This window comes from Agathobaculum faecis, assembly GCF_014287995.1.
GTDB lineage: Bacteria > Bacillota > Clostridia > Oscillospirales > Butyricicoccaceae > Agathobaculum > Agathobaculum ammoniilyticum.
On sequence record NZ_JACOPL010000007.1, the window covers coordinates 1 to 111,719 of the forward strand.

Here is a 111,719-nt window from a genome sequence, read left to right on the forward strand (position 1 = left end):
GCGGCGAAGCGGTTGTACGCGCTGGTGCTGGACATCGCGGGCGGCAGACCCTCCAAAACTGAGCTGCTGGGCTACCGTGAAATCGCCATCTTTAAAAACGGCGTTACGCTGTAAATAAACACAGACGACGCTTTTGCAGCCAGCCGGACTGTTGAAAGCGAATTGCAACGGGAGGAAGAAGGTGCTATACTGGTAAGCACCATGTAGGGAAACATGAGGAGAGGAAGCGGTGTTTATGCCACAAACCATCAAAATCCTGCATTTCAGCCCAACCGGAGGGGCGCGGCGCGTGGCGCTGCTGCTCGCAAAGGGGATGGCACCCAACGTGCGGGAGTATGACCTCTGCGATCCGCAGGCCGAGCCGACAGTGTTTCATCCGGACGACGTGGTGCTGGTTGCCGGCCCTGCTTACGGCGGGCGGTTGCCGGCCATGATGACCGGACGGCTGAAAAAATGGCAGGGCAACGGCGCGCGGGCGGTGGCGGCTGCGGTGTACGGCGGCAGGGCCTATGAGGACACGCTGATCGAGCTGAGCGACCTGCTGCGCGGGCAGGGATTCCGCGTCATGGCAGCGGCCGCGCTGCTGGCGGAGCATTCGATCGTACATATTGCCGCTGGACGTCCGGATGAACAGGACGCGCGGCAGCTCGGCGCGTTCGGCAGGCAGATCGCGGCGAAGCTGGACCACGGCTCGCAGGAGGAACCCGCCGTGCCAGGCAGCCACCCCTATAAGGAGTGGAGCGGCATGCCTGCCGTGCCGCAGGTATCGGAAGCCTGCACCGGCTGCGGCCTGTGCGCGGAAAAATGTCCCGCACGGGCGATCCCGACCGGACAGCCGGATACGACCGACCCGTCGCGCTGCATCCTGTGCATGCGCTGTGTCGCCATCTGTCCGCAGCAGGCCCGCGCCCTGCCTGCCCCGATGCTGGAAGCGCTGCGGGGAAAGTTGGCGCCGTTTGACGCAGAGCGGCGTGAGAACGAGCTTTTTTTGTAAAAAACACGGCTGACCGTTTGGGTCAGCCGTGTTTTTGGATTGGTTGGCATTATTCGCCGGCCGCAACCGCGTCAAAGGAGGGCGACAGCAGATTGGTCATGCTCCGCAGGCTGATGCCTAGGGTGGAAAGGTTGTGCAGCATGGCCGACGCGGCCGGCATGAGCGCGCCAGCCGCGCCCAGGACGATCAGCATGCCGTTGAAGCCGATCACGAACCGGTAATTGGAGTGGATGCGGAGCATCAGCCCCTGCGCGATCCGCCGCAGTGCGACCAGCTCGAATAGGTTGTCCGCCGCGATGGTGACATCCGCGATTTCACGCGCGATCGCCGCGCCATCGCTGATTGCAATGCCTACGCTGGCGGCGGACAGGGCGGGCGAATCGTTGATGCCGTCGCCCAGCATGATGACCGTGCGGCCGGCGGCGCGTTCGGCCTCTACAAAATGCGCCTTGTCCTCGGGCAGGACCTCTGCGCGGTAATCGTCCACCCCGACCTGCGCCGCAATCGCGGCCGCGGTGCGCTCGCTGTCACCGGTCAGCATGACGGTGCGCCGGATGCCGAGCGCGCGCAGCGCCTGTATCGCGGCCTTTGCCTCGCCGCGGAGCGGGTCCGCAATGCAGATAACCGCCGCCAGTTCGCCGCCGATGGCGAGATACAGGTGGGAGAATTCCGGGGGAAGCGCGTCAAACGCCGCCTGCTCTCCAGCGGGGATTACGGTTTTCTCATCCTCAAAGACAAAGTGCGCGCTGCCGATGATGACTTTTTCCCCGTCCACCGTGCTGGAGATACCGTGCGCGACCAGATATTCGACCTGGGAATGCATTTCCTCGTGGGCGAGCCGGCGCTCTCTGGCGGCGCGCACGACCGCGTTGGCCATGGAATGCGGGAAATGCTCCTCCAGGCAGGCGGCGACGCGCAACATTTCGGCCTCGCTGCGTCCGCCGAACGGAATGACTCGCGCGACGACCGGACAGGCGTGGGTCAGCGTGCCGGTTTTGTCAAACACAATCGTATCCGCGCCCGCGACCGCTTCCAGAAATTTGCCGCCTTTGACCGTGATATGGTAAGCGCTTGCCTCGCGCATGGCGGACAGCACCGCCAGCGGCATAGCAAGCTTGAGCGCGCAGGAGAAGTCCACCATCAGGACGGACAGCGCGCGCGTGACGCTGCGCGTCAGCAGGAAGCTGAGCGCGCTGCCGGCGAGCGTATAGGGGACCAGGCGGTCGGCCAGGCGGGAGGCTCTGCCTTCCGCCGCGGATTTGAGCCGTTCGGACTGCTCGATCATGGAGACGATCTTGTCATAACGGCTTTCGCCAGAATGCTGGGTGACGCGCAGCACGCATTCGCCCTCTTCGACGACCGTTCCGGCGTAAACGGCCGTACCCGGGCGCTTGGCGACCGGCATGGATTCGCCGGTCAGGGATGCCTGGTTAACCATGACCTCGCCCTCGGCGATCGTTCCGTCAATCGGGATCACGCCGCCCATGCGGACCGCGATGCAGTCGCCCGCGCCGATCTGGCCGAGTGGGACGAGGGTTTCGGTATCGCCGTCCTTGCGCCAAACGCGGTCCACGCCCAGCGCCATGCAGCGGGCCAGGTCGTCGACCGACTTTTTGTGCGTCCACTCCTCCAGCAGCTCGCCCAGCTCGAGCAGGAACATGACCGAGCCGGCCGTGCCGAAGTCGCGACGGGCGATCGAGATGCCGATGGAAAGCGCGTCGAGCAGCTCAACGTGCATGCGGCGGCGCAGCAGGCAGCGCAGGCCGCGCCGCAGGAAAGGAAAGGAAATCCAGCAGATCCGCGCAATTTGAAGCGGGGAGGGCAGGAATAGACTGCAGGCCGCTTTGACCAGCACCTTGCCGACCAGCTTTTCCTGATACTGCCGGTTGAGCATGCGGCTGCTGTGCAGGGGGGCGAGCGCCGCGACGCGCGGGTCCTGATAGGAGAAGCGGCCGATCGCCGCCAGTACGGCTGCTCGGCCGCCCTGATAGCGGATTACGGCGCAGCGGGTGCGCTCATGAACTGCGGCCTGCGCCACCCCTGTGCAGGACTGCAGATAAGCTTCCAGCAGGTCTGCCTGCTCCGGCGTCATCCGCTTTTGGGCAAGACGGACGCGCAGGCGTCCGTTGCTTTCGTGTAAAATGGTTGCTTTCATTGCTTGACCTCCAAAACGGGAAAAAGAGGGCCGCCTATGCGCCCCTCTTTGACAAACGGGTTGTAATCAGCCCTGGGTTTCTGCGGCGGTATCCTCAACGGCCTCTTCCTGCGCCGTGCGGGCCTGGTTGATATCCTGCGCGGAAGCCAGGATGTCGGCCGCGTTCTCCTGCACGGTGTTGACCGTGGTCATGACGGATTCCTTCACCCGCAGCGCGGCGGCGGTGGCATGGGTATAAACCTTTTTGGCGTCCTTGCTGGACAGCAGCTTAATGCCGGCCGAACCGAACAGCGCGCCGCCGACAAACAGGGCGATATCCTTGCAGTATTTCTTCATAAATGCTTCCTCCTTATCACTTGCGCCTGTAGCCCGTGATCATGACCATGACCATGCAGATCACAGCGCCCCAGGCCCAAAACCGATGTTGTTTCAAGGCGAACACCTCCTGGATGGGTCGTTTCCCGTTGGGGATAAGCATAGCATATCTGTTCGGCAAATTCCACCGGATTTGGACAGAGATAAACGGTTTTAGACATTTTTCTCGGCCGCAATGCGGCGGTAGCGGGAGGGGGGAAGATGGTACAGGCGGCGAAACGCCACGCCGAACTGGCTGACGCTGCCGTACCCCACAGCAACCGAAACCTGCATCACGGACAGGGGGGAGGAGGTCAAAAGTTCGGCCGCGCGCTGTAGCCGCTGCTGCTGGAGGTATTGGTGGAGCGGCTGGCCGTATAGCTGCCGGAAGCAGCTTTTGAGCGAGGTGGGGGAGATATGGAACTGCTGCGCAAGGCACCTGATCGTCAGATGCTCCGCGAGGTGCTCCAACATATAGGCATGGACCTGCTGCACGGCGTCCGTCAGGTATTGATCGTAGTAGCTCGCGGCTACCGGAGAGACCAGCGGGCTTTGGCGGCACAGAAGATACAATAGCTCCACCGCCTTGAGCGTGCAGTACTGCCCGCGATCGGAAGCGGGCAGGTCCCTGAGCGCGAAGAACACCGCGTTGCCCCAGGCGCTGCCGCGCACCGCCGCACAGCCGTGATGCGCTGCCATCAGCGCGCCTACCTGGCGGGTGTCCAGCGTCAGGCCGCCAAACAGGGCGCAAAGCCCTTGCAGGCTGTGCCGAGCCTCACAGCAGACGAACGAAATAAGGATGCCCGCGAAGCGACTGTCCGCAAATTGGACGGATCGAACCTGCGCGGGATCGGAAAGCAGCAGGATCTCCCGCGGCTTGAGCCTGACCTGCCGCCCGCCCGCCAAAGAAAGCAGCAGCCCGCCGCGGCAGCAGTACAGCGTTTCAAGGTGCGGATGTGTGGGGCGGGCGGGAAAGCGCTCCGGCGGCGCGCAGTCAAAATCGCAGACGCGCACGCCGGCCATGGGGGCGGTCCAGCGGATATGGCCGGACGAAAGCCCGGCATCCGATAATTGTTCCAATAGCGCTTCCAGCATGCCGATCCTCCATAGAAAAGTTTGCAATGACTAACTTGCAGTTAGCTAAAACTAACTCATAGCCAGAATTATACGCCAAAACAGCGGGGTTTGTCAAGGCTTGGATAATGCAAAAAAAGCGGACGCCCCGATCGGGACGTCCGCCTGGCCGTATGGCTATTTACAGGGTAAGGGAGGGAGCGGCGTAAACGCGTGCCTGCAGCTCGCTGTTGAGCATGTAGAGTGCTTTGGCGTCGCTGCCGAACAGCTCCATCTTGGTGATGAGGTCGGAGGAATTTTTTTCTTCCTCGCCCTGCTCCTTGACAAACCAGTCGAGGAACTGAACAGTGCGGAAATCATTTGCCGACTGGGCGGCCCCATAAATGGCGTTGATTAATGCGGTGACGTACTGTTCGTGCTCGTATGCGACCTGCAGCGGGTCCATCAGCGTGGAGAACGCCTTGTCCGGCTTGGCGATCGCTTCCAGCGTGACCTTCTGGTTATTGTTGTGCAGGTACTGATAGATCAGCATGGCATGGTCCTGCTCCTCCCTGGCCTGGATTTCGTACCAGTTTGCAAAACCGTCCAGCCCTTTGTCGGAGTAAAAGTTAGCGATGTCAAGATACAGATAGGCAGAATAAAATTCCTTGTTGATTTGGTCGTTGAGCAATTCGGAAACCTTGCGATCCATTTTAAGTAACCTCCTTAGAGCGGGGATGGGATAAACCACCTAAAATATTAATTGATATTATATATCAATTATAACACTTCCGCGTCCGCTGTCAAGAGAAAAAACGGAAATACTGGCGTGGGAAAGAGAAGTATGAATTTATTTTACGAAATAAGAAAAATGTGGTATACTAAAAAACAAGAAAAATGGAACGAGGGGAAATATGAAAGAAATACTCAAAAAATGGAATGACATCAGCCTGGTCAAACGGATTATCTGCGGCTTGGCGGTCGGCATCCTCCTCGGGGTGGCCGCGCCGCAGCTGACGGCGCTCTCCCTGCTGGGCGATCTGTTTGTCGGCGCGCTGAAGGCGGTCGCGCCGCTGCTGGTCTTGTTTTTGGTCATGGGCGCGCTGTCCAACCACAAAGAGGGTAAGCAGACCAACATGAAAAGCATCATCGGGTTGTATCTGTTGGGTACGTTCTTGGCGGGCTGCGTGGCGGTTGTGGCGAGCTTCCTGTTCCCGATCTCGCTTACGCTGGCGGAAAGCGCTTCCGATGTGGCGCCCCCGGGCGGTATCGGCGAGGTGCTGCACACTTTGATGATGAACCTGGTTTCCAACCCGATCAGCGCCCTGGCGAACGCCAACTATATCGGCATCCTGGCCTGGGCGGTGCTGCTCGGCATTGCGCTGCGCAAGGCCTCGGACGGCACCAAGCGTGCGATCGGCAATGTTGCGGACGCGATCTCGCAGATCGTCCGGTGGATTATCAACTGCGCGCCGTTCGGCGTAATGGGCCTGGTTTTCACCACGATCTCTGAGCAGGGAATCGATGCCCTGCTCAGCTACGGCAAGCTGATCCTGTTGCTGGTCGGCAGCATGGCGTTCGTGGCGTTTATCGTCAACCCGATCATCGCTTTTATCGGCATCCGCAAAAACCCCTATCCGCTGGTGCTGAAATGCCTGAAGGACAGCGGCATCACCGCTTTCTTTACGCGCAGCTCGGCCGCCAACATTCCGGTCAATATGAAGCTGTGCGAGGAGCTGGGGCTGGACCGCGATACCTATGCGGTATCCATCCCGCTGGGTTCTACGATCAACATGGGCGGCGCGGCGGTCACGATCTCCATACTCGCGCTTGCCGCGGCGCATACCATGGGCATAGAGGTGGATCTGGCGTCCGCGATCGTGTTGAGCGTGCTCTCCGCGGTCAGCGCGTGCGGCGCATCCGGCGTGGCGGGCGGCTCGCTGCTGTTGGTCCCGCTGGCCTGCAGCCTGTTCGGCATTCCAAACGATATCGCGATGCAGGTAGTGGGCGTCGGTTTTATCGTCGGCGTGATCCAGGATTCCTGTGAAACCGCGATCAATTCCTCGACCGATGTGCTGTATACCGCGGTGGCGGAGTATACCCAAAAGCGTAAGCTGCAGAAAAAATAAATACAAGCCGGAAAGGGCCTGCTTCGTACAAGCAGGCCCTTTTTTGGCGAAAGCGACAGGGGACGGAAGCGGATGCTTCCGTCCCCTGTCTGGAAGAGAGGAGGATGTGCGGCGGAGAAGGGAGGCGTCAGGCGCCCCCGGGCTCCAGCAGAAAGCTCTGCACCGCGGTCGCGGCGCCGCCGATGAATTCCTTGCGGGGGGCGAGGGAACTCTGCTCGAAAATGTCCGTGGACAAAAACGGGTTGATTTTAGATACCTGCTGGATGAACGTTTCCATCACAAAGGGGCATTCGAAAATCTCGCCGAACAAAATGACCTTATTGGGCGCGAAAACCGAGATGGCGTTGTTGATGCCGATGGAGAGGTCATAGATCAAGGTGGTCAGATAGCTGCGCAGCTCCAGACAGTCCAGCGCAAGGTATTTGCGGATGTTATGGATAGTCGGCTGGCCGTATTCGAGCAGGGCGCCGCGGATAACCGGAGAGCTTTCCTGCAGCGAGAGGATTTTTTCGGTGATCTGGTTTAAGTGGACACCGGTTTCCAGACAGCCGGTTTTGCCGCAGCGGCAAACTGTGGTCGAGCCGCGGTAAAAGTAGGTATGCCCGATCTCCGAGGACTGGTAATTAGCGCCCTTATACAGCGCGCCGTTGATCGACGCCGCCGAGCCGACGCCCGGCCCCCATTTCACGACCATGGTATTGGCGGTGTATTTTGCCGTGCCGTAAAGGTTTTCCGCGTTCAGGAACGAGCAGACGTTGCTTTCCACACAGACTGGAAACGGGAGCAGCTCCTCCAATATCTTCTGGATAGGCACCTCCTGTCCGTGGAAAACATGGAAAGGATGCAGGGCGATGCCTTCGTTGTGGTTGACAGGACCAAGGATGTCCACGCCGATGCCGAGGATATCCTTGTTTTTGAGCTTGGTTTTCCAAAGCAGCAGTACGATCCGGTTGGCAATATCCTGAAAGGCGCCCGGCACATCAAGCGCGGGGTCGATCGCAAAGTGCTCGAGCGCAAGCGGCTCCCCCATCAGGTTGGTGATGGCAATGGTGCTGCCCGTGTAGTGGATATTGACGGAAATAACGTATTTATAGGTCTGGTTGATGGACAACAGGCTTTTTTTGCGGCCTAGGCTAGAGGAGGCTTCTTTCCCCTCCTCGATGATGATGCCGCGGCTGATGAAGTCGCCGCAGATCGAGGTCAGCGTGGCGGTCGTGAGACGGAGCCGGCTGGCCAGGTCGGTCCTCGACATTGCGCCTTCCGTCAGCAAAAGCCACAAAACATGGGAACGATTGACCTGTTTTACATTACTCATGTTGATTCCAAGAGGGCGCATAAGCAAATCTCCTAAGCTATCGATAGAATTCCGACGCCGCGTATGCGGCAGGGCAGGGATTATACGCCGGCATAGGCGCTGAAGCCGCCGTCCACGGGCAGCACGACCCCATTCACATATCCCGCCGCCTGCGGGGAGAGCAGGAAGAGCAGCGCGCCCGTCAATTCAGAAATATCCCCGAACCGGCCCGCCGGTATGCCGGACAGGATCTTTTCCGCGCGCGGGGTAAGCGAGCCATCTGCGTGGAGCAGGTTGGGGCGGTTCTGGTTGGTGATAAAAAAACCGGGGGCGATCGCGTTGACCCGAATGCCCGCCCTGGAGAAGTAGACGGCCAGCCATTGCGTGAAGTTGGAAACGGCGGATTTGGCCGCGCTGTAGGCCGGCAGCTTGGTCAGCGGCCGGATGGCGTTCATGGAGGAGATGTTGACGATGCAGCTATCCTTGCGGCCGGTCATGTCGGCGGAAAAAATCTGGGTGGGAAGCACCGTGCCGATAAAGTTAAGGTCGAACACCCGGCGGAAGCCGTTCAGGTCAAGCTGAAAAAAGGTTTTGAGCGCCGGCTCCACCGCTTCGGGGCGAAAATATTCGTCCTCCGTATTTCCATCCGGATGGTTGCCGCCCGCGCCGTTAATCAGGATGCTGCAGGGGCCGTGCGCGGCCAGAATCTGCGCGTGTACGCTTTCGAGCTGCGCCTTGTCCAGCACGTCGGCCCGATAGGCATATGCACGATACCCCGCTGCGGTCAGCGCATCCGCCGCAGCCTGCGCCGCAGGCAGGTTGATATCCAACAAGCACACGGTCGCATGCGCCTGTGCGAGCGCGCCCGCGAAATGGCTGCACATGATGCCGCCGGCACCGGTGACAACAGCGGTGCGGCCGCCCAGGTCCAGGGGGAACGGGTTGGGCGTGAGCATGAAATTCAACTCCTTTTTTGTTCTAATTTTATTATATCAATATAATTAAAAAAATCAACATAGCAGCTAATCAGAAAATTAAATAGAAATATTGTGCGGTATATACAAAAAGATAAAAACAAATATATTGCTTTTGATAAATTGACACAAATGGAAAGAATCGCTATAATAGGAGCATACAAATTAGTTAATTCAATTAATTAATTTGAGACGAAATGTAGAGAAGGAAGAAGGAGGACACTATGAAAAGGTTAATCGCATTGGCATTATCACTCTCAATGGCAGTTTCTCTGACAGCCTGCGGTGGCGGAGACGACGCTGCGGGCGGCGATTCCGGAAGCCGTTCGCTGACGGTCAGCGGCCAGCCCTATTCGCACACACTCCCCGCTTACATCGGCCTGGAGGAAGGGCAGTTTGAAGACGTGGGGCTGGATGTGGAACTGATTATGTTCACGGGCGGCAATGTGCAGAACGAAGCGCTCGGCGCGGGCGAATGGGACGTTGGCTGCTACGGTTCGCCCCCGTCCATCACCGGCGGCATTGCCTACGGCGCCAAGGTGATCGGTTTCGGCTCGCCGGATACGGAAGCGGTCACGATCTGGGCGAGAAGCGACAGCGATATCGCGCAGATTCAGGGCCAGGTCGCGGGCTATGACGAGATCTACGGCAATGCGGATACCTGGCGCGGCAAGACCATCCTCTGCCCGCTCGGTACCTCGGCGCACTTCACTCTGGTCGCAACGCTGGAAAAGCTCGGTCTGACGACCGAGGACGTCAGCATCATCGATATGGGCGTTGCCCAAGCGTACACGGCGTTTAAGGCTGGCGAGGCTGACATTGTCTGCCTGTGGGACCCGCAGGGCTTCGACGCGGAGAACGAGGACTGGGTCTGCATTTCCTCCGGCAAGGCGACCGGCGAGGACCAGCCGACCGTTATCGTCGCCTCTGAGGAAGCGATCGAGACCAAGCATGACGAGATTCTGGACTTCCTGGACTGCTATTATCAGATCTGTGAGAAGTACGCGGACGATCTGGACGCATACGGACAGTACATGATGGATATCGGTCTGGACAACGGTGTGGAGCAGACCCTGGAGATCGCCACCCGCTGCGCAGAAAAGCGCCCGCTGTCCACGCTGGACGACGAGATCGAATGGTTCTCCGGCGAAAAGGGAACCCGCTATGTCGATACGACGATGGAAAACCTGATGGACTTCTTCGTGCAGACCGGCTCGATCGAAGAATCCGATAAGCAGTACCTGATCGAAAACAACTTTATCGACGACACCTTCATTCGAGAGCTTGCCGAGCGTCATGGCAAGACGATGAACTGACAACCCAAACACGTTTGTTGGCAAAGGAGGGGGGCTCTCCGCCCCTCTCCTTTTTGTAAATCATCAAGTGAGGCAGGCTGGTGGATTATGAAACAAAACAAAAAACTCAAGCTGGTGCTGTTGAGCATACTGGGCCTGGTCCTGTTTTTCGGCATATGGGAATGCAGCGTCCGGTTCGGCTTGGTATCCGAGCGCACGCTGTGCGCGCCCTCCACAGCACTGGAAACCCTGTTCACCAAAATGGTCGAAAAGAAGCCGGACGGCGCGACCATTCCGGTGCATTTCCTGGCAAGCATCAAGCTTTCTTTGAGCGGCTTCCTGCTGGCGATTGTCATCGGCATCCCGCTCGGCTTGTTCATGGGATACTATAAGGTGCTGGATTCGCTGTTCACCCCGCTGTTTGAGATCATTCGCCCGATCCCGCCGATCGCATGGATCCCGATCATTATCCTGACCATGGGCATCGGCTTTAACGCAAAGGTATTCATCATATTTGTATCAGCGTTTGTGCCATGCGTGGTTAACTCGTACCTGGGCATCAAGCTGACCAACCAGACGCTGATTAACGTGGCGAAAACGTTCGGCGCCTCGCGATGGCAGGTGTTCACAAAGGTATGCATCCCCTCGTCCATGAACATGGTGTTCACGGGCATACGCATATCGCTCGGAAACTCCTGGTCCACGCTGGTCGCGGCGGAAATGCTCGCCTCCACGCAGGGCCTCGGCTATATGATCCAGATCGGCCGCTCGCTTAGCCGGCCGGAGATCATCATTGTCGGCATGGCGGTCATCGGCGTCACCGGCGCCATCATGAGCGGGTTGCTCAGCCTCTGCGAGAAAAAGGTTGCGCCCTGGAGGTATAAGTGATGAAAAATATCAAATGGGTGAATATACTGCTGTCCGTCTGCTCGATCGGTATTTTCGTTGTCCTCTGGGTGGTCCTTTCCGGACAGGAGGGCTCGATGGTACCGACACCGGCGGCAACGCTGGAGAAATTCCTGCAGATCATGGCCGACCCGATCGCTAACGCAACGCTGCCGGCGCATATCTGGGCCAGCCTGCAGCGCGTTCTGATCGCATTCTTCTTCGCGGTTGTGCTGGGCGTTGCGCTCGGCATCGGCATCGGCTGGAGCAAGGGCTTTAACGCGCTTTTCGGGCCGCTTTTCGAAATGCTGCGCCCGATCCCGCCGATCGCATGGATCCCCGTGATCATCCTGTGGTTCGGCATCGGCGAGCTTTCCAAATGGGTGATCGTATTCATCGGCTCGTTCGTGCCGATCGTGCTGAACACCAGCGCGGGCATCCGTGCGATCGATCCGCTGATGATCAGCGCGGGCAAGGTTCTGGGCGCGAACCGTAAGCAGCTTTTGGTTGACGTGGCGTTTCCGGCCACCATCCCCGCTATCCTGGCCGGTATCCGCACCGCGCTGTCGAGCGGCTGGATGTGTGTGGTTGCGGCGGAAATGATCGTGGCGCGGCAGGGCGTCGGCTTCCTGATCGTCCGCGGGCAGGAGAGCGGCGACACGGCGTTGATCGTCGTCTGCATGCTGGCAATCGGCGTGGTAAGCTTCCTGCTGTCCACGATACTGCAGAAAATGGAAGGAGTGCTTTGCCCGTGGCAGTTCTCAGAGACAAAATTGTGATCAAAAACCTCTCCAAAACATTCGCTTCCAAAAAGAACTCGGTAGAGGTTTTGAAGGATATCAACCTGACGGTGAAGGAAAACGAATTCCTCGTGATTCTGGGGCCGGGGCAATGCGGCAAAACCGTTCTGCTGAACATCCTTGCCGAGTTGGACGAGCAGACCTCGGGTACGGTGGAATTTGCGGACGGGCGGCCCAAAATGGGCGACTTGGGTCTGGTGTTCCAGCGCTACGCGCTTTTCCCATGGAAATCGGTCATGGGCAACGTAGAGATGAACCAGAAGCTCAAGGGCGTGGATAAGGCCACCCGTCAGGCAAACGCGCAGAAATATATCGACCTGGTCGGGCTGCAGGGCTTTGAAAAGGCGCTGCCCAAGCAGCTCTCCGGCGGCATGAAGCAGCGCGTGGGCATCGCGCGCGCTTATGCCAGCGAGTCCGACATTATGCTGATGGACGAACCGTTCGGCGCGCTGGACGCGCAGACCCGTTATTCCATGGAGGACGAGATTCTCAAGATCTGGGAGAAGAACAAGCGCACGGTCATCTTCGTCACCAACAACGTGGAGGAGGCCATTTATCTGGGCGACCGGATCATCCTGCTCGGCGGCCATCCGACCAGCGTGAAGAAGGAATACATACCCGAAATGCCCAGACCAAGAAACTATACCGATCAGGCATTCCTGCGGCTTCGCAACGAAATCGTGGCGGATACCGATCTGAGCCTGTGACGCAGGGAGGTGTCCGTATGAGCGATCAAGTAAAGGTAAAGGTCAGGAACCTGACAAAATGTTTTGGCGACCTGAAAGTGCTGGACAATATCTCGTTCGATATCAATAAGGGCGACTTTGTCTGCATTGTCGGCCCGACGGGCTGCGGCAAGACGACGTTCCTCAACCTACTCGTCAAGCTGATCGAGCCGACCGAGGGGCAGATCCTGATCGACGGCGAACCGGCGGACCCGCAGAAGCACAACCTCTCGTTCGTGTTTCAGGAACCGTCCGCGTTCCCGTGGCTGACGGTTGAACAGAACATCCGCTTCGGGCTGGAAACCAAAAAGGTCGAGGAAAAGGTGATCAAGCAGCGCACGGATGAAATCCTGGAGATCCTCGGCCTGGAAAAGGCGCGCAACGCCTATCCGCATGAGCTGAGTACCTCGACCGAGCAGCGCATTGTCATCGGGCGCAGCTTCGCGCTGCACCCCGACCTGCTGCTGATGGATGAGCCGTACGGCCAGATGGATATTAAAATGCGGTACTATCTGGAGGACGAGGTCATCAAGCTGTGGCAGGCGACCGGAAGCACGGTCATTTTCATCACGCACAACGTGGAGGAGGCGGTCTACCTCTCCAACAAGTGCCTGATTTTGTCGCAGAAGCCGACAACGGTCAAGGAAGAGCTGAAGATCGAACTGCCCCGCCCGCGCGATATTGCGAGCGAGGAATTCATCCGCCTGCGCGAATATGTAACGAGCCAAATCAAATGGTGGTAAGGGGCGAGGCGACATGAAAGGAAGACCGGTCTTCCCCGTACTGCTTCTTGCCGTGATTTGGGGTACCTATTATGTGGCGAGCCAGCAGACGGTGGCGGGCATGTCCGTGTTTTCAATGGGCGTATACATCCGCCTAATCGTCATGGTGTTCCTGACCGTGCTGATGGCGCTGCGCGGGGAACTGAAGCTTCTGCTGCAGGTGCGCTTTGTCTGGCCTAAGCTGGTGACGATCGGCGTGCTGGGCTTCCTGCTGGATGCGACCGCGTTCGTGGGCCTGTCGCTCGGCAGCGCCAGCACGGGTACGGCGCTGCTCAAGTGCGATATCCTGATGGTGGCGGTGATCTCCGCCGTGATCTACAAGACGCGCCTGAGCTGGAAGCAGTGGTGCTGCATCGTGGTCATGCTGCTGGGCGTGTTCATCACGATGGGGCTGAACCCCGCCCATCTGGAGCTGTTCAACCTGGGCAACCTGTTCTATCTGCTTAGCGCGCTCTTTGTGTCGATCAACGCGTTTGTAATCAAAAGCGCGCAGCACGACAAGCGCAACCCCGTGTGCGACAACGTGGTGGCGTACTACAACAATTTCGTCTGTATGCTGTGCTTTATCGCGGCATCCGCGGCGGCGGGCAGCCTGGGCGAGATCATGAACTGTATCCGCACGCCCTATTATGGCTGGATGCTGCTGCTCGCCAGCGTGGGGCAGACGCTGGTCTACATTGTTTACTATTACGACCTGCGGCGGTTCCCCGTATGGTTTGTCAAGGTGTTTCTGCTGTTCATGCCGGTCGTGGCGTCGCTGATCTGCTTTTTCGCGTTCGGGGAAAAGCTGACCGTGGTGCAGCTTGGCGGCATGGCGGTCATCCTGATTGGCGCGCTCGGTATTCTGCTGGAGCAGCGCAAAAACGAGACGGGCAGCATGGAACCTGTTGAGGAAAGAGGGTAAATTTCAAAATGGAAAAAGCGTTTCATTATTACATGCCGGTCAAGATCCTGTTTGATTACGGGGTCTCGCAAAAGATGGCGTCTTACATCGCGGGCGAAAACGTGCTGATTATTTCCGACCCGTTCCTGTACCAGAACGGCGTGGCGCAGCGGATCGGCGAAAGCCTGATCGGCAAAACCGTCGGCTATTTCAGCGATATCGAGCCGAATCCGTCGTGCGAAAGCGTGGATGCCGCGGCCGCGGCCGCGCGCGCGCTGAAAGCGGACTGCGTGATCGGTCTGGGCGGCGGCAGCTCGATGGACGTTGCCAAGATCGTCGCCTGCCTGACGCGGGATGAGGGCAGCATCTACGACTATTACAGCGGCGGCACCAAGACCTTTTCCGAGCGCAAGACCATGCTGATCTGCGTACCCACGACCGCGGGTACGGGCAGCGAGGTCACGAATGTCGGCGTGTTCACGAATAAAAAGGCCGGCATCAAAATGCCGCTCGTTACCGACCGCTTCTGGGCGGATTATGCGGTGATCGATCCGGAACTGACCTATTCGCTGCCGCCCGCCGTGACTGCTTCGACCGGCATGGACGCGTTCTGCCACGCGATCGAGGCGTATTGGAACAAGGAGAGCCAGCCCATGTGCGATATGCTGGCGATGGGCGCGATGCAGCTCATCCTCCGCTTTATCAAGAGGGCGTATGACGACCCGAACGATCTCGAGGCGCGCGGCGCCATGATCAAGGCGAGCATGATCGCAGGCGTGGCATTCAGCCAGACGCGCACGACCGGCATCCACGCGCTCAGCTTTCCGCTGACCACCGAGTACCACGCCAGCCACGGCACCGCCTGCTCGATCACCCTGCCGGCGTTTATCCGCCTGTGCAGGGAAGGGGCGGCGGAAAAGCTGCAGGCGCTGTCCGCCTACCTGGGTTATGCGGATGCGGGCGCGCTCGCGGACGCGGTCGAGGCGCTGATGGAATCCATGGGCATGCCGACCCGCCTGGGGCAGCTTGGCGTGCGGGAGGAAAACCTGGAGCATATCACCAAGGTCGGCTTGGGCGCGGCGATCATCCAGCTCACGCCCGCAGTAATGAATGAACAAACCGTATATGCACTGCTGAAAGGCATCCTGTGATAAAGAAGGGGAGGATATCTATGAAAAAGATTGTGATTGGTTCGGATAAGTCGGGCTTCCCGCTCAAGGAGGCGGTTAAGGCGCACCTGGTTGAGCTTGGGTATGAGGTGGAGGACTGCGGCACGCAGGATATGGAGCACGGCCAGCCGTATTACATGGTGGCGCCCGTGGTCGCGGAAAAGATCTCCAGGAAGGAGTATGAAAAGGGCATCCTGATCTGCGGCACCGGTATGGGCATGGCGATCGTAGCGAACAAATATCCGGGCGTTTACGCGGCGGTCTGCGAGAATACCTATGCGGCGGAAAAGTGCCGCGCCATCAACGACGCAAACATCCTGACCATGGGCGGCTGGATCACCGCGGACTTTGCGGGCTGCGCCATTGTGGATAAATTCCTGAACACCGCGTTCACCGAGAACCTGGAGCCGTGGCGCCAGGAGTTCCTGACCAAGGCGCGCGAGGAAGTCAAGGGCATCGAAAAGGGCATCTACCACAACTGAGGAGGGGAAAATATGGATATGCAGGCCAAAAAAGACCTCCAGAAATTTGCCGTTTCCATCCGAAAGGAAACCATGCGCGCGATCGGCACGCTGGGCGTTGGGCATGTGGGCGGCGCGCTGTCCATCTGCGACGTGCTGGCCGTGCTGTACGGCGGGGAAATGAACATCGATCCAGCCGACCCGCACAAGGAGGATCGGGACTGGCTGGTTTGCTCCAAGGGGCATGCGGGGCCGGCGGTATACGCCACGCTGGCGCTGAAGGGTTTTTTCCCAAAAGAGGAGTTGCTCACGCTCAACAAGCCGGGTACCAACCTGCCCAGCCATTGCGACATGAACCGCACGCCCGGCATCGACATGACGACCGGCTCGCTGGGACAGGGGACCAGCTCGGCCGTGGGCATCGCCTGCGGCAACCGCAAAAAGGGGTTGGATAACTACACCTACCTGATCATCGGCGACGGCGAGAGCCAGGAGGGCCAGGTATGGGAGGCCGCGCTTTTCGCGGCGCAGCACAAGCTGTCCCACCTGATCGCGTTTACGGATTACAACAAGTGCCAGATCGACGGGACGATCAGCGAGGTCTGCGAGCTGGGCGATCTGGCGGGCAAATACGAGGCGTTCGGCTGGTACGCGCAGAGCGTGGACGGACACGACGTAGAGCAGATCAGCGAGGCCATCCATAAGGCCAAGCAGCAGGGCGAGCGGCCCTCCATGATCGTGCTGAACACGGTCAAGGGCAAGGGCGTTTCGCTGGCCGAGGGCAAGGTCGGCTCGCACAACATGCCGGTTACCAGGGAGCAGATGGATCAGGCCATGGCCGAGCTGGACAGCCAGCTCGCGGCGCTGTAAAGGAGGGGAGAGCCATGGGCGTAATAGTAGCTGATTTTCACAAGCACGGCGATACCGAGCTGCGTAAGGTGTACTGTAGCACTCTGATGGAGCTGGCGGCGGAGGACGAGCGCGTCTGCGTTCTGGATGCGGACCTGATGAACGCCTCCGCGACCAAGCCGTTTGCGGCCGCGTTTCCGGAAAATACGTTTGACTGCGGCGTACAGGAGGCCAACATGCTCGGCGTGGCGGCGGGCCTGTCCGCGACCGGACAGATCCCGTTTACCCATACGTTCGCGCCCTTTGCGGCGCGCCGCGCCTGCGACCAGATCTTTGTCTCCTGTGCCTATGCCAAGCAGAATGTCAAGATCGTCGGCTCCGACCCCGGCATCACGACCGCGCTCAACGGCGGCACCCACATGCCGTTTGAGGACATCGCGATCATGCGCAGCATTCCGGAGATCACGGTCGTGGAGCCTGCGGACGCGGTCGCGGTACGCGAGATCGTGCGCATGGCAAAGGAGGAGTACGGCGTCTGGTATATCCGCCTGCACCGCAAGACCGCGCCCGCGATTTACGAGGCGGGTACGACGTTCGAGGTTGGCAAAGCCAACCTGCTGCGCGATGGCAAGGACGTGACGATCATCGCCATGGGCTTCTGTGTGGCCGAGGCGCTCAAAGCGGCCGAGCTGCTGGAAAAAGAGGGGATACAGGCGCGCGTGCTGGATATGTTTTGCGTCAAGCCGCTGGACGAGACGGCAGTCATCCGTGCGGCGCAGGAGACCGGCGCGGTCGTGACTGCGGAAAACCACAACGTCATCAACGGCCTGGGGAGCGCGGTCGCGGATGTGCTTGCATCGGCCTGCTGGGCGCCGCTGGAAAAGGTCGGCGTGCAGGACGAGTTCGGCGAAGTCGGTCCGGTGGATTACCTACAGGAGCGTTTCGGCCTGACGGCGCAGGCGATCTGCGAAAAGGCGAAAAAGGCGATCGCGCGAAAGTGAGGGAACGGCATTGAAAAACAGAAAAGCGCATATGACCGCGGTGGGCCGCATTGAGCTGGCCGACTGCCCAATGCCGGCGGCGGGCGCGGACGAGGTAGTCGTCCGGATGGAGTACTGCGGCATCTGCGGTTCGGACGCGCATTTTTACAAGGAGGGCCGCATCGGGAAAAAGGTGGCGCCGCTGCCGTTTATCCTGGGGCATGAGGTGTCGGGATATGTGACCGAATGCGGCGCGGATGTGACTGCTCTGCAGCCCGGCGATCGTGTGGCGCTCGAGCCGGGCGTACCCTGTGGCAAGTGCGAGCTTTGCCTGACAGGAAAATACAACCTCTGTCCGGATGTGCATTTCCTCGCGGCGCCGCCGTATGACGGCGCGCTGCGTAAGTTCATGGCCTTTCCGGCCAAAATGTGCTTCAAGCTGCCGGACGATATGACCATGCAGGAGGGCGCCATGCTGGAGCCGCTCGCGGTCGGCATGCATGCGGCCAGGCGCGGCGGCGTTGGGCTGGGGAAGAGCGTCTGCATCCTGGGCTCGGGTACCATCGGCATTATGACGCTGCTGGCCTGCAAGGCCATGGGCGCGACCGAGATCATCGTGTCCGACTTGGTGGGGCACCGGCTGGAGAGCGCGAAGCGTCTGGGCGCGACGGTCACGGCCAACCCCAAAGAGGTGGATGTGACCGAGGCCGTATTGCAGGCGACGGGCGGCAAGGGCTGCGACGTGGTCTTTGAAACGGCGGGCTCGCCGGTGACAATGTCGCAGACCGGCCGGTATGTCAAAAGCGGCGGCGTGATCGTTGTGGTGGGCAACATTGCACAGGATGTCAGCTATAATTTTTTGGAGATATCCCGCAAGGAAGTGGAGATCCGCACGGTGTTCCGCTACCGTAATATTTATCCACTCGCAATCGAGGCGGTCGAAAAGGGCTATATCGACCTCAAGGCGATCGAGCCGAAGGAATTCCCGTTTGAGCAGGCGGACGAGGCTTTCCAGTATACGATCACCCATGCGCAGGAAGTCATCAAGACCCTGATTAAAGTCTCAGACTGACCCAATACGGCGGCACGCAGGCAGTCGGCCCTGCGTGTCGCTTTTTTGCGCGGAGGAACACGGTGCCGCAAAAAAATACAAAAACAGCGCCGCGCCGCCGTCAGGTGTGCTATAATAGCAGCAGTGTAGCCGCCGTGCGGCTGTGTTGGGAGGGGATAACTACGGAAAAGGTAAAGGCGTTTCTCAAACGCAAGGACATTGTAATCTCGGTTCGGCGGTACGGGATCGACGCGCTGGGGGCAATGGCGCAGGGGCTGTTCTGCTCGCTGCTGATTGGGACAATCATCGATACGGTAGGTGCACAGTTCGGCATCCCGTTTCTGACCATGCCGGTCGCGACGGTGAGCGACGTATCCTACACAGTGGGCGGCCTGGCCTCCGCGATGAGCGGGCCGGCGATGGCGGTGGCGATCGGCTATGCGCTGCGCTGCCCGCCGCTCGTGCTGTTTTCGCTGATTACGGTCGGCTTTGCGTCCAACGCGCTGGGCGGCGCGGGCGGGCCGCTCGCCGTGCTGTTTGTGGCGGTCATCGCCGCCGAGCTGGGCAAGGCGGTCGCGGGTGAGACCAAGGTGGACATCCTGGTCACCCCGCTGGTCACGATCGGCGCGGGCATTGCGCTGTCCGCCTGGTGGGCGCCCGCGCTGGGAGCGGCGGCGATGCAGGTCGGCAGCCTGATTATGTGGGCAACCAATCTGCAGCCGTTCCTGATGGGGATTGCGGTGTCCGTGCTGGTGGGCGTGGCGCTGACGCTGCCCATTTCCTCCGCCGCGATCTGCGCGGCGCTCGGTCTGACCGGTCTGGCGGGCGGCGCGGCGGTGGCGGGCTGCTGCGCGCAGATGGTCGGCTTTGCGGTCATGTCGTTCAAGGAGAACCGCTGGGGCGGGCTGGTGTCTCAGGGGATCGGCACCTCCATGCTTCAGATGGGCAACATTGTCAAGAACCCGCGCATCTGGATCGCGCCTATCCTGACCTCGGCCATCACCGGACCGATTGCGACCTGTGTATTTGGTTTGCAGATGAATGGTACGCCGGTTTCCTCGGGCATGGGGACGTGTGGATTGGTCGGCCAGATCGGGGTTTATACCGGCTGGATGAACGATATCGCGGCCGGAACCAAGGCCGCCGTTACGGCGCAGGACTGGGTTGGGCTGCTGCTGGTATCGTTCCTTCTGCCAGCGGTGCTGTGTCCGCTGATCAACCTGGCGGTACGCCGTCTCGGCTGGGTCAAGGATGGGGACATGAAGCTGTGAGCGCGCGGCGGCGCCAATGCCAACGCCTGTAGGAGCGGAGGGCGGATGCCTTTGCAATGATAGAGGACATTATAACCTTTGTGGAAGTACATGCAACATAATATTGGTATTGTGAACAAAACGACACGCTTCTGGTTGGACAAACTTACAGTTTTACCGGCTTTCCGAGCAAAGCTATTGACAAAAGCGCCGCAGTTATAGTATGCTTCCATCAGAAAATCATACAGGCTTGTGACTGGTATGGCAGGCAAGACCAAACAACCGAACGGGAAATATTATCCGTATTCGGGCGTTTGGTCTTTTTTGTTTTAACAGCACGGTTCAGATTCAGAAGATGAAGGGGAGTTGCACTATGAAAACATTTCAGTATGAGATCACCGATCCCATTGGTATCCACGCTCGTTCGGCAGGACAGCTGGTTAAGACCGCGAAGGCGTTCCAGAGCAAGGTCATGGTGGAGTATAACGGGAAGCAGACCGAGGCTACCCGCCTGATGAGCGTGATGGGAATGGGCATCCGGCATGGCAGCGTGGTCACCGTTACCGTGGAGGGACCGGACGAGGAGGCTGCGGCGCAGCAACTTCAGGCGTTCTTTCGGGAGACGCTATGACCTCGGCGGAGCTGGGCGGGCAGGAGGCCTACCGGATCAGCCGCGTCATTGGCAACAATTTTGTATGTATCATTGACCCTGATGGACGCGAGGTTATCCTGCGCGGCTTGGGGATCGGCTTCAAAAAGCAGTCGGGCGACCTTGTACCCGCGTGTAAGGTGGAGAAGATCTACGACCTGCGCGATCCGGAGAAATCCTCCCGCCTGATGGAGCTGCTCGGCGACGTGCCGGCGGAATTTCTGGATGTCAGCACGGAGATCATAGAGGAAGCGAAAAGGATGACTGGACGGCGGCTGAGCGAAAATATTTATATCACCCTGACCGATCACATCTGCTTTGCGGTGGAGCGCCTGCGCACCGGCACGGCGTATTCCAATCAACTGCTGTGGGAGATCACAAACTTCTACCCCACCGAGTTCGCCATGGGGATTCAAGCGCTCGATATCATCGAGCGGCGGCTCGGTTACCGCCTTTCCAAGGATGAGGCAGGATTCATCGCGCTTCATATCGTCAACGCGGAGATCGACGGGCGTATGGCCGACATGGTCCGCATCACCGAGCTCATCAGCCGCATTGTCGCAGAGGTGCAGGCGTATTATGGCGTTGCGCTGGACGACCAATCCCTGGATTACGGGCGGTTCATCACCCACCTCAAATTTCTGGGACAGCGCATTACACAGGGCCAGTATGCACAAGATAATGATTCCGAGTTCCAGTCCATGATCGTCCGGCGCTACCGGTATGACTACCAGTGCGCCGAGCGCATCCGAGATGATTTGGCGCAGGCGTTCTCCATCCGGCTGCCGCCGGAGGAGATGACCTTCCTGACCATCCATTTGCACCGCCTTGCCATGAATATGGGTATATCTGATAAAGAGGAGTAAGGTATATGAAAGATAAGATTTTTGGCGTGCTGCAGCGTGTCGGCCGTTCGTTCATGCTGCCGATCGCGATCCTGCCGGTAGCCGGCCTGTTCCTGGGCGTAGGCGGGTCGTTTACCAATGAAACCATGCTGGAAACCTATGGCCTGATGGGGCTGATGGGGCCTGGCACGTTCATCAACGCGATTTTGCAGGTACTCAACGCAGCCGGTTCGGTCGTGTTCGATAACCTGCCGTTGATCTTTGCCATTGGCGTCGCCATCGGCATGGCCAAGCAGGAGAAGGAGGTCTCCGCCCTGTCGGCGGTCATCGCGTTCTTCGTTATGCACGCGACCATCGGTGCGATGATTGGTGACTTCGGCGCGCCCGACCTGTCCGGCGCGACCGCGAGCGTGCTGGGCATCAATTCGCTGCAAATGGGTGTGTTCGGCGGTATTATCGTCGGCTTGGGTACGGCGGCGCTGCACAACCGCTTTTACAAGATTCAGCTTCCGCAGGTGCTCAGCTTTTTCAGCGGCACGCGCTTCGTGCCGATTATCTCAGCGGCGGTCTACCTGGTGGTGGGCATCGCAATGTATTATATCTGGCCGGTGATTCAGAGCGGCATCAACGCGCTCGGCGGCTTTGTCCTCGCGTCCGGCTATGGCGGCACCTGGCTGTACGGCTTTATTGAGCGCGCGCTCATCCCGTTCGGTCTGCACCATGTGTTCTATATTCCGTTCTGGCAGACCGCGCTCGGAGGCACGGCCATGGTGGGCGGCGCGCTGGTGGAGGGCGCGCAGAACATCTTCTTCGCCGAGCTGGCCACTCCGGACATCAAGCATTTCTCGGTCGAGGCGACCCGCTTTATGGCCGGTAAGTTCCCGCTGATGATCTTCGGCTTGCCGGGCGCGGCGCTCGCGCTGTATCGCTGCGCCAAGCCGGAAAACCGCAAGGCGGTCGGCGGCCTGCTGCTCTCCGCGGCGCTGACCTCCATGCTCACCGGTATCACCGAGCCGCTCGAGTTCACCTTCCTGTTCGTCGCGCCGGTGATGTATGTGGTACACTGTGTGTTTGCGGGCGCGTCTTATATGATTATGCACATCCTGAACGTCGGTGTAGGCCTGACTTTCTCGGGCGGACTGATCGACCTGACGCTGTTCGGCGTGATGCAGGGTAACGCCAAAACGAGCTGGCTGTGGATTCCAGTGGTGGGTGTTATCTACTTCATCGTCTACTACCTGGTGTTCTCGTTCATGATTAAGAAATTCGACTATAAGACCCCGGGCCGCGACGACAGCGAAATCAAGCTGTACACCCGCAAGGATGTCAACGCCCGCAAGGAGGGCGAGGCGGCTGCGCAAGGCGGCCGCGAGGATTCGCTCTCGCGCCAGATCATGGTGGGTCTGGGCGGCAAGGCTAACATTTCGGATGTGGACTGCTGTATCACCCGCCTGCGCTGCACGGTACACGATGCGTCCAAGGTCGACCAGCAGCTTCTGAAGGAAACCGGCGCTTCGGGCGTCATCTGCAAGGGCCAGGGCGTACAGGTGGTCTACGGCCCGCGCGTATCCAACATCAAGTCCGATCTGGAAGCCTTCCTGGCCTCTCCGGTGAGCGACCAGGCCGCGCCGGAGCCCGCAGCACCTTCAGCGGCTCCAGAAACGGCTTCTTCCGATCCTGCGGCCGGTCAACCCATCGTTATCGCGTCCCCGCTCGCGGGCAAGGTGATCCCGCTCGAGGACGTCGCGGACGGTGTGTTCTCCGAAAAGATGGTGGGCGACGGCTTCGCGGTCGAACCGTCGGGCAACCAGGTTTACGCGCCGGCCGACTGCGAGGTGGCGACCGTGTTCGGCACCAAGCACGCCATCGGTCTGGTGATGCCGGAGGGCTGCGAGCTGCTTATCCATCTGGGCATCGACACCGTGCAGCTGGGTGGCGCGCCCTTTACCATCCAAGTCAAGGAGGGCGACACGCTCAAGAAAGGCGACCTGATTGGCAGCTTCGACGAAAAGGCCATCCTGGACGCGGGCTATCGCACGGTAACGCCGGTAGTGGTCACGAATTCGGATCAATACTCGTCGTTTGAGCTGTGCAAAACCGGCGCGGTAAAGCCCGGGGAGAACGTGCTCACGGTGAAATAACAGCGGAAAAATAAGAGCAGAGGTGGCATGCCGGAACGGGCGCCGCCTCTGCTGTTTTTTCGTTACGATGGGGAAGGAGACAGCGCCGGTATCCTCCAGACAAAAAAGAAAGACCTGATTTCAAATGAAATCAGGTCTTTTATGGTTGCGGGGGCTGGACTTGAACCAACGACCTCCGGGTTATGAGCGATGAAGCAAAGGCGCAGAAAGAAGAAAAACACTATATATAGATTTCTGTAATGCAGAATAATCTATATAGTGTGTTTTCGAGCGGCAGCGATTTGTTCTTTTTTGAGGGGGAAGAACAAAAGAAGAACAGACATTTAAAACGGAACATCGCTATCGTCGAAGTTGCTGGGCAGTTCGAAAGCAGTATCTTCTATCGAAATAAAGGGGTGCTGATTATCTTTTTCATATTGTTGTATCGCGTTTTGTGAAATAAATTTGAGAGTGTCTTTAGAAGTGAACATGAAATCAAGATCAATAAACAGTTGCTTGCTACCCAAACAAAACATATTGCTGTTCTCAAGTGATTCCTCAAATCCAAAAACAAATTCTAATAAATCGAGCAGTTCATTTTTCGTTTTAAAGAATATTACGGAGTTGTTGTTGAATTGTGTGGGTTCACGATTAAGATTTAGTAAAATATTCGAGATGTGGATAAGTATTGGATTTACTGACAATCTTGTAGTTTCAATATTATAATAAAGTGAATTAGAGGTATTCAGAAGAGTGTCGGAACAGGAGTTGATCGTGCTAATGACTTCCCTTAATTCGTCTGTAAGGGATTTAATGGTCATTAGCCCCTCGCTTTGTCGTTGCTGCTCCTTATTGTAAAGAAATGTTTGGAATAATCCTGCCCATTGTATTCGCAAGCATTCTACTATGTTGGAAGCAGTTAAAAAATCATTGATAATTATATTTCGGCTGCTTTTAATTTGTTCGATGAATTCAAAAATACGAACATCATCAACAAATGCGGGGGAGAATCCGTCTAAATTTTTATTAGAGCAGTATGTGGCATACTCTGTATATACATTTCGCTCAATAAAAATATATATTTGCTTGTTTAAAGTTATAGCGTGTTTCATTTCGTTCATAGTGATTGAGTTACCACTTTGATCGGACGATTCAGCACCGTATCTACCACCGACTACACCAACAATGATTTCGCATTGGGATAGTTCATTATAGCAATCATTTTCTAAGGTGCTTGTGACATTATATGTGACACCGTGTCGTTCGCTTAAAATAGGCGTATAGCCGTATGATAAAATGAAGCTTTCTATATCTTGTCGGACTTGCTTGAGATCGTAGCATGTAGAGCTTACAAAAACCTTAGGTGCAGACATAGCGCTATCCCCTTTATTTATGTAAATAAATTCTATATTCTCAAATATAGTATAATAAATTGCGTGGAGCTTGTAAACGGCTTCTTTGGATGGGTCAATAGAGTATACCCTATTGATACACTTAAAAAGCCCTCAAAAGCGTCTCACACGGATTTTAAAATGATTTATGAAACGTATTAAAAATAATATATACCCTATTGACACAAAAGCATATATAGTGTATACTTAAAGCATGGAAAAGGCATATAGACAGCACACGTCAGAGAGAGGGCGCAGACCATGACTTTTGAATATACGCGCGTCAGCACAAATGACCAAAACCCCGAACGGCAACATATTGCAATCGCGGAATATGCTGCGGCAAACGGTATTGTAATAGATCGCGCCTATGAAGATAAGGCGAGCGGGCGGGACTTCCAGCGGCCACAATATCAGGCCATGAAAGCGACGCTTCGCGCTGGTGATGTTGTCATTATCAAAGAACTTGACCGCATGGGGCGCAACATGGAGCAAATCAAGCGGGAGTGGCAGGAATTGCAGCAGATCGGGGCAAGTATTATCGTAACCGATACCCCGCTGCTGAATACAGCCAATAAGACCGACCTTGAAAAGCAGCTTATTACCAATATCGTTTTTGAACTGCTGGCCTATATGGCCGAAAAGGAGCGGCAGAAGATACACGCGCGGCAGGCCGAGGGGATCGCCATTGCCAAGGAACAGGGCAAGTATAAAGGGCGCAAGCCGATTGTGCGGGCAGACTTCCCGAAAGTATATCAGGCATGGAAAGCAGGCGAAATAACGGCTGTGGCCGCTGTGGAGCAGTTACAGCTTAGCAAAGCCACCTTTTACCGAAAAGTGCGGGAATACGAAAGGAGCGCGGGCGTATGAGCGAAAAGGACTTTTTGACCGTAGCTGACGTTGCGCGGGAATTGGGATTGACCGCCCGAACCGTGCGGCGGCTGTTCAGCACTGGCAAGCTGCGAGGGAAGAAGATCGCGGGCAAGTATATTATCACGCGTGACGCTTTGAAGCGGTATATTGATGCGGCATAATACCAACAATCCCCCGCACGGCTGCGCATGCGAGGGATTGTTGACTTTCGCGCGTTTTTCTGCGAAAGTAATGGATGCATGGCCGCGTGTGCGAGGGATTGACAAACCCGCTTGCGGGCGGTATACTAAACATAGAAAAGGGTGCTGCCGGTAGACGGTTAGCCCCGAATATTGGGTTGGAAGTAACCGCAACATTGGGAGTGAGGCGGTTACTTCTGTTTATTGCTTAAAATACGCTCGATAAGTACAAGTATCACTACAAGCATTATGAGATATTCCATAGCAGCGCCCCCTTTCAGGGGCAAGACTTAACCGCCTACCGCTGGCGCGGCAGCACCGTACCCGTAGTATAGCAGAAAAACGTCGAAACTGCAAGCAAAGCCCCTGCACGTTGTGCGGGGGCTTTTGCTGTTCCCGCACGGCTGCGCGTGCGGGATTCCCTATATTCAAGCGGGTATGCAATGGAAAAGGCATACAGCCGCCATGAAAGGGCGTATCAGGAAACACCCGCTTGTGCGGATGCGGCGGCAAAGATGGTTTGCCCGTCGATATTGACGAGGATTTCCCGCTTGCAGCCGCGACACCACGCGGGAAAATCGCGGCATTGCGTGTGACGTATCACTTTGAATAGTTTTCTTCCGCAGATCGGGCAGTAAAACCATGTGCTGCCGTCCGCTGTGCTTTTGATTTTCATGGTTATGCCCCTTGTTCTCTGATGCTTACGCTTATATCGCCGTCATGCCCGCAGACAGGGCAGATAAAGCCGATGCGTTTACAAATGCTGTCTGCATATAGATAGAATAGCGTCACACCGCAGACAGGGCAAGGGATTGCTGCGCGTGTGGGTCGGTGTTTGGGTTTTATGATGCGTTTTCGTTTCATTGTAGCGTACTCCTTATGTGGGGCATTTCGGAAAAGCCGGAAATGCATTTCGGGAATTGGCATGAGTAATAGCACGCTTGCCCTATAGAAGAAAATTTCCATAGGTAGGCGCTTCACCGTCTGGTGAAATGGTGTCCCCCAAATGGGGACAGGGTGAAGCGGCAGGCGAGCGGGCGTGTATTCAAATGGAACACCGTGCGGCGGGCTTATCCGGCAGCACAAAGCGCGCGGGAAGATGTGTACATTTTTTTCGCCCGCTTGCCCTCGATGCCGTGCGCCTGCACTGTCATCAACTCCGCGATGTATTGCGCGCCTATATCGGCCAAGCGTTCAGCATGGGGATTGTCGCCGTGCAGCCAGAAGCAGGAAAATGCCACCTGCACTTCTTCGTCGGGTGCATCGGTGAGCAAATAGACCTTGGTCGCGTCCGGCGTGCGCATATCGAAAGCATAGATATAGCGCAGGGGTAAAGGCTGCGCGTGCATGGCGAGCTGCCCGCGCAGAGGGCGTATAAACGCCTGCTTCCAGTGCCAGTGCAGCAGATCGGCAGACAGGTTAAATCGGTGCAGGTCGAGCGGGAGGGTGTATAAACGGCTGTCAGGGGAAAAGCTGGCGGCGATTTTGGCCGCAAGATGCTTCCGCGACTGGTAGGTGTTCCAGCGGTGTTCGGTAGCTATGACGGCTGCGCTTTTGGTTTTCATGGTGTCACCTCGTAAATTTTCTTGGCATAGGGAAAAAATCTTGCGTGCATGGGGCTGTGCGGTCTTACACCCGATGCCCCGAAACTTTTTCAGGGCGGGGGGAGGAGCATAACGGGCGCAGGCATAGCGCACAGGCGGGCAGGCGGGCGCTTGCACCCAAGCGTTTGTTTTTTTGTCGCGGTTTCCAAGGGGAGAAAAGCGGCGTTTATAGCGGCTTTTGCAGGGTTTGCAGGGCGATATAAAGCGGCGGTCAGGGGAGCCGAACGGGCGGCGTAACGTGCGCTTGCATGAACCACACCCCGCTTGCGAAAGTGCCGCAGTAAAATTCCTGTCTGGGGTGCGGTCTTGGGGCAGGCGGACAGTTGCGGCGAATGGGGGGAGTGCTCTGCACACACTGCACGCGGTCGCGCGCGTTGGCTCTCCTGTTCTGTTTCCAGAATACCCGACCGCCCGGCAGATTACAAGGCGCGCGGGGTATTTTCTCTATGCGCCACTCTACAGTTATACATGGCTTCAAGCCTGAAAGGTTTTGCTATTGAGTTGTACAGGTTTCCGAGCGGGTGCGGCTTACCGCCGCACGTGCGGGCGCATAGGCGCGTCAATTTCGTACAGTGTCGGCGGTATGGGCAAGCTGGCCTTGGTGCGGCGCGGACGCGTCTGGCGCGGCTGTGGCCGCGCTATGCGGTATTTGATATAGGAGTACCCCGCAAACTCGTTTTGCCGTTCGTCCCGCTCGATTACATAGCAGCCAGCGGGCGCGGTCAAGGTTTCGTCGCCGTCCACCCAGCTTGTTTCAACCGTTGGCTTTTGCAGGCCGCGCGAGGGTGTCCAGCTTTGCGCGCCGTTGGGCTTGCCCTCGGCGGCTTCTTTGGTGAGATAGCGAGCCAGCCCGTAATAATCGCGGTCTGCAATGCGTTCCAAGTCTATCTGATCGCCCCACACCCAAAGGCTGCGTATCAGGTCATAGTCACCCGCTGTGGCGTTGATTACAAGGTGATGATGGAAACGCTTGTCACCGTGCAAGCCCTCTGTGGCGTACACATATTTCAGCGGTAGGCTGCGCGCCTTGCGGTAGGCGCGCAGCTGCGCAAGGAATTTGCGTAGACGCTTTAATGCTTCCTTGCGTGTAGCGGGCAGATCGTTGGGACGGTAGGTAAGTATCAGGTGAAAATCGCTTGGTGCAAAGCTGGCAGCAAGCAGCATTTCAAGGCGGCGGCAGGCGGCTTTCAGGTTAAGAGCCTTGCGCGCGGCGGTGGTTGCGCGGGATTTCGCGGCGCGGACGTGTTCGGGGTCGTTCGGCGCGGGCGGCGTGCAGATCGTCGCCCAAACAAGGTTGCCCGCTCGGACAACGCGTTTTCTTTTCTTCATTCGTTACACTCCATAAAAGATATATTTCGCTGTATCGCATTGCACACACGCTATGTGCAATGCCCCTTAAACGGCGATGTGCGGGGCAAACGCCCCGCACATCGTGCAGATATGTATTTGTTATGCCGCGCTGGTTGGTTCAGTGGCGCGCTTTGGGTCTATTGCATTTTGCGCTTCGCTCAAAGCGTTCAGTGCGTCGGCGGTCTTTTCTACTACAATGCCGCTGGCAACACCCATTTTTCTTATAAACTCATCGCCTTTGCGCGCGTCTAAATTGTCGCCATGCCACAAGGGCGTAAATTCATATAAGATTGTTTGCGCAACATACTTTGCTTCCAACAGGTAGCGCAGGCAATCGCCTAATGCGTTATCAGCGTCAAAGATCGTCTTATAATGCATATCATCACGGCGCGCTGCACCGTCCAGCAGCCCCATTTGATAGGCTTTCAGCACCTTATCGCGCAGGAGCTGCGCCAATTCTACGCAGGCCGCAGGCTCGGCGGCTTTCCATGCTGCGGGCATGGTTTCGGTGGAGAACCAAGCGCGGATTGTGGCTTCGTGTGTTTCGGTGTGCATTTGTTATCGTCCTTTCCGTTTGACAAGGGCGAGCGGGTGCGGTATACTATATATAAACAAGCCCGCTCGCGGGTGTATATGTTATCTGACCTTTTCAGTGCCGTCCAAAGCTGCTGAAAAGGTCTTTTTCATTCGTCAATGCGGCGCAGCTTGCCATATTCGGGCGCAGGCTGCGCCGCTTCGCCGTTCTGGTAAGAGTCGCTTGCCAAGTAGGCAATGAGCAAATCAAGGTTAATCAGGGTGTGCCGCCCTGCGTGTACACTGGGGATTGCGCCCGACTTCACAAGCACGCGAAGCTGATTTTGCGTCAGGGCGGTGTTAGGGTCTTCGGCCTTGATTTCCTCAATGGCCTTTGCAAGGGTGCGCATACGGGGCAGGGTTTGCTTGGTCTGCTGTTCGTTCATGGGGTTTCCTCCTTAATCGTCGTAGAAGATTTCCTGCACGGTCTTGCCAAAATAAGCGGCAATGCGCTTTTTTACGTTGTCGCGGGGCGTGCGCTCGCCGCGTTCGTACTTTCCCAATGAGGAACAACTTACATTAAGTTTTTTTGCCAATTCCTCTTGTGTCATTGAACCGCGCAATTCAGCTAATTTCATTGTATCACCTCTTTGTATCTAAAATGGACACTTGATGATAATACAATACAATATTTTGTGTGTGTCCACAATAGACACATCATACAAAATTCTTGTGTCTGTTTTATACACCTTTTGTGGCGTTGCTTGTTGACTTACACTCGAAGTGCAGATACAATTATAAAAAGGCGGTGGGATTATGAAATCATTTCATGAAAGATTACGCGCTGCGCGCATTGAGCAAGGTTTTACACAGGAGGAGCTTGCGAAAGCTATCGGGGTGACAAAAAGCACTATGGCGAAATATGATCGCGGAGACCTTGAGCCAAATATCAGTAATATTATGAAATTATCTCAGGTGTTGTGTGTATCAGTAGATTATTTACTGTTTGGAGAAGACCCGCTTGAAAACGAGTTGCGCGCATGCGTTGAAATGCTTGAATATAAGATGATAGGCAAAGTTGATAATGCAGTAGATCGCATTGAAATAAAAAGTAGTGCGCTTCAAAACTTTTTTGCTGAAATTTTTGATGCGTATGAAATATGGTCTTCTCGGGACGATCAATATACAGATGCAATTTTTGAGTATGATGCAAAAATAGACTCAATAATTGAGAAAACAGTCGATGATATTAAAAAAGAGCGCGTTATTAAGTCAAAAGTGACCGTGGAGAAGATGAGGGCTGAACTGGCTAATAGAGCTAAACTAATCAGCGAAAAAGAGAACGATTAACACTGTCAAAATTGACCGTGTTTATAATTCAAGCCTAACGGTATTCAATTTGAACACACACCCGCTCGAAAGGAGGTGCACCACATGGCAACCGTAACCCGACGCGGCAAGTCGTATTCTATCCGCGTTTCCTGCGGCTATGACATGACCGGCAGGCAGATTATTAGGAAGCCCCAGCCGGACATGACCGACGCACAGGCCGAAAAAGAAGCCCAGCGGCAGGCCGTGCTTTTCGAGGAAAAATGCCGCACGGGGCAAGTGCTGCAAGGCAATGTGCGCTTTGCGGATTTCGCGGAAATATGGCTGCGGGACTATGCCGCAAAGCAGGTGCGCCCCACTACGTTTGACCGCTATAAAGCCATGCTGCCGCGTATCAATGCAGCCATCGGGCATATTCGGCTTGACCGCTTGCAGCCGCACCACCTGATGCAGTTTTATTCCAATCTGGAAGAAGCGGGGATAAGGGAGGACGGAAAACAGCATTTCAAGGGCGATTTGTGGCAAATGCTGCGCGCCCGCTCGATCACGAAAACCGCATTTGCCGAGCAAACGGGTGTGTCGCTCGCGGTGCTTGCCAGCATCACGCAGGGCAAGAATGTATCAGCCGAAAGCGCGAGGCGCATTTCTGACGCGTTGGGCGAGCCTGTAAGCGCGCTGTTTGAGCCGGTGGGGAATGACAAGGGCTTGTCGGCAAAGACCATTCTGCATCATCACAGGCTTATTTCTGTTATCCTGCAAACGGCGGTCGAATGGCAAGTGCTGTTTTCCAATCCCTGCGACCGCGTCAAGCCGCCGCGCGTGGAGCATAAGGAAGCGCGGTATTTGGATGAGGAACAGGCAGCCCGCTTGATGGAAGCACTTGAAAGTGCAGATATACAGAACCGCACCATGATAAAGCTGCTGCTCTATACGGGTATGCGGCGCGGCGAGTTGTGCGGCCTGACATGGGAAGATATTGACTTTGAAAAGTTGGTTATCCATATTCGACGTTCGTCGCTGTATCTGGCTGATAAGGGCATCTTTGAGGACGAAACGAAAAACGCCACTTCGCGGCGCAGTATCAAAGTACCCGCCGACGCGATACAGGCTTTGCGCGGCTTCCGTGCATGGCAGCGGCAGCAGGCGTTGCAGCTTGGCGACCAGTGGCAGGCGAGCGGGCGCGTGTTCACCGCGTGGAATGGCGCGCTGATACACCCCGACACAATTTCGGGCTGGTTTGCGCGCTTCATCAGGGAAAATAACCTGCCTGATATTTCGCTGCACTCGCTGCGGCATACAAACGCTACTCTGCTGATCGCGGCAGGGACGAATTTGCAGACCGTTGCGGCGCGGCTCGGTCATGCCAGCGTGACAACGACGGGCAAAATTTACGCCCATGCGATACAGTCAGCCGATGCAGCGGCAGCGGAAACCCTGCAAGACCTGCTGCACCCGCTTGGCACAAAAGTAAAAAAATAAGGCCGATATACACCAATTACGGTTGTATATCGGCCTTTGGGTTTGCCTGCATAAAGAACAAACAAAGAACAGATACAGGGCGAGCGGGAGCAAAGAACAAGTGTAAACCTCGAAAAAGTAAAGAAAAAGCACTGATTCTTGTCGAATCAGTGCTTTTTAATGGTTGCGGGGGCTGGACTTGAACCAACGACCTCCGGGTTATGAGCCCGACGAGCTACCAACTGCTCTACCCCGCGATATAAGCCCCTTGCTTTAAGGAGCCTATTAACTATACCATGATTTGAAAGGGTTGTCAAGAGTGTGTAAAGAAAAAACGTCGACAATTTACGCGGGCGCATCCCGCTCCGGAAAATAGGGAAGCTCAAACCAGAAGGAAATGCCACCCTCCACGTTTTCCGCGCCGCAACTGCCGTGCAGCGTGTCCGCGATCGCGCGCACCAGGGACAGGCCGATGCCTGTGCCGCCGGCCTCGCGCGTGCGCGCGCGGTCGGTGCGGTAAAATTTTTCCCAGATCTTCGGCAGCTCATCCTCCGGCAGCCCGTCGCCCTCGTTGAATATGGCCAGCCGCATCCCATTTTCGGTATAGGCGGCGGTGATCTCGATGCGGCCGCCATCCGCCGTGTAACGGATCGCGTTGGACAGATAGTTCATAAGCACCTGCTCAAGCAGGTCGCCGTCCGTGCGGATGGTGACGTGCGTATCCGCATACCGGACGGCCAGGCCACGGCTTGCACACAAAACGGCGGTCTTTTCGACCGCGTTCCGACAGAGGGCGTATAGGTCGATATCCTCGTAATAGGTCTGCTCCGCGCCCAACTCGAGCTTGGAGAGGTTCAAAAGCTGCATGACCAGCTTGTTCATGCGGTCGGCCTCGTCCGCGATTGTGTCGCAGTAAAATTTCCGGTCCTCCGGATCGTCGGCCACGCCGGCGGTCAGACCCTCCGCATAGCCCTGTATCAGCGCGATCGGCGTTTTCAGCTCATGCGAAACATTGACGATAAATTCACGGCGCATGTTGTCCACGCGTTCTTTTTCCTTGATTTCCAGAGCAAGCTGGTCGTTGGACTCCTGCAGCTCGCGGATCGTCTGCTCCAGGTAAGCGGACAAGCGGTTGAGCGACTGGCCGAGCTGGCCGATCTCGTCGCGCTCGCCGCCCTGATACTGGGTGGAAAAATCCAGCTCGCTCATCCGGTCGGCCACGCCGGCCATGGCGATCAACGGGCGGGTGAACTGGCGGGAGATGAAAAAGCCGCAGACCAGACAGATCAGCAGCGCGCAGCCGCCCGCGATCAGAAGGAAAACCAGGTTAAGGGAGGAGTTCTGCTCGATATAGGCGTACGGCATATAGGCGAACAGGCAGTCGCCCGCATTACGGTCGAGTGCGCCGACCAGGCAGAGGTATTGGTCGTTATCCCAAAGGGAGACGTTCAAAAACTGGTAATTATGCTTGGTGATAAATTCGCGGTCCATGCTCTGCGCGATTGAGCTGAGGATGGCATAGCTGCGGTACTGCTGCTCCACCCGATTGAAATCGGGGAGATGGAACTGCAGCGGTCCGTCCTCCTCTGGTCGGGCCGCGTCCGGAGAAAACGCGGAGGAATACAGCACCGTCCCGTCTGCACGGACCACGGACAGGCGGATGGCAGAGCGACTTTCGTAGCTGTCCAGCACGGCCGCGATATCCTCCACGTTGCCGGTATAGCTGCCACGCATGCTTTGATAGGCGTCGCGCAGCTCCCCGCGGCGCGTCAGCATGTAATAATCCTCGTAAAAGAACAGGTTGAGCAGCAAAAGCACGCCGATAAAGACCAGCGCAACGGCGCTGATCGCGGCAAAAAACTTAAACCGGATCGAATGGCCCTTCATGTTGTATCCGTCATCCCTCAAAGCGGTAGCCGTAGCCGCGCACCGTCTCGATCATGGTGCCGCAGCCGCCCAGCTTGGCCCGCAGCTTTTTCACATGGGTGTCCACCGTTCGCAGGTCCCCGAAGTAATCATAGCCCCATACGGCGTTGAGGATGCTCTCGCGGGATAGCGCGATGGCACGGTTGTTCTTGAAATAAATCAGCAGCTCGTATTCCTTGGGCGTCAGGTCGACCGGAGCGCCGTCCACCAGCACCTCGCGGCGCAACTCGTTGACGGAAAGCGAGCCCAACTGCTCGACCGGCATGGCGGCGCGGCCCTCGCGTTTGAGCAGGGCTCGTACACGCGCGGCCAGAACGATGGGAGAGAACGGCTTGGTCACATAATCGTCCGCGCCCTCCTCCAGCCCGCGGACCTGGTCGGCGTCCTCCGCGCGCGCGGTCAGCATCATGACAGGCAGGTGCTTGTCTCCGCTTTCCTGTGCGCGCAGCGCGCGGAGCACCTCGAACCCGTCCATGCCGGGCATCATCACGTCCAGAATCGCCAAGTCAAGCCCAGACTGGCGGTTTTCGATCATCTGCAGGGCCTCACGGCCGTCCGCGGCCTCGAGGATGCTGTGGCCGTCCCTCTTGAGAAAATCGCTGACCAGGCGCCGGATGCGCGCCTCGTCGTCGGCAATCAATATCATTGACATCAGGCTTTCACCCCTTGTATCGGATAATACCAGTATACCGTGTCAGTTTGTCCGTTCTGTGAACAAAAAACAGGTTTTTACATATCCTGCTCCAATACATACCGGTACAGGGCGTTCTTTTTGACGCCGGTCTGCGCGGACACCGCTTTGATTGCGTCCTTCTGCGTCTGCCCGTCTGCCATCCGGAGGCGCACGGCCTCCGCCGCCGCAGTCAGCCGCGCCGGTTCGTCCGGCGCGGCATCCGGTTCGTCCGGCGCGCCCTCGATGGTCAGCACAAATTCGCCGCGCGGCGGATGTGCGTCGAAGTACTGAACGGCTTCGTCCAGCGTCATGCGGAGTGTTTCCTCGTGGAGCTTGGTCAGTTCACGGGACAGGGAAAGGCGGCGCGCCCCGCCGAAGGTGTCCGCAAGGTCGCGCAGGGTGGCGCACAGCTTGTGCGGCGCTTCGTAAAAGATCATGGTGCGTTTTTCGTTTCGCAGCGCGTCCAGGTGCGCGCGGCGCGCCTTTTTATTCACGGATAAAAAGCCCTCGAAACACCAGCGTCCGGTCGGCAGGCCGGAGGCCGCGAGCGCGCAGACCGCGGCGCAGCAGCCGGGGATGGGCACGACCGGTATGCCATGCGCCGCGCACAGTGCGACCAGATCCTCGCCGGGGTCGGAAACGGCGGGTGTACCCGCATCCGTGACCAGGGCGCAGCTTTCACCCGCGCGCAGCCTGGCCAGCACCTCCTCGCCGCGCGCGCGGCGGTTATGCTCATAATAGGAGATCAGGGGCTTCCTGGGCAGAGCGCAGGCGGTCAGCAGCTTTTGCGTCACGCGCGTATCCTCTGCGGCGATGAAATCGACCGACGAAAGAATATCCCGCGCGCGGGGGGACAGGTCGCCCAGGTTGCCGATCGGCGTGGCGACCAGATACAGAATGGATTCACTCATTGTAATATTCCCTTAAAAAATTATTTTTTGTATATTTTGTTATATTCCTCGCTTTGGACAAGCAGCGGCGGTTCGACCGAAAGGCCTTCCGCGCTGCCGCCCTTGCGGCATTCGACCAGCACCGCGCTGGGGACGGCCTGCGCGGTCTGGTGTACGAAGCGGAGCCGTTTAGGGACGAGACGGACGCGGGCGAGCGCTTCCAGCAGCGTCCACATGCGCTCGGGACGGAACACGAACGCGGCCTTGCCGCCCGTATGCAGCACAAAGGAACAGGCCACGGCAAGGTCCTCCACCGTGCAGGTGCCATCCTGACGGGCGGCGCGGCGTTCCGGCGCGGGCGCGTTTTTGCCCGCGTTCCGGTCGAAATACGGGGGATTGCACACCACATAGTCCATACTGCCGTGGGGGAGGAGCGTGCGGATCTCGCGCAGGTCGCCCTGTAGAGCGGTGATGTCCACGCCGTTGTCGCGGATCGAGCGCCGGAACAGGGCGAGCGCGCCCTCCTGCAGCTCCAGGCCGGTCATACGCAGGTCGGGGCGGTAAAGCAGCAGGGCGAGCGCGCCCGTGCCGCAGCAGAGGTCGAGCACGCGCGCGTTCCGGCGCGGTCTGGCAAAGGAAGAAAGCAGTACGCTGTCCTGCCCAAGCTTGAAATATCGGTCGTCCTGATGCAGGAGCAGGCCGTTGGGAAGCCGTTCGGTTGTCTGCGCCATAATACCTCCTTATCCGGAAACAGAAAGAGCCGGTCCGTGACGGACCGGCCGCAGGTGCGTTTGGTTTATCTGCCGGCTTTCACGCCGTGCTGCCGCGCATGCTCCTTAAGCTTGGCAAAGGTTTCCGCGCTGATGACATGCTCAATGCGGCAGGCGTCCTCGGCCGCGGTTTCGGGCGAAACGCCGAGCATGGTCAGCAGCTCGGTCAGCACGGTATGGCGCTCATAGATCGTTTCCGCGATCGTGCGTCCGGCGTCGGTCAGGCACAGCAAGCCGTTCTGATCGATGGAAACATAGCCGTTGTCCCGCAGCAGGCCGACAGCGCGGCTGATGCTCGGCTTGGAAAAGCCGGTGTAGTGGGCAACGTCAATCGAGCGGACCGACCCTTTTTGGTGCTGCAGAATCAGGATTGCTTCCAGATAATTCTCAGCACTCTCCTGCACTTTCATCGTGCCTTGTCCTCCTTTTTCTCTTTTCCATGTTTTTTATTTTAGCATATCCGGCTGATTTTGGCAATATAGCGATGCTTGCAAGGCCGCGCAATTTTGGGTACAATGGGGAAGACGGAGGGATGCCCCATGAAAGTATTTTTATCCCCGGCGAAAAATATGCGCGCCGCAGCGGCGGCGCTGCCGGATATGACAGCGCCGCGCTATCTGCAGCAGGCGGAAGCGCTCGCCGCGGCCCTGCGTGCCAAGGCGCCGTTTGAGCTGGAGAGCATCCTGCAGACCAGTCCGGCGATCGCGCTGCGGGCGGCGGCGCTCTACCAGGACTGGACAGACGCGGGCGGCGTACCCGCGATTCTGGCGTATGATGGGCTGGCCTATAAATATCTGGAGGCGGAAACGCTCACGGCGGCAGAACTGCGGTTCGCGCAGGACAGCCTGCGGCTGTTTTCCGCGTTTTACGGTCCGCTGCGGCCGCTCGACGCAATCCGCCCCTACCGGCTTGAGCTGGCGCACCGGCTGGATGGGCACAGCCTGTACGAGTTCTGGGGCCGTGCGTTTTACGACGATCTGTTCGGTGCGGGTGAAGCGGTGGTCAACCTCGCCTCAAATGAATACAGCAAGGCGGTGCGGCGCTATCTGCAGACAGGCGACCGGATGGTGACCTGCGAATTCCTGACCTACCGCAAGGGGAAGCTGCGCTGCCTGCCCACCATGGCGAAAATGGCGCGCGGCCGCATGACGCGGTATATCCTGCAAAACCGCATCGAGTCGCCCGAGCAGCTCACTTTGTTTGACTGGAACGATTTCCGGTATGAGCAAAGCCTGTCGGACAACCACACGCTGACCTTTATTGTCAGCGTGTGACAGGGAAGCGCCGCGGGAAGATGTCCTGAAGCGAGAAAGGCCCCACCTGTCCTTTGGAGGACGGGCGGGGCCTTGGTATGGCGTTAATGCGGGGGATTGTCCTGCGGCTGGGGCGGCACGGGCGCCTGCTCCGGCGGCTGGGGCGGGACAGGGGGCGCGGCCTCCTGCGGCGCGGCTTCTTCAGCGGGCAGGGGTCCCAGCTTGCGGTTGATCTCCTGCGTGTTGCGGCATAGCACGAGCAGCAGCAGCGCATACTCAAACGTGATGCGGGCAACCAGATTGCCGACCACGAACACGAAAAGCGCGGCAAAAAAATGCGAGAACAGCAGCATGACGCTGTATACGGCGATGGCGACTGCAACGATACAGTATAGGGCGCGGATCAGCTTTTCGGTGAAAAAGGTGCGGAACGTAAAAATATCATGCAGCTTGGCAGCCGACCCTTTATAGGTGTTGGGCTTGCGCACGAAAAGGAAATACAGCGCAAGCCCGCCCGCTACAATGACGAGCAGCGCCAGCACCGGCAGCACGAGGCTAAAAAACGGCGTATAGGAATAGGTTTGCGTATATAGGTAAGGGTAGCTGCTCATAGTTTCCTCCTGAAAAATATTGAAGCATTTGTGTATTTAGTGTAACATATGCGGGAAAGCGTTGCAAGTTAAATCGAAATGTTGTACGCTATAAGGGAGAAAACGATACGGAGAAACGACAATGAGGATTTTACACACTTCGCCCGCACAGGACGGATTTTTTATGCCTGCGGAGTTCGCGCCGCACGACGGCTGCCTGATGATCTGGCCGGAGCGCGGGGATTCCTGGCAGTATGGAGCCTATGCGGCGCGGCGCGCGTTTATTCAGGTGATGCGGACGATCGCGGAAAGCGAAAAGCTGACCGTGCTCTGCTCGGAGGGGCAGTATGACAATGCCCGCGCCCAGCTTCCGGATGCGGTGAGGCTGGTTGTGATGGAGACAGACGACGCCTGGGCACGCGACGTGGGGCCGACCTTTGTGATCGACGGCAGGGGCGGCCGCCGCGGCATCGACTGGGGCTTTAACGCCTGGGGCGGCGCGGTGGACGGGCTTTACCCAAGCTGGGAAAAGGACAACCGCGTGGCCCGCAAATTTTGTGACCTGCTGGAAAACGACTGCTATGACAAGCGGGATTTCATTTGCGAGGGTGGCTCGCTCCATGTGGACGGGGAGGGTACCGCGCTCGTCACCGAGGCCTGCCTGCTCTCCGCGGGGCGCAACCCGTCCCTGTCGCGGGAGGAGATCGAGCGCACGCTGTGCGCGTACCTCGGCGTTTCCAGGGTGATCTGGCTGCCGCGCGGCATCTACCATGACGAAACCAACGAGCATGTGGACAACGTATGCGCGTTCACAGCGCCCGGCGAGGTCGTGCTGGCGTGGACGGACGACGAAAGCGACCCGCAGTATGCGCTTTCCAGGGCGAGCTTGGACGCGCTTGAGGCGGCGGTGGACGCAAAGGGGCGCCGGCTTCGGGTGCATAAGCTGCCGCTGCCCGCGCCCGTGACCATCACGGCGGAGGAATGTGAGGGGCTCGACCTGTGCGAGGGCGAGCCGACGCGCACGCCGGGCGAGCGGCTGGCGGCAAGCTACGTTAATTTTTATATCGCCAACCGGACGGTCGTCATGCCCGCGTTTGACGACCCGATGGACGAGACGGCGAAAGAAATCCTGCAGGGCCTGTTTCCGACGCGCAGGGTGGTCGCCATCCCCACGCGCGATATTCTGATTGGTGGCGGGAACATCCACTGCATCACGCAGCAGATCCCCCGCGCGTGAGCGCGGGAATCACCAACCGTATGAGGAGTGAAAGCATATGAGCAAAGTAACCGTAGCCGCGGTACAGATGACCTATGGGCTGGAAAACGCGGTGCAAAGGGTCGAGGAGGCGGCCGCGCAGGGCGCGCAGGTCATCCTGTTGCCCGAGCTGTTTGAAAACTGGTATTTCTGCCAGGAAAAGAGCTATGAAAACTACCATCTGGCGACAACGCTGGAGGAAAACCCCGCGGTGAACGCGCTGCGGACGGTCGCACGCGACTTTCGGGTCGTGCTGCCGGTCAGCTATTACGAGCGCGTGGGCAACACCACATTCAATACGGTCGCCGTGATCGATGCGGACGGGACGGTCCTCGGCCAGTACCGCAAGACGCATATTCCGGACGATCATTTCTATCAGGAGAAATTTTATTTCACTCCCGGGGACACGGGCTTCCGCGTGTGGGACACGGCCTATGCCAAAATCGGCGTGGGCATCTGCTGGGACCAATGGTTTCCGGAATCCGCGCGCTGCATGGCGCTGATGGGCGCGGAGCTGCTGTTTTATCCGACCGCGATCGGCTCCGAGCCGATCCTGGAATGCGATTCCATGCCGCACTGGCGCCGCTGCATGCAGGGCCACGCGGCGGCGAACATCATGCCGCTGGTCGCGGCCAACCGCATTGGTACGGAAACCGTGACCCCCTCGCCCGACAACCAGAACCAGTCGTCCTCGCTGACGTTTTACGGCTCGTCCTTCATCGCGGATGAGACCGGAGCGCTGGTCGAGCAGGCGGATCGGGAAAACGCCTGCGTCCTGACGCATACGTTCGATCTGAACGGGATCCGCGAGCTGCGCCGGAGCTGGGGGACGTTCCGCGACCGGCGGCCGGAGATGTACGGCGCGCTGGGGCGCTTCGGATAACCGCAAAAAAGGACAAGGCGGGGCCTTGTCCTTTTTCTATTGCACGCCGTTGCGGCCGGAATATCACGAATCGCTTCAACCTGTTCCGCGGTCAGTCCGGCCTGGGCGTCGCCGCCCAGCGCAGCGTTGAACGGGCGCACCTGCGTAAGGGTGTTGCCGCAGTAACCGCCGGTTGGGCTGTTCGCGATCAACTGCAGCTCGTCCGTGGGGTGGTGCTGGTGGTTCTCCTCTACAGTGGGGGACGGCGGTGCCTCCAGATGGCCCGCGCCGCTGTCCGGAGCCGCTCCCCAGCTGTATAGTGGAAGGGAAAGCAGCGGCAGGAGCAGAAAAGAACGATACATACCTCCTTTTCCGGCTTAGGCAGAAGGTTCCGCGCCTCAGTCCGGTTCGGCGCTGCCGATTTCCCGCAGAAGCCGCTGGCGCGTATCGTCAAACAGCAGTTGCTTATTGTGCGCGAAGTAGGCCTCGCAGCCAAAATTTTGGATAAACCAGGAGGTAAAGTAATTCGCGGTCAACTCGGTGGCGAACAGCACAAGCTCCTGGCTGTTCGGGATGGCCGCGTCGAGGAAAGCAAAGACGTTCGCCAGTTGCCGGTCCGTGCGGTCCGCCGCGTCCGCGCGCGCCTGCACATCCTCCTGGAACAGCGCCTTGAGCCGCTCGAACGCCTGCCCCTTAGGCACCTTTTCCAGCGCGAGCGCCTGCTGGAAAGCCGCGAGCCGCTCGGCCTCGCGCGCGGCGGTAAACAGCGCGTCCTTGTCGGTCGAGCCTGCGTCGCGGCGGCGCGTGAGCGCGGCCTGTTTTTCGTCCAGCAGGGTGCCGAGCATTTTTTCGCCCTCGCGGATATGGACGAGGTCCTGATGCAGCGCGTCGGTGAGACGGTCCAGCCGGTATGCCTCGCGCGCGCTGTCCGCCAGCCGCGCGAGCAGCAGGCCAAGCACGCCCAGCTTCTCGTCGAACGCCGCGCCCGCCAGCTCGGAGGCGCGCACCTTTTCCCAGGCGCCGTCCAGGATCTCCTCCACGCGGTAGACGCGCTTGTATTTTTCATAAAGCTGCAGGTAGTTGGCGAAATCGGCTGCCACGCGGGGGAGCTGCAGGTATTGCCCGACCACTTGGCGGTCGACGGGTAGGTCGAGCGTTTCGTATACCTGCATCAGCTCGGACAGGTCCTCCCAGCCGCGCGCGGTGACGAACTGCAGCCCGTCCGCGGTCGCCTCCACCCGATAGAAATGGTCGCGCCGGATCTCAAGATAGGAGAGGATCGCGCCATGGATGCCGCGCCGGTAGGCGTATTCCTTCCAGACCGCGAAGTCCTCCTCGACGTCGATGCGCTTGACGCGGTCGAGCGTGACCACGTCGAACTCGCGCACGGATTTGTTGTATTCGGGCGGGTTGCCGGCCGCCACGACCATCCAGCCGTCCGGCAGGCGCTGGTTGCCGAAGGTTTTGCACTGCAGAAACTGCAGCATCATGGGCGTGAGCGTTTCTGAGATGCAGTTGATCTCGTCAAGGAACAGGATGCCTTCCTTGGTACCCGTACGCTCCATCTCGCGGTAGACCGAGGCGATGATCTCGCTCATGGTGTAGGCGGTGACCGTGCGCTCCGCACCGCCGAGCTGCACGGTTTCGATAAAGGGCAGGCCGAGCGCGGACTGGCGCGTGTGGTGGGTCAGCGTGTAAGACACCAGCCCCACGCCAGTCTCCTCCGCGATCTGCTCCATGATCTGGGTTTTGCCGATGCCCGGCGGCCCCATCAGCAGGATGGGACGCTGCCGGATGGGCGGGATGCGGTACGCGCCGAACGCATCCCGCGCGAGATAGGCGCGCAGTGCGTTTTTGATCTCGTTTTTTGCTCGTTTGATATTCATAAAGCATTACCTCGTGCGTTATCCGTTGGTGTAAGGGGACGGGCGGGCCGCCGTTATCCGGCGGAGAGTTCGCTTTCCCGCAGGATCAGCCGGATGCCCCACGGCGGGACGTTGTCGGGATAGGCCTCGCCCTCCAGCATGACGAACGCCGCGTCGTATCGGGGGCGTTTTTTCGGATAGATGCCCAGTCCGTCGGTGAAATAGAGCAGGCCGCGCAGGTGATGGAACGCGCCCTCGCTGACCAGCCGGTCCACATGCGCGAATACCGGCCGGAAATCGGTGGCGGACTGGCCGATCAGCTCAAAATGCTCCATATACTCCCGCAGCTCGCGCTCGCAGGTGATGCGCCTGTCCGCGCGGAGTTGGTCGTCGCACTGCAGGATGCGCAGGTTGAAGCGTCGGAAAAAGCTCTCGTTTTCCCGCAGCAGTGCGTAGGTGTGCGATAAAAAGCCGCGCACCAGCTCGCCCGAGGTGGACATGGAGGTATCGATCGCGATGACGAAATCCTCGATCCGGCGTACCTCGCGCGTTTCGAGCGGCTCGATCAGCGGCATGTTGCCGAAGTGCCGAAGGCCGTAGGCGTAGTAGCCGTAATCGAACGAGTCCGCGTCCACCGCAACCTCCTCGCGCAGCGCGGCAAAACGGCGCAGGAACGAACGGTAGTCCGCGGTCCCGCGCGCGGAGACCGCGAGCTGCTCGCGCACGGCCTCGCCGCCGGCCGCCTGGTTGGAGAATACGGTTTCCATCGCGGTCTGGGTCTGCTCGGCGGCGCGCTGCCACTGACGCTCCTGCTCGTCGTCGCTTTCCTCCGGCCAGAGCGCGTGGTCGTCCACATGGAATACGCGGGACAGCGCCGCGCAGTCATAAAGCCCCGCCCGTTCGCGCCGGAATTGACGGTAAACCGCCTCGGCAGTCAGCACTGGCATGCTTTCGCGAAGCTGCCGGTACAGGTGCTGCCGGCGCACGGAGGGCTTGTCCGCCTGCAGGCAGCGGTAGTCGAGCGCGTCCAGCATGCTTTCAACCGCTACGTCGCAGGCAAGATCCCACAGCGCTCGGTCGCGGCCGCGCGCCTTGGCGGGATGCCGCAGCAGACAGTGGAACACCGTGTGCAGGTATGCGCGGCACACATTTGCGCGCGAGCGCTCGTACTGCTGGGCGAGCCACGGGCCGCTGTAATACAGCGCGCGGGAATCCGTTGCGAGCGTCGCAGTATCGTACCCGTCCGAGACGGTCAGCGCGGCCAGCGCCGTATCCAGAAAGGGCAGGCTCATATACAGCTCGGTGCGGGCGGAAAACAGAATTTCCCGCCCGATTTTTTGCCAGCGTTCACTTTGTGCCATACATAACCCCCTCTTTTATAAGTCAAACGTTTTTGCGCGCCCCTTGGGGGATGATTGTCCGGCGGCGAGCAGCACGGACAGCGCGGCGGTCTGCTCCTTTTCGCGGGCGGTATCGCACGCGGCGTCGATTTCAGCTGGAGACAGCACACCGAGCGACAGCAGGAAGGTGAGCGCCGCGCTTTCGCCCGCGGCGGCGCAGCGGCGGGCGAGCGTGCCGCCGTGGGCGCGCAGGCAGTCCAGACAGGTGGCGCGGGCGGCGTCCGACAGGCCGAACGGCGTTGCCAGCCGCCGTATGGTGACGCGGGCTGCGACAAGGAAATCGTGCCGTTCGAGCAGGCCGGACAACGCGCGGTCGTACTGGTGCGTGCTGAGCGCGCCGCCGTCAAAGCATTGGCGGTAGCCGTAGCCCGCGCCGTGGATGCGCCGCTGGAAGATATGCGCGGGCGTGAGCGCTTCCAGGTCCTCGGAATAGGCGGGGAAGAGCAGGTAGTACACTGTCCCGTTCCAGAAAAAACGCACATCCAGCTCACCCGCGTACTCGCCGAGCAGCTTGTACAGGCAGGTGGGGGAGGAGGGGTCGGCATACAGCCGCACCTCGCGCAGCGCACGGCAGTTCATCAGCGCGCCGCCGCCGAAATCGGTCACCGCGCTGGACAGTGTAAGCGTTTTCAGCCGGCGGCAGTTGTAAAACGCATAGCTGCCCACGCTTTGAAGCGGCTGCGGCAGCGCGACCGAACGGACGGCGTTTGCGTCGTGCTTCGGCTCCGGCCCGCCGCAGGTCACGCGGACGGGAAAAACGTCCTGCCCACGCAGGTCCGGCGCGCGTTCGCTGAGCGCGTAATTCCCGAGCGAGACCACTGGTGCGCCGCCGATCTCGTCCGGCAGGCGCACGCTGTCGTCGCGCGTCTCGCAGCGCAGGATGGCAACGCCGTCCGGTATTTCCCTGCAGGTCAGAAGCAGCTCGTTTTCGCCCTCGACCGTGTACATGGCGTACACCTCCCTCCATTCCGGTTTGATGTTCGTTTTTGATTATAACACAGCCGCGGCGGCGCGGCAATAAATGTGCCGTGGATTTGTGTGTTTTGCCGCTTGACCGTGTTCCGGCGCACCGGTTACAATAGAAAAGCAAGGAGGTGCGGAGGATGAAAGGGATTAAAGATTTTTTGATTATGTATTTCTTATGCGTTATAGTGCTTCTGATTGCGGCAACCGTCCTTTCGGGTGTGAAAGGGGGTTTTTGGTCTCTTCTGCTTTTCGGCGCTTTTCTGGTCACGCTGCTGTTCTATGCTGCATTTCGCCTGCTCTGCCGGATCGATGAGCTGGAACGGCGGCTGGATCAATTGACAGGCGTTCGGGAGGACGGGGAAAAGGAATAGGTGATATTATGATAATAAAATATCATTGTAATAATTTATAAAAATTCTCAAAATGCGCTTGACAAAGCGGGGAAGTAAGAATATACTGTGACCATACTGAACAAACCAATGACGAAGACGAGTAGCAGGGAGACCGAACCTCCAAGAGAGCCGCGGGCGGTGGGATCGCGGCAGGCAAGGGCCTTGTGAATGGACTTCACCAGGGCAAGGCGAAAGGGCGTTCCGCCCGAGTAACTGCGACGGGGACTCCGCCCGTTATCAGGGGAGCGTGCATTGTCGGATGCGCGGAAGCGAGCGGGCGCGTCGGCGCGTCAACTTGGGTGGCACCGCAAGGGTTTGTTTACAAGCCCCTGTCCCATGGATTTGGGACAGGGGCTTTTTTATTTTGTCCATTCATTCATAAAACATAGAAAAAGGAGAGAACCTACCATGGCTAAGATTCCGCACAGACTGTATTTGACCGAAGACCAGATGCCGAAGCAGTGGTACAACCTGCGCGCCGATATGAAAGAACAGCCTGATCCGCTGCTCCATCCCGGCACGCACCAGCCGCTTCCGGAGGAGGCGCTGTACCCGATTTTCTGCGAAAAGCTCGCCCATCAGGAGCTGGACGGGAAAACGCGCTATATCGATATTCCGGAGCCGATCCTCGATATGTATAAGCTGTACCGCCCATCCCCGCTGTGCCGCGCGTATAACCTGGAAAAGGCGCTCGGCACGCCCGCGAAGATCTACTACAAGTTCGAGGGCAACAACACCTCGGGCTCGCACAAGCTCAACTCGGCCATTGCGCAGGCGTATTACGCCAAGGAGCAGGGGCTAAAGGGCCTGACGACCGAAACCGGCGCGGGCCAGTGGGGTACCGCGCTCTCCGAGGCGTGCGCGTACTTTGGGCTGGACCTCAAGGTGTTCATGGTCAAGGTGTCCTATGAGCAGAAGCCGTACCGCAAGGCGGTCATGCAGACCTTCGGCGCGGATGTGACGCCCTCCCCCTCGAACACCACCGAGGCGGGCCGCGCCATCCTCGCCCACGACCCGAACACCGGCGGCTCGCTCGGCTGCGCGATCTCCGAGGCGGTCGAAATGGCGACGACGCAGGAGGGTTACCGCTATGTGCTCGGCTCGGTGCTCAACCAGGTGTTGCTGCACCAGTCCATCATCGGCCTGGAAAGCAGGCAGGCCATGGAACTGCTGGACGAATATCCGGACATCGTCATCGGCTGCGCGGGCGGCGGCTCCAATCTTGGCGGCCTGATCGCGCCGTTCATGCGGGATAAGCTGACCGGCAAGGCCGACCCGCGTATCATCGCGGTCGAGCCTGCCTCCTGCCCGTCGTTCACACGCGGCAAATACGCGTATGATTTCTGCGACACCGGCCACGTCACCCCGCTGGCGCGCATGTATACGCTGGGCAACGGCTTCATGCCCGCCTCCAACCACGCGGGCGGCCTGCGCTACCACGGCATGAGCCCCATCCTTTCCAAGCTGTACCATGACGGCTACATGGAGGCAACCTCGGTCAAGCAGACCGATGTGTTTGACGCGGCGGTGCAGTTTGCCAAGGTCGAGACCATCCTGCCTGCGCCCGAGTCCAGCCATGCGATCCGCTGTGCGATCGACGAGGCGCTTAAGTGCAAAGAGACCGGCGAGGCCAAGACCATCCTGTTCGGCCTGACCGGCACGGGCTACTTTGATATGTCGGCTTACGAGGCATATCATAACGGCACGATGCGCAACCATGTGCCGACAGACGAGGAACTGCAGACCGGCTTCGACACCCTGCCCGGCCAGCCGGAATAGCTACATAACAACCGGAAAGGGCGTGCGTCTGCTTGCCGTGGGCAGATCAGGTGCTGGATACCATCGTGTCGTGGGCGATACTGCTGTTTGAATATGTGGGCGTGGGCGTGATCGTCGCGTCCGGCGTGCGGGGCGCGGTGTGTTATGTCCGGCGCGATCCGGAAACGCGCCTTAAGCTGGCCAAAGGCCTGGCGATGGGGCTTGAATTCAAGCTGGGCAGCGAGATCCTGCGAACCGTGGTCGTGCGGGAGCTTCGGGAGATCGTACTCGTTGGCGCGATCATCCTCCTGCGCGCGGCGCTCACGTTCCTGATCCACTGGGAGATCACAAATGAAGAGAGGACCGCCGGGCATCCGCCCGAGGAGCCCTGAGCAGGCCGCGCCGCGCGATCGGCGCGGCCTGCTTTTTCCGTTTTCGTGGTGTGCTAAACGGGGCGAGCGAAAATATTAAGAAATTCCCTCGGTTTTTCTTAATATTTGTCTGGTATCCTGAGATAAAGGAGGGATACGGATGCGGAACCTTTTGCTTCTGGCCTATGAAGCGGCAGCGGTTTTGCTGCCCGGCCTTGTACTGTGCGCGGCGCTGTACCGGCGAGGCGGGAAAACTGGACGGGCTGCGCCGCCTTTGCTGCTCCTGCTGTTTGCCATATACCTGTTTGGGGTGTTCCATGTGACCGGCGCGGGAACGATGTACGACGCGCTCCAGCGCGGGCTGGAGTGGAACGCCGGTCAGGTCAACCTGCTGCCGTTTTCACGGGAAGCTGATCCGATGGGCTATGCGCTGAATGTCGTGCTGTTCCTGCCGTTCGGCCTGCTGCTGCCCCTGCTCTGGCCCGCGCTGGACAGGCTGGGACGCGTGGCCGCGGGCGGGTTTGCCTTTTCCCTGCTGATCGAGCTCAGCCAGCTACTTAACAACCGCCGGACGGATGTGGACGACCTGCTGATGAACACGCTGGGCGCGGCGCTGGGGCTGCTGCTGTATCGGGCGCTGGCATGGGCGGGGCAGCGCTGTGGGAGAAAGCGGGGAGAGGTTTGCGAACCGACGCCCGCGCTGTACATCGTGGCGCTGTTCGCCGGGCGCTTCCTGCTGTTTCATGAGCTGTGGGCGGCGGGGCTGCTGTACGGCTTTGCCGGATGAAAACACAAAAGCCGGTTGCGTTCCGGCGGAATATACCGTATACTGTCTTTTATGAGACAGGAGGACGGTATACATGGAGACGCGGGAACGGAAACGGCTGTTGCTGCATATTCTACTGGCGGCCCTGCCGTTTTGGCTGCTCGATCTGACGCTGCGCGCGGCAACGGGCGGCGCGGCGTGGTATCCGCTGTACGCAGCCGCGCCCAACCTGTTCTCCCTTGGCTTCGGCGCGCTGTTCACTGCTTTGGCGCTGCTGCCCCCGCGCCGCTGGGGACGCCTGCTTTACGGGCTGATTTACGCGGTGTGGGCGGTCTATGCCGTGGTGCAGTATGCCGTATGGCGCATCCTCGACCGCGTTTTATTCCTCTCGGATTTCCTGTTCGCGGGGGAGGGGCTGGATTTTGCCGGCTATGCCCGCCAGATCATCGACGGGCGGCTCGCAGCGGTTGCGATGCTTTTGCTGCTGTGGGGCGTGCTGGGCGTCTGGTCGCTGCCCGCGGGGAAGGAACGGCGGCAGGCTCTCCCACTGCTGGCGGCGTTCCTTCTGGCGCAGGGATTCGCGCCGCGCCTGTACGCGCCGGTGCCGGAAACGCTGGACTGGGATGCATGGGAATCGAGTGGGTATGAATACGAACGCTTTTCTTCGCCCGTTTACGACCTGGCGTTGACTGGACCGTACCAGTTTGTGCTGCACGACGCATGGCTGTCGGTCGCGCCCGATCCGGACGGGGCGGAAAAGCGGGCGCGGGTGGACGCGTTTTTCGCGGAGCGGCCCGCCCATCAGGAAAACGAGATGACCGGCCTGCTCGCGGGCAAAAACCTGATCCTGGTGCAGCTGGAAAGCATTGACGATTTCGTCCTGAACGAACAGAATACGCCTACGCTCGCGCGCCTGCAGCGTGAGGGGATCTGTTTTTCCGAGTTCTATACCCCTCAGTATTCCAACGGCTATACCTTTAATACGGAATTTGCCGCGCAGACCGGACTCTATCCCTATGCTAACGGAAACGTCGCCTATTCGCTCAGCCGCAGCGCGTTTCCCGATGCGGCGGGCAGCCTGTTTGGGGACGCCGGCTATACCGCAAACTCCTTTCATAAGAGCGAGGCCAAGTTTTACAACCGCGGCGCGATGCACCAGGCGTTCGGCTATGAGCAGTACCATTCCGCGCTGCACTATGCGTCCGGCGAGCTGGAGGTTGGGGTGGATCGCTTTCTGGTGGACTGCGACGAGCTGTATGCGCGTATGATCGACACGGAACCGTTTCTGGACTTTTTGATCACTTACAGCGGCCACCTTGGCTATGACGAGATCGACGCGCTGACTACCTACGCGCTCGAACAGTATCCGGAATATGCGGATGACAGCCGACCGTATGAAATAAACGGCCTGTTTGCCAAGGCGCGCCTGACCGACGATATGTTTGCGCGCCTGCTCGAGCGGCTTGCGGAGGACGGGCTGCTGGAAAACACAGTGCTCTGCGTGTACGACGACCATTATGCCTACGGTCTGACCGACCGCGCGGTGCTGGAGGAATATTCCGCGGCCGCAGGCGGCCGCCTGCTGGAGCGCACGCCATGCTTTATCTGGTATGAGGGCTGCACGCCGCGCACGGTGGACAAGACGATGCAGACCGTTGACCTGCTGCCGACGCTGGCGAACCTGTTCGGTCTGCCTGCGCCCCGTACCCTGGGGCGGGATGCCTTTGACCCGTCATACGCAGGCTGCGCCATTTTTCCTGACGGCACCTGGCTGACCGACGCCGCCTATGTCCAAAATGGAAAGGTCGTGTGGAACGACGGGATGGCCGAAGAGGAGGTCGCGGAGATGAACGCGTACGCACGCCGTTTCCAGGAGGTCAACGACGCGATCCTTGACACGGATTATTATAGAGAGATATAAAACGAACCGGCTTCCCACAAGGGAAGCCGGTTCGTGTTTTTAAGAGACTGTAGAGCGGAATGAGCCGGCAGACTGTCGTCCAGTACTGGGGAAACAGGCACGCGCCGCCGCAAAGATGAAAGGCTACCCCAAAAGGGAAGCCTTTGGTTTTGTGACAGCGGTCAGTTGAAATACACCAGCTCCTCCGCCGGCCTGTCGGCGGGGACGACCTCGACCGCATGCAGCACAGGGCCTTCGCCGCGGTACTGGGGCAGGGCTTCGACCGTGACCGAGGCGGTTACGCGCACCCAGTCGCGCAGCTTGAGGTCCTTTGCGTTGGGATAGCGGCACAGGAAGCCGAGGAACGTGACGTCGTCCGCGCAGCAGACCATGCCGAACCGGCCGGGGACAAACGATCCGGACGGCACATTGCCGCCGACATACACCTGCGCGCGGAAGCGGATGGTCTTGCCGTCGTACTTGCTGGGATCGCCGGTGGCGTCGATATACCACAGGCCGTAATCCTCATCCCCGATATCGATGATATCCGCGTTGAGATCGAACGGCAGGGGCATGTTGCGGGCGTAGTCCTCGCTGTTTCCGTCCACGTCGTCCAGATAGATGGTCGCACGCGGGTTCATGGCGCGGATGTTCTTCTGATAGAGCATCTCCTTGAGCGCATCGGTGCAGCGGTTGAACACCACTAGGTCGGCGGTGGTGATATGCTCGAACATCATCGGCCCCATATTCGCCGAGTACAGCGCAAAGGTGGAAGCGTCCACCGTTGTGACGATCTGGTACAGCTCCCAGCGGGCGGGGAAAACGGAGGTCAGGTCGTCCAGCTTCCACATACCGTTGTATTCGATCAGGATGCGGTCGGGGTCGTATTTCTGCTCGACGCGCTTGAGGATATTGGGCGTCAGCCGGCTGGCCGATTCGATGGGGACGAGCGCTGTGCCATAGCGCAGCAGCTCCTGCTCGTCATACTCCTCGATGCCCTCCTCACAGAGTAGGAGCGCGGTGCGCTCGTTCTCCGTGAAGCCGGGGTCGGCGAGAATCTCTTTGATAAAACGGGTTTTGCCACTTTCCAGAAAGCCGGTAAATATATAAACCGGTATCGGGTCCTTTTTGGGCATAAGGCTTCCTCCTCAGGCAAGGCCGAACAGGGAAGCAATGCGCTCCTCGTCCAGCTCGGCGCCGATCACACACAGGCGGCCGGTATAGTCGGCGGCGCCGCGGCGGATATCGGGCGCGCCCGGAACATAATCAAAATGCAGCCACTGGCCGCCGTCGGCCGCGGGTACGATGCCCTTGGCGCGCAGCACGGTGCCGAGCGACAGGTCGCCCAGGCCGGTCAGCGCATTCTGCAGGTCCTCCTCTGTGTACAGATGCGGGGTCTCCACACCCCAGGAGGTGAACACCTCGTCCGCGTCGTGGTCGTGGCCGCAGCTGCAGTGGTCGTGCTCGTGGTGATGATGCGCGTGACCGTGCTCATGGTCGTGGCAGCCGCAGGTGCAGTCCGGACCATGTTCGTGGTGGTGTTCATGGTCATGCTCGTGTTCGTGGTCATGCTCGTGTTCGTGGTCATGATGGTGTTCGTGTGCATGCTCGTGGTGGTGATGCGCATGATGCGGTTCGCGTGCGATCTCGTCGAGCACCTCCTGCACCAGGTCGCGGCTGCCCTCCATAGTTGCGAGAAGCTGTGCGCCGGTCAGCTCTTTCCACGGCGTGGTGACGATACGGGCGTGCTCGTTCAGGCCGCGCAGCAGGGCAACGGTTTCGTCCAGACGCCGCGCCGTACACGCCGCCGTGCGGGAAAGCAGGATCGCGCCGGCATGCGCGACCTGGTTTTCAAAAAATTCGCCGAAGTTTTTCAGGTACATTTTCGCCTTGAGCGCGTCGACAACCGTGACGAACGAGTTGAGCGTCACATCCAGATGCGCGTTCTGCACGGCGGCGATTACATCAGACAGCTTGCCGACGCCCGAAGGCTCGATCAGGATGCGGTCCGGATGGTACTGGTCGACCACCTCATGCAGCGCTTTGCCGAAGTCGCCGACGAGCGAGCAGCAAATGCAGCCGGCGTTCATTTCGTTCACCACGATGCCGGCTTCCTTGAGGAATCCCCCGTCGATGCCGATCTCCCCGAACTCGTTTTCAATCAGCACGACCTGCTCGCCCTGCAGGGCGTCCGCCAGCAGGCGCTTGATGAGCGTGGTCTTCCCCGCGCCGAGGAAGCCGGAAACGATATCAATTTTTGTCATAGCTTTCGCCTCACCAATGTAAAATTTATAGGATGAACCTAGTATACCACGTTTTAGCAAAAAAGAAAAGTTTTAGAGTTAGCTTTTGCTAATCAAAGTGCAAAAAGCATGATTTCACCGTGGAAAAGCCAGAGAATACTGTGCAAAAAAACGATAAAACTGTGCAAAAATAAAATGCACAATGAGAATACAACACATCGAAGACAGATGTCTAAAATGGGGAAAAGCGCTTGTATGGGCAGTTTGCCTGTGCTAAAATGAATTCATCTTGTGAAAAAGATGGTCATGGTCACAAAAGAGAGGGAATCCGCTATGAAAATAACTGCACAGTGGATCGCGGAGCAGTGCGGCGTGTCGCGCGGCACGGTCGACCGAGTGGTCAACGGTCGGCCGAACGTCGCGCCGGCGGTGCGCGAACGGGTGCAGAAAGTCATTCGGGAATATGGGTACACCACGCCGGCACAGCGGCATGCGCTGCGCGCGGAGGGAGACTGCCGTATCGGCGTGCTGCTGCCGTGCCTTGATACGCTGCTGATCCGGAAAATGCGCGAAGGGCTTCGGCTGGCGGTGCGGCAGTGCGGCGCTGCCGATGTGAACCTTTGGGTGGAAGAGCTGAAAAGCCGGTCGCACCGCTCGTATTTTGAAGCGATCGGCCGGATGGAGGAAAAAGGCGTCGGCGGCCTGATCGTGGCGGCGCCCGATACGGTCGCCATGGCAGAGGAGATCGACCGCCTAGCAGGGCATGGTGTGCCGGTGGTCGCCTGCTGCGCGGATGTACGGCGCAGCGGGCGGCTGTGCTATGTCGGCGCGGATATGGAAAAGTCCGGCCGCGTCGCGGCAGGGCTGATCGCCCCGTTCGTCGCCGGTGGCACGGTGCTCGCGCTGTCCGATCAGCGGGAATTCGCCGGACGGGAGGCGCGCATGCGGGGCTTTCTGGAACGGATGCGCGAGCTGGCCGACGGGCGGTTTCACGTTGAGCTGGTGGAAAGCGAGGGCGCATACGACCGCTCGTGCGAAGGGCTGCTGCAGCGGCATCCGCATGTCCGCGCCATTTATATGCCCAGCGAACTGGCGGGGATATGTCTGGAGGACCCCGCCTATTTGCGTCGGGCAGGCACGATACGGACCGTGTGCCATGGGATGACCGCGGCCGTGCAGCAATATCTGGAGCGGGGGCGGCTGGACTTCGCAATAGACCAGAACCCGCTTTTGCAGGCCGCGCGCGCGGTCGAGATACTGGTGCGGGCGCTGCGGACGGGGGAGTCGCCGCGTCAAACAGAAGAATATATGGACATACGCATTATCACACGCGAGCTGCTGTGACAGGAGAGGAGACAAACGGAAAGACCATGAATCGAAGAGTAATCGGCGCGCTGCTGGCCGGCGCGCTGTGTATGGCAACGGTCGCGCCGGCCGGCGCCGTGAACGGCGGTGGGAGCGTCGCCGTTCAGGAGGAGGCGCCGCCGGAAACGCTTACCGTCAAGCAGATGGGACTGCGGGCGGTCGAGCGCGCGGTATCGGAAAACAACGCGAGCGTGCAGTCGCTGCGGAAGACCGCGGCCGGTATGGATACCGGCTCGAGCCTGTCCGAGCAGTTTGAGGCACAGGGCGGCGCGCTGGAACTGCAGATCAAGCAGTACCAGGAGATGATCGGCAAAATGGAAGAGGCGATGGAGCAGATAGCTGATAAGGAGAGCGACCTGTATAAGACCTACGAGGCGCAGAAAAAGCTGCTGGAAAACCAGCGGGACAGCCTGCAGCAAAGCGCGGACAGCCTGCCGGTTCAGGGCGCGGCGGCGGTCATGCAGATCGAGGATGCGGTATACCAGCTCAGGAAGCAGGCGGATAACGTGGCCGACCAGCTTACAATGGCCGCGCAGACGCTGTTGATCTCCATTCAAAACCTGCAGTATTCGCAGCAGAAGCTCGAACGGCAGCTTGCCTCGCTTGACCGCAGCCTGGATGTAATGGAAACGCAGCTTTCCCTTGGACTGGTCAGCCAGTACCAGATGGATACCGTGCGCAATCAGCGGGATAACCTTGCGCTTGGCATCACAAACCTACAGACACAGTGCAACAACCTGGCAAGCAGCCTTGCGCTGATGTGTGGCTATGACGCCGGAACGCTGGTGATGCCGGCGGCTTTCGCGGCGGTGACGGAAAAGGATCTGAAAGCGATGTCCTACGAAGCGGATTTGGAAGAAACGCTGAAGAACAGCTTTTCCATCTGGCAGAAGCGCAATACGCTGCGGCAGGCGCAGAACGTGTATGACGACAGCTATGACAGCAGCGTGTATGCCGTGCAGTCCGCGCGCGAAGCGCTGGCCATCGAGCAGGAAAGCGTGGAAGCGGCCTTCGCCAGCATGTTCCAGTCGGTGCAGGACTGCCGCGGCACCCTGCAGGCCGCGCAGGCCGCCGAACAGCAGGCGGAGCTGGATTTCAAAACCAGCCAACTGCAGTATGAGCGCGGCATGCTTTCCCGTCTGGACTATCTGCAGGCGCAGGATACGCTGGAAAACGCAAAGCTGGATGTGCAGACCGCGGAGCTTGGTCTGGTGTCCGCTTTTAATCAGTATGAATGGGCGAAGCGCGGGCTGACCACTGCCATCGCGTGAGAGAAAGGAGAACAGGATGAAAAGATATATTGCCGCCGGGCTTTCCGCGCTGCTCCTGTGCAGCATGTGCGCGCCCGCGTATGCGGCGGATGCCGGAAGCGGGGAGCAGGCTGCGGAAGCGGAGGAAAGCGCGCCGGTCAGCCTGACCTTTGACACGTTGGAGCAGACCGTGCGAGAAAACAACGTGTCCATCAAGTCGTATGACAATACGGTCAAGAGCGAGGAAGAAGCCGATGTGAGCGTCGATTATGATATGGATTACATAACAATCGTCAACCAGATCTCCTCATACAGGCAGCAGATTGCAGATCTCGAAGAAGCGATCAATGACCTGGACGAAGACCAGGCGGCGCTCAAAAGCACGCTGCAGGCCCAGCTCAATACATTGGAAAGAAGCCTGCAGGCAGCCTACGGCTCGTACAACGACCTAGACGATAAGGAGGACGACGCCAAAGAGGATCAGCAGAAAACCGTGGTCAGCACAAGGCGTGAGATGCAGAACGCCGCGGATCAGATCTGCATGGATGCGGAAAATAATTATATCTCGCTGGAAGCCCTGCAGTATTCCCTGAACGAGACCGAACGCAGCTTGGCCCAGCTTGACCGCAATATCGCGGCCATGGAGAAGCAGGTATCGCTTGGCATGGCGGGATCGAACGAACTCAAGAGCCTGCAGAGCCAGCGGGAGACCTTGCTGGCCAGCCGGACCACCCTGAACACCCAGTATGAGAGCCTGAGCAACACCCTGGCCATCCAGTGTGGCTACCATACGGGTACTGTGCTCAGGACTGCGGCGCTGCCGGCCGTGACGCAGGAGCAGCTCGACGCCATGGACTATGAGACCGACCTGAAAGAAGCGGTGAAGAACAGCTATTCGATCTGGGCCAAGCAGGACGCGGCGGATAAGGCTTCGGATGACTATGAGGACAACGTGACCAACAACCTGTACGCATATGAGGCGGCCAAGATCGCGCTGGACGCGGAGAAAGAGAACGTGACCGCGTCGTTCCGCAAGCTGTACAAGGATGTGCAGGAGAAAGGGGACGCGCTGCGCGCGGCCAGCGCCGATCTGGAGCAGGCGGAAAAAACGTTTGCCGTGCAGCAGGTCCAGTACCAGCGCGGCATGATCTCGCAGATGGCCTTTGCGGACGCGCAGGATACCCTGGAGGCGGCGAAGGAGGCGGCGGCTGAGGCCGAGATCAATTTGTTCACCTCGTATAATACATACGAGTGGGCGAAGCGCGGCGTGATGGACAGCGCAGCCTGACAGAACAGCCGGAAAATCAGACCACAATGGAGGACCAAATGAGACGTAAACGTATTTTTGCCGCGGTGCTCGCGGGCGCGATGCTGTTCAGCGCGGGCTGCGGCAAGGAGGAAACGGTGGAAGAGGAGGCGGCGCCGGCCGGTACTGCCGTCGAGGTGATGGAGGTACAGGCGGGCGAGATGAGCGCCGAATACGCGGTGACCGGCAAGGTCGCGGCGGTCAATGAGGTGCAGGTGTTCCCGCTTTTGGCGGGACAGGTGATGACGCTCCCCGTCAAGGAAGGGGATAAGGTGAGCAAGGGACAGACCCTGTTCACCGTGGATACCACTACCGTCACCTCGACGATGGGCGCGCTGCAGCAGTCCTACAGCGCTACCAAGACCGCGACCGACAGGGCGATCGAATCCGCGCAGATCGGCGTGGAGCAGGCGCAGAGGACGGTGGATAACACGCAGGCGCTGTTTGAGGCGGGCGCGGCCGCCGAGCAGGATGTTACCAATGCCAAGCAGGCGCTGGTGCAGGCGCAGGCGGCGGTTGCGCAGGCGCAGGCGCAGCAGGCGGCCTCGCTCGCCCAGATACAGGCCTCGCTGGATCAGATCACCTCGCAGGCCGAGCTGGGGACGGTTACCGCGCCCTGCAGCGGCACGGTGACCACGGTCAACCTGGTGCGCGGTGGCATGGCCTCGTCCGCTCAGCCGGGCGTGGTCATCGCGGAGGACGGCAAGGTCGAGGTGCAGACCTCGGTCGCGGAGGATGTGTACACCAACATCAAGGCGGGGGACGAAGCGGGCGTTGTCATCTCGGTCCTGTCGGACGATATGGTGCGGGGTACGATTGCATCCCTGCCCGCGGCGGCCAATGTACAGACCAGTCTGTATGATATCTCGATCACGCTCCCGTCCAACGTCAATCCGCCGATCGGCGCGTTTGCGACGGTCACTTTCTATACCAACCGCAGGGAAAACACACTCTCCGTGCCGACCGAGGCGATCCTGACCGGCGCGAATGAGGAGCAGTATGTTTTTGTGGTGGATGACTTCGGCAGCGGGGACACCGTGACGCGCGTTGCTGTGGAGACCGGTTTGGTCAGCAAAATGGATACCGAGATCCTTTCCGGCCTGGCCGAGGGGGATGTGGTGGTCGTGAAAGGGCAGTCTTACCTGTCGGACGGCGGGATGGTGCGCGTCGTGACCGGTGAGGACAGTGTCCTGAACGAGACCGAAGGGCCGGACGATGCGCCGGCCGCCGCGGATGGGGAGGGCTAACTCCTTATGAAAATCGCGGAAACCTGTATCAAGCATAATGTAATGACCATACTGACGTACATCCTGATCGTCGTGTTTGGTTTTTACTGCTTCCAATCGCTGCCGCTCGCGCTCATGCCTGAGATGGAGCTGCCGGTGGCGATCGTATATTCGACCTACGCGGGCGCGGGTCCGGAGGATATCGAGCAGCAGGTCACAAAGCCGCTGGAGTCCGCGTGCGCGGGTCTGGCGGGCCTGGATACGCTGACGTCGACCTCGGCGGAGAACATGTCCATGGTCATTGTGCAGTTCGATTACGGCACCGACCTGGATGAGACGCTGACCGATATGCGCGACAAGGTCGATATGGTGAAATCCCAGCTGCCGGAGGATGCCTCCGACCCGACAGTCATGTCCATTGACATCGACTCCATGCCGGTTATCATGGTGGCACTCACGGGCAGCGACCTGGCCACGCTGCAGTCGATCGCGGAGGATGAGCTGGAGCCGGCGCTCGAACGCCTGGAGGGCGTGGCGTCGGTGGACGTCATGGGCGGCTATGAGAATGAGGTCGCGGTCAAAACCGATGCGGCCCGTCTCAAGGGCTTTAACCTGACCGTGTCCTCGGTCGCGCAGCAGATCGGCGCGGACAACATGGCCGTGCCGGGCGGCGAGCTGGACAGCGGCTCGCAGACGCTGTCCGTGCGCACGGACGGCGAGTATCAGTCAGTGGACGATGTGAAAAACGCCCTGATTTCGCTTCCCACGGGCGGCACAGTGCGCCTGCGCCAGATCGCGGACGTATCCATGCGGCCCAAGGACCAGGACGCGCTGGCAAAAGTGGACGGCAAGGAATGCCTGCTGCTGTCGGTCAACAAGCAATCCGGTTCGAACACGGTGGAGATTGCCGAACTAGCGAAAAGCGAGCTGGATATCCTCACCGCGGACTACGAGGCGCTTGACTGGAGCCTGGTCATGGACCAGTCGGATTACATTAACATGACGGTGGATAACACCGTGTCAAACATCTGGATGGGCGTGCTGTTCGCGGCGGTCGTGCTGCTGCTGTTCCTGCGCGACCTGGGCGCGACGGTCGCCATTTCCGTGGCGATGCCGTGTTGCATCCTGTTCACCTTCCTGATTATGTTCGCGCTGGATATCACGCTGAACATGATGTCGCTGGGCGGTATCGCGCTCGGCGTCGGCATGATCGTGGATAACTCCATCGTCGTGCTGGAAAACATCTTCCATTACCGGACGGACGGGTACGACCGCTGGGAATCCTGCACCAAGGGTACAAAGGAGGTCGTGACCTCGGTCACCGCCTCGACCCTGACGACGGTCGCCGTATTCCTGCCCATCGGCCTGTCGGGCGGCATGACCGGCATGATGTTCAAGGAATTCTGCATCACGATTGTGGCGCTGCTTTCTTCGTCCCTGATTATTTCGCTGACGCTGGTGCCGTTGCTGTGCTATATCCTGCTCGACCGCGGCGGCATACACCGTATTGCCGGTGGCAAGCCCGGCATGCGGGAAGAGTTGATGGGCGACCGCCCGTTTGCACGGATGTATAAGAAAGTACTCAAGCTGTTCATCACCCGCCGCGCGGTGGGCATCCTGCTTACGGTGGTGATCTGCGTCGTTTCGGTATTCAGCATGGGCATGGCCGGCATGGAGTTGATTCCGGAGATGGATCAGGGCTCGATCAGCGTATCGGTCGGCATGCCGAGCGGCTCCACGATGGAGGAGACAGCGGTGATTCAGGACCGCATTGTGGCGATCGCGGAAAAAACCATACCGGAAATGGAGCAGGTATACTACAGCACGGGCAGCTCGGCCTCGGTCATGTCGAGCGCGTCCGGCTCGAGCGTCACGATTTCGCTGGTCGATCTGGAGGATCGCGACCGCTCATCCACTGAGGTCGCCAACCAGCTTCGCCGCGACCTGGCGGATATCGCGGGCTGCGAGATCACTGTCTCGGCCAGCAGCACGTCGATGGGCGAAGGTTCGGATATCAGCGTTCAGCTTTCCGGCAAGGATTATGACCAGCTCGCGGAAGTGGCTGACGACCTGGTGCAGGAAATCAGCGCGCTGCCGGACGCGATCAATGTCGAGTCCTCTTCCGGCGACGAGGTGCCGCGTGTGGCGGTCAAGGTCAACCGCGAGAACGCATCCCGCTTTGGCTTGACCGCGGCCACGATCGGCACGCTGGTGCGCGGTGAGTTGACCGGTTCGACCGCGACCACGCTGCGTATGGGCGGCGAGGAATACGATGTGACCATTTCGGGCGACGAGACGCTCTCACAGGATATCGACGCGCTCAAGTCGCTGCAGCTTCCGGCCGCGACCGGCGGCACGGTGCCGCTCTCCATGGTAGCGGACGTCTACACCGAGCTGTCACCGCAGTCGATCACCCGTATCGATCAGGATGAAACGGTCACGATCACGGGTGAAAGCGAATCGGGCGACAGCGTCGGTATCATGCAAAAGGTCAATGAGATCGTAGCGGGCTACCAGTTCCCAGAAGGGGTACAGATTGAGGACGGGGATACATCGGCCTCCAGCATCGCGGAAACGACAGGAGCCCTGTTGACCGCGCTGGCGGTCGCCATCCTGCTGGTGTATTTCATCCTGGCAAGCCAGTTCAATTCGTTCGCCCTGCCGGTGGCGATCATGCTGATCCTGCCGATCGGCCTGCTCGGTTCGCTGATGCTGCTGTGGCCGACGGGCAACAAGGTGTCCATGGTAGCGATCCTGGCGGTTATTATCCTGGCCGGTACGGTGGTCAACTCCTCGATCGTGCTGGTCGACTATATCCTGCAGCGGCGGGAGCGCGGCGAGGATAAGAACACCGCGATCCTGAACGCCTGCCCGCGCCGCGTGCGTCCGGTGCTGATGACCGCGCTGACCACGATCCTCGGCCTGGTGCCGATGGTGTTTGCGGGCGGCGAAGGCTCGGAGATGATGGCGCCGATGGGTGTGGTAATGATGACCGGCATGGTCATTTCCACCGTCGCGACCCTGTTCATCACGCCGGTATACTATTCGTTGACGGACAGCGTGGTTGAGCGGATCAAAAAATGGGTGAACCGGCCGAAAAAAGAGCATGGCTGGCGGAAGAAATGGAAAAAAGGCGAGGAATGACCGCGTTTGCCGGATAACTGGCCATTGCTTTTTTCGCGTGGATACGGTATCATAATAAAACGTATGGAAACAGCGAAAAAGGAGGCGGGCAAGGTGAAACGATCGATCGCGGTTACCGCACTTTGCGTATTAGTGCTGTCCGGCTGCGCCGGACAGACTGATACGGTGGGGCCGGCGGCGGAGGAGGCCGGTAAGGTCAATCCCCAGATGCAGGCCCTGGAGCAGGCGGAGCAGGCCGGCCTGCTGGACGGAGACGCCGTGAGCGGCGAGACGCTGTCCGAGGAAGAGGTGCTTCGCCAGATGGGTGAACTGTTTGATACGGCGCGCTATATGGCCGCTGCGACCGGTGAAACCCTTTCGGTCGGTGCCGAGGCCGGACGGACGCATGAATACCTGGTGGTGGAGGTCAGAGATGAGATGGGCGAGTCGGTCGGAAAGCTCGCGGTCGACCGTGAAACTGGAGAGACGTACCATTACCTGGGGGACGGTGTGCTCGATGATTACGCCACTTTCCCGCTGTATGATCCGGCGGCGGTGCATACATACGGCTGGGCGGGCTCCTATGCGGGGCCTGCTTCGGTCGGGCTGGAGATCGTGCAGGAGGAGGAAGGCCGGCTGACCTACTGCTTTTCAGACGGCACCGAGGGCGTCGCCGATATAACGGGCGAGACCGCCAAATCCGCGGACGGGGAGATCAATTTCCTGCTTGCGGAGAATATCGTGACCGTTGCGGGCGGCGGGCTGACAGGCAACTACACGGCCCAGCCTGCGGTAACGGAATAACAGAAAAGCCGCGGGACGACCGTCCCGCGGCTTTTCTGTTATTCCGTGCCGCTTTCTCCCAGCAGCTCGAGTACGTCAATCGCCGTGCCGGCGCGGGACGCCTCCACATGGACGTGGGGGTCGAGCGCCGCTTCCGCGTCGATGCTTTCCGCGCATGCGCCGAGCGCCTCGCCCGCCGTGACCGCTTGGCCGTCAACGACGCGCACGTCGGTCAGGCCGCGGTAGGTGGTGATCAGATCCGCGTCGTGCGAAAGCGTGACGCAGGTGCCGTACAGCCCGTCCTCAAAGACCTCCTGCACGGTGCCGTCGGTCAGGGCCAGCACGGTTTCGCCGGCCTCCGCGCCAAAGTCCGTGCCGGAATGGACGCGCCAGTCGCCGAACGTGGGCTGGAACAGCAGCTCGTCGCCAGAGAACGGCGTAATGACGGCGCCCGAGGTCGGCCGCACATAGACCGGCGCGGACACGGTGACTGCAGGCTCGGCCGGAGCCGGCTCCGGTTCGGCCGGCGCGTCCACCGGCTCGGTCGCCTCGTCCGCAGGCGCTTCCTCCGACATGACCGGCGTATCGTCGGACAGGTCGGGGAGGGCTTCTGTCGGAGAGATGATCGGCGTGCTTGGCGCCGAGGCTGCCTGCTCCGGTGCGGTGGAGTCCGACCAGAGCACCCATGCGGATACGGCAATGATCAGGCCGCACACGGTCAGGATGGTGTAAAAGCCGCGCGTAGAAAGGGCAGCGGTGTGTTTGGAATTATATTGTTTCATATCCCTTTACCTCCGTTGACCCAAGTATGGCCGTGGAGATAAAAAAATATACAAAAAATTTGATTTATCTGCGAGATGCACCGCTCCGGCGCGCCCTGGGAAGAGTCATATCCGCGTCAGGACCGTATCCTGGTAATAGTTGGACAGGATATCCTGGTACGTCGCGCCCTGCTCCGCGAGGTATTTCGCACCGTATTGGGAAAGGCCCACGCCGTGTCCATAGCCGATCGTGTGGAAGGTGATGCTGTCCTCGGTGGTGGTGATGGTGAAATTGGTGGAGTTCAGGCCGAACAGCTCGCGCACCGCCGTGCCTTCTACCGTCAGGCCGCCGAGCTTTACCGTGATGACGCCGCCCGCGTCTGACCGGACGGAGGCCTTGAACCAGGTGTCCGGCGCGCCGGACACCTCGGCGGAAGGAAAGCTTTCCTGAACAGTTTGACGGAAATCCTCCGCCGGTACGGTGACGGACGACTCGTATTCACTGCAGGCCGAGCCGCCGGGGCTGACCTCGCTCTGTAGGTAGGGGATATCCTCGCCCCAGACGTCGGCTGCCGCTTCGGTGCGCGGCCCGCTGACACAGTGGAAGACGGCGGCGATCGGCGCCCCGTCGTAGGTGAGGATCTCCCCCTCGGTATCCCGAACCGCCTGCCGCACGCGGGACAGGTCGCTGCCGGCGGCGGTTTCCACCGCAACGTCGCGGTAGGCTGCACAGTGGTGATAATCGTCGCAAAGGTCGGCGTCCGGATGGACGTCGGGCCGGCCGCGGGAGAGCTTATAGACCGCGTAGGTGCGCGCCGCGACCGCCTGCGCGCGGATTGCCTCGAGCGGGAAATCGTTGGATATCTCCGCGGCGACAACGCCCTCCACATAGGTTTCCAGCGGGAGCGCGGTCGGAGTCCCGTCGATTTCCACCGTGACGGTTGAATAATCTGCCGCTCCGGCGTCCGCGGCCGCGTCCACCGGCGCGGCGTCGGGGATCAAGAGCGTCTCCGGCGCCTGCCCGTCCGCAATCCCGCCAAACGACCATACCATAGGCAGCAGGTACAGGACGGAAACCAGGCCGCAGCCGGCCAGTAACAGCTTGCGCATGTCCGACGCCTCCTTTCTCTGGAACTATATGCAAAGCAATTAATTGATAGAACACCAAATATAGGTTGTTGTTGACAGAACTTCCAATATGTAGTATTATTTGAACCATAGAATACGAACAAATGTTCGATTTAATGGGAGGGCTGTTATGACGCTTCACGAGATGGCGCGGGAATACAGGTCGAATACCGCGCTGCTGGAGCTGCGTCTGCGCCAGCTTCAGGTGGCACAGCGGCGCGCGCGCCAGAAAGAGGTCAAATACCGGTTAAAGCAGCGTATCGGCTGTCTGCGCGTGCTGATCAACGAGAGCCGCAAGACAGCGTTCGTGCTGGAGCATTATTATCAAAAAGGAGGCAGGCAGAATGAGGACAAGCGGGCTGTTTGAACGCGAGGCCGACCGCGCGGCATACGAGGACTATATCGCCGCGCTGGCCGGGGACGACAGCGCGTTCCGCGCGGCGTTTCGGGAGGCGTTTTTCCGCGCCCTGAAGGAGCAACTGACCGGCAGACAGTATGAGGTGCTGTGGCTCAACGAGGTGGAAGGGCTTTCTGGAAAGGAGATCGCGTACAAACTGGGTATCAGCCAGTCGGCGGTGTCTCGGCACCTGACGCGCGGAAAGACGCGGCTGCGGCGGCTGCTGGCATATAACCTGGAGCTGCGCAATCAGAGCTTCTCTTAGGCTGTGCGAAAAGGGATTGACAAATACCGAGAGGAGGATATATAATTGTGCTATTAAAATAATACAAAGGAGCGGTGAAGCATGAACATGAAACGTTGGCTGGCAGGTTGCCTGGGCGCGGTGGTCATACTGGGCTGCCTGCCCCCTGCGGGCGCGGCAGACGACGCGGCGCAGCGGCGGCAGGAGGATCTGGACTGCTTGGTGGAGACGCTGACCACAAAGCATCCGGATTTTTACGCCAATACGACCGAACAGGCGGTCGCGGACAAAAAGGCGGAGATCGAAGCAGAGCTGGATACCGCGTCCGATCTCGATTTTGCGATCGGGCTTGCCGAACTGGCGGCGCTGGCGCATGATTCGCATACGATGCTGTCGGTCGGCAGCGCGCTTTCAGACCAGCTCAGGCAACTCGGCATGGTGCCGAAATGGTACGACGGCCGCTGGACGCTGACCGGCGGCGTGACCGACTGCCGGGCGTATATCGGGCAGGAAATCACGTCGATCAACGGCATGCCAATCGATGAGGTGACCGAGCGTCTTTCGCCCATGATAAGCTACGACAACGCGGTCGAGCAGCGCATACGGGTAGGGCAACTGCTTTATGTGGCCGATGTATTGGAACATTACGGTGTCATTGACGCGGATTCCGATATGGTTACGGTCGGCGTGCGGGATGCGGAGGGAAAAGAAACCGTGCTGCACATCCCCTGCATGACGCAGGCCGAAGCGACGGCGGCGCTGAAAGCAGGGGAATGGATCACCCGCGACATGCTGCGGAAGGACGTGCCTGTGACCGAGCCGGACCGGAGCGTTTACTACAAGCTGCTCGACCTGGGCGGTGGCACGCTGTATATGCAGTATAATAAATGCTTTGAGGATCCGAACCTGCCGATGGAGCAGTTTGCCGCCGAGGTCGAAGGAAAGCTCGCCTCCGGCAAATACACAAAGTTCATCATCGACCTGCGCAGCAACGGCGGCGGGTCGGACGGCGTGCTGTACCCGATCACCTATCTGGCACAGCAATTCCTGGCCAAGGGGAACGCTGTGTACGCGCTCGCGGGAGAGAATACTTTCTCCTCCGCGCTGATTAATACGGTGCAGCTCAAGGATATCGGCGCTGCTGTGGTCGGTACGCCGACCGGCGGCAGCGTGGATCATTTCGGTGCCGTGACCGCGTTCGAGCTGCCCAACTCCAAGTTCCGCGGCCAGTATTCCAACAAATTCATCGATCTGGGCAGCTATTATGAGGCGGCCAAGCCCTACGGCGTAGAAAGTCTCCCGCCCGATATCACGGTCGGACAGACCTTCTCGGATTACCTCAACGGCATAGATACCGCGGTGCAGTATATTCTGACGCATGACGCGGTGAAGCCGGAGCTGCGCAAGCCCGCCGTGGTTTCCGGCGCGAAAATAGAGGTGAACGGCACGCCGGTCGCGGCTGCGGCGTATGAGATCGAGGGCAGCAACTATTTCAAGCTGCGCGACCTGGCGATGGCCTTTGCGGGGACGAATACAGCGTTCAGCGTATCCTGGGACGGGGAAGCGAACCAGGTGACGATCGACGCGGGCGTTTATACGCCGGTCGGCGGCGAGCTGGAGCCGCTCAGTGGCGGCGGGCAGACCGCGACCCGCGCCACCGCGGAGGTGTATCTGCAGGATATGGGGATGCCGCTGGTCGGCAAGGCGTATGAGATCGACGGCAATCACTATTTCAAGCTACGCGACCTGTGCTTCATGCTGGGCGTGCGCGTGGAATGGGACGACGCCGCGCAGACCATCCGCATCGATACAACGAAGCCGTATATTTGAAAAAGAAAGCAATAAAAATGATCCCCCAGACGAGTCTGGGGGATCATTTTTCGTCTTCCATCGGGATACGGTCGACCAGAAGCAGCTCTCCGCCGGCGGCGCGCCAGCCCGCAAGGAAAGCCTGCTCCGCCAGGGCGCGGCTGGCGTCGCTGTCCGCAGCGGCGCCGGATTCCCTGAGGAAGCGCTGCAGGGCCTGTTCGTAAAAAGACATCGTGCCACCTCTATTTGACATTTACTGAATGTCATTGTTGCTTGCAGTATAGCACATAATAAGGCTGATGACAATTACTAAATGTCAACAGGAGGAAAAGAATGTACAAGAACCGTTTAGCAGATGGAAGCTGCAATATCTGCGGAAGAAAGGTCGCGCGGCTGCGTTCTGGCCTTTCTCCGAAAGTGTCCCAGCGCGCGTTGGCCGAACGCATGCAGTTGGAGGGCGTTGATCTGGATAAGAATGCGATACAGCGGATCGAGTGCGGCAAGCGGTTTGTCACGGATATAGAGCTGCGCGCGCTGGCCGCGATCTTCAAAGTCCCTGCAGAGGAGCTGCTGTCGGAGGAGTGACGGCGGGAAGGCCGAAACCGCAAAGGCGGTTTTGAACAAATTGAAGCAGGGAATTTTTTGTGCGCTTTGCGCATGGTCAGAAAAACGAAAGCTGTCCGCAGCCGAAGCCGCGCTGGTAGCGGCGGGTGATGTCGCGCATCCGGTAAAAGATGCCCGCTTCGTCGCAGGCGCGGGTGAAAACCGTCCAAAGCTGCCGCGCGTGCGGGCTGGCGCACTGGTAGCGTGTGCCGTAGCGCGCGATGTATTTCTGCTTCAGGCCGGGGAAGGCGCGGTCGAGCTGCTGGTAAAAGTAGGCGCGCTGGCGGTCGCGCAGGGTCAGGCCGAGCGCGGGATAGATATACGGCACGCCCGCCTCTCTGGCCCGCCGTACCAGCGTGCGGATGTTTTCCTCGGTATCGGTCAGCCACGGCAGCACAGGCATGAGCAGGATGCAGGTGGGCAGGCCCGCGTCCGACAGGCGGGCGAGCGCGTCCAGCCGCGCGGAGGGCGGGGGCGCGTGCGGCTCGATCGCGCGTGCGAGCGCGTCGCCCGCGGTGGTCACGGTCAGCTTGCACAGCACGGGCGCGGCCGCATGGATCTCGCACAGCACGTCGATGTCGCGGCAGATCAGGTCGCTTTTGGTGGCGATGGCCGCGCCGAAGCCATAGGCCGCGAGCAGTTCGAGCGCGTGCCGCGTGAGATGCTCGGTGCGCTCGAACGGGTTGTACGGATCGCTCATCGCGCCGGTGGAGACTACGCCCGGCTGCGTTTTGCGCCGCAGGTCGTCGCGGATGATGCGCAGCGCGTCCTGCTTGGCGCAGACGATGTCGAAATCGTCGTTGCGGTAGCATTCCGAGCGGCTGTCGCAGTAGATGCAGCCGTGGGAGCAGCCGCGGTAGATGTTCATATTGTAGCGCGCGCCGAACCAGCCCGCGCCGTTTTTGGTGCTGGTGACGATGGTCTTTGCCGGTATGGTCCGCATGGCCGCACCGCCTTTCCTGGGGGTTGCGCTATCATTATACCAGAAAAAACGGACAATGCGTGTCCGGATATGCTATAATAGCCGCAGGAGAATGCCCGGGCAAACGCGGAAAGGACGGTAGGGATGAAGGACCTGTTCACGATTGGGGAGATGCATAAGCTGTTCGCCGTGCCGGTGCGCACGCTGCGGTTCTATGACGAGATCGGCCTGCTCCGGCCCGAGCGGGTGGACCCGCGCACCGGCTACCGCTATTATTCCGCGGGACAGTTTGAACGGCTCAACACCATCAAATACCTGCGCGCGCTGGGCGTGTCGCTCGAGCGCATCCGCGGTTTTTTTGAAAACCGCGATACCGACGTGGTGGAACGGCTCCTGCAGGAGCAGTTGGCGGACACGCGGCGGCGGCTGGACGAGCTGCAGCGCATCGAGCGGCGGATCGGCCGGCGGCTGGATGACCTGCGGCGCGCGAGGACGGCCGAGACCGGCGTTGTGCTGCAAAAGACGCTGCCCGCCCGCGCGATCGCATTCCTGCGGCAGGAGATCCCGCGGGGCGGCGATCTGGAAACGCCGCTGGCCGAGCTGCAAAGCCATATCCGGCAGGATGCGGCGGTGTTCCTGGGCAAGGTGGGCGTATCGATCGCGCGCGAGCGGCTGTACGCGCGGCAGTTCGACCGCTACACGGGGATATTCCTGTTCGTCGAGCCGGAGGAGCAGTACGGCGGTCCCGTGCTCCACCTGCCCGCGGGCGAATGGCTGACCGTGTGCTACCGCGGCACGCATGCGCACAGCGCGCCCTCCTATGAGCTGCTGCTGGACGAGGCCGCGCGGCGCGGGTTCGAGCTGGCCGAGGACTCGGTTGAGGTGACGCACATCGACGCGGGCTTCACCAGCGATGAGACCCAGTATTTGACCGAGCTGCAGGTGCCGGTGAAAAAAAGTGAAAATACCCCTTGACCCTCCAGTTGCTGGAGGGTTTATGCTTTTCTTGCAGACAACAAGGGAGGCATATCCATGACAGAGAAAAACCTATTGACCGAGGGGCGCGTGCTGCCCGTGCTGATGCGCTTTACCGTGCCGTTCCTGATCGCCAATATCATCCAGGCGCTGTACGGCGCGGTCGATCTGGCGGTGATCGGCTGGTTCTGCGATCCCGCGAGCGTGGCCGCGGTATCGACCGGCACGCAGGTGACGCAGATTGTTACCAGCCTGATCACCGGCCTGACGCTGGGCGGCACCATCCTGGTCGGCAAATACACCGGCATGCGCGACGAGGAACAGACCTGCAAGTCCATCGGCACCACGCTGACCGTGTTCGCGGCGTTTTCCGTGGTGCTGATGCTTCTGGTGATCGGGCTGGCCTCGCCCATCCTGACCGCGCTGCAGACGCCGGAGGAGGCGTTTGTGCTGGCGCGTCAGTATGTGGTGACCTGCGGCTGGGGCATCCCGTTTATCTGCGGGTATAACGCCATCAGCGCCATCCTGCGCGGCTACGGTGACTCCCAGCGGCCGATGCTGTTCATCGCGCTGGCGTGCGTGCTCAATATCGCGGGTGACCTGCTGCTGACCGGCGTGTTCGGCTGGGGCGTGCGCGGCGTAGCGGTGGCCACGATCGCGGCGCAGGCGGTCAGCATGGTATGCGCGATCGTGTACCTGAACCGCGGGCATTTTATTTTCAAGTTTACGCTGCGCAACCTGCGCATCGACGGCGCGCGCGCCCGCGAGCTGGCGCGCGTGGGCATCCCGATCTCGTTCCAGGAGCTGATGGTGCGTATCTCCTTCCTGTACCTGACCGCGGTCGTCAACGCGCTCGGGGTGGACGCGGCCTCCGCGGTCGGCGTGGCGAGCAAGTACGACGTGTTCGCCATGCTGCCCGCGACCTCGGTCGCCTCGGCGCTGGCCGCGTTCACGGCGCAGAATTACGGCGCGCAGCGGCCGGCGCGCGTGCGGACCGCGGTGGGCGCGGGGCTGGGGTTCGCGCTGGCCGCGGCGGCGTGCTTTTTCCTGTGGGCGCAGCTTTCGCCGCAAAGCATGATCGGCCTGTTCACCCGCGACGCGGCGACCATCGCGGCGGGCGTGCCGTTCTTCCGCGCCTGCTCGTTCGACTACCTGATGGTGACGTTTGTGTTCTGTCTAAACGGGTATCTGAACGGCCGCTCCAAAACGCTGTTCACCATGTTCTCCTGCTGCTTCGGCGCGCTGTGCGTGCGCATCCCGCTGCTGTATCTGGTGCAGACCTACCGCCCTGACAGTCTGTTTCTGCTCGGCTGCGTCGCGCCGCTGGTCTCGGGCGTGATGGCGGTATACACCATCGCGTACACTGTGCGGCAGTTCCGACTTGACCTGCGCCCCGCCTTGTGCTAAACAAAAAGGGGCCGGCGCGTAAGGGGACCATCCGGCCGGCATACGAAAAAGAGACAGGCGTCGGCCTGTCTCTTTTTCTGGTTCTGCGCAAAAAAGAACGCGACTTCAGGCCGCGCTATTGCACCGCCCCGTCGCGTGTCTTAGCAATAAATAAAAAACGGCTTCGAGCGAGAACATCTCAAAAAAGCTGTCCACCGAAGATGTTAAAATTATAGCGCCAGGAAATTTTGAAAGCAAGATGAAAAACTGACAAAAACGCGTTTACAATTTATTCATAATTGTTCATTTCGACAAAACTTACAAAGAAAAGTGTAAAAATGCGGTAAGGTGAATAAAAAGATAGAAAATACTTTACAAAACCGCAAACGCATGATATGATAATTGTACTTTCGCCCCGCGCTTAGCCGACGGACAACCGGACACGTTCCTACCGTGTCCATTTCACCATGCCGCGGCCCGGCCTGTGGGTAAGTAAAAATCTATCAACGAAAGGTGAAACGTCACATGATCCGCAAGGAAGACAAGACTGCCGTTATCGAGGCAAACCGCACGCACGCGACCGACACCGGTTCTCCGGAAGTCCAGATCGCGATTCTGACCGCGCGCATTCAGGAGCTTACCGAGCATCTGAAGGTCCACAAGAAGGACAACCATTCCCGCCGCGGCCTGCTCAAGATGGTCGGCCAGCGCCGCTCCATGCTTGCATACCTGCAGAAGAAGGACATCAACCGCTACCGTGCGCTGATCGCCAAGCTCGGCATTCGTAAGTAAGTGAAACAAGGAAATAGGGGAGCAGTCTGCTCCCCTGTTTCTGTATTTTATAGGAAGGCGGCCAATCCGCTTTTTAGCAGTTGAAGGAGCGCCGAAGCACGTGCTTCGCCCCTGCTTCAAGTGCTAACAAAGCAAAAAGCCGCCCTCCGTCAAACAAAAAGGAGGAAAAATAATGGCAAATATCAATCCCTTTGAGTTTAAGAATTACCGCGTTTTCGAAACCGAGATCGCCGGCCGCAAGCTGACCGTCGAAACCGGTAAGATGGCGCAGCTCGCCAACGGCTCTTGCCTGGTGCGCTACGGCGAAACCGCGGTGCTCGTCACCGCGACCGCGTCGGCCAAGCCGCGCGACGGCATCGACTTCTTCCCGCTTTCCGTGGACTTTGAGGAGCGCCTGTACGCAGTCGGCCGCATCCCGGGCAGCTTCATGCGCCGCGAGGGCCGTCCGAGCGAAAAGGCGATTCTCGCCTCCCGCCAGATCGACCGCCCGATGCGCCCGCTATTCCCCAAGGATCTCAGAAACGATGTGTCCATCGTCTGCACCGTGCTGGAAAACGACTATGACAACTCCCCCGAGGTCGTCGCCCTGCTGGGCGCGTCCATCGCGGTGTCCATTTCGGACATCCCGTTCGATTATGTTGTAGCGGGCTGCCAGGTCGGCATCGTGGACGGCCGGACGGTCATCAACCCGACCAGCGAGCAGCGCAAGGTTTCCGAGATGGACGTGACCCTGTGCGCCACCAAGGATAAGATCGTTATGATCGAGGCGGGCGCGAAGGAAGTACCCGAGGACGACATGTTCAACGCCCTGATGGAAGCGCACGAGGAACTGAAAAAGATCTGCGCATTCATCCAGGGGATCAAGGACGAAATCGGTAAGCCCAAGTTCGAGTACGAGCATCACGATATTGACCACGACCTGTTTGACAAGCTCGAGGCCGCGGTAAGCGACAAGTTCGAGGTCGCGATGGACACGGACGACAAGACCGTCCGCGACGCGGGCGTACGCGCGATCGTAGACGAGTTCGAGGCCGGCCTTTCCGATGAGTACAAGGAGGAGCACGGCGCCAACCTTGCGGAGTGTGTGGACAAGCTGCAGAAGAAGATCGTGCGCCGCTGGTTGGCGAACGGCAAGCGCGTGGATGGCCGAGGTATGGAGGAAGTCCGTCCGCTGGCGGCCGAGGTACACGTTCTGCCGCGCGTACACGGCTCGGGCATGTTCACCCGCGGCCAGACCCAGGTGCTGACGCTTTGCACGCTGGGTACGCTGGGCGACGCGCAGGAGCTGGACACCATCTTTGAAGAGACTGAAAAGCGCTATATCCACCACTACAATTTCCCGTCCTTCTCGGTCGGCGAAACCCGCCCGTCCCGCGGCCCGGGCCGCCGCGAGATCGGCCACGGCGCGCTCGCAGAGCGTGCGCTGCTGCCGGTCATTCCGCCCGTGAGCGAGTTTCCGTACGCGCTGCGCTTGGTATCCGAGGTCATTTCGTCCAACGGCTCGACCTCGCAGGGCTCGGTGTGCGGCTCTACCCTCGCGCTGATGGACGCGGGCGTGCCGATCACCGCGCCGGTTGCAGGTATTTCCTGCGGCCTCATCACCGACGGCGGCCAGGAGACCACTTTTACCGATATTCAGGGCGTGGAGGACTTCTACGGCGATATGGACTTTAAGGTTGCCGGCACCAAGAAGGGCATCACCGCGATTCAGGTAGATATCAAGGTGGACGGCCTGACTCCGAACATCATCAAGCAGGCGTTCGAGAAGTGCCGCGTTGCCCGTTACGGCATTTTGGATGAAATCATGCTCAAGGCGATCGACAAGCCGCGCGCGGACGTATCCGACTGGGCACCCAAGATGACCACTATGCACATCCATCCGGATAAGATCCGAGAGGTTATCGGCAAGGGCGGCAGCGTGATCCAGAACATCGTTGCCGAGTCGGGAGCCAAGGTCGATATCGAGGACGACGGCACGGTCACTATCGCGGCGGTCAAGGCGGCTGACGCGGAAAAGGCCAGAAAGATGATCGAAGCCATCGTCAAGGAGCCGGAGCCGGGCGAAATCTACTACGGCAAGGTTGTGCGCCTGATGAACTTCGGCGCGTTCGTCAATCTGCTGCCAGGCAAGGACGGTATGGTGCATATCTCCAAGATGGCCGACCACCGCATTGAAAAGGTGGAGGACGCGGTCAAGGAAGGCGATATGGTCTGGGTCAAGGTTATGGAGATCGACGACAAGGGCCGTGTCAACCTGTCGATGAAGGATGTTAAGGAAGAGGAAAAGATTAAGTAAGCCTGCTTCCCGCATCCTGTGAAAAAAGGGCTTTGGAACCATTGGGTTCCGAAGCCCTTTTTTGTATGCCGTTTTATCCAAGCAGCGCGCGTGCGAGGGGATACAGCCGATCGAGCGCGCAGCCGTAGGAGCCGCATTCCCGTTTCGCCTGCCGGACGGCGTCGATGGGCGCGGCGCGGTCGCCCGCCCCCATCCTCGAGCCGTTCGAGAAGGAACACATTGGCGGTATCCGCATCCGGACAACAGAAGCGTGCAGTGCCGGACGGCTCGCATGGAAGCGCGCCGCCGTAGCGCAGGATATCGGCGTACAGAAACGCAGCATGCATGGCCAGCGGGCAGATGCACCCACGTTCGGTGTCAAAATCAAAGCTGTCGCCCGGCTGGTGGCCGCCTCTGCGGTCACGGAGATGCGGGTACGGGGACACCCCGCGGTGTCATACCTCCCCGAAGAAACGGCGGATTTCGGCCTCGGCGCTTTCCGGAGCGTCCGAGCCGTGGATCACGTTATAGGTGGTCGAGCTGGCGAAGTCGCCGCGGATGGTGCCGGGCAGGGCATCCTCGTTTCGGGTGGGACCCATCAGGGTGCGCATCCCCTGGATGACGTTTTCGCCCTCCACGATCATAGCCAGAACCGGCCCGTTTGTCATATAGTCCACCGTAGATGGGAAAAAGGGCTTGTCAGCAATGTGCGCGTAATGCTCCCGAAGAATCGGTTCGTCCAGCTGCATGGTCTTCATGCGGGTGATGCGGTAGCCCTTGCGTTCGATGCGCGCAAGGATTTCACCGGCAATGCCGCGCTGCAGCGCGTCCGGCTTGAGCATAATATAGGTCCGTTCCATAAAACCGCCTGCTTTCCTGTTTTTTATTTCGTGCCGCTGCCCTTAGTATAACACAGGCTCGGCTAAAAACAATCCCCTTTTGCTTACAGGGAAACATAGTCCGGCTCGTGCCGCAGGGCGGGCAGGATGCGGCCTGTCAGGTCGGCGGTCGCGATGCGCAGGGAAGATGTGTTCCGGCAGGGATGGCAGGCGAAGAATTCCGGCTGCAGGACATCACGGTCGATTACCAGACGGACACGGTTTTCCGTGTCGTTCAGCAGGCCGAGAACCGAAACCGAGCCGGGCGTCACGCCGAGCAGCTCGTGCATGGGTTCCTCCCCCGCGAAGGAAAGGCGGGAGCAGCCGAGCTGGCCGGTCAGGTCCTTGGTATGGAACGGCTTGTTCCCAGGCATCAGCAGCAGGTAGAACTGGGTCTTTTGGCGGTTGCACAAAAACAGGTTTTTGCAGATTTCCGCGCCAAGCAGCGCTTCAACCGCGGCGCAGGCCTCGATGGAGGGCGTTTCGCTGTGGTCGGCGCGGCGGTAGGGTACACCCAGCCCGTCAAGGAAATCATAACAGGCGGCTTCAGCCGCGCTTCGGCTGGAGCAGTCGGATGGACGTCCGTCATACAGGGTAGGGTCAAGGGTGAATTCGTTCATATCAAAGACTCCTATTAGTATTATTAGATAAAAGTATTACTTTTTGAATTCAGCGCTTATCAGGGCTTCCGCCGTGCGAAAGGATGCGGAGCACGGGGACGGTCAAAAAAATGGAAAGCACAAAAGAGCAGATATCGCTGGCCGGCTGGCAGAGCTGCACGCCGAACAGCTCCCAGAACAGGGGCAGCACCAGTGCGAACGGGATGAAGAACAGGCCCTGACGCGCCGCGGCGACGATACTGGCCCGCATGGTCATGGCGATGTTCTGCAACAGCATGTTGCACATGGTCACCCACCCGACCAGAGGGAAAGAGATACATTGCAGCCGTAACGTGAGCGCGCCGATGCGGATGACCTCGGGGTCGTCCGCGCGGAAAATGGCGATGATCTGCGGTGCGCATACCCAGCCAGCCACGGCTAACCCGAGTAATACGAGGAAAGACGACTTGACGCAGAACCAGAACCCGCGTGTGACACGGTCGTATTTACGCGCGCCATAGTTATAGCCGCAGACCGGCTGAAAGCCCTGGCCGAAGCCGATCATAGCCGAGCCCGCAAACTGGGAAACGCGCGTGACGATGCTCATAGCGGCGATAGCTGCGTCGCCGTAGGGACGGGCCGCCGTGTTCAGGCAGGTGACCGCGATGGATGCCAGCCCTTGGCGGCACAGACTGGGCAGGCCGCCGCCCATCAGGGCAACAAAACGGTCAATACTGGGTGCAAACTGGCGTAGCCGGATTTGTACGCCGCGCGACTGACGGATGCCGAGCAATAGAAGAAAAAAGCTGATTAACTGACTCAAGATGGTCGCATAAGCTGCGCCGCTGATGCCTAAATCAAAAACAAAGATGAATAGGGGGTCAAGAGCGATATTAAGGATGCCGCCTGATACGAGGCCGATCATGGCATAGGTTGCATTCCCTTGCTGACGCAGTTGGTTATTGAGTACTAGTGCGGCCATCATGTACGGCGCCCCAAACAGAATAATCTGCATGTAGTCAAGTGCATAGGGATAAATGGTGTCAGTAGCACCGAGCAGATGGCAAAGAGGGCTGCGCAGTAACAGACCAAGCATAAGAATCACAAAACCAGTGAAGATCGAGAGGAAGAAACCGGTCGCGGCCATGCGTTCAGCTTCTTCCTGCTGTTGTGCACCAAGTTGCCGAGAAATATAGGTGCCAGAGCCTTGGCCATAGAAGAAGCCGATTGACTGGATCAGTGCCATCAGCGGGAACACTACACCGACCGCGCCGGTCGCACTCGTACCTAATTGGCCGACAAAAAACGTGTCCGCCATGTTATAGATCGAGGTAATCAACATGCTTATAATGGTTGGAACAGCCAGCTTACAGATCAACGGTTCGAGTGGCGCTTCAGTCATTTCGTGAAAGCGGCGCTCCTGTGCTTCATTGGTAGAATGCTTTGTCATGATCCTGCTCCTCCATTTCTTTAACTATTTGGCAAAGCCATTCAATTATCTGCTCATAGCTTTCTACCGGCGACGCGAGTGGGGATTGGAAAAAGCCCGCTGCGGCGAGCGCGCAGTAGCCATGCAGCGCGCTGCGAATTGTGCGCGAGAGATGGATGCGCCGGTCATCCGGCAGGCGGCAGGGCGCCAGCACGCGGTTGAACAGGTCCATAAAGGCATGCTTGCGTTCGACCAAGCTGGGGTCGGAAAAGCGCGGCAGCGAAACCATGGCGCGGTAAAGCTGCGGCTGTTCGCGGGCGAAAGTACGATAGGCGGTGGCAAGGGCGCGCAGCCCCTCCGCGCCGGTTCTGCCTGCCATAGCGGTTTCGAGCGTGTCCATCAGGCGGTCGAGCGCGCATTCGGCCAGCCGGGCGTTCAGCTCGGGCAGGCCCTGTAGGTGGTTGTACAATGAGGCGGTCTTGACGCCAAGCGTCTCCGCCAGCTCGCGCAGGGTGAGATTTTCCGCCCCTTTTTGCTCGGCGAGTGCGGCGGCTGTGTCGATGATCGCCTCCCGACTGAGTCCTTTTCGCGGCATATACATTCCTCCAAACTAACGGCGTTAGTTTTCTATATCTTCAGCATAACCGAAAGGGATGCGTTTGTCAAGCATGCGCGAGGGAGGAAAAAGGCTTGACATATATCGATTGTCTACATATAATAAACATATCGAATATCGATATATGGGAGGATGGAATCATGGCAATCGACAAAAGCCTGCTGGCAGGCAGTACGGGGCTTCTGATCCTGCGTCTGCTGGAGGAGGGCGACCTGTACGGCTACCAGATGATCGAGCGCCTGCGCGAGCGGTCGGACGACACCTTTTCCCTCAAGGCGGGTACGCTGTACCCGCTGTTGCACACATTGGAGGTGCAGGGGCTGGTGCGCTCCTACGAGCGGGCAGCGGACGGTGCGCGCGTGCGTAAGTATTACCGCCTGACCGACCTGGGGCATACCCGTCTGGCGGAAAAGACCGAGGAGTGGCGGCGGTTTTCCGGCGCGGTCGAGCGTGTGCTGAAGGGGGGAGAAAGCCATGCGTTTGCCTGAATGCATGCGGCGGCAGATGATCCGTCTGCTGGAGTGCGACGCGGCTGAGCGCGCGCAGACCTCCGCAGAGCTGGACTCGCTGTCCGCGGATTATGACGAGCCGCCGCTGCCTGAAGCCTTGCATGACTGGCTGAACGATGCGACTGGACAGATGCGTTGGAAGCGGGCGCGTCCGGTTGCGGCAGAGGAGCTGACCGACCACCTGAGAGACCAGTACGAAGCCTTCCGGTCCGAAGGCATGGGAGAGGACGAAGCCGCGCAGGCAACCATCCGCGAAATGGGCGACGCGGTGGAGGCCGGCACACGGCTGGATAGCGCGTGGCGGCCGCGGCCGGACTGGGTGATGCTGGTGATCGTGCTGGCAACAACGGCGGCGGGGCTGGCGCTCCAGTACATCCTGCGGCAGCCGTTTTGCGCATGGATGGGGATACCACCGGAGAACAGCCTGGCAAACCAGTTCTTTTATTTTGCGATCGGCACTGGGCTGCTGTTTTTGGGGTATTTTATGGATTACACCATACTGGGGCGGCATATCCGTCTGCTGTATGCGCTGTGGCTGGCGGTCGGACTGTTTTTGGCGTTCAGCCCGTGGCGCGTGGAATATAACGGACGGCTTTTCTACACGGCACAGTGGATATGGTTTTTTCCGGTGCTGTTCGCGGGCGTGCTGTACAGCCAGCGCGGCAGGGGGGCGGAGGGCGTCCGCAACTGCCTGCTGAGCCTGCTCGGTATGTGGTTTCTGGCGTATATCACGCCGTATATGTCGGCCCTTGGCATATTGACCGTGGTCTGCTGCGGGATGCTGGTGATGGCGGTGCGGCGCGGCGCGTTCGGCAGGTGTACCAGGGGCAGGCTCGTATTGGCGGTATCGCCGCTGCTGGCCCTGCTGGGATATTTCCTGTTTCTGCTGTATGCCGTACCGCATGTGCGGGAGCGCTTGGCGTTGGTGTTCCATCCGCAGGCGGATGCGTCAGTAGCAGGCTATCAGGGCTCCGCGATCCAGTACATCATGTTCGGCATCCCGTTTGCGGGCAGTGGAACGATTGACGGCGCACAGTGGATCAAGCTGGACGGTGCGGGCGATTGGATGCTGCTGTCGGTCAAATACCTTTGGGGTTGGACGGCCGTTTTCCTGCTTTTAGCAGCGGTTTTGCTGCTGCTTGCATGGGGCTTCCGCATTGCGCGGCGGCAGAACGGCCTGCTCGCGCGCAGCGTGTGCATGGGCGTGATGTTCACTTTTGCGCTGCAGGCCGCGCTGTATGTGCTGCAAAACTGCGGCATCATCGTGTTCGCGTCCCACGGCCTGCCGCTGCTGTCTTACGGCGGCATATATCTGTGCCAGACCATGCTGCTGCTCGGCCTACTGCTCTCCGCACAGCGGTCGGGCGGGCTGGAACGCGCGGAACAACAGCGGCCCGCGCTGCGGAAAACGGCCGGTTCCGTGCGGTAAAGTCTGCGCGATTATAGTAAAATAGCCGCAAAGCGGCTATTTTACGTTTATTTTACTTCCGATTCCCGTTTGTGTTCCCAAAGCAGAATGAGGATTCATATATTTTCGCCATTGCTTCGGCGGTCAATTTCTCACGGTGTTTTATTTTCCTGACCGGCCGCTTCTCTCTGCTTGCAGGCATGGAAAATGGCAGTCGATTTTTTCGGCTGTCCTTGTGGCTGGATTATTTAGTTTTGTTGTATATTGTTCGAAAAATAGGGAGTTGCATTATTCTATAATGTTCTCTATATAGCTATAATCAATTCTTCCCTTTATGACAGAATAGAAAAATAGGTCTTTCCGAATAGTGTCAACGGAATTGATGATAAAGTTGTTCCAACCATCTGCTTCATTGCCATTAGATAAGTAAATTGTCATCTTAAAACCATATCCTGTATAGCCAACAGGGGGGTTTTGTTCTCTTTACTTCAATATCATTCAAGTCATCAATACTATATTGAAATTGCCCTTTATCTTCAATATGTGTCCCGTTTCCGCTATTACCATTAAAAACAACAATTTCCATAACTTCTTTAGGGTCTAAATTCATCAAGTCAATTGGAGCATTATACCACGCGGCAACCCCTAAAATCAGAATGAGTACGCCTGCTAAAGATATGGATACTTCCTTTTTCATATTCGCTCGGACCTCTTTATCAAATTCGGATTTGCCGCTCTGTTTTTAGAAAAGGTATAGTACAAGATTATGAGCCGGTCCATATCGCTTCATCCTGCCGGCCGCTGTGGTATAATAGGGACAGCCTGCAACCAGGCTGCCCTTTTCTTTGCCAAAAAAAATTTTCTCCCGCTGTCAGGAATGGCGCACACCATTCGTATTGTAGGTGAAGCGACGTTGCTGACACAGCCGGTCGGCTGTTCCCAAAGGAGTTGATAAACCCATGAGACAATTCGATCAGGAAGAGGCCGAACGGCTGGTGAACGCCTATTCCGACCTGATCCTGCGGCTTTCTTATACCTACCTGAAATCCACGCACGACGCGGAGGACATCTGCCAGACCGTATTCCTCAAGCTGCTGACGGGCGGGCAGGCCTTCGACAGCCCCGCGCACGAAAAGGCGTGGATCATTCGGGCAGCCGCTAACGCCTGCAAGGACCTGCTGCGCAGCGCAGGGCGGCGGCGCACGGTGGGGCTGGAGGCCGTGGCGGAGGCGCCGGCGCCAGAATCGCCGGAATCCTGCGTGCTGGACGCGGTGATGGCGCTGCCGGATAAATACCGCGAGGCGGTGTATCTGTATTATTACGAGGGCTATTCCGCGAGAGAGATCGGCGCGCTGCTCGGCCGCAGCGAAGCGGCGGTGAACGCGCACCTGAGCCGCGGCCGGAACAGGCTGCGTACCATGTTGGGAGGCGAATGTTGTGAACACGGAGTATAATGATAACAGAGAGTATAAAAACGCGCTCGACGGGCTGCGTTTTTCCGAGGAGGCAAAGGCAAGGATGGCAAAGAGACTGATGGATACCATGGAGCGGCCGGAACAGGCGCCTGAGACGCGGCGGCGCGTCCGCCGCATGCCGCGCATCGCTGTGATCGGCGTGGCGGCGGCGCTGGCGCTGGGTGTGGGCGCGAGCGCGACCGGCGTACTCAAAACCGCGGGCGAGGCGTTCGCGGGCGTGTTTGGTCCCACGGCGGATACCGAGATTATCGACAAGATCGGCCGGCCGGTCGGCGCGAGCGACACGGATAATGGCGTGACCGTCACCGCGGACGCCATTATCGGCGACAAGTACCACTACGCGGTCACCTATTCGATCGAAAAGAAGGACGGCGCTGCCTTTGATATTGACCTGACCGATACTGTGGGCGAGGGCCTGCTGCCGATGGGCTTTGCCGACGGGGATACCTCGCTGATGGGCTATTTCGGCGGCGCGCACGGCGGCTCGTACTTTTACGACGCCGATCCGGCGGACAACGCGATCCAGTATGTAGAAACGCGCGAGATCAGCGACGGCGAGGTGCGCGGCCACGCGGTGCGGGCGAAGTTCAGCGATCTGTGCGTGTATGCGGAGAACGATACGGGCGAGCTTGAGCGCCGCGTCATTGCCGAGGGCGACTGGTCGCTCAAGTTCAACCTGGATTTTGAGGATACCTCGGTCAGCCTGCCCGCGGGGCAGACATTCGAGCTGAACGGCATGAACGCCGTGATCGACGAGATCACGCTGTCCCCGCTGGCGCTGCGCGTGGACTACACGGTGGACAGCACGGTGCAGTGGGATGAAAACGCGCAGTCCGGCCGGCAGAGCGAGCATGATAGCGCGCAGATGCACAAATATTTTGAAAGCGTGCAGATCCTGGTGAACAGGAAGGATGGCGCCAGCATCGACCTGTCCAATGCGGGCGGCAGCATCCGTCCCGAGGGCGGCAAGACCGTCTGCCAGAAGGGTGATATTTTCACCGAGATCATCCCGATTGAGGAGATCGCGTCGCTCACGGTCGCCGGTATGGAGATACCGGTGCAGTAACAGGATACCGCCGGAAAGGGGCTGCATTGATGCGGCCCCTTTTGTGTTTGCCCCAACGCATCGGGTGTGTTATAATAAAAGACAATCCCGATCTGGAAAGGAAATGAGCCATGGCCCCCACCTCTGTACTGCTCCCCGAGGGCGAGCTGCGCGTCGCGCGCTGCGATATGCTGGACAAGCTGATCGCGGTCGGCGATGGAGACGCGGCGCTCCTTTATCTTTATATTCTGCGGCACGGCGGCGCGGCGGACGCGAAAGTGGCCGCGCGGGTGCTGCACCTATCCGGAGAGCGGTATGAACGCGCGGCGTTCACTTTGAACCAGCTCACCGCGCCGGTGCAGGTGTCGGAGACGGACAAGCCTGCGGATGCGCCGCAGTATACGACGGACGAGTTGCGCCGCGCGCGCATGGACGACCACCGCTTCGCGGCCGTCTGCGAGAGCGCGGAGGCCACGCTCGGCCGGACGCTGACCGAGGGGCAGCTCCGCTGCCTGTTGACCGCATACGATCATTTGGGGCTGGACGCGGGGGCGATCATTGAACTGCTGTCCTATCTGAAAAAGGAGAAAGGCACGGTGCGCCTGGCCGATATCAAGCGCGAGGCTTACCAGTGGGCGGATATGGGGATCGTGACCGCGCCGGACGCGCAGCAATACCTGGCGCGTAGGGTGAACGAAAAGCCGCTCAGCGACGCGGTCTATCGGGCGCTTGGCGCCGACCCCGCGCAGCCCGCGCCCAAGGAGCAGCGCGTCTGCCGGTTCGCGCTGGCGCACGGCTTCCCGCCGGAGGCGGTCGAGTTGGCCGTGCGCCGCACGGACAGGCACCAGGGCCGCAGGAGTTTGGATTATACGCTCGGCATCCTGCGCAAGTGGGACGCGGGCGGGGTACATACGGTCAGCGAGATCACCGCGCTCGAACCGGAAGCGCGCGCGGTGGTCGGCCAGACCACCGCCCAGCCGACCGATAGCGCCACACTGGCCGCGTGGGAGCAGGATTGGGCCGCGCGCGTGCGCAGCCACCGCCGCAAAACGGAGGAATAATCTATGGCATATGATAAAAAGGTCCTCGCCGCCGCCCGCCGCGAGCTGGAGCGCGACCGCGCCGCCCGTGCGGGCGAGCTGGAGGCGCGTCGGCGCGAGATATACGCCCGCGAGCCGCGCGTCCGCGCGATCGACCGCGAGCTGGGTACGACCGCCGCGGCCGTACTCAGGGCCGCGCTCGAATCCGGCGGCGATCCCTCTGCCGCGATTGAACAGTTGCGCGTCCGAAACCTTGCCCTGCAGGAGGAACGGGCTGCGCTGCTGCAACAACTCGGCCTGCCGGCTGATTACCTGACGGACAAGCCGATGTGCGCGGCCTGCGGGGACACGGGCTACGCGGGCAGCGCGGTCTGCGCCTGCGTGCGGGAGCGGTACGCCCGTCTCCTCAAAGAGCGGCTGTCCGATATCCTGCCGATCCAGGACCAGAATTTTGCAAAATTCAATATGGCGTATTATTCCACCCGTCCGGATGCGCGGCTTGGCCTGTCCCCGCGCGAAAATATGGAATATAACCTGGACGAATGTAAGGCATACGCGGCGCGGTTCGGAAAGGATTCCCCCAACCTGCTGCTGTACGGCTCGACCGGCCTGGGCAAGACGTTTTTATCCACCTGCATTGCGGAGGCCGTGTCCGCGCGCGGCTTTTCTGTGGCGTATGACACGGCGATCAACATTGTCGCGGCCTATGAAACGATCAAATTCGGCAACGGCGACGGGGAGGCCGCCGCAGAGCGCGCGGCGCGATATGAGCGCGCGGACCTGCTGATTATCGATGACATGGGGACCGAAATGGGGACGGCGTTCACGGTTTCCGCGCTGTACAACCTGATCAATAACCGCCTGATGGCTAAGCGGCCGATGATCGTCAACACCAACCTTCTGCCGGAAACGCTGGGCGAGAAGTATTCGCCCGCCGTAGCCTCCCGCCTGCTGGGGGAATTTATGGCGCTGCGCTTTTTTGGGGACGACATCCGCCTGCTGAAAAAGAAAATGTAAACAATTCTTTCACAGGACGTTCAAATTCTGTTCATATATTCGCGGGGGAAATGGGGTATACTAAGCATGTCGATAAGGGAAGCCGCAATCCCGAATCGACAAGCAGCCTACCGATCTTTTATTTCTCTTTTACCCCCCTTTATTTTGTGAAATGACCGAAAAAGCCCTGGTTCCGTTTCCCCCATGGAACCGGGGCTTTTTCCCGTTCCGCAGAGGAAGCGCTTTGTAAAAAACCTTTTAAAGTCTGTTCAAAAGTTATTCACATATTCGGGCGCGGGCTGCGGTATACTATAACCGTCGAAAGGAATTGGAACGTTCCTGGAAGACAACCTCTTATTACACCTATTTCCCCTTTCTTTCATCTTTTCTTTTATCCTCTTTTTGAGAGCAACGGCTGCGCCCGGCTTCCATTTCCCCCATGGAGGCCGGGCGTTTCCCGTTTACTGGAAGCGCTGGAACGGACGGCCAAAAATCTTTCACAGCCTGTTCAAAATCTATTCACACATTCCGCGGCAAAGCGCGGTATACTGAATACGTCAGCAAGGGAAGCCGCAATCCCGAAGCTGACAGCCTACCGATCTTTTTATTTTTCTTTTACCCCCTTTTTTTGAATCTGTGTAGTGAACTGGCAAAGCGCCGTTGTCTCGTTTCCCCCAACGAGGCAGCGGCGCTTTCCATTTGCAGGGCTAACGCCTGGTCGGCGTGATTACACCACACGCGATTTTAGCGCCAGCGTTGCCGGAAGGCTGGGTCGTGAAATCGTCCGGCTGGCTGTGTACGATAACGGTCCGGCCGAGAATATCCGGCACGCGGAAGCGGTCGGTCAGCACAGCCATCCATGCGAAGCCGGTCAGGTCCGCAAACAGCGGCGGCAGGTCGCCCGCGTGATAGGGGTGCGGGCATCCGGCGGGATTGTAGTGTGTTCCCGCGCCGGCAAACGGGTCGCCAGCGTTGCCGGTGCAGGACGAGCCCTCGTGGATGTGCAGCGCAAAAATGGGCTGCGCACAGGCCATGCGCGTGACCGGCAGGCCGCGCACGGCGGCTGTGACCAGCACGCCCTGCGGCGTCTGGTAAAACGAAACGGTGCCTTCGATGCGTCTCCTGTCCGGCGCGGCCTGCAGCACGGCGGCCGCGTCCGGAAGCCGGTTTTGGATGACCGAGGCAAAATATTGTGAATTGGTTTGTTTCATGGTTGATTCCCTCCGTAAATCATCCTATGCGGCTGCGATTGCCCTTGCGAAAGACGCGGGGATGCGGTATACTAAAAATCAGGCAAGAAAAGATATGTTAGGAGTTGTTAACTATGGGTTGTTCGCATAACTGCGATTCCTGCTCCGCGGGCTGCGGCGGCGAAAAGAGCCTCAAAGTCGCGGCCAATCCCGCGGCAACGGTCAGAAAGGTGATCGGCGTCGTTTCCGGCAAGGGCGGCGTGGGCAAAAGCCTGCTGACCTCGATGCTGTCGGTCGGCATGACGCGCAGGGGCTATACCTGTGGAATTCTGGACGCCGACATTACGGGGCCGTCCATTCCCAAGACGTTCGGTGTGCATGACAAACTGGAGGGCTGCGAGGAGGGCATCCTGCCCGCGCGCAGCGAAGGCGGCGTGCAGATGATCTCGATTAATCTGGTGCTGCCGAACGAGGATGATCCGGTCATCTATCGTGGGCCGATCATCGCGGAAACGGTCAAGCAGTTCTGGTCAGATGTGATTTGGGACGACGTGGATTTCCTGTTCGTCGATATGCCGCCCGGCACGGGCGATGTGCCGCTAACCGTGTTCCAGTCCCTGCCGGTGGACGGCATTCTGGTCGTCACCTCGCCGCAGGACCTGGTTTCGATGATTGTGGGCAAGGCGGTCAAAATGGCAAAGATGATGAATATTCCGCTGATCGGCGTGGTCGAGAATTACAGCTATCTCGCCTGTCCGGACTGCGGCAAGCATATTCCGGTGTTTGGGGAGAGCCGTGTGGACGCGGTTGCGGCGGAGTACGGGCTGCCCGTGCTGGCCAAGCTGCCTATCGACCCGAAGCTCGCCGCAGCGGTCGACGCGGGCAGGATAGAGGACGCTAAGCTGCCGGACGAGCTGGCCGGCGCGCTGAAAGCGGTGGAGGATATCCGATGAACATCGGCGTAGCATATGAAAACGGGCGGATCGCGGGCAATCTGGGTGATTGCCGCACGTTCCTGATTGTTTCTGCGGAGGACGGGAACCCGACAGGCAAGCGCCTTGCCGCGGTGGAAGGCGGGAATACGACCGACCTGATCAAAATGGTGAGCATGGAAAAGGTGGACGCGCTGATCTGCGGCGCGCTCGGCCTTGCGCTGCGCAACGCGCTGGAGATGATCGGCGTGCTGCTTGTGCCGGGCTGCGAGGGAGCGGCGGAAGAAGCGGTCGCCAAGTTCCTGGTGGGCGAAAAACAGGGCGACCCGACCCTGCTGGAGATCGGCCGTGAGGAGGATCCGGACGATCCGATGGCGTGCATGCACGACTGTGCGAAGTGCGCGGGCTGCGGCCCGATCGAGATCCTCCGCCAGATACCCGCGGAGGAAGCGGGGGAATAAGGCATAAACGGCGTGTTCCTTGGGGCGCGTCGTTTTTTCAGATGAAAAAGAGTTCGCGCTGCTGGTCCGCCCAGTGCGAGGGTTTGGCATCGGCATGGGCGTGCATCGGGCATAGGGATGCAAAAACGGACGGGGGAAATCGTATTTTTCTCCAAAAATACCGATGCAATTTGCACGGGAGTGTTGTATAATACTCGTGTAACTGAAAAATGGGCGATTGCGCCCAGAACGAAAGGATTTTCAGGATGATGGATATTTCCGCCGCCCTGGTTGGCGGTCTGTTTGACGAGGATGGCGTTCCGGCTTACGCCCGTCCGGTGCTGTTCGGCACGGCGGGGGATGCGGTAAGCGCCTATCTGCCCGACGCGGTGGGTGCGCGCTTTTTCGTGCAGGGAGAGGGCGAGCCGCAGGTTGCGGGGACAGTGTGCGTCGCGGCGCAGGAGGACGGCCGTTTTGCCGCGCTAAAAGCGCTGCCCGCATGCGGGCATGTGCTGGTGATCGCGGCGCCGTTTGCCCTGACTGAACAGGATGCGCTGTACCATCTGGTGCAGACGCATACGGCCGCCGGCTATGGCGTGAGCGTGCTGGCCGCCGAGCAGCAGGGCTTTGACGCGGAAGGGCAGCCCCTCCCGCACGACGAGCGCTGCGTTGTGGCGGTATTTGCCTATGAGGTGCTGCAGAAGGCGCTGGCGGCGGGTTCGGATTCGCTGGACAGCCTGGTCGCCGCGGCGGTCGCCGCGGGCGCGCAGAAAGGCGTTGCGGTCACAAACGAGATTGTTGAGATCCGCGACGGGGGCTCGGCGTTTATCGCGTTCCGAGCCATGGTCAATCAGGTCAACTTCGGCCTGATCGAACAGGGCGTGCAGATTTTCGACCCCGCGAACACCTATATCGCGCCGGACGCTGAGATCGCCCCGGGCGCCACCATCCTGCCCGGCTGCCATATCCGTTCGGGCTGCAAGGTGGGTGCGGGTGCGGTCATCGGACCGAATTCCATTCTGGAAAAAGCGGAGATCGGCGCGGGTACCACGGTCAACAATTCCCAGGTGTACGAGTCCACGGTCGGCGCGCACGCCACGGTCGGCCCGTTCGCCTATATCCGCCCGCAGTGCGTGGTGGGCGACCATTGCCGCATCGGGGATTTTGTTGAGCTGAAAAAATCCTCCATCGGCAACGGCACCAAGGTGTCGCACCTGACCTATATCGGCGACGCGACCGTCGGCGAGCGGGTCAACTTCGGCTGCGGCACGGTGGTTGTCAATTACGACGGATATCACAAAAACCAGACCGTGATCGGGGACGACTGTTTTATCGGCTGCAATACCAACTTGGTTTCGCCTGTCACGCTGGGCGACCGCGTGTTCACCGCGGCCGGCACCACGGTGACGAAAAACGTGCCGGATGGCGCGCTGGCGGTCGCGCGCGCGCGGCAGACTACGCTCGAGGGATGGAACGACCGCCGCCGCGCGGCGCACGAAAAAGAAAAGGACCAATAAAACAGACATAAAAAATATGACGGAGGGGCAAATCGAATGATTTCTCACGGAAAAAACATTAAAATCCTGTCCGGCAACTCGCATCCGGCGCTCGCCATGCAGATCGCGTCGGCGCTCGGCCTGCCGATCGGCAAATCCCTGATCTCCACCTTTGCGGATGGGGAGATTTCGGTGTCCATTATGGAATCGGTGCGCGGCTCGGATGTGTTCCTGGTGCAGTCCACCTGCGGTCCGGTGAACAACAACCTGATGGAGCTGCTCATCATGATCGATTCCTGCAAGCGCGCGTCCGCGGGCCGCATCACGGCGGTCATCCCGTATTTCGGCTATGCGCGGCAGGACCGTAAGAGCAAGGCACGCGACCCGATCTCCGCCAAGCTGGTGGCCAACCTGATCACGGCCGCGGGTGCGGACCGCGTGCTGACCATGGACCTGCATGCGGCGCAGATCCAGGGCTTTTTCGACATACCGGTGGACAATATGCTCGGCTCCTCCGTACTCATCCCGTATATCGCGGGCAAGTTCGGCGTCGGCACGGACGATACGGTTATCGTCTCGCCCGACCTCGGCTCGGTCACGCGCGCGCGGAAATTCACCGAAAAGCTGGACATGCCGCTTGCGATTATCGACAAGCGCCGCCCCAAGGCGAACGTGTCCGAGGTCATGAACATCATCGGCAACGTCGAGGGGAAGAAATGTATCCTGGTGGACGACCTGATCGACACCGCCGGCACGCTGTGCCATGCGGCGGACGCGCTGGTGGAAAAGGGTGGCGCGACCGAGGTGTACGCCTGCGCCACGCACGGCGTGCTCTCCGGCCCCGCGATCGAGCGCATCAAGGACAGCCCGATCAAGGAGCTGGCGATCCTGGATACCATCCCGCTGGCGAGCGAGAAAAAGCTGGACAAGATTAACGTCCTGTCCGTGGCGCCAGTGTTTACTGAGGCGATCGCGCGTATTTACGAGGAAGTATCGGTATCGACGCTCTTCGACTGAGCAGCGGGGCGGCCCTTTGTTAAAAATGCCGCGCAGGCTGCGGCTTGAAATGAGAATGGGGGAGGCGGACAGTCGGTTGTCCGCCTCCTTTTTAAGAAAGGAGCGTATATGCGGAAAGCGGTTGCCTATCTGGCGGTCAGCCTGGATGGATATATCGCGGACGCAGACGGCGGCGTGGGCTGGCTGGGCGCGTTTGCAGACGAGCAGGAGGACAGAGGTTACGAGGCGTTTGTGCAGAGCGTGGACACGGTCGTGATGGGCGGGCGGACCTACCGCCAGGTCGCGGAAGAACTCTCGCCCGGCGCGTGGCCGTACGAGGGGCTGGATTGCTGGGTCTGGACGCAGCAAAACGGCCCGCTGCCTCACGCGCGCCGTATTGAGGGCGGGCTGGCGGCCTGGCTGCATGCGGAAAAGCAAAAGGCTGGCAGGGGGATCTGGCTGTGCGGCGGCGCGGCGCTGATCGCGGCGGCATCGGACGCGGGCGAGGTCGACCGCTGGCACCTGACCGTGCTGCCCGTCCTGCTGGGCGGTGGCATCCGGCTGTTTCCCGAGGGGCGGGCGCAGCGCCTGCGTCTGGTTTCCGTGCGGCAGGTGGGCGGTGCCGCAGAGCTGATCTATGAGCCGGCGATGGGGTAAAATACCGGTGCAACGCACCGTAGTGGACAAAAGCGTCCGGCTGGTATGCCGGACGCGAGGTGATGACATTCGGAGAAAAGCTCAAAGCAATTCGCATCAAAGCGGAATGCTCGCAGGAGGAGACGGAAACAACCGGAGGGAGCCGCTGCTGGGACATTTCTCTGTATGATATTGTGGCGCAGCTGCGAAAAACAAACAAGAGGTGAAGCAATGAAAGTATTGGCGGTTGGCGACGTGGTCGGCGAGGCGGGGATCGATACCCTGCACGGCCTGCTGCGCCGCGTCAAACGGGAACACGGGGCGGATTTTGTCATTGTCAACGGTGAAAACGCCGCAGGGCGCGGCATCATGCCAAAGCAGGCGGACGATATTTTTTCCGCGGGCGCGGATATCATCACGCTGGGCAACCATGCGTTTTCCAAGCAACAGATCGCGCCCTATCTGGATGAGCATCCGGACGTGCTGCGTCCGGCCAACCTCGCCCCGCAGAGCCCAGGGCGAGGCTGGGGCGTTTTCGACGGGCCGCAGGGCTTGCGCCTGCTCGTGATGAACCTGATCGGCCGCTGCGATATGCACTACGGGCCGGATAACCCGTTCCTGTGCGCGGATAAAATCCTGCGCGAGGCGGCGGGACAGTACGATATCGCGCTCGCCGAGATCCATGCAAACGCCACCAGCGAAAAGCTCGCCATGGGCTATTATCTGGATGGGCGCGCGGCCGCGGTCTGGGGGACGCACACCCATGTGCAGACCGCGGACAACCGCGTCAACCCCAAGGGCGCGGGCTATATCACGGATATCGGCATGACCGGTCCGGTCGTGTCCGTGCTGGGGGTGTGCGTGGAGCAGTCGGTCGCCATGTTCCGCGGCGACCTGACTGAATATTTCAAAACCGCCCCCGGCGACTGTGCGCTTTCGGGAGCGGTCTTTACGATCGGACGGGACGGCAGATGCGCGTCGGTCGCCCGCGTATGGGAACGGTGGGCCGTCCGCTAAGGGCTATTCGGACAGGATGGCGGTTACAGAATCGTTTGCAGCTTCGGGCAGCAGGGCGTCCCTGGCGGCGTCCTGCTGCCAGTCGTTATAGTCCGTGATGCCCTCGCCCGCATTCGGGTGGACGTGCGAGTACGCCAGGTCGGCCACGAACAGCGTAAGCAGCACGGCGCACAGCGTGTTCTGCCGGGCAGGGGAGAGCCGGTCGAGCAGCCCGCCGAGCAACGGACCGGCGAAATATACGACCGCGCAGCAGCCCAGGCCGAAGATCACCGCGCCCTCCAGGCAGATACGGCCATTCAGGTTCATGAAGTAGCCGCTGTAATCCCACCAGCGGATGCCCTTGGTGACCTCCAGATACCAACTGGAGAAATACTCGATGACCGAGCAAAGCACCATGGAGACCAGGAAGGTCGCCACCGGCCGGGTGAACAGCTTTTTCAGCAGCAGGAGCACGAGCGCGCCGCCCGCGCCGTAGATGGGCAGCCAAGGGCCGAGCATCGTGCCGCGGTTGACGAACATGCCCTTGGTGACGATGTGCAGCGCGACCTCCCAGACCCAGCCGATGAACGCGAAAGTGAAGAACAGCAGGATAAGCGTGCGCAGGCCGTAATGCCGGTTATAGTCCAGCTTGTGACGCTGGGCGTAGTGGAACACCGGATCCTCCGGTAGGCGCACGTCCGCGTCGGGCAGGCGGGGCTTTTCGCCCGCCGGCGCCGTCTCGCCGAAAGCGGGGACCACAAACAGGGCGGAAAGTGGCGTGCCCGCGTCAAGCTGCGCCTGCCGAAGTGCGGCGTACAGGCCTGCGTCGGTGGCGGAGCGGTAGCCGTTGACGAACAGCAGGGACAGCAGTCCGGCCGCTGCCGCCGCGAGCGACTGGCACAGCGCGACATCGCCGGTCGCCAGGCCGATGGCCGTTCCGAGCACGGTGGAGGCCAGCAGAGGTAAAAAGGTCCAGTGCAGGTAGAACGTCAGGTCAAGCACGAAGCAGCGCCATTTATTGCCCCGCATCATCTGGCGGGACAGACGGAGCGTCTCGGCGGGCCTGGCCTGCGGGTTTTCCGCCAGGATATACGGCACCATGCGGTAGGAGTACAGCTTGACCGGAAAGCCGACGATGGTACACGCCCACAGCAGCAGGAACAGCGAGCGCAGGAACATGCCCTTTGCCACGTTCCGCCAGCAGCCGTGCTGGAAAGGCGTGAACATCGCAGCGATGCTGATATTGTCGCGCACGCGGCTTTCCAGCAGGAAGCGCCGCGCGCCCACGCTGACTGCGCTCAGTACCCAGATGGTGAACCACAGCCCGCCTGCGATGCCAAGCGCGGCCAGCGCGATATCCAGCCAGCCTGCGAACCGCGAGCGCTCGAGCAGCGCAAAAAACGCGGAGAATGGCGCGGTAAGCGTATCAAAGGCCGGCGCGAGGCTCTGGTCAGCCGCGGCCCACATGGGGTGCGTGCCGTCCATCGGGTCGATGCGCAGCCATTCGAGCAGCAGCTCCCAGTTGGACAGGCTGACCGCCTGGATCGCGACCTGGTCGTCCGGCAGCATGGCGGATGGGTCAAACTGGCCGATGAAATCCGCCGACCCCGCAAATTCCGCGCCCGTGAAGGCGAGGATAAAGCATACTGCGACCGTAGCGGCCCAGTTCCGCAAAAACTGCCGCTTACCGCGCCGCTTGAGTTCTTTTCGTTGCCACATAAAAATTGCTTTCCCTTTTTGTTTTTTGTGAATTTGACAAATTATGATGGAGTTTTGACAATGCTTGCCTTTATTCTCGCACCTTTTTATAGTTTCGTCAATGTATTTTTGGCGCGCTGGGTGCTGCGATGGACGGGTGCGTGCCATCGGGTGTTCGGCACGCGGGCGTTCCGCGTGTTGTTCCTGGCCGTTTACAGCTTTGCCGCCTTGACCCCGCTGACTGGCTTTCTGGTGCAGTCCCCGCCCGCGCTGCGGCGGCTGCTCAAGCAGGTAAGCAATTACTGGCTGGGCTGGATGCTGTACCTCCTCCTTGCCGTGCTGGCGGTGGAGGCGCTCCTGGCCTGCCTGCGCCGCATCCAGCGCAGGGACTTCGCGCAAATGCAGCGCGTACGGCAGGTGCAGGGCGGCGCCGCCCTGGCGCTGGTGTGCGCGGTGTGCCTGTACGGCATGGCCAACGCCCGTACGCTGCGCGTGACGGAGTATGCGGTCACGCTGGAGGGCGCGGGGGAAGACATGACCGTCGCGCTGCTGGCCGACCTGCATCTCGGCTACAGCACCGACCCTGCCTATATCGAGCGGGCAGCGCAGGCGGTGAACGATATGCAGCCCGACCTGATCGTGGTCGCGGGGGATATCTTTGACAATGAATACGAAGCCGTGCCGGAGCCTGACCGCATCGCGGCGGCGCTGGCTTCCATGCATAGCACATACGGCGCTTATGCATGCTGGGGCAACCACGACCTGTCTGAGCCGATCCTGGCGGGCTTTACCTGGGACACCGAGGATGAGGAGAAAAACGACCCCCAAATGGCCGGTTTCCTGCGACGCGCGGGGATAAATCTGCTGGAAGATGAAAAAGTTACATTAAAAAACGGCGTCCAGCTCGTCGGCCGCAAGGACCCTTCGCGGGACAGGAAATTGGGGGATGAACGGCTCAGTCCTGCAGAATGGGCTGGCCTGCTCGAACCAGAAAAGCCCGCTTTCGTGATCGACCATCAGCCGAAGGAGCTGGAGGCGCTGGCCGAGGCGGGCTTTGATCTGGATTTGTCCGGACATACGCATGGCGGACAGGTGTTTCCCAGCAACCTGATCATGGGCTTTTTGTGGGAAAATCCCTGCGGAATGGTGCAAATAAAGGACATGTTTTCGGTTGTCACGTCCGGTTTAGGGGTGTGGGGACCGGATATGCGGGTCGGTACGGCAAGCGAGGTCGTAAAAATCAGTGTGCATTTTGGGGGATAATGCACGGAATACAGGTGTCCATATGAGGGAAACACACGAAAATGGAACGCTGAATTTGTACATAGTGCAAGAACTTGAGAGAAAGCTTGCAAAAATTCGAAAATTTATTGACGGCGCCCCAGGTTTTGATGTATGCTATAAATGAACTACAATAGGCCTTGGCAAATTATGTGAAAAAATTGTCGAAGCCGTGTATGGCACACCGATCGAGCGCGTGGGAAACCGCCGGAAAACGGTGTGAAAGGAGGAAAAGAACAGATGAACCAGTTGCTGAAAAAATTTACTTTTACAGACGAACTGACCGATGTCATCGAAAACTGTAAGGGCGTATCCGTGCCAACCAGCAAGGCGGAGCTGTACGACATGGTGTTCGGTCCGGACAAAGCCGATGTATATGACGTTGTGTTCGACGTTCCGGGCAAGGGTCCGGTGAAGGAAGCGGACGTGACCCGCTGCAAGAACGGCGCTTCGGTCAACTTTGTGGAGGACTACATGCGCCGCCGCGAGCCGGACTGCATGCGCATCGCCGACGATAAGCCGACCGATAAAAAGCGTTTCGCCGACGTTTACGGCTATCCCTTCAGCGACCTGCGGAAAGAAACCATGGAGTGGTTCAAGACGCAGGAGCTTATCCTCATGCCGTTTAACTCGGGCGGCAATATCTACGGCTACGGCTCCATGCTGGTCTGCCCCAAGCCGTGCGCGTTCTTCGCGTTCGCGTTGGCACATCTGCAGGGCTTTGTTAACGCTGAGGAGACCGAGGGCTATAAGCCGCGCGCGATCGTTTACGTCGCGCCCCCGTTCCGCCACACCCACTTCGAGGGCAAGCAGGTCGTTGTACACAACCGTCTGGACGACTGCCACGAGGTGTTCTCCTACAACCTGTATCCCGGCCCGTCCGCGAAAAAGGGCGTGTACTCCGTGCTGCTCGATATCGGCGAGCAGGAGGGCTGGACTACCTGCCACACCTCCTGCGGCCGTCTGGTTACGCCGTATGAGAACGAAATGGTTATTATGCACGAGGGCGCGTCCGGCGGCGGCAAGAGCGAGATGCTGCAGGACATTGCCCGCGAGCCGGACAACCGTGTGCTGCTTTCCAAGAACACTGTGACCGGCGAGGAAACCTACCTCAACATGGGACAGACCTGTGCCATCGAGCCGGTGTGCGACGATATGGCGACCTGCTATCCGGCGGTCCAGAACAACTCCGGCAAGCTCGTCCTGGTGGACGGCGAGGACGGCTGGTTCCTCCGCATGGACGGCGTGACCCATTACGGCTGCGATCCGGTATACGAGCGCATCTGCACCGAGCCGAAGGAGCCGCTCTGCTTCTTCAACATGGAGGGCCACGCGGGCGCGACCCTGCTGATATGGGAGCATACGCTCGATTCCAACGGCAAGCCCTGCTCCAACCCGCGCGCGATTGTGCCGCGCTGGGATATCCCTCATATCGTCAAGGAGCCGGTAGAGGTTGACGTGCGCTCGTTCGGTGTGCGCATGCCCCCCTCCACCCGCGAGAACCCGAACTACGGCATCATGGGCATGATGCATATCATCCCGCCCGCACTCGCCTGGCTGTGGCGCCTGGTCGCGCCGCGCGGCTTCAACAACCCGTCCATTGTGACCGGCAACGAGCTGAAGAGCGAGGGCGTCGGCTCCTACTGGCCGTTTGCCACCGGTCTGCGCGTCAAGCAGGCCAATCTGCTGCTCGACCAGATCCTCAAGAGCCCGAACACCCGCTATGTGCTGATCCCGAACCAGCATATCGGCGTGTACAAGGTCGGCTTCGCGGCCGAGTGGATCAGCCGCGAGTACCTGGCGCGCCACGGCGGCGCGAAGATCCGCCGCGAGCATCTCGAGCCGGCGCGCTGCCCGCTGCTTGGCTACGCGATGAAGGATATGACCATCGACGGCCAGCGCATCCGCTCCAAGTACCTGCGCGTCGATACCCAGGACCGTGTGGGCGAGGATGGCTACGATGCCGGCGCGAAGATCCTGACCGACTTCTTCCGCAAGGAGGTTGCCAAGTTTGATACGCCGGATCTCGATCCGCGCGGCAAGCAGATCATCGACTGCTTCATGAACGGCGGCACGCTCGCGGACTACGAAGCGATCACCCCGACCAATCTTTGATCCGCGCGGCGGAAAGAATAACGCAAAACCGCTCAGGGGGATTCCCTGAGCGGTTTTTTAAGTGGGTGTGATGGAAAGCACGGTCAGCACGCCGCCCTCCACGGTGAAGTGCACCTCGAAGCCGGCGAACGGGAACCCGTAGACGCGGCCAGGTTCGTCCTGATAGCCGGGGCGCGGGTCCTGCGCGAGCACCGCAAGCAGGGACTGCCGCCGGCCGGCGGGCAGGCTGTCGAGCAGGCGGGGCGGGCAGGAAACCTGCACGGCGTCCGTGGGCAAGGCGAAGCCGCTCGAAGCCTCAGGATGCGCGTCCGTGTAGGCGAGGTAGGGCTTGATATCCAACAGGGGCGTGCCGTCCATCAGGTCGGCGCCCGACACATGGAGTACCGGCCCGTCCGGCGTCCACGGCTCGACGCGCTCCAGCCGAACCGAGGAAAGGCCGATGGCGTTCGGCCGGAACGGCGAGCGCGTCGCGAATACGCCGACGCGCCGGTTGCCACCGAGCTTGGGCGGGCGCACGGTAGGCGACCAGCCCTCCCGCACGGCTTCGGAAAACTGCCAGATCAGCCACAGGTGGGAAAAACCGTCGATCCCGCGCAGCGCGTCGGCGTTGCGGTAGGGGGGCTCGAATACGATGCGGGCCGGCGTGTCCGCCAGCCCGCTCTGGCGCGGGATGCCGAACTTGGTGGGGAAGTCGCTGCGGATGCGCGCGATGATGTGCATGGGGATGGGATGTGACATGGGGGTGGCTCCTCTGCTTTGGGGTTGTGTCCAGTATAGCATGCCCGCGGCGCCGGCGCAATCCGGCGGCGGAGGGTCCGCGCAGTCTTTTACAGATTGTTAATGCTTTTTCGAATGGAAAGCAGTATAATGGAAGCATACTATCGGAAAGCAGGGGAGAACAATGCCCAAAAAGATATTGATTGTTGAAGATGAAGCGAATATCCGCGAGCTGCTCCGTCTTTATCTGGAGCGGGAGGGCTATACCGTGATAGAAGCGGAAAACGGCGTTGAGGGGATCAAAAAGTGGAAGTCCGAAAAGCCGGACATGCTGCTGCTCGACGTGATGATGCCTGTGATGGACGGCTGGGCCGTCTGCAAGGAGATCCGCGCGGAAAGCGATGTGCCGATCATCATGCTGACCGCGAAGGGCGAGACCGCGGACCGCGTTTCCGGTCTGGAGATGGGGGCGGACGACTATATCGTAAAGCCGCTTGAAATGCCCGAGGTCATCGCGCGCGTGCGCGCGGTGTTCCGCCGCATGGCGCCGGATGACGCGCCGGAGAAGCTGTCTTTCGACAACCTGGTGATCGACAAGCAGGCCTATGACCTGGTCATCCGCGGCAAGCGTGTGGACGCGCCGCCCAAGGAGATCGAGCTGCTGTACTACCTCGCGTCCAGCCCCAACCGCGTGTTTACGCGTGCGCAGCTGCTTGACGATGTGTGGGGCTTCGATTACTTCGGCGATACCCGCACGGTGGATGTACATGTCAAGCGCCTGCGCGAAAAGCTGGAGGGCGTTTCGGATAAATGGGAGCTGAAAACGGTCTGGGGCGTGGGATACAAGTTCGAGACCAAGGAGTAAGCGATGGGCAGACACAGCTTTTTTTTCAAAAACTATGTGACGCACCTGGTGCTGATCGTATGTGCGTTTGCTATGGCGGGCGGTGTGTTTTACTATCAGATGAGCAACTACGCGCTTTCCGCCAAGCAGACCGAGCTGCGCACGACCGTGAAGAGCATCGCGGAGCAGACCGAGCTGCTGCGCGGCAGCACCTCGGAGGAGTTCGAGCAGTTTTACATCCTTTCGATCGCGCGCGTTGCCAAGGAGGACGCCATCACCGTGCTGGTCACGGATGAGGACGGTATCATCCAGATGGCCGCCGCGCCGGATGGAACGGCCTACACCATGCCAGGCTATATGATTCCGCCCGAGGTCACCAGCCAGGTGCGCACATCCGGCACGTATGCCGCGGTCGGGTCGCTCGGCGTGCTGACCGCGGCGTCGAGCTATACGGTCGGTACGACGGTGATCAATGAGACGGGTGAGATTACCGCTCTGGTGTTTGTCTCCGCGCAGGACCCGGAGACCGCGGGCGTGGTGCGCCACTCCACACAGACCCTGGTGCTGATCCTGCTGATTACGCTGGTGGTCCTGCTGATTATTTCGTTTATCATTTCGCAGCATGTCACCCGCCCGCTCAAGGTGATCGCGGCGGCGGCGAAGGAATTCGCGGCCGGCAATTTTGATGTGCGCGTGCCAGAGGACAACCGTTCGTATGAGATAGACGAGCTGGCGGTGTCGTTCAATAACATGGCGCGCGACCTGAACCAGCTCGAGGAGCTGACGCGCGGCTTCATCTCCAACGTCAGCCACGAGTTCAAGACCCCGATGACGACGATCGGCGGCTTTGTGGATGGGATGATCGACGGCACCATCCTCCCCGACCAGCATGACAAATACCTGCGCATCATTGCCGAGGAGACGCGCCGCCTGTCCCGCATGGTGAACCGCATGCTGGATGCGGCCAAGATACAGTCGGGAGAGTTGCTGCTCGCGCCCGCGCCGTTCGATTTTTCCGAGATGACCAGCCAGATCATCCTTTCGTTCGAGCAGAAGATTGAAAAGAAGCGGCTCGACGTGGCGTGCGAGCTGGACGACCGGCTGATGGTCATGGGTGATCGCGACCATCTGTACCGCGTGGTATATAACCTGGTGGACAACGCGGTCAAATTCATCAATGAGGGCGGCCGGCTCACGCTGCGCGCCCATCCGGAGGGGACGTTCTGCGCCTTTTCCATCAGCAACACGGGCGCGGGTATTTCGGCGGAGGAGCTGCCGCATGTGTTCGACCGCTTTTACAAGGCCGACCGCTCGCGCTCCTTGGACAAGACAGGGGCGGGGCTGGGGCTGTATATCGTCAAAAACATCATCAACCTGCACGGCGGGGAGATATCCGTCCGTTCGGATGACGGGGAAACCGAGTTCTCGTTTACGCTGCCGCTGGCCCCGCCGCAGCTGCCGGGCAGCAAACAATGACGCGCTGCGCGCAGCGGCGGAGGACCGGCCGGTCCTCCGCCGTTTTTTGCACACGGGGCCGAATTCATGATTTGTTCATATTGTTTTCAACAAACTGCCACAATGGCGGGTTAGAATGAAAGCACAAAACCGATAGGGAGGCCATTACAATGGACGACTTCAATAACAACTATACGCCGGCCCCGGGCGGCGATGACCATACTGAACCGCAGCAGCCCGTTATGGAGCCGCAGAATGAAACGCCGGCACAGCCGGCTCAGGGAACGCAGGAGACGCCGCGGGAAGAGCCGCAGGCATCCGGCGCGCCTCGCGCCGAAGAACCGCGCACTCCGTACCAGACGCCGGTGCAGCATCCAGCGTACCAGGCCCCATACCAGGCGCCGCATGCCGAACCGGCCGGCCAGCCGCAGCCGCCGAAAAAGAAGAAAGGGCGCGGGAAGGGCATTGTCATCGGCCTGTGCAGCGTCGCGGCGGCCTGCCTGCTGTTTGCAGGCGGTGCGGTGATCGGGCATATCGTTTCCAATAACGGCGGCGCGCCTGCGGGAGGCGGCACCACGGCGGGCAGCATGCCCACCGTGCAGATATCCGACACGCCGGAATACGATCCGGATAATTACGACGTGGTCAACGGTCTGGCGGGCGAGGAGATCTACAAAAAAGTAAGCCCGTCGATCGTATCGGTCATTGCGACCGGTGGCAGCGGGTCGGGCGTTATCATGAGCGAGGACGGTTACATCATCACCAATAACCATGTTGTCGAGGACGCGGAGCAGGTGATGGTCCAGCTCAGCGACGGGACGCAGATGCCGGCCGAGATCATCGGCACGGACGAGCAGACCGACCTGGCGGTACTCAAGGTGGAGCCGGACGGGACGCTTACGGCGGCCGAGTTCGGCAATTCGGATGAGCTGCAGCCCGGCGAATATGCGTACGCGCTCGGTTCGCCCGGCGGCGTGCAGTTTGCCAACACGATCACGGGCGGCCGCATTTCCGCGATCAACCGCGACGTGACCATCAACGACCGCGTGATGACCCTGATCCAGACCGACGCTTCTATTAACCCGGGCAACTCGGGCGGCGCGCTGATTAACAAATACGGGCAGGTGGTCGGCATTACCTCTGCCAAGCTTTCGAGCAATGCGTTCAGCGAGGCGTCGATCGAGGGCATGGGCTTCGCCATCCCGATCAACATGGCCAAGGAGGTCGTCGATGAGCTGATTGTCAACGGCTATGTCGCGGGGCGTCCGTCCATCGGCATTTCGGGATATAATGTGGAATCCGCGGACGGTAGCATCGCGGGCGTGCAGGTGGACTCGATCGACTCGCGCGCCAAGGCGGCCGACGAGGGGCTGCAGGTTGGCGACGTCATTGTAGCGGTGGATGGTACGCCTACCCCGACCATGGACGACGTGAATGAAGTCAAGGAAGACAAAAAGGCAGGCGACAAGATCACGCTGACGGTTTACCGCATTTCGACCGGCAAACGGCTCAACGTCACGATCACACTGATGGACGCGCACGACCTGGAGGGCGAGGATCCGGCTGCGCAGGACGCGCAGAGCCAGCAGGATGATGGTTCGCAGTATTACCAAAGCCCGTTTCCGTTCTTCGGCTGGTAACGTACCTCACTGAACGCATACGGATTTCAGTGAGGTGGGACGCACCGCGGCGCGGCCGCGGATGCGTCCAAAGCTCCGGCGCGCGCAGCGCGCGAAGCCTTACTCCACACTGGTATAAAAGCCGAGGCGCTTGTCCTCGGCTTTTATGAAAACAGGCCGCTTCTGCGGCCTGTTTTCTGTTTGATGCGCGCCTTGCGGTGCGTTTTTTTGTGTGCGGTTACTTTTCGTATTGCTCCGCGAGCTGCTGGCTGATGAACTGGCGCGCCGTGCGGGGGGAGCGCCCGTTCCGGCGCAGCGCGAAGCGCTCGGCCAGCAGGTGAAGCTGCTCGCCGGACAGCGCCAGGCCGTTCTCCGCGGCGAGCTGATCGACGATGTACAGGTACTCGTCCTTGTCCGGCACGGAGAACGTGATCTCCAGCCCGAAGCGGTCGGAGAGCGAGGTCACGGTTTCCAGGCTGTCGCGCACGCGCACCTCGTCGCCCTCGCGGTCCGCGAAGGTCTCGCGGATCAGGTGGCGGCGGTTGCTGGTCGCATAGATGACCAGATTGGAGGGCTTACCCGCCAGTCCGCCCTCGATAAAGGCCTTGAGCGCGGCGAAGTTGTCGTCCTCCCGACTGAAGGAGAGGTCGTCCAGGAATACGATGAAGCGGAACGGGGAACGGAGCGTGTCCGCGAAGATGCGCGGGAAGCAGGCGATATGCCGCGGCGACATCTCGATGATCTTCAGGCCGCGCTCGGCGTATTCGTTGACCACCGCCTTGACGGTAGAGGATTTGCCCGTCCCCTTGTCGCCGTAGAGCAGGATGTTGTTGGCCTCGCGACCATCCAGGAACGCGCGGGTATTTTTGAGGATCTGCTGCTTCTGGCGCTCATAGCCGGGCAGGTCGCGCAGGCGGATGGCGTCCGGATGCCCGATCGGCGTCACCGTACCGTCATCCTGTACAGCGAAAGCGGAGGCCTGTGCGAAAAAGCCGTAGCCCTGCGCGCGGTAAAAGCTGGCCAGCGCCGCCCCGTCGCGGAACGGTAGGGGAGCGGCGGCCGGATAATCCGGCAGGTCGCGTAGCGCGGGCATGCGGTATACGCCGGCGGCCGCGGACTTGAGCGTATTGCCGTCCAAGGCGAGCAGGGCGTTGAGCGCCTGGATATCGTGCGTGGCCGCGCCCAGCAGGGTGGCGGAGGGCGCGGCCAGCGTATCGGTCATGGTGTTGACATCAAAATGCACCGCGTCCAGCATGGCGCGGTTGACGTCGCCGCAGGCGAAGATCTGGGCGCACAGCGCGCCGTAGGCCCGCGCGAAATCCGCGTCGTCGGTCTTGAGCGCGTCAAAGACCGCGAGGTAGGACGAGACGAACGGGTGCCGCTGCAGGCCGCGCAGCACGGAAAGCGCCCGCACGCGCAGCGAAAGGATAGAAAGCTCCATTTGTTTCACTTCCAAACTGTATTTTTTCGATCGGTTCCAGCATAACACACTTCGGCGGCTTTTTCAACATAGCATGAGAATAGACTATGCTTGGAGGGAGAGACAAACAATGAGCCAATATGCGCTTTTGATATGCCGCAGCCAGACGGAAGCGATCGGGCTGCGGCGCCATCTGGGCCAGATGGGCGTGCCGGGCGAGGTCGCGCGGCCGCCGCGGCACGAGCGGACTGAGTCGTGCGGCTGGGCGGTGCGCGTCGGGGCGTCGCAGGCGGACGAGGCGGTGCGCCGCCTGCGGCAGCTGGGGCTTTCGCCGTGCCGCGTCATGCCGGACGAGGGGGGCGGCGCATGATCTATCTGGATAACGCCGCGACGACGCTGTATAAGCCGCGCGCGGTGGATGAGGCGGTGCGCCGCGCGATGCACGCGGCGGCAGGCTACGCGCGGGGCGGCTACGCGGCGGCGGCGCGCGCGGGCGAGCTGGTATACGGCTGCCGCGAGCAGGCGGCGGCGCTGTTCGGCGTGCGCGATCCGGCGCGCGTCGTGTTCACGATGAACGCCACGCACGCGCTCAATCTGGCTATTCACGCGCTGGCGAAGCCGGGCATGCGGATCGCAGTCGGCGGATATGAGCACAACGCGGTCATGCGGCCGCTCACGCTGCGCGGGATCGAGCCGGCCGTGCTCGACACCCCGCTCTGGGACGCCGCGGGGATGGAACGGAAAGCGCGGGAAGCGCTGGCTGCGGGGACGGAGCTGTTCATCCTCAACCATGTGTCCAATGTGTTTGGCTTTGCCGCGCCGCTCGACGGGATCGCCGCGCTGCTGGATGCGGCGGGCGTGCCGCTGATTCTCGACGCGTCCCAGTCCGCCGGTATGGTCGGGATCGACGTGCGCCGCCATCCCTGTCTTGCCGCAGTGTGCATGCCCGGCCACAAGGGACTGTACGGGCCGCAGGGTACGGGCATCCTGCTCGCGCTCGACGACCGTATCACGGCCGCGCCGCTGATGGCGGGCGGCACGGGCAGCCTGTCGGAAGAGCCGCGGCAGCCGGATTTCCTACCGGACGCGCTGGAGAGCGGCACGCCCAATGTGCCGGGTATCGCGGGGCTTGCGGCGGGCATCGCGTTTGTGCGCGCGGTCGGCCCGGAGAACATCCTCGCGCATGAACAGGCGCTCCGGCGTGAGTTTGTGCGCGCGCTGGAGCGGGAGGAGCGGATCGAATGCTTTTCCGGCGCGCCGCAGACCGGCGTGCTGTCGCTGCGCGTGCGGGGGATGCCCTGCGAGACCGTGGCGGAGGAGCTGGCGCGGCGGCAGGTCGCGGTGCGCGCGGGCCTGCACTGCGCGCCGCTCGCGCACCGCACGGCCGGCACGGAGGAAACCGGCACCGTGCGCTTCTCTTTCTCCTTTTATTCGACCGCGCGCACGGCGGAGCATGCGGCTGATTTGCTGTGCAAAACCGTAAAAAATCTGTGAATACGCTATACAGGGGAAGCGAATTGTGGTAGTATAGGTAATGTTGAAACCCCGCGTCTCCCCTGCTGTGCGGAGGAATGAAAAATCACAGGACAGGTGGCTTTATGGAGACTTTCCAAAATATTTTCAATACAGCGGCGTTCCAGAATTTCGATTTGCTGTCCTCGCTGCGAAGCAGCGTAAACTCGCTTCAGACAGCGGGCCTGATGGACGTGGTCGACGTTTTGATCGTCGCGTATATCATTTACCGCGTGATGAAGCTGCTCAAGGATACAAGCGCGGCGCGGCTGGTCAAGGGCATCATCGTGCTGCTGCTGGTCATGTTGCTCGCCAGCGTGGCGGGACTGACCACGATTTCGTTTATCCTGCGCAATTCGCTGGGCATCGGCGTGTTCGCCGTGATCGTGATTTTCCAGCCCGAGCTGCGGCGTCTGCTCGAGCAGCTCGGCAAGGGCAACCTGAGCCGCCTGCTCACGCCGGCGGACAACAAGGACGAGATCGAGGAGGCCATCGGCGCGACGGTCGCCGCCTGCGCGGATATGTCCAGAAGCCGGACCGGCGTGCTGATCGTGTTCGAACGGCGGGAGCGCCTCGGCGAGATCGTCGCGACTGGCACCCTGCTGGACGCCGATCCCTCGCCCGAGCTGCTCAAAAACATCTTTTTCAAGAACAGCCCGCTGCATGACGGCGCGCTGATCATGCGCGACGGCCGCATCTGCGCCGCGGGCTGCGTGCTGCCGCTTTCGGGCAGCCAGAACCTGTCCCGCGACCTGGGTACGCGCCACCGCGCGGCGGTTGGCATGAGCGAGTCCTCGGACAGCGTGCTGGTCGTCGTTTCGGAGGAAACGGGCGCGATCTCGGTGGCGATCGGCGGCATGCTCAAGCGCCATCTGTCACCCGAGGTGCTGAAAAAAGTGCTGGAAAGCGAGCTGCTCACTGAGGAAAAGCCGGAAAAGAACCGGCTGACAGCGCTCCGCAACATCTGGAAGGGGGGCGCGGGCAAGTGAGGCAATTCCTGAAAAAGCATGACGTCTGGCTGCGCCTGCTGTCCCTGCTGCTCGCGTTCGTCCTGTGGATCATCGTGCGCGACGCGGATAATCCGGTCAAGCAGAATACCTTTCGGGACATCCCGGTTACCATTACCGGTGAGGAAGAACTGCTGGCGAGCCAGGGCCTGTCGGTGATCGAAAGCACCGCGACCGTGGATGTGGTCGTGGAGGGGCGAAACAACGAGGTAACCGACCCAACGCTGCGGCGCAAGATCACGGCCACGGTCGACGTATCCTCAATCACCGACGGGGCGGGCGAGTATAACCGGCCCGTGCAGGTTGCGGTCAGCAGCGCGGACATCGATCCGGTGCGGGCCAATCCGGTGAGCGTGAGCGTGCTGGTTGATAAGGTGACCACGGTCAGCGTGCCGGTCCGCATCGACGTGACCGGCACGCCCGCGGAGGGGTACCGCGCGGGCAAGGCGGTACCCACGACGACCGAGTCGGTAACGGTCGAGGGGCCGGAGGCCGAGCTGAAAGAGGTCGCTTACGCCTATGCGACGATCAGCGTGGAGGGCGAGAGCCTGACCGTCACCGGTGAGTGCTCGATCGCCCTGTATAACGACGCCGGCGTCCCGATTACGGGGACGCATGTGACCTGCCAGACGGATACGGTCAATGTGCGCGTGCCGCTTTACCCGATCGAGACCATCCCGCTGACCGTTACGCTCAAGGACGGCGAGACGCTCAAGGGCAGCCAGGTGCGCGCGTCTATCAGCCCGCAGAGCGTCAAGGTCCTCGGCGACCAGAACACGCTTGCGGAGCTGACCGAGATCAGCCTGGGCGAGATCGATCTGGACAGCGTCCGGACAGACGTGCCCATCCAAATGGATATCAAGCTGCCGGACAACGTCCGGCTGGACGAGGGACAGCCCTCTACCGCCAGCGTGACCATCACCGTGGCGGATGAAACCGACGGCATTGCGACACGCAAGGTCCAAGTCACGCAGTTCGCCCCGAACGATACCTCGCAGGAGCAGACGCCTTACACGGTCAACGTACTGACCGGATCGGTGGAGATCGAGCTGCGCGGCACGGAGAGCGCGCTCGACCAGGTGGATACCGACGGCTTTTCGATCGGTTTGACCTTTGATTCGGATTCGCTCGGCGCGGGCAGGCATACGGTCAAGGGCGTGGTCGCCGCGACCAGCCTGCCGGCCGGCGTGACCGTGGTGGAAGAGGACGTGGAGGTTGAGATCGAGATTGTGGACAACGGCTCCGGCGGTACGGACGGGGACGCCGCGGCGGGAGCCGCCCCGTCGGATGCGGTCTATCCAGAGGAAAGCGGGGACGGCGCGTGAGCATTCTGGTAAGCAATATCCGCCTGCCGTTTGACGAGCCGGAGGCGCTCGCGCTCGCGCAGGCGCGGCGGCTGACCGGCTTGGACGAGGCGCAGGCGGCGGTGTCCCGCGTGAGCATCGACGCGCGGCGCGGGCGGATCTTCCGCGTATATACGGTGCGCCTGGACGCGCCCGTGGACGAAAAGGCATTTGCAGAAAAGCTGCAAATGCCCTTCGTGCGTTATAAGCCCGATGAAAAAGCGGCCGTTCCGCGCGGCAAGAAGCGGCTGCGGCACCGGCCGGTGGTCATCGGCCTGGGGCCGGCGGGCCTGTTCGCGGCCTATACGCTGTCCAGGCACGGCTACGAGCCGCTGGTGCTGGAGCGCGGCGGCGACCTGGACGCGCGCGACCGCGCGGTGCAGGCGTTCTGGAAGGGCGGCGCGCTCGATCCGGACTGCAATATCCAGTTCGGGGAGGGCGGCGCGGGCGCCTATTCGGACGGTAAGCTGACCACCCGCATCGGCGATCCACTGTGCGACGAGGTGCTGAAAACGCTCGCTGCGCACGGCGCGCCGGAGGATATTGTCAAAAAGGCCAAGCCCCATGTGGGTACGGACATCCTGAAAGACGTTGTGCGCTCCATGCGGCGGGAGATCGTGAGGAACGGCGGGGAGGTGCGCTTTCGGACCCCGCTGACTGGCGTGGATGTGCAGAACGGCGCGCTGCGCGCCATCCGCGCGGCCGGCGGCGAGGTCGCGTGCGAGCGCGCGGTGCTGGCGGTCGGCCACTCGGCGCGCGATACGTTTGTTGCGCTGCATCAAAACGGGGTATACTTTGAACCAAAGGCGTTTTCGGTCGGCGTGCGCATCGAGCATCTGCAAAGCGAGATCGACCGCGCGCTGTACGGGAAATATGCTGGGCATCCGCTGCTGCCGCCCGCGGAATACAACCTTTCCCGACGGGCGGGCGGACGGGCCTGCTACACGTTCTGCATGTGTCCGGGCGGCGTAGTCGTCGCGGCGCAGAGCGAGGAACACACGGTCGTTACCAACGGCATGAGCTATCATGAGCGTAGCGGGAAGAACGCTAATGCGGCAATCGCAGTGTCGGTCGACCCCAAAGACTATGATGACGGCACGCCGTTCGGCGGCGCGTCGCTCCAGCGGCAGATCGAACGCGCGGCTTTCGCGCAGACCGGCTCGTACCGCGCGCCCTGCCAGCGCGTGGGGGACTTCCTTGCCGGTAAGCCGAGCAAGGCCGCAGGCGCGGTGCGGCCCAGCTATCCCATAGGGGTAGAGTACAGCGCGGCTACGGCAAGCCTGCCCGCGTTTGCACAGGATATGCTGCGCGACAGCCTGCCTTTTTTTGGCGGGAAGCTGCGCGGCTTTGACGCGCCGGACGCGCTGCTGACCGGACCGGAGACGCGGACTTCATCTCCCGTGCGTATGACGCGCGGGGACGACCTGTTCGGCCGCGGCTGTGCGGGGCTTATCCCCTGCGGCGAGGGTGCGGGCTACGCGGGCGGCATCATGTCCGCCGCAGTGGACGGCATACGGGCCGCGCACCGCATCATGGAGGAATTTCGGCCAATTATGGATTGAGCGCGCGCCGCGGCGCGCAGGAGCAATATTTTTCAGAACGGAGCGATAACATTGACCCAACAGGGAACGATAAAAAAACTATTGCCCGGCCGTATGGCCGAGGTGGAGGTGACACGCCGGTCGGCGTGCGGGCATGACTGCGCCAAATGCGGCGGCTGCGGCGGTCTGGAGACACAAACCCTGTATGTGACCGCGTTCAACGGCGTGGCGGCGCAGGTGGGCGACCGCGTGCTGCTGGAGGGCGAAACCGGCCGCGTGCTGGGCATCGCGGTGCTGGTCTACCTGCTGCCGGTCGTGCTGTTTTTCATCGGCTACGGGGCGGGAAGCGTGCTGGGAGGCGGCGCGGCGCAGGCCGCAATCTGCGGCGGACTCCTGTTCGCACTGGGTATACTCGGCGCGATGTGGTACAGCCGCCAAATGAAGAAAAAGAACGACGTACCGTTCGCAATCACCCAGCGGCTTTGAATAAATTGTGAATTTTTCCGGCTTTCCTGCGCTTATCTCTTGTCTTATCGGAAAAAGTCCGGTAAAATAGATTGAATGTGAAAAGCGTGCGCGCAGCACGCGGCGCGAAAGGGTTTTGTGATGTTTGGCTTTATCCGTCCGGTCAAATCCGAGCTGCGGGTCAGGGAGGCCGACCGGTTCCAGCAGGTATACTGCGGCCTATGCCATGCGATCCGTGCGCGGTACGGCCGGTTCTATACGCTGTTCCTGAGCTACGACATGACGTTCTTCGTCCTTGTTGCCGGAGCGGAGCGGGAGGGGACGCCGCCGCCCTGCAGGAAGCGGTGCGACGCGCATCCGCTGCTCAAGCGCCCCTGCGCCGCACCCGACGACGCGCTTGCGCTTGCGGCCGATGTGAGCGTGCTGCTCTCCTATCATAAATTCCGAGACAGCTTGGCGGATGAAAAGGGCGCGAAGCGGCTGCTGGCATGGCTGCTGTGCGGCCTGGGGAAGCGCGGCTATCAAAGGGCGCGCGCGCGTCTGCCGGACGCGGACCGCGAGATCGTGGCGGCGCTGGACGACCTGCAGGCGATAGAGCGCGAAAAATGCCCGTCCATGGATCGCGCGGCGGACGCCTCGGCGCGCATGACCGCGGCTGTGGTCCCCCGCACGGGGGACGCGCGCGAGCGCGTGCTGCGGCAGATGTTTTACCATATCGGGCGGTGGGTATACCTGCTCGACGCCGCGCAGGACGTGGCGGAGGATCTGGAACAGGGCAATTACAATCCGGTGGTGCTGCGCTATGACCTGCGCACGCCGGATTTGACAGAGATAAAGGATGCGCTCGAGCGGACGCTCGAACGCTCCCTCGCTGACGTCTGCATGGCGTTCGACCTGCTGGACGCGCAGCGCGACGCGGAGCTGATCCGCAATATTATTTTTCTCGGTATGCCGCTCGTCACGCGACAGGTGCTCGACGGAACGTACCAAACGAACGGAGGATGGGGCAAACATGGATCCCTATAAAGTGCTGGGCGTCACGCCACAGACAAGCGACGACGACGTCAAGCGCGCATATCGGGAGTTGGCGCGCAAATATCACCCGGACAATTATATCAATAACCCGCTGGCCGACCTTGCCGAGGCGCGTATGAAAGAGATCAACGAAGCCTACGACATGATTATGAACGAGCGGTCGGGCAAAGCCGGCGGCGCGGGCGGCCAGCAATACGGCGGGCAGCAGTATGGCGGCGGCCAGCAGCGCGCGTATTCCGGCGCGAACGCGGCGTTGTACAGCCAGGTGCGGCAGGCGATCAACCAGGGCAACCTGGGCCTGGCCGAACAGCTGCTGCAGCGGTCGAGCGCGCGGGACGCGGAGTGGTTCTACCTGATGGGTACGGTCTATTACCGCAAGGGCTGGTATGACGAGGCGATGCGCGCCTATACGCAGGCCTGCCAGATGGACCCCTCTAACATGGAGTACCGCACGGCGCTCAACAATCTGAACATGTCGGGCGGCTATGGCGGCTACCGGCCCATGCAGGAGGCCAACATGTGCGATATGTGTATGCAGCTGGCGATTTGTAACTGCTGTATGAACATGTGCTGCAACGCGGGCTGCTGATATGGGAGCGCGGGATATTGCACGGGGCGGCCTACTCGCGGCGGTCGCGTTCGTGTTGCTTTATCTGGGCGGGGTATCGCCCTATGCCGCGGTTGCGGCCTGCATCGCCGCGGGTGTGACGAGCGCGGTTCCACTGATCCGTCATGCGCGGGTTCGTCTCGCGGTACTGCTGTATCTGGCGGTTTCGGTGCTCAGCTTGCTGCTGGTGCCGCGAAAAAGTGTAGCGGCAGCTTATGTACTGTTCTGTGGGCTGTACCCCATCATAAAATACTGGGTCGAGTGCTATGCGCCTCGCCGCATGCAGATGGGTATTAAGCTTGCTTATTTTAACCTTATGCTGCTGGCGGCGGCCGCGCTGGCCGTGTTCGTGTTTGTTCCACAGCTTGCCGTCACTGGCCTGGGTTGGGTCGCGGCATTGTGGTTTGCGGCCAATGCTGTATTTTTGATGTATGATGTGGCGTTGTCACGGCTGATCGCCTTGTTGCGCAGAAGCCTGCCGCCCGACTGAAAAGAGGGAACGTAACATGAAGAGTATGACCGGCTATGGCCGTGCCAGGGAACAACTGGACGGGAAAACGATCACGGTCGAGCTGCGCGCGGTCAATCACCGCTATCTGGACTGCACGGTCAAGGCGCCGCGTCAGTACGGCTTTCTGGATGAAGCAGTAAAAAAAGCAGCCGCGTCGCGCATCTCGCGCGGCAAGGTTGAGGTGTTTGTGGGCGTCGAGGTGCAGGAGGGCGGCGATGTGGCCGTTACGGTCAATCATGCGCTGGCCGAGCGTTATCTGGACGCCCTGCATGAGATCGCGGACAAATACGGCCTGCGGGATGACGTGACCGTGACGAGTCTGGCCAAAATGCCCGACGTTTTAGGCTCCGAACGCATCGAGCAGGACGCGGACGCCATGATCCGCGACGTGACCGCCGTGTTTGAAAAGGCCTGCGCCGGCTTTGATGAGATGCGCCTGCGCGAGGGCGAAAAGCTCGCGGAGGATGTCAAAGGCCGTTGCGCGGCCATCGGGCGCATGGTGGGCGAGGTGGAGGCCCGCTCACCGGAGCGCGTGCGCGAATATCGGGAAAAGCTGCTTGCGCGCATGCAGGAGGTGCTGGCGGACACCAGCATCGACGAGACGCGCATCCTGACCGAGGCGGCGGTCTATGCCGACAAGACCGCGGTGGATGAGGAGACCGTCCGCCTGCGCAGCCATCTGCACCAGCTTGACGCCATGCTGCGCGAAACGCAGCCGGTGGGCCGCAAGCTGGACTTCCTTGTGCAGGAGATGAACCGCGAGGCCAATACGATCGGTTCCAAGGCGAACGATGTAGAGATGGCGCGCATCGTGGTGGATATCAAAAGCGAGATCGAGAAGATACGCGAGCAGATACAGAATATTGAGTAAAAGGTCATAAAAGGGGGCAGCGCGGGTGAAGCTCATCAATATCGGTTTTGGAAATATGGTCGCCTCTTCGCGGCTGATCGCGATCGTCAGTCCGGAGTCCGCGCCGGTCAAGCGCACTATACAGGAGGCGCGCGACCGCGGCATGGTGATCGACGGCACCTACGGCCGCCGGACCCGCGCCGTGCTCATTATGGACAGCGACCATGTGGTCCTGTCCGCCCTGCAGCCGGAAACCGTTGCCGCGCGCTTCGCGGGCGACAGCGAGGAAGGGGGGAGCGAGGATGAATAAGGGTACTCTGTATGTGTTTACCGGCCCTTCCGGAGCGGGAAAGGGTACGCTGCTTTCCCGTCTGATGGCCGAGGATGACCGCCTGTTTTATTCGATCTCCGCGACCACGCGCGCGCCGCGCTCGGGCGAAACGGACGGGGTGCAGTACTACTTCCTGACCCGCGCGGATTTTGAGCGGAAGATAGCGCAGAACGCTTTTCTGGAGCACGCCCGATATGTGGATAATTATTACGGCACACTCGAAGCGCCGGTCAACGAAAAGCTGGCCGAGGGGTACGATGTGATTCTGGAGATCGAGGTGCAGGGCGCGATGCAGGTGCATCAGAAGCGTCCGGACGCGGTGATGGTGTTTATCGCGCCCCCGTCGTTCGAGGAGCTGGCCGCGCGGCTGCGCGGACGCGGCACAGAGGACGAGGAAAAGGTGCGAAAGCGCCTGGAAACCGCGAAAGAGGAACTGAAAAGCAGGGACAGGTTCGATTATGTCGTCGTCAATGACGAGATCGACCGCGCGGTGCGCGAGCTGCAGGGCATTCTGGCGGCGCGGCGTACATAACGCGCAGATCATGAGCATAAATAATACAAAGGGTAATATAAGGAGAATGGATTACAATGCTGAAACCTTCGATGCAGGAATTGATGAAACGTGTGGGCAACCGCTATCTGCTGGTCAACCTCGCGGCGCAGCGCGCTCGCGATATCGCTGACCAGGCAGAGGAAACGGGCGAGCAGCTTTCCGATAAGGCGGTCAAGCTGGCGCTGGACGAGATCGCCGCAGGGGAAGTAGTGTACCGCCCAGGACCGCGCACTGCGCCGGTCATCGTCAAGAACAACGCGATCGCGGCTGCGATGGTGGATGTGGACGATTCGATCGATCTGGACGAAGACGAGGACGAGGAAGGCGCCGAGCGTGAGGAGGACGAGGAGGAGGATGACCGCCGCCTCGACGAGTTCGACGACCATGAGCTGGACGACGGCGACGTACCGGAAGAGGACCGGTAAGCCATGCGCGTGAGCGGAAAGACCGTAGTTCTGTGCGTGACCGGCGGCATCGCGGCGTATAAGGCCGCCGACCTGACCAGCAAGCTGCGGCAGGCCGGCGCGCAGGTGCGCGTGCTGATGACCGAGTCGGCCACGCAGTTTATCGCTCCCATGACGTTTGAAACCCTGTCCGGCTACCGGACGGTCGTGGATACGTTCGATCGCAGCTTCGCGTGGGAGGTCGAGCATATCTCGCTGGCCAAGGCGGCGGATGTGTTTGTGATCGCGCCCGCGACCGCAAACGTCATTGCCAAGGCCGCGCACGGCATCGCGGATGATATGGTGACGACGACGCTTCTGGCGACCCGCGCGCCGGTCGTGGTAGCGCCCGCAATGAATACGGGCATGTACGATAATCCGGTCACGCAGCAGAACCTGCGGACGCTGCGCGAACGGGGCTTCCATATCATCGATCCGGCGGCGGGCCATCTCGCCTGTGGCGACACCGGCCGCGGCAAGCTGCCGGACACGCCCGCGCTGCTCTGGGGCATTGAAAAAGCGCTCACCCCGCAGGATCTCGCGGGGCGGCGCGTGCTGGTCACCGCTGGACCGACGCAGGAGGCGATGGATCCGGTCCGTTTCCTGTCCAACCACTCCACAGGCAAGATGGGCTACGCGGTAGCGGCGCGCGCGGCGCTGCGCGGCGCGGAGACAACGCTGGTTTCCGGACCGACCGCGCTTGACACGCCGGCGGGCGTTCAGCGGGTGGATGTGGTTTCAGCGTGCGAAATGTACGACGCGGTCGTATCCCGCGCGGCGGAGCAGGATATGATCGTCAAGGCGGCCGCGGTGGGGGATTACCGCCCCGCGGAGACCGCGGCGGAAAAGCTCAAGAAGGGCGAGGGGGAGCTGACGCTCGCGCTGGCGCGCAATCCGGACATCCTGGCCGAGCTGGGGCGTAAAAAGCGCCCCGGGCAGTTGCTCTGCGGCTTCGCGATGGAAACCCAGAGCCTGTTGGAGAACGCCGCGGAGAAGCTGCGGCGGAAAAACTGCGATATGTTGGTGGCCAACTCCCTGCGCGACGCGGGCGCGGGCTTCGGCACGGATACCA

112 protein-coding genes, 1 tRNA gene and 1 pseudogene (1 of these 114 running past the window's edge) are annotated in these 111,719 nt (G+C 60.1%); 74 read left to right on the forward strand and 40 right to left on the reverse strand.

Annotated elements, in window-relative coordinates:
- Window positions 1-235 precede the first annotated feature (235 nt).
- Entirely contained in the window at window positions 236-994 is a 759-nt protein-coding gene (locus tag H8S45_RS08305; RefSeq protein ID WP_054327549.1) for a 4Fe-4S binding protein, read from the forward strand.
- A 49-nt stretch (window positions 995-1,043) separates the two neighbouring features.
- Here H8S45_RS08305 and H8S45_RS08310 read toward each other — a convergent pair whose 3' ends face one another.
- From H8S45_RS08310 to H8S45_RS08325, 4 genes are all read right to left on the reverse strand, one after another.
- A complete protein-coding gene (locus H8S45_RS08310; protein WP_147574165.1) occupies window positions 1,044-3,149 on the reverse strand; it encodes a heavy metal translocating P-type ATPase in 2,106 nt (701 codons plus the stop codon).
- 66 nt (window positions 3,150-3,215) lie between these two features.
- Window positions 3,216-3,485, reverse strand: a complete 270-nt coding sequence (locus H8S45_RS08315) for a DUF6110 family protein (RefSeq protein ID WP_054327548.1) — start codon at window positions 3,483-3,485, stop codon at window positions 3,216-3,218.
- A gap of 192 nt (window positions 3,486-3,677) precedes the next feature.
- On the reverse strand, window positions 3,678-4,598 hold the full coding sequence (locus H8S45_RS08320) for an AraC family transcriptional regulator (protein ID WP_054327547.1): 921 nt from the start codon (window positions 4,596-4,598) through the stop codon (window positions 3,678-3,680).
- Between the two features lie 160 nt (window positions 4,599-4,758).
- Entirely contained in the window at window positions 4,759-5,268 is a 510-nt protein-coding gene (locus H8S45_RS08325; RefSeq protein ID WP_107631078.1) for a ferritin, read from the reverse strand.
- A 202-nt stretch (window positions 5,269-5,470) separates the two neighbouring features.
- Between H8S45_RS08325 and sstT the strand changes: the two genes are divergently transcribed.
- On the forward strand, window positions 5,471-6,685 hold the full coding sequence (gene sstT, locus H8S45_RS08330; protein ID WP_107631077.1) for a serine/threonine transporter SstT: 1,215 nt from the start codon (window positions 5,471-5,473) through the stop codon (window positions 6,683-6,685).
- A 127-nt stretch (window positions 6,686-6,812) separates the two neighbouring features.
- Here the strand turns inward: sstT and H8S45_RS08335 are convergent, their stop codons facing one another.
- The gene (locus H8S45_RS08335; RefSeq protein WP_054327545.1) at window positions 6,813-8,021 is read right to left on the reverse strand and encodes an ROK family transcriptional regulator; all 1,209 of its coding nucleotides are present in this window, start codon (window positions 8,019-8,021) and stop codon (window positions 6,813-6,815) included.
- Between the two features lie 59 nt (window positions 8,022-8,080).
- A complete protein-coding gene (locus tag H8S45_RS08340; protein WP_107631076.1) occupies window positions 8,081-8,935 on the reverse strand; it encodes an SDR family oxidoreductase in 855 nt (284 codons plus the stop codon).
- Between the two features lie 242 nt (window positions 8,936-9,177).
- Between H8S45_RS08340 and H8S45_RS08345 the strand changes: the two genes are divergently transcribed.
- From H8S45_RS08345 to H8S45_RS08415, 15 genes are all read left to right on the forward strand, one after another.
- A complete protein-coding gene (locus tag H8S45_RS08345) occupies window positions 9,178-10,269 on the forward strand; it encodes an ABC transporter substrate-binding protein (RefSeq protein WP_082397182.1) in 1,092 nt (363 codons plus the stop codon).
- Between the two features lie 87 nt (window positions 10,270-10,356).
- The gene (locus H8S45_RS08350) at window positions 10,357-11,136 is read left to right on the forward strand and encodes an ABC transporter permease (RefSeq protein WP_054327543.1); all 780 of its coding nucleotides are present in this window, start codon (window positions 10,357-10,359) and stop codon (window positions 11,134-11,136) included.
- Window positions 11,136-11,912, forward strand: a complete 777-nt coding sequence (locus H8S45_RS08355) for an ABC transporter permease (RefSeq protein WP_054327542.1) — start codon at window positions 11,136-11,138, stop codon at window positions 11,910-11,912. The genes H8S45_RS08350 and H8S45_RS08355 overlap by 1 nt, the downstream gene beginning before the upstream one ends.
- Window positions 11,885-12,640, forward strand: a complete 756-nt coding sequence (locus tag H8S45_RS08360; RefSeq protein WP_054327541.1) for an ABC transporter ATP-binding protein — start codon at window positions 11,885-11,887, stop codon at window positions 12,638-12,640. The genes H8S45_RS08355 and H8S45_RS08360 overlap by 28 nt, the downstream gene beginning before the upstream one ends.
- Window positions 12,641-12,657: 17 nt before the next feature.
- Window positions 12,658-13,401 carry an ABC transporter ATP-binding protein gene (locus H8S45_RS08365; RefSeq protein ID WP_107631075.1) on the forward strand — a complete coding sequence of 248 codons (744 nt, stop codon included), beginning with the start codon at window positions 12,658-12,660 and terminating at the stop codon, window positions 13,399-13,401.
- A gap of 13 nt (window positions 13,402-13,414) precedes the next feature.
- Window positions 13,415-14,344, forward strand: a complete 930-nt coding sequence (locus H8S45_RS08370) for a DMT family transporter (RefSeq protein ID WP_054327540.1) — start codon at window positions 13,415-13,417, stop codon at window positions 14,342-14,344.
- Window positions 14,345-14,352: 8 nt separating this feature from the next.
- On the forward strand, window positions 14,353-15,474 hold the full coding sequence (locus H8S45_RS08375; RefSeq protein WP_107631074.1) for an iron-containing alcohol dehydrogenase family protein: 1,122 nt from the start codon (window positions 14,353-14,355) through the stop codon (window positions 15,472-15,474).
- Between the two features lie 20 nt (window positions 15,475-15,494).
- On the forward strand, window positions 15,495-15,974 hold the full coding sequence (locus H8S45_RS08380; protein WP_054327539.1) for an RpiB/LacA/LacB family sugar-phosphate isomerase: 480 nt from the start codon (window positions 15,495-15,497) through the stop codon (window positions 15,972-15,974).
- A 12-nt stretch (window positions 15,975-15,986) separates the two neighbouring features.
- Complete coding sequence (locus H8S45_RS08385; RefSeq protein WP_147574170.1) at window positions 15,987-16,823, forward strand: transketolase; 837 nt, start codon at window positions 15,987-15,989, stop codon at window positions 16,821-16,823.
- Between the two features lie 14 nt (window positions 16,824-16,837).
- Complete coding sequence (locus H8S45_RS08390; RefSeq protein ID WP_054327538.1) at window positions 16,838-17,803, forward strand: transketolase family protein; 966 nt, start codon at window positions 16,838-16,840, stop codon at window positions 17,801-17,803.
- A 10-nt stretch (window positions 17,804-17,813) separates the two neighbouring features.
- A complete protein-coding gene (locus H8S45_RS08395) occupies window positions 17,814-18,854 on the forward strand; it encodes an NAD(P)-dependent alcohol dehydrogenase (RefSeq protein ID WP_107631071.1) in 1,041 nt (346 codons plus the stop codon).
- 155 nt (window positions 18,855-19,009) lie between these two features.
- The gene (locus H8S45_RS08400) at window positions 19,010-20,104 is read left to right on the forward strand and encodes a PTS transporter subunit IIC (RefSeq protein WP_054327551.1); all 1,095 of its coding nucleotides are present in this window, start codon (window positions 19,010-19,012) and stop codon (window positions 20,102-20,104) included.
- 352 nt (window positions 20,105-20,456) lie between these two features.
- On the forward strand, window positions 20,457-20,714 hold the full coding sequence (locus H8S45_RS08405; RefSeq protein WP_186949934.1) for an HPr family phosphocarrier protein: 258 nt from the start codon (window positions 20,457-20,459) through the stop codon (window positions 20,712-20,714).
- Window positions 20,711-21,598 carry a BglG family transcription antiterminator LicT gene (gene licT / locus H8S45_RS08410; RefSeq protein ID WP_054327537.1) on the forward strand — a complete coding sequence of 296 codons (888 nt, stop codon included), beginning with the start codon at window positions 20,711-20,713 and terminating at the stop codon, window positions 21,596-21,598. Before H8S45_RS08405 ends, licT begins: the two co-directional genes overlap by 4 nt.
- 5 nt (window positions 21,599-21,603) lie before the next feature.
- Window positions 21,604-23,718: a PTS transporter subunit IIABC gene (locus H8S45_RS08415; RefSeq protein ID WP_186949936.1), complete on the forward strand. Its 2,115-nt coding sequence runs from the start codon at window positions 21,604-21,606 to the stop codon at window positions 23,716-23,718.
- A gap of 323 nt (window positions 23,719-24,041) precedes the next feature.
- Here the strand turns inward: H8S45_RS08415 and H8S45_RS08420 are convergent, their stop codons facing one another.
- Window positions 24,042-25,070: a DUF4062 domain-containing protein gene (locus H8S45_RS08420; RefSeq protein WP_054327536.1), complete on the reverse strand. Its 1,029-nt coding sequence runs from the start codon at window positions 25,068-25,070 to the stop codon at window positions 24,042-24,044.
- A 279-nt stretch (window positions 25,071-25,349) separates the two neighbouring features.
- On the opposite strand from H8S45_RS08420, the gene H8S45_RS08425 reads away from it, so the two are divergent.
- Window positions 25,350-25,958: a recombinase family protein gene (locus tag H8S45_RS08425; protein WP_054327535.1), complete on the forward strand. Its 609-nt coding sequence runs from the start codon at window positions 25,350-25,352 to the stop codon at window positions 25,956-25,958.
- Complete coding sequence (locus tag H8S45_RS08430; protein WP_082397180.1) at window positions 25,955-26,122, forward strand: helix-turn-helix domain-containing protein; 168 nt, start codon at window positions 25,955-25,957, stop codon at window positions 26,120-26,122. The genes H8S45_RS08425 and H8S45_RS08430 overlap by 4 nt, the downstream gene beginning before the upstream one ends.
- Before the next feature lie 496 nt (window positions 26,123-26,618).
- Here H8S45_RS08430 and H8S45_RS08435 read toward each other — a convergent pair whose 3' ends face one another.
- The 6 genes from H8S45_RS08435 to H8S45_RS08460 all read right to left on the reverse strand — a co-directional run bounded on the left by H8S45_RS08435 (window position 26,619) and on the right by H8S45_RS08460 (window position 30,245).
- Window positions 26,619-26,816, reverse strand: coding sequence for a cysteine-rich KTR domain-containing protein (locus H8S45_RS08435; protein ID WP_054327534.1), 198 nt, complete (start codon window positions 26,814-26,816; stop codon window positions 26,619-26,621).
- Between the two features lie 394 nt (window positions 26,817-27,210).
- Window positions 27,211-27,705: a hypothetical protein gene (locus H8S45_RS08440; protein ID WP_054327533.1), complete on the reverse strand. Its 495-nt coding sequence runs from the start codon at window positions 27,703-27,705 to the stop codon at window positions 27,211-27,213.
- Between the two features lie 567 nt (window positions 27,706-28,272).
- On the reverse strand, window positions 28,273-29,073 hold the full coding sequence (locus H8S45_RS08445) for a rolling circle replication-associated protein (protein ID WP_054327532.1): 801 nt from the start codon (window positions 29,071-29,073) through the stop codon (window positions 28,273-28,275).
- A gap of 120 nt (window positions 29,074-29,193) precedes the next feature.
- Window positions 29,194-29,649, reverse strand: a complete 456-nt coding sequence (locus H8S45_RS08450; RefSeq protein WP_054327531.1) for a hypothetical protein — start codon at window positions 29,647-29,649, stop codon at window positions 29,194-29,196.
- Between the two features lie 128 nt (window positions 29,650-29,777).
- Window positions 29,778-30,053, reverse strand: coding sequence for a hypothetical protein (locus tag H8S45_RS08455; protein ID WP_054327530.1), 276 nt, complete (start codon window positions 30,051-30,053; stop codon window positions 29,778-29,780).
- A 12-nt stretch (window positions 30,054-30,065) separates the two neighbouring features.
- Window positions 30,066-30,245 carry a helix-turn-helix transcriptional regulator gene (locus tag H8S45_RS08460; RefSeq protein ID WP_147574173.1) on the reverse strand — a complete coding sequence of 60 codons (180 nt, stop codon included), beginning with the start codon at window positions 30,243-30,245 and terminating at the stop codon, window positions 30,066-30,068.
- Between the two features lie 178 nt (window positions 30,246-30,423).
- Here H8S45_RS08460 and H8S45_RS08465 point away from each other — a divergent pair, with 178 nt between their 5' ends.
- Together H8S45_RS08465 and H8S45_RS08470 are read left to right on the forward strand one after the other, a co-directional pair.
- Window positions 30,424-30,957: a helix-turn-helix domain-containing protein gene (locus tag H8S45_RS08465; protein WP_054327529.1), complete on the forward strand. Its 534-nt coding sequence runs from the start codon at window positions 30,424-30,426 to the stop codon at window positions 30,955-30,957.
- 84 nt (window positions 30,958-31,041) lie between these two features.
- A complete protein-coding gene (locus tag H8S45_RS08470; RefSeq protein WP_147574174.1) occupies window positions 31,042-32,415 on the forward strand; it encodes a tyrosine-type recombinase/integrase in 1,374 nt (457 codons plus the stop codon).
- A gap of 160 nt (window positions 32,416-32,575) precedes the next feature.
- Here the strand turns inward: H8S45_RS08470 and H8S45_RS08475 are convergent.
- The 6 genes from H8S45_RS08475 to H8S45_RS08500 form a co-directional block, all read right to left on the reverse strand.
- A tRNA-Met gene (locus H8S45_RS08475) sits at window positions 32,576-32,651 on the reverse strand.
- 88 nt (window positions 32,652-32,739) lie between these two features.
- The gene (locus tag H8S45_RS08480; protein ID WP_054327528.1) at window positions 32,740-34,281 is read right to left on the reverse strand and encodes a sensor histidine kinase; all 1,542 of its coding nucleotides are present in this window, start codon (window positions 34,279-34,281) and stop codon (window positions 32,740-32,742) included.
- A gap of 10 nt (window positions 34,282-34,291) precedes the next feature.
- Window positions 34,292-34,972, reverse strand: coding sequence for a response regulator transcription factor (locus H8S45_RS08485; protein ID WP_054327527.1), 681 nt, complete (start codon window positions 34,970-34,972; stop codon window positions 34,292-34,294).
- 77 nt (window positions 34,973-35,049) lie between these two features.
- Window positions 35,050-35,904, reverse strand: coding sequence for a 16S rRNA (cytidine(1402)-2'-O)-methyltransferase (gene rsmI, locus H8S45_RS08490; protein ID WP_054327526.1), 855 nt, complete (start codon window positions 35,902-35,904; stop codon window positions 35,050-35,052).
- A gap of 20 nt (window positions 35,905-35,924) precedes the next feature.
- On the reverse strand, window positions 35,925-36,614 hold the full coding sequence (locus tag H8S45_RS08495; RefSeq protein WP_186949938.1) for a tRNA1(Val) (adenine(37)-N6)-methyltransferase: 690 nt from the start codon (window positions 36,612-36,614) through the stop codon (window positions 35,925-35,927).
- A gap of 65 nt (window positions 36,615-36,679) precedes the next feature.
- On the reverse strand, window positions 36,680-37,063 hold the full coding sequence (locus H8S45_RS08500) for a metal-dependent transcriptional regulator (RefSeq protein WP_054327524.1): 384 nt from the start codon (window positions 37,061-37,063) through the stop codon (window positions 36,680-36,682).
- A 129-nt stretch (window positions 37,064-37,192) separates the two neighbouring features.
- Between H8S45_RS08500 and H8S45_RS08505 the strand changes: the two genes are divergently transcribed.
- Entirely contained in the window at window positions 37,193-37,927 is a 735-nt protein-coding gene (locus H8S45_RS08505) for a YaaA family protein (protein ID WP_186949940.1), read from the forward strand.
- An 83-nt stretch (window positions 37,928-38,010) separates the two neighbouring features.
- Here the strand turns inward: H8S45_RS08505 and H8S45_RS08510 are convergent, their stop codons facing one another.
- Window positions 38,011-38,517: a DUF4282 domain-containing protein gene (locus H8S45_RS08510; RefSeq protein WP_147574176.1), complete on the reverse strand. Its 507-nt coding sequence runs from the start codon at window positions 38,515-38,517 to the stop codon at window positions 38,011-38,013.
- A 121-nt stretch (window positions 38,518-38,638) separates the two neighbouring features.
- Here H8S45_RS08510 and aguA point away from each other — a divergent pair, with 121 nt between their 5' ends.
- Window positions 38,639-39,733, forward strand: a complete 1,095-nt coding sequence (gene aguA, locus H8S45_RS08515) for an agmatine deiminase (RefSeq protein ID WP_186949942.1) — start codon at window positions 38,639-38,641, stop codon at window positions 39,731-39,733.
- 37 nt (window positions 39,734-39,770) lie between these two features.
- Window positions 39,771-40,634: an N-carbamoylputrescine amidase gene (aguB, locus tag H8S45_RS08520; RefSeq protein WP_054327520.1), complete on the forward strand. Its 864-nt coding sequence runs from the start codon at window positions 39,771-39,773 to the stop codon at window positions 40,632-40,634.
- A 377-nt stretch (window positions 40,635-41,011) separates the two neighbouring features.
- Here the strand turns inward: aguB and H8S45_RS08525 are convergent, their stop codons facing one another.
- The 3 genes from H8S45_RS08525 to H8S45_RS08535 are packed head-to-tail and all read right to left on the reverse strand — an operon-like array spanning window position 41,012 to window position 44,826.
- Window positions 41,012-42,499, reverse strand: coding sequence for an AAA family ATPase (locus H8S45_RS08525; protein ID WP_107631064.1), 1,488 nt, complete (start codon window positions 42,497-42,499; stop codon window positions 41,012-41,014).
- A gap of 53 nt (window positions 42,500-42,552) precedes the next feature.
- Entirely contained in the window at window positions 42,553-43,839 is a 1,287-nt protein-coding gene (locus H8S45_RS08530) for a vWA domain-containing protein (RefSeq protein WP_107631063.1), read from the reverse strand.
- Window positions 43,840-43,854: 15 nt separating this feature from the next.
- Window positions 43,855-44,826, reverse strand: a complete 972-nt coding sequence (locus H8S45_RS08535) for a leucine-rich repeat protein (protein ID WP_054327517.1) — start codon at window positions 44,824-44,826, stop codon at window positions 43,855-43,857.
- A 155-nt stretch (window positions 44,827-44,981) separates the two neighbouring features.
- On the opposite strand from H8S45_RS08535, the gene H8S45_RS08540 reads away from it, so the two are divergent.
- The 5 genes from H8S45_RS08540 to H8S45_RS08560 all read left to right on the forward strand — a co-directional run bounded on the left by H8S45_RS08540 (window position 44,982) and on the right by H8S45_RS08560 (window position 50,052).
- Complete coding sequence (locus H8S45_RS08540; protein ID WP_054327516.1) at window positions 44,982-45,215, forward strand: hypothetical protein; 234 nt, start codon at window positions 44,982-44,984, stop codon at window positions 45,213-45,215.
- Between the two features lie 429 nt (window positions 45,216-45,644).
- Window positions 45,645-47,015, forward strand: a complete 1,371-nt coding sequence (locus H8S45_RS08545; protein ID WP_147574177.1) for a TrpB-like pyridoxal phosphate-dependent enzyme — start codon at window positions 45,645-45,647, stop codon at window positions 47,013-47,015.
- A 32-nt stretch (window positions 47,016-47,047) separates the two neighbouring features.
- Window positions 47,048-47,386 (forward strand): DUF1622 domain-containing protein, encoded by a 339-nt coding sequence (locus tag H8S45_RS08550; RefSeq protein ID WP_054327515.1) that lies wholly within the window; start codon window positions 47,048-47,050, stop codon window positions 47,384-47,386.
- 139 nt (window positions 47,387-47,525) lie between these two features.
- Window positions 47,526-48,152 carry a VanZ family protein gene (locus H8S45_RS08555; protein ID WP_054327514.1) on the forward strand — a complete coding sequence of 209 codons (627 nt, stop codon included), beginning with the start codon at window positions 47,526-47,528 and terminating at the stop codon, window positions 48,150-48,152.
- 73 nt (window positions 48,153-48,225) lie between these two features.
- Entirely contained in the window at window positions 48,226-50,052 is a 1,827-nt protein-coding gene (locus tag H8S45_RS08560; RefSeq protein ID WP_147574178.1) for an LTA synthase family protein, read from the forward strand.
- A gap of 161 nt (window positions 50,053-50,213) precedes the next feature.
- Here the strand turns inward: H8S45_RS08560 and H8S45_RS08565 are convergent, their stop codons facing one another.
- Complete coding sequence (locus H8S45_RS08565; protein ID WP_054327510.1) at window positions 50,214-51,167, reverse strand: TIGR03943 family putative permease subunit; 954 nt, start codon at window positions 51,165-51,167, stop codon at window positions 50,214-50,216.
- A gap of 12 nt (window positions 51,168-51,179) precedes the next feature.
- Entirely contained in the window at window positions 51,180-52,295 is a 1,116-nt protein-coding gene (locus H8S45_RS08570; protein ID WP_147574179.1) for a CobW family GTP-binding protein, read from the reverse strand.
- Window positions 52,296-52,607: 312 nt separating this feature from the next.
- Between H8S45_RS08570 and H8S45_RS08575 the strand changes: the two genes are divergently transcribed.
- The 6 genes from H8S45_RS08575 (at window position 52,608) to H8S45_RS08600 (ending at window position 61,348) form a co-directional block, all read left to right on the forward strand.
- Window positions 52,608-53,618, forward strand: a complete 1,011-nt coding sequence (locus H8S45_RS08575) for a LacI family DNA-binding transcriptional regulator (protein ID WP_054327509.1) — start codon at window positions 52,608-52,610, stop codon at window positions 53,616-53,618.
- A 26-nt stretch (window positions 53,619-53,644) separates the two neighbouring features.
- On the forward strand, window positions 53,645-54,910 hold the full coding sequence (locus H8S45_RS08580; RefSeq protein ID WP_054327508.1) for a TolC family protein: 1,266 nt from the start codon (window positions 53,645-53,647) through the stop codon (window positions 54,908-54,910).
- Window positions 54,911-54,926: 16 nt separating this feature from the next.
- On the forward strand, window positions 54,927-56,177 hold the full coding sequence (locus H8S45_RS08585; RefSeq protein ID WP_147574180.1) for a TolC family protein: 1,251 nt from the start codon (window positions 54,927-54,929) through the stop codon (window positions 56,175-56,177).
- A 38-nt stretch (window positions 56,178-56,215) separates the two neighbouring features.
- Entirely contained in the window at window positions 56,216-57,442 is a 1,227-nt protein-coding gene (locus H8S45_RS08590; RefSeq protein ID WP_186949944.1) for an efflux RND transporter periplasmic adaptor subunit, read from the forward strand.
- A gap of 6 nt (window positions 57,443-57,448) precedes the next feature.
- A complete protein-coding gene (locus H8S45_RS08595) occupies window positions 57,449-60,565 on the forward strand; it encodes an efflux RND transporter permease subunit (RefSeq protein WP_186949946.1) in 3,117 nt (1,038 codons plus the stop codon).
- Between the two features lie 93 nt (window positions 60,566-60,658).
- Window positions 60,659-61,348: a hypothetical protein gene (locus H8S45_RS08600; RefSeq protein WP_147574182.1), complete on the forward strand. Its 690-nt coding sequence runs from the start codon at window positions 60,659-60,661 to the stop codon at window positions 61,346-61,348.
- Window positions 61,349-61,386: 38 nt separating this feature from the next.
- Here H8S45_RS08600 and H8S45_RS08605 read toward each other — a convergent pair whose 3' ends face one another.
- Window positions 61,387-62,109, reverse strand: a complete 723-nt coding sequence (locus H8S45_RS08605) for a M23 family metallopeptidase (RefSeq protein ID WP_054327503.1) — start codon at window positions 62,107-62,109, stop codon at window positions 61,387-61,389.
- Window positions 62,110-62,214: 105 nt separating this feature from the next.
- Entirely contained in the window at window positions 62,215-63,198 is a 984-nt protein-coding gene (spoIID, locus tag H8S45_RS08610) for a stage II sporulation protein D (protein ID WP_054327502.1), read from the reverse strand.
- Window positions 63,199-63,346: 148 nt separating this feature from the next.
- On the opposite strand from spoIID, the gene H8S45_RS08615 reads away from it, so the two are divergent.
- From H8S45_RS08615 to H8S45_RS08625, 3 genes are all read left to right on the forward strand, one after another.
- A complete protein-coding gene (locus H8S45_RS08615) occupies window positions 63,347-63,583 on the forward strand; it encodes a hypothetical protein (protein ID WP_054327501.1) in 237 nt (78 codons plus the stop codon).
- Entirely contained in the window at window positions 63,561-63,878 is a 318-nt protein-coding gene (locus H8S45_RS08620; protein ID WP_054327500.1) for an RNA polymerase sigma factor, read from the forward strand. Before H8S45_RS08615 ends, H8S45_RS08620 begins: the two co-directional genes overlap by 23 nt.
- Window positions 63,879-63,959: 81 nt before the next feature.
- Entirely contained in the window at window positions 63,960-65,687 is a 1,728-nt protein-coding gene (locus H8S45_RS08625; RefSeq protein ID WP_147574183.1) for a S41 family peptidase, read from the forward strand.
- Window positions 65,688-65,730: 43 nt separating this feature from the next.
- Here H8S45_RS08625 and H8S45_RS08630 read toward each other — a convergent pair whose 3' ends face one another.
- On the reverse strand, window positions 65,731-65,898 hold the full coding sequence (locus H8S45_RS08630; protein WP_186949948.1) for a hypothetical protein: 168 nt from the start codon (window positions 65,896-65,898) through the stop codon (window positions 65,731-65,733).
- A 101-nt stretch (window positions 65,899-65,999) separates the two neighbouring features.
- Here H8S45_RS08630 and H8S45_RS08635 point away from each other — a divergent pair, with 101 nt between their 5' ends.
- A complete protein-coding gene (locus H8S45_RS08635; protein WP_054327498.1) occupies window positions 66,000-66,251 on the forward strand; it encodes a helix-turn-helix domain-containing protein in 252 nt (83 codons plus the stop codon).
- A 76-nt stretch (window positions 66,252-66,327) separates the two neighbouring features.
- Here the strand turns inward: H8S45_RS08635 and H8S45_RS08640 are convergent, their stop codons facing one another.
- Entirely contained in the window at window positions 66,328-67,212 is an 885-nt protein-coding gene (locus H8S45_RS08640) for an SPL family radical SAM protein (RefSeq protein WP_186949950.1), read from the reverse strand.
- A 123-nt stretch (window positions 67,213-67,335) separates the two neighbouring features.
- Here H8S45_RS08640 and H8S45_RS08645 point away from each other — a divergent pair, with 123 nt between their 5' ends.
- The 4 genes from H8S45_RS08645 (at window position 67,336) to H8S45_RS08660 (ending at window position 72,640) form a co-directional block, all read left to right on the forward strand.
- Window positions 67,336-68,166, forward strand: coding sequence for a MerR family transcriptional regulator (locus tag H8S45_RS08645; RefSeq protein WP_186949953.1), 831 nt, complete (start codon window positions 67,336-67,338; stop codon window positions 68,164-68,166).
- A 57-nt stretch (window positions 68,167-68,223) separates the two neighbouring features.
- On the forward strand, window positions 68,224-69,573 hold the full coding sequence (locus H8S45_RS08650) for an MATE family efflux transporter (protein WP_186949955.1): 1,350 nt from the start codon (window positions 68,224-68,226) through the stop codon (window positions 69,571-69,573).
- Between the two features lie 504 nt (window positions 69,574-70,077).
- The gene (gene rpsO, locus H8S45_RS08655) at window positions 70,078-70,344 is read left to right on the forward strand and encodes a 30S ribosomal protein S15 (protein WP_031476090.1); all 267 of its coding nucleotides are present in this window, start codon (window positions 70,078-70,080) and stop codon (window positions 70,342-70,344) included.
- A 172-nt stretch (window positions 70,345-70,516) separates the two neighbouring features.
- Window positions 70,517-72,640, forward strand: coding sequence for a polyribonucleotide nucleotidyltransferase (locus H8S45_RS08660; protein WP_054327496.1), 2,124 nt, complete (start codon window positions 70,517-70,519; stop codon window positions 72,638-72,640).
- A gap of 73 nt (window positions 72,641-72,713) precedes the next feature.
- On the opposite strand, the gene H8S45_RS08665 is transcribed toward H8S45_RS08660, so the two are convergent.
- The 6 genes and pseudogenes from H8S45_RS08665 to H8S45_RS08690 all read right to left on the reverse strand — a co-directional run bounded on the left by H8S45_RS08665 (window position 72,714) and on the right by H8S45_RS08690 (window position 76,120).
- Window positions 72,714-72,860, reverse strand: a complete 147-nt coding sequence (locus tag H8S45_RS08665; RefSeq protein WP_186949994.1) for a hypothetical protein — start codon at window positions 72,858-72,860, stop codon at window positions 72,714-72,716.
- Window positions 72,861-72,894: 34 nt separating this feature from the next.
- A pseudogene (locus H8S45_RS08670) lies at window positions 72,895-73,065 on the reverse strand (hypothetical protein); the annotation flags it as partial.
- A gap of 9 nt (window positions 73,066-73,074) precedes the next feature.
- Window positions 73,075-73,479 (reverse strand): nucleoside-diphosphate kinase, encoded by a 405-nt coding sequence (gene ndk / locus H8S45_RS08675; RefSeq protein WP_054327495.1) that lies wholly within the window; start codon window positions 73,477-73,479, stop codon window positions 73,075-73,077.
- An 83-nt stretch (window positions 73,480-73,562) separates the two neighbouring features.
- Window positions 73,563-74,117, reverse strand: a complete 555-nt coding sequence (locus H8S45_RS08680) for a prolyl-tRNA synthetase associated domain-containing protein (RefSeq protein WP_147574186.1) — start codon at window positions 74,115-74,117, stop codon at window positions 73,563-73,565.
- A gap of 49 nt (window positions 74,118-74,166) precedes the next feature.
- Window positions 74,167-75,546, reverse strand: a complete 1,380-nt coding sequence (locus H8S45_RS08685) for an MATE family efflux transporter (RefSeq protein WP_054327494.1) — start codon at window positions 75,544-75,546, stop codon at window positions 74,167-74,169.
- Window positions 75,524-76,120: a TetR/AcrR family transcriptional regulator gene (locus H8S45_RS08690; RefSeq protein WP_054327493.1), complete on the reverse strand. Its 597-nt coding sequence runs from the start codon at window positions 76,118-76,120 to the stop codon at window positions 75,524-75,526. The genes H8S45_RS08685 and H8S45_RS08690 overlap by 23 nt, the downstream gene beginning before the upstream one ends.
- A gap of 161 nt (window positions 76,121-76,281) precedes the next feature.
- On the opposite strand from H8S45_RS08690, the gene H8S45_RS08695 reads away from it, so the two are divergent.
- Both H8S45_RS08695 and H8S45_RS08700 read left to right on the forward strand, forming a co-directional pair.
- Complete coding sequence (locus H8S45_RS08695) at window positions 76,282-76,629, forward strand: PadR family transcriptional regulator (RefSeq protein WP_082397169.1); 348 nt, start codon at window positions 76,282-76,284, stop codon at window positions 76,627-76,629.
- Complete coding sequence (locus H8S45_RS08700; RefSeq protein WP_054327491.1) at window positions 76,616-78,079, forward strand: permease prefix domain 1-containing protein; 1,464 nt, start codon at window positions 76,616-76,618, stop codon at window positions 78,077-78,079. Before H8S45_RS08695 ends, H8S45_RS08700 begins: the two co-directional genes overlap by 14 nt.
- A 418-nt stretch (window positions 78,080-78,497) precedes the next feature.
- Here the strand turns inward: H8S45_RS08700 and H8S45_RS16305 are convergent, their stop codons facing one another.
- Window positions 78,498-78,755 (reverse strand): hypothetical protein, encoded by a 258-nt coding sequence (locus H8S45_RS16305; RefSeq protein WP_243182424.1) that lies wholly within the window; start codon window positions 78,753-78,755, stop codon window positions 78,498-78,500.
- Between the two features lie 262 nt (window positions 78,756-79,017).
- Here H8S45_RS16305 and H8S45_RS08710 point away from each other — a divergent pair, with 262 nt between their 5' ends.
- The 4 genes from H8S45_RS08710 (at window position 79,018) to H8S45_RS08725 (ending at window position 82,635) form a co-directional block, all read left to right on the forward strand.
- Window positions 79,018-79,512, forward strand: a complete 495-nt coding sequence (locus H8S45_RS08710; RefSeq protein ID WP_054327490.1) for an RNA polymerase sigma factor — start codon at window positions 79,018-79,020, stop codon at window positions 79,510-79,512.
- Window positions 79,496-80,599: a DUF4179 domain-containing protein gene (locus H8S45_RS08715; protein WP_054327489.1), complete on the forward strand. Its 1,104-nt coding sequence runs from the start codon at window positions 79,496-79,498 to the stop codon at window positions 80,597-80,599. The genes H8S45_RS08710 and H8S45_RS08715 overlap by 17 nt, the downstream gene beginning before the upstream one ends.
- Before the next feature lie 110 nt (window positions 80,600-80,709).
- Entirely contained in the window at window positions 80,710-81,639 is a 930-nt protein-coding gene (locus H8S45_RS08720) for a DnaD domain-containing protein (protein ID WP_054327488.1), read from the forward strand.
- A gap of 3 nt (window positions 81,640-81,642) precedes the next feature.
- Window positions 81,643-82,635: an ATP-binding protein gene (locus H8S45_RS08725; RefSeq protein ID WP_054327487.1), complete on the forward strand. Its 993-nt coding sequence runs from the start codon at window positions 81,643-81,645 to the stop codon at window positions 82,633-82,635.
- A gap of 686 nt (window positions 82,636-83,321) precedes the next feature.
- On the opposite strand, the gene H8S45_RS08730 is transcribed toward H8S45_RS08725, so the two are convergent.
- Entirely contained in the window at window positions 83,322-83,825 is a 504-nt protein-coding gene (locus H8S45_RS08730) for a superoxide dismutase family protein (protein ID WP_054327486.1), read from the reverse strand.
- Window positions 83,826-83,938: 113 nt separating this feature from the next.
- Here H8S45_RS08730 and H8S45_RS08735 point away from each other — a divergent pair, with 113 nt between their 5' ends.
- From H8S45_RS08735 to H8S45_RS08760, 6 genes are all read left to right on the forward strand, one after another.
- The gene (locus H8S45_RS08735; RefSeq protein ID WP_054327485.1) at window positions 83,939-84,757 is read left to right on the forward strand and encodes a P-loop NTPase; all 819 of its coding nucleotides are present in this window, start codon (window positions 83,939-83,941) and stop codon (window positions 84,755-84,757) included.
- A complete protein-coding gene (locus H8S45_RS08740; RefSeq protein ID WP_054327484.1) occupies window positions 84,754-85,197 on the forward strand; it encodes a NifB/NifX family molybdenum-iron cluster-binding protein in 444 nt (147 codons plus the stop codon). Before H8S45_RS08735 ends, H8S45_RS08740 begins: the two co-directional genes overlap by 4 nt.
- A gap of 245 nt (window positions 85,198-85,442) precedes the next feature.
- Window positions 85,443-86,693 (forward strand): DapH/DapD/GlmU-related protein, encoded by a 1,251-nt coding sequence (locus H8S45_RS08745; RefSeq protein ID WP_147574187.1) that lies wholly within the window; start codon window positions 85,443-85,445, stop codon window positions 86,691-86,693.
- Window positions 86,694-86,729: 36 nt separating this feature from the next.
- The gene (locus tag H8S45_RS08750) at window positions 86,730-87,689 is read left to right on the forward strand and encodes a ribose-phosphate diphosphokinase (protein ID WP_054327482.1); all 960 of its coding nucleotides are present in this window, start codon (window positions 86,730-86,732) and stop codon (window positions 87,687-87,689) included.
- 108 nt (window positions 87,690-87,797) lie between these two features.
- The gene (locus H8S45_RS08755) at window positions 87,798-88,325 is read left to right on the forward strand and encodes a dihydrofolate reductase family protein (RefSeq protein ID WP_054327481.1); all 528 of its coding nucleotides are present in this window, start codon (window positions 87,798-87,800) and stop codon (window positions 88,323-88,325) included.
- Between the two features lie 210 nt (window positions 88,326-88,535).
- Window positions 88,536-89,321: a TIGR00282 family metallophosphoesterase gene (locus H8S45_RS08760; protein ID WP_054327480.1), complete on the forward strand. Its 786-nt coding sequence runs from the start codon at window positions 88,536-88,538 to the stop codon at window positions 89,319-89,321.
- Between the two features lie 3 nt (window positions 89,322-89,324).
- Here the strand turns inward: H8S45_RS08760 and H8S45_RS08765 are convergent, their stop codons facing one another.
- Window positions 89,325-91,019, reverse strand: coding sequence for a DUF975 family protein (locus H8S45_RS08765; protein ID WP_054327479.1), 1,695 nt, complete (start codon window positions 91,017-91,019; stop codon window positions 89,325-89,327).
- Window positions 91,020-91,079: 60 nt separating this feature from the next.
- Here H8S45_RS08765 and H8S45_RS08770 point away from each other — a divergent pair, with 60 nt between their 5' ends.
- Together H8S45_RS08770 and H8S45_RS08775 are read left to right on the forward strand one after the other, a co-directional pair.
- Window positions 91,080-92,261, forward strand: coding sequence for a metallophosphoesterase (locus H8S45_RS08770; RefSeq protein ID WP_147574203.1), 1,182 nt, complete (start codon window positions 91,080-91,082; stop codon window positions 92,259-92,261).
- 258 nt (window positions 92,262-92,519) lie between these two features.
- Window positions 92,520-94,394 (forward strand): DUF4914 family protein, encoded by a 1,875-nt coding sequence (locus H8S45_RS08775; protein ID WP_054327476.1) that lies wholly within the window; start codon window positions 92,520-92,522, stop codon window positions 94,392-94,394.
- A 57-nt stretch (window positions 94,395-94,451) separates the two neighbouring features.
- Here H8S45_RS08775 and tsaA read toward each other — a convergent pair whose 3' ends face one another.
- Window positions 94,452-95,132, reverse strand: coding sequence for a tRNA (N6-threonylcarbamoyladenosine(37)-N6)-methyltransferase TrmO (gene tsaA / locus H8S45_RS08780; RefSeq protein ID WP_186949990.1), 681 nt, complete (start codon window positions 95,130-95,132; stop codon window positions 94,452-94,454).
- A 163-nt stretch (window positions 95,133-95,295) separates the two neighbouring features.
- On the opposite strand from tsaA, the gene H8S45_RS08785 reads away from it, so the two are divergent.
- The 3 genes from H8S45_RS08785 (at window position 95,296) to H8S45_RS08795 (ending at window position 99,050) form a co-directional block, all read left to right on the forward strand.
- Window positions 95,296-95,976: a response regulator transcription factor gene (locus H8S45_RS08785; protein ID WP_054327475.1), complete on the forward strand. Its 681-nt coding sequence runs from the start codon at window positions 95,296-95,298 to the stop codon at window positions 95,974-95,976.
- Window positions 95,977-95,979: 3 nt separating this feature from the next.
- Entirely contained in the window at window positions 95,980-97,431 is a 1,452-nt protein-coding gene (locus tag H8S45_RS08790) for a HAMP domain-containing sensor histidine kinase (RefSeq protein ID WP_147574190.1), read from the forward strand.
- A gap of 149 nt (window positions 97,432-97,580) precedes the next feature.
- Window positions 97,581-99,050 (forward strand): S1C family serine protease, encoded by a 1,470-nt coding sequence (locus H8S45_RS08795; protein ID WP_054327473.1) that lies wholly within the window; start codon window positions 97,581-97,583, stop codon window positions 99,048-99,050.
- Between the two features lie 217 nt (window positions 99,051-99,267).
- On the opposite strand, the gene H8S45_RS08800 is transcribed toward H8S45_RS08795, so the two are convergent.
- Window positions 99,268-100,470: an ATP-binding protein gene (locus H8S45_RS08800; RefSeq protein WP_054327472.1), complete on the reverse strand. Its 1,203-nt coding sequence runs from the start codon at window positions 100,468-100,470 to the stop codon at window positions 99,268-99,270.
- Between the two features lie 109 nt (window positions 100,471-100,579).
- Between H8S45_RS08800 and H8S45_RS08805 the strand changes: the two genes are divergently transcribed.
- The 14 genes from H8S45_RS08805 to coaBC all read left to right on the forward strand — a co-directional run.
- The gene (locus tag H8S45_RS08805; RefSeq protein WP_054327471.1) at window positions 100,580-100,819 is read left to right on the forward strand and encodes a DUF3343 domain-containing protein; all 240 of its coding nucleotides are present in this window, start codon (window positions 100,580-100,582) and stop codon (window positions 100,817-100,819) included.
- A complete protein-coding gene (locus H8S45_RS08810) occupies window positions 100,816-101,943 on the forward strand; it encodes an aminotransferase class V-fold PLP-dependent enzyme (protein ID WP_147574191.1) in 1,128 nt (375 codons plus the stop codon). The genes H8S45_RS08805 and H8S45_RS08810 overlap by 4 nt, the downstream gene beginning before the upstream one ends.
- A 104-nt stretch (window positions 101,944-102,047) precedes the next feature.
- The gene (gene cdaA / locus H8S45_RS08815; RefSeq protein ID WP_054326659.1) at window positions 102,048-102,950 is read left to right on the forward strand and encodes a diadenylate cyclase CdaA; all 903 of its coding nucleotides are present in this window, start codon (window positions 102,048-102,050) and stop codon (window positions 102,948-102,950) included.
- Window positions 102,947-104,293: a CdaR family protein gene (locus tag H8S45_RS08820; RefSeq protein WP_054326660.1), complete on the forward strand. Its 1,347-nt coding sequence runs from the start codon at window positions 102,947-102,949 to the stop codon at window positions 104,291-104,293. The genes cdaA and H8S45_RS08820 overlap by 4 nt, the downstream gene beginning before the upstream one ends.
- Entirely contained in the window at window positions 104,290-105,873 is a 1,584-nt protein-coding gene (locus H8S45_RS08825) for an NAD(P)/FAD-dependent oxidoreductase (RefSeq protein WP_186949957.1), read from the forward strand. The genes H8S45_RS08820 and H8S45_RS08825 overlap by 4 nt, the downstream gene beginning before the upstream one ends.
- 51 nt (window positions 105,874-105,924) lie before the next feature.
- Window positions 105,925-106,338 carry a SoxR reducing system RseC family protein gene (locus tag H8S45_RS08830; protein WP_147574193.1) on the forward strand — a complete coding sequence of 138 codons (414 nt, stop codon included), beginning with the start codon at window positions 105,925-105,927 and terminating at the stop codon, window positions 106,336-106,338.
- Between the two features lie 120 nt (window positions 106,339-106,458).
- Entirely contained in the window at window positions 106,459-107,343 is an 885-nt protein-coding gene (locus H8S45_RS08835) for a DUF5685 family protein (protein WP_054326662.1), read from the forward strand.
- Complete coding sequence (locus H8S45_RS08840; protein WP_054326663.1) at window positions 107,330-107,941, forward strand: J domain-containing protein; 612 nt, start codon at window positions 107,330-107,332, stop codon at window positions 107,939-107,941. Before H8S45_RS08835 ends, H8S45_RS08840 begins: the two co-directional genes overlap by 14 nt.
- Window position 107,942: 1 nt before the next feature.
- Window positions 107,943-108,449: a hypothetical protein gene (locus H8S45_RS08845; protein ID WP_054326664.1), complete on the forward strand. Its 507-nt coding sequence runs from the start codon at window positions 107,943-107,945 to the stop codon at window positions 108,447-108,449.
- Between the two features lie 16 nt (window positions 108,450-108,465).
- Window positions 108,466-109,341: a YicC/YloC family endoribonuclease gene (locus H8S45_RS08850; RefSeq protein WP_054326665.1), complete on the forward strand. Its 876-nt coding sequence runs from the start codon at window positions 108,466-108,468 to the stop codon at window positions 109,339-109,341.
- 25 nt (window positions 109,342-109,366) lie between these two features.
- Window positions 109,367-109,630, forward strand: coding sequence for an extracellular matrix/biofilm regulator RemA (remA, locus tag H8S45_RS08855; protein WP_082396900.1), 264 nt, complete (start codon window positions 109,367-109,369; stop codon window positions 109,628-109,630).
- Entirely contained in the window at window positions 109,623-110,183 is a 561-nt protein-coding gene (gmk, locus tag H8S45_RS08860) for a guanylate kinase (protein ID WP_054326666.1), read from the forward strand. Before remA ends, gmk begins: the two co-directional genes overlap by 8 nt.
- Window positions 110,184-110,239: 56 nt before the next feature.
- On the forward strand, window positions 110,240-110,629 hold the full coding sequence (rpoZ, locus tag H8S45_RS08865) for a DNA-directed RNA polymerase subunit omega (protein WP_176564525.1): 390 nt from the start codon (window positions 110,240-110,242) through the stop codon (window positions 110,627-110,629).
- 3 nt (window positions 110,630-110,632) lie between these two features.
- Window positions 110,633-111,719: the 5' portion of a bifunctional phosphopantothenoylcysteine decarboxylase/phosphopantothenate--cysteine ligase CoaBC gene (gene coaBC / locus H8S45_RS08870; RefSeq protein ID WP_054326667.1), read on the forward strand. 119 nt of this gene lie beyond the right edge of the window; the window shows 1,087 of its 1,206 coding nt (coding positions 1-1,087); the start codon lies at window positions 110,633-110,635; its stop codon lies off the right edge, out of view.

Bases quoted from the DNA above. Each gene is read 5' to 3' on its own strand.
- H8S45_RS08530 (WP_107631063.1), bottom strand. From the start codon at position 43,839: ATGGCACAAAGTGAACGCTGGCAAAAAATCGGGCGGGAAATTCTGTTT.
- H8S45_RS08750 (WP_054327482.1), top strand. From the start codon at position 86,730: ATGATTTCTCACGGAAAAAACATTAAAATCCTGTCCGGCAACTCGCAT.
- cdaA (WP_054326659.1), top strand. From the start codon at position 102,048: ATGGAGACTTTCCAAAATATTTTCAATACAGCGGCGTTCCAGAATTTC.
- H8S45_RS08445 (WP_054327532.1), bottom strand. From the start codon at position 29,073: ATGAAGAAAAGAAAACGCGTTGTCCGAGCGGGCAACCTTGTTTGGGCG.
- H8S45_RS08845 (WP_054326664.1), top strand. From the start codon at position 107,943: ATGGGAGCGCGGGATATTGCACGGGGCGGCCTACTCGCGGCGGTCGCG.
- H8S45_RS08740 (WP_054327484.1), top strand. From the start codon at position 84,754: ATGAACATCGGCGTAGCATATGAAAACGGGCGGATCGCGGGCAATCTG.
- H8S45_RS08595 (WP_186949946.1), top strand. From the start codon at position 57,449: ATGAAAATCGCGGAAACCTGTATCAAGCATAATGTAATGACCATACTG.
- H8S45_RS08710 (WP_054327490.1), top strand. From the start codon at position 79,018: ATGAGACAATTCGATCAGGAAGAGGCCGAACGGCTGGTGAACGCCTAT.
- H8S45_RS08390 (WP_054327538.1), top strand. From the start codon at position 16,838: ATGGGCGTAATAGTAGCTGATTTTCACAAGCACGGCGATACCGAGCTG.
- H8S45_RS08460 (WP_147574173.1), bottom strand. From the start codon at position 30,245: ATGAAATTAGCTGAATTGCGCGGTTCAATGACACAAGAGGAATTGGCA.
- H8S45_RS08785 (WP_054327475.1), top strand. From the start codon at position 95,296: ATGCCCAAAAAGATATTGATTGTTGAAGATGAAGCGAATATCCGCGAG.
- H8S45_RS16305 (WP_243182424.1), bottom strand. From the start codon at position 78,755: ATGAAAAAGGAAGTATCCATATCTTTAGCAGGCGTACTCATTCTGATT.
- H8S45_RS08525 (WP_107631064.1), bottom strand. From the start codon at position 42,499: ATGAATATCAAACGAGCAAAAAACGAGATCAAAAACGCACTGCGCGCC.
- H8S45_RS08580 (WP_054327508.1), top strand. From the start codon at position 53,645: ATGAATCGAAGAGTAATCGGCGCGCTGCTGGCCGGCGCGCTGTGTATG.
- H8S45_RS08730 (WP_054327486.1), bottom strand. From the start codon at position 83,825: ATGAAACAAACCAATTCACAATATTTTGCCTCGGTCATCCAAAACCGG.
- H8S45_RS08570 (WP_147574179.1), bottom strand. From the start codon at position 52,295: ATGACAAAAATTGATATCGTTTCCGGCTTCCTCGGCGCGGGGAAGACC.
- aguA (WP_186949942.1), top strand. From the start codon at position 38,639: ATGAGGATTTTACACACTTCGCCCGCACAGGACGGATTTTTTATGCCT.
- H8S45_RS08385 (WP_147574170.1), top strand. From the start codon at position 15,987: ATGGATATGCAGGCCAAAAAAGACCTCCAGAAATTTGCCGTTTCCATC.
- H8S45_RS08315 (WP_054327548.1), bottom strand. From the start codon at position 3,485: ATGAAGAAATACTGCAAGGATATCGCCCTGTTTGTCGGCGGCGCGCTG.
- H8S45_RS08555 (WP_054327514.1), top strand. From the start codon at position 47,526: ATGCGGAACCTTTTGCTTCTGGCCTATGAAGCGGCAGCGGTTTTGCTG.
- H8S45_RS08650 (WP_186949955.1), top strand. From the start codon at position 68,224: ATGACAGAGAAAAACCTATTGACCGAGGGGCGCGTGCTGCCCGTGCTG.
- H8S45_RS08540 (WP_054327516.1), top strand. From the start codon at position 44,982: ATGAAAGGGATTAAAGATTTTTTGATTATGTATTTCTTATGCGTTATA.
- H8S45_RS08645 (WP_186949953.1), top strand. From the start codon at position 67,336: ATGAAGGACCTGTTCACGATTGGGGAGATGCATAAGCTGTTCGCCGTG.
- H8S45_RS08375 (WP_107631074.1), top strand. From the start codon at position 14,353: ATGGAAAAAGCGTTTCATTATTACATGCCGGTCAAGATCCTGTTTGAT.
- H8S45_RS08545 (WP_147574177.1), top strand. From the start codon at position 45,645: ATGGCTAAGATTCCGCACAGACTGTATTTGACCGAAGACCAGATGCCG.
- sstT (WP_107631077.1), top strand. From the start codon at position 5,471: ATGAAAGAAATACTCAAAAAATGGAATGACATCAGCCTGGTCAAACGG.
- H8S45_RS08380 (WP_054327539.1), top strand. From the start codon at position 15,495: ATGAAAAAGATTGTGATTGGTTCGGATAAGTCGGGCTTCCCGCTCAAG.
- H8S45_RS08605 (WP_054327503.1), bottom strand. From the start codon at position 62,109: ATGAAACAATATAATTCCAAACACACCGCTGCCCTTTCTACGCGCGGC.
- H8S45_RS08725 (WP_054327487.1), top strand. From the start codon at position 81,643: ATGGCATATGATAAAAAGGTCCTCGCCGCCGCCCGCCGCGAGCTGGAG.
- H8S45_RS08735 (WP_054327485.1), top strand. From the start codon at position 83,939: ATGGGTTGTTCGCATAACTGCGATTCCTGCTCCGCGGGCTGCGGCGGC.
- H8S45_RS08665 (WP_186949994.1), bottom strand. From the start codon at position 72,860: ATGTGTTCCTTCTCGAACGGCTCGAGGATGGGGGCGGGCGACCGCGCC.
- H8S45_RS08565 (WP_054327510.1), bottom strand. From the start codon at position 51,167: ATGCCCAAAAAGGACCCGATACCGGTTTATATATTTACCGGCTTTCTG.
- H8S45_RS08615 (WP_054327501.1), top strand. From the start codon at position 63,347: ATGACGCTTCACGAGATGGCGCGGGAATACAGGTCGAATACCGCGCTG.
- H8S45_RS08775 (WP_054327476.1), top strand. From the start codon at position 92,520: ATGAACCAGTTGCTGAAAAAATTTACTTTTACAGACGAACTGACCGAT.
- H8S45_RS08425 (WP_054327535.1), top strand. From the start codon at position 25,350: ATGACTTTTGAATATACGCGCGTCAGCACAAATGACCAAAACCCCGAA.
- H8S45_RS08370 (WP_054327540.1), top strand. From the start codon at position 13,415: ATGAAAGGAAGACCGGTCTTCCCCGTACTGCTTCTTGCCGTGATTTGG.
- H8S45_RS08795 (WP_054327473.1), top strand. From the start codon at position 97,581: ATGGACGACTTCAATAACAACTATACGCCGGCCCCGGGCGGCGATGAC.
- H8S45_RS08590 (WP_186949944.1), top strand. From the start codon at position 56,216: ATGAGACGTAAACGTATTTTTGCCGCGGTGCTCGCGGGCGCGATGCTG.
- rpoZ (WP_176564525.1), top strand. From the start codon at position 110,240: ATGCTGAAACCTTCGATGCAGGAATTGATGAAACGTGTGGGCAACCGC.
- H8S45_RS08485 (WP_054327527.1), bottom strand. From the start codon at position 34,972: ATGTCAATGATATTGATTGCCGACGACGAGGCGCGCATCCGGCGCCTG.
- H8S45_RS08690 (WP_054327493.1), bottom strand. From the start codon at position 76,120: ATGCCGCGAAAAGGACTCAGTCGGGAGGCGATCATCGACACAGCCGCC.
- H8S45_RS08760 (WP_054327480.1), top strand. From the start codon at position 88,536: ATGAAAGTATTGGCGGTTGGCGACGTGGTCGGCGAGGCGGGGATCGAT.
- H8S45_RS08350 (WP_054327543.1), top strand. From the start codon at position 10,357: ATGAAACAAAACAAAAAACTCAAGCTGGTGCTGTTGAGCATACTGGGC.
- H8S45_RS08835 (WP_054326662.1), top strand. From the start codon at position 106,459: ATGTTTGGCTTTATCCGTCCGGTCAAATCCGAGCTGCGGGTCAGGGAG.
- H8S45_RS08700 (WP_054327491.1), top strand. From the start codon at position 76,616: ATGCGTTTGCCTGAATGCATGCGGCGGCAGATGATCCGTCTGCTGGAG.
- H8S45_RS08405 (WP_186949934.1), top strand. From the start codon at position 20,457: ATGAAAACATTTCAGTATGAGATCACCGATCCCATTGGTATCCACGCT.
- H8S45_RS08510 (WP_147574176.1), bottom strand. From the start codon at position 38,517: ATGAGCAGCTACCCTTACCTATATACGCAAACCTATTCCTATACGCCG.
- H8S45_RS08365 (WP_107631075.1), top strand. From the start codon at position 12,658: ATGAGCGATCAAGTAAAGGTAAAGGTCAGGAACCTGACAAAATGTTTT.
- H8S45_RS08305 (WP_054327549.1), top strand. From the start codon at position 236: ATGCCACAAACCATCAAAATCCTGCATTTCAGCCCAACCGGAGGGGCG.
- H8S45_RS08325 (WP_107631078.1), bottom strand. From the start codon at position 5,268: ATGGATCGCAAGGTTTCCGAATTGCTCAACGACCAAATCAACAAGGAA.
- H8S45_RS08620 (WP_054327500.1), top strand. From the start codon at position 63,561: ATGAGGACAAGCGGGCTGTTTGAACGCGAGGCCGACCGCGCGGCATAC.
- H8S45_RS08840 (WP_054326663.1), top strand. From the start codon at position 107,330: ATGGATCCCTATAAAGTGCTGGGCGTCACGCCACAGACAAGCGACGAC.
- H8S45_RS08435 (WP_054327534.1), bottom strand. From the start codon at position 26,816: ATGAAAATCAAAAGCACAGCGGACGGCAGCACATGGTTTTACTGCCCG.
- H8S45_RS08790 (WP_147574190.1), top strand. From the start codon at position 95,980: ATGGGCAGACACAGCTTTTTTTTCAAAAACTATGTGACGCACCTGGTG.
- ndk (WP_054327495.1), bottom strand. From the start codon at position 73,479: ATGGAACGGACCTATATTATGCTCAAGCCGGACGCGCTGCAGCGCGGC.
- H8S45_RS08535 (WP_054327517.1), bottom strand. From the start codon at position 44,826: ATGTACACGGTCGAGGGCGAAAACGAGCTGCTTCTGACCTGCAGGGAA.
- H8S45_RS08455 (WP_054327530.1), bottom strand. From the start codon at position 30,053: ATGAACGAACAGCAGACCAAGCAAACCCTGCCCCGTATGCGCACCCTT.
- tsaA (WP_186949990.1), bottom strand. From the start codon at position 95,132: ATGTCACATCCCATCCCCATGCACATCATCGCGCGCATCCGCAGCGAC.
- H8S45_RS08680 (WP_147574186.1), bottom strand. From the start codon at position 74,117: ATGAACGAATTCACCCTTGACCCTACCCTGTATGACGGACGTCCATCC.
- H8S45_RS08805 (WP_054327471.1), top strand. From the start codon at position 100,580: ATGAGCCAATATGCGCTTTTGATATGCCGCAGCCAGACGGAAGCGATC.
- H8S45_RS08415 (WP_186949936.1), top strand. From the start codon at position 21,604: ATGAAAGATAAGATTTTTGGCGTGCTGCAGCGTGTCGGCCGTTCGTTC.
- H8S45_RS08320 (WP_054327547.1), bottom strand. From the start codon at position 4,598: ATGCTGGAAGCGCTATTGGAACAATTATCGGATGCCGGGCTTTCGTCC.
- H8S45_RS08310 (WP_147574165.1), bottom strand. From the start codon at position 3,149: ATGAAAGCAACCATTTTACACGAAAGCAACGGACGCCTGCGCGTCCGT.
- spoIID (WP_054327502.1), bottom strand. From the start codon at position 63,198: ATGCGCAAGCTGTTACTGGCCGGCTGCGGCCTGGTTTCCGTCCTGTAC.
- H8S45_RS08335 (WP_054327545.1), bottom strand. From the start codon at position 8,021: ATGCGCCCTCTTGGAATCAACATGAGTAATGTAAAACAGGTCAATCGT.
- H8S45_RS08800 (WP_054327472.1), bottom strand. From the start codon at position 100,470: ATGGAGCTTTCTATCCTTTCGCTGCGCGTGCGGGCGCTTTCCGTGCTG.
- H8S45_RS08755 (WP_054327481.1), top strand. From the start codon at position 87,798: ATGCGGAAAGCGGTTGCCTATCTGGCGGTCAGCCTGGATGGATATATC.
- H8S45_RS08340 (WP_107631076.1), bottom strand. From the start codon at position 8,935: ATGCTCACGCCCAACCCGTTCCCCCTGGACCTGGGCGGCCGCACCGCT.
- aguB (WP_054327520.1), top strand. From the start codon at position 39,771: ATGAGCAAAGTAACCGTAGCCGCGGTACAGATGACCTATGGGCTGGAA.
- licT (WP_054327537.1), top strand. From the start codon at position 20,711: ATGACCTCGGCGGAGCTGGGCGGGCAGGAGGCCTACCGGATCAGCCGC.
- H8S45_RS08505 (WP_186949940.1), top strand. From the start codon at position 37,193: ATGAAAGTATTTTTATCCCCGGCGAAAAATATGCGCGCCGCAGCGGCG.
- H8S45_RS08585 (WP_147574180.1), top strand. From the start codon at position 54,927: ATGAAAAGATATATTGCCGCCGGGCTTTCCGCGCTGCTCCTGTGCAGC.
- H8S45_RS08685 (WP_054327494.1), bottom strand. From the start codon at position 75,546: ATGACAAAGCATTCTACCAATGAAGCACAGGAGCGCCGCTTTCACGAA.
- H8S45_RS08575 (WP_054327509.1), top strand. From the start codon at position 52,608: ATGAAAATAACTGCACAGTGGATCGCGGAGCAGTGCGGCGTGTCGCGC.
- rsmI (WP_054327526.1), bottom strand. From the start codon at position 35,904: ATGAGTGAATCCATTCTGTATCTGGTCGCCACGCCGATCGGCAACCTG.
- H8S45_RS08765 (WP_054327479.1), bottom strand. From the start codon at position 91,019: ATGTGGCAACGAAAAGAACTCAAGCGGCGCGGTAAGCGGCAGTTTTTG.
- rpsO (WP_031476090.1), top strand. From the start codon at position 70,078: ATGATCCGCAAGGAAGACAAGACTGCCGTTATCGAGGCAAACCGCACG.
- H8S45_RS08640 (WP_186949950.1), bottom strand. From the start codon at position 67,212: ATGCGGACCATACCGGCAAAGACCATCGTCACCAGCACCAAAAACGGC.
- H8S45_RS08495 (WP_186949938.1), bottom strand. From the start codon at position 36,614: ATGGCGCAGACAACCGAACGGCTTCCCAACGGCCTGCTCCTGCATCAG.
- H8S45_RS08630 (WP_186949948.1), bottom strand. From the start codon at position 65,898: ATGTCTTTTTACGAACAGGCCCTGCAGCGCTTCCTCAGGGAATCCGGC.
- H8S45_RS08625 (WP_147574183.1), top strand. From the start codon at position 63,960: ATGAACATGAAACGTTGGCTGGCAGGTTGCCTGGGCGCGGTGGTCATA.
- H8S45_RS08660 (WP_054327496.1), top strand. From the start codon at position 70,517: ATGGCAAATATCAATCCCTTTGAGTTTAAGAATTACCGCGTTTTCGAA.
- H8S45_RS08355 (WP_054327542.1), top strand. From the start codon at position 11,136: ATGAAAAATATCAAATGGGTGAATATACTGCTGTCCGTCTGCTCGATC.
- H8S45_RS08345 (WP_082397182.1), top strand. From the start codon at position 9,178: ATGAAAAGGTTAATCGCATTGGCATTATCACTCTCAATGGCAGTTTCT.
- H8S45_RS08500 (WP_054327524.1), bottom strand. From the start codon at position 37,063: ATGAAAGTGCAGGAGAGTGCTGAGAATTATCTGGAAGCAATCCTGATT.
- H8S45_RS08720 (WP_054327488.1), top strand. From the start codon at position 80,710: ATGGCCCCCACCTCTGTACTGCTCCCCGAGGGCGAGCTGCGCGTCGCG.
- H8S45_RS08745 (WP_147574187.1), top strand. From the start codon at position 85,443: ATGATGGATATTTCCGCCGCCCTGGTTGGCGGTCTGTTTGACGAGGAT.
- H8S45_RS08560 (WP_147574178.1), top strand. From the start codon at position 48,226: ATGGAGACGCGGGAACGGAAACGGCTGTTGCTGCATATTCTACTGGCG.
- H8S45_RS08810 (WP_147574191.1), top strand. From the start codon at position 100,816: ATGATCTATCTGGATAACGCCGCGACGACGCTGTATAAGCCGCGCGCG.
- H8S45_RS08470 (WP_147574174.1), top strand. From the start codon at position 31,042: ATGGCAACCGTAACCCGACGCGGCAAGTCGTATTCTATCCGCGTTTCC.
- H8S45_RS08770 (WP_147574203.1), top strand. From the start codon at position 91,080: ATGCTTGCCTTTATTCTCGCACCTTTTTATAGTTTCGTCAATGTATTT.
- H8S45_RS08440 (WP_054327533.1), bottom strand. From the start codon at position 27,705: ATGAAAACCAAAAGCGCAGCCGTCATAGCTACCGAACACCGCTGGAAC.
- H8S45_RS08850 (WP_054326665.1), top strand. From the start codon at position 108,466: ATGAAGAGTATGACCGGCTATGGCCGTGCCAGGGAACAACTGGACGGG.
- H8S45_RS08420 (WP_054327536.1), bottom strand. From the start codon at position 25,070: ATGTCTGCACCTAAGGTTTTTGTAAGCTCTACATGCTACGATCTCAAG.
- H8S45_RS08450 (WP_054327531.1), bottom strand. From the start codon at position 29,649: ATGCACACCGAAACACACGAAGCCACAATCCGCGCTTGGTTCTCCACC.
- H8S45_RS08480 (WP_054327528.1), bottom strand. From the start codon at position 34,281: ATGAAGGGCCATTCGATCCGGTTTAAGTTTTTTGCCGCGATCAGCGCC.
- H8S45_RS08695 (WP_082397169.1), top strand. From the start codon at position 76,282: ATGGCAATCGACAAAAGCCTGCTGGCAGGCAGTACGGGGCTTCTGATC.
- H8S45_RS08465 (WP_054327529.1), top strand. From the start codon at position 30,424: ATGAAATCATTTCATGAAAGATTACGCGCTGCGCGCATTGAGCAAGGT.
- H8S45_RS08635 (WP_054327498.1), top strand. From the start codon at position 66,000: ATGTACAAGAACCGTTTAGCAGATGGAAGCTGCAATATCTGCGGAAGA.
- gmk (WP_054326666.1), top strand. From the start codon at position 109,623: ATGAATAAGGGTACTCTGTATGTGTTTACCGGCCCTTCCGGAGCGGGA.
- H8S45_RS08430 (WP_082397180.1), top strand. From the start codon at position 25,955: ATGAGCGAAAAGGACTTTTTGACCGTAGCTGACGTTGCGCGGGAATTG.